This is a genomic window from Flavobacterium rarum (SeqCode) (assembly GCF_965234445.1).
Classification (GTDB): Bacteria; Bacteroidota; Bacteroidia; order Flavobacteriales; family Flavobacteriaceae; genus Flavobacterium; species Flavobacterium rarum.
The window spans coordinates 346,029-459,483 of record NZ_OZ248490.1 but is presented as its reverse complement, the minus strand read 5'-3'; the positions used below and the strand labels follow the sequence as shown (position 1 = coordinate 459,483).

Sequence of the window (113,455 nt, the reverse complement as noted above, 5' to 3'; positions counted from 1 at the left end):
AAAGACTGGAAAAACTATTTTCTCTAACAATGATTGCTTTTGTATGGTGTTATAAAATTGGTGACTATTTGGATGAAAACATCAAAAAAATAAAAATAAAAAAACATGGCAGAAGAGCTGTAAGCGTGTTCAAATATGGATTAGATTACTTGTCGAAATTTCTTTTTACAGGATTTAACTCTTTAGATAACAGTCTTTTTTGCTTTTTGTCATGTACTTAACCATTTCGTAGTGTTGCTAAAAGATGTGGCATTTTGTTTGAATTTAATTTTTTGCTTTTAATAAAAAACTAGATTTTAGTTTTGGCAATTTTTTCATGAATCTGAAGTGTTTCCTGTAATGCAGCACTACCATACCAAATAGTCATTTCGGTTTCGAAAATATTTTCTTTTACTGCGGGATCTGAGTTAACAAGTGTTTTTGCATCTTCGATTGTACTGACATTAAAAATATAAATGCCTCGATAATTTCTTTCATTTTTCATAAACGGTCCTGCCACAACAAGTTTTCCTTCTTGTGCTAGTCGGTTTATATTAGTCATGTGTCCTTTAAATAAGTTGCTTCTTTCTTCGGGTGAGGCGGTTGTGTTACTGCCCGTTTTCAAAATGCAAAATACGTATTGTTTCATTCCGTATTCATCTGCATTTAGGGATTTGGCCAGTTTTTCATCATAAGTTGACTTTATTTCTTGAGAAAAAAGGACATTACAGTTAGTTATGAGCAGAAGGGTAAGAATTGCTTTTTGCATGGCGGTAAGTTTTAGATGCTAAAATTACGAATTCTATTTTACTCTGTATCAATTAACTGCAAATAACGCAATGATTTTGCATCGTTGTCTTCATTTGCATAAGGTATGTAAAGCTTAGCGTTCCTTGCGGTAAATTTCGATGGAAAAGACCTAAATACAATTCATCCCTAATTTTCCGCAATTGAGTCAGAACAATTTCAATTCCTTTTTTTTCTGAATGACATTTGTATCATCAAAACCATTATTATGAAAACCATTATTTTAGCATTCGTTTCTTTTTATAGTTTTACACTTTTTTCGCAAACCACCATTTCTGGTAAAATTGTTAATGAAAAAGGAGTCCCAATCGCAGGTGCCAATGTTTACATAGAAGGTAGCTATGATGGTGCTTCCACCTCAGAAAATGGTGATTTTTCATTTTCGACATCTACTACAGGAAATCAAAATTTAGTTGCAAGTTCATTAATTTATGAAACTTCCAATACAGCGATAGATGTTTCCAATTTTAAAAATCAAACTATCAAACTCAGAGACAATGTCAATTCGCTTGATGCAGTTGTGATTACCGCTGGTTCTTTGGATTCTGGGAGTAAAGCTAGAGTTTCGGTTTTAAAACCATTGGATATTGTAACCACAGCAGGCTCTGCAGGTAATATCGTAGCCGCTTTGCAAACTTTACCAGGAACACAAACAGTAGGAGAGGACGGTCGTTTGTTCGTTCGCGGTGGAGAAGCTAACGAGACACAGACTTTTGTAGATGGTATGCGTGTACCACAGCCCTATGGAGCATCACCTAATAATTTGCCCACTCGCAGTCGGTTTTCTCCTTTTCTTTTCAGTGGGATTTCCTTTTCTACAGGTGGCTATTCTGCCGAATATGGTGAGGCGCTTTCTAGTGTTTTACTCTTGAATACGATAGATGAACCGGATCAAGCGAAAACAGAAATCTCGGTGATGACTGTAGGTGTTGGTGTTGGTAATACCCAAAAATGGAAGAAGAGTTCTTTCAGTATCAATACTTCGTATATCAATTTATCACCTTATCAGGCGCTTATTCCTCAAGACGTGGAGTGGAAAAGTGCTCCGCAAGCTTTGTCTGGAGAAATGGTATGCCGATACAATTTTGAAAGAGGAATTTTTAAGATGTACGCCGCCTTTGATGCTTCAAAGTTTATCATTAAACAAGAAAATATAAATTCGATTGACAAAATTACTGTTGACTCCAAAAATCAAAATTTATACTTTAATTCCTCGTATAGTGGTTATTTTGGAACCAATTGGAATGTTACCGCTGGTTTGAGTTATGGTTACAATCTAGTAGAAACAGCTATTGATTTGGATAATTTAGAAAATACTGAGAATGCCGTGAATATGAAGTTGAAATTGAAAAAAAACATCTCCAATCGTTTTAAAATATCTTTTGGAGCCGATTATTTTATAACTAAATACGATGAAAGTTTTGCTCGTAATGCAGGAAGTACGTTTGATTATGGTTATGATAACACCATTGGGGCTTTATACACAGAAGCGGACATTTTCTTTTCAAAAAAATTGGCAGCCAAAGTTGGAATTCGCGCCTCTACAAATGATTTGACAAATGACAATTTTATTTCTCCCAGAATTTCGTTGGCTTACAAAATGGCAAAATTCAGTCAGTTGTCATTTGCGTATGGCGATTTCTCTCAAACACCAAGCGTAGAATATATAAAGTTTTCAGAAAACAATAAATTTGAGAGCGAAAAAGCTTCCCACTTTATCCTGAATTACCAATACAGCAAAGAAGGACGCACATTGAGAGCTGAAGCTTATTATAAAGACTACAGCAATTTGGTTCGATTTGATAGCCCAACAATTGGGTATAATTCGACATTTACTAGTGATGGAACTGGATATGCCAAAGGGTTGGATTTGTTTTGGAGAGACGGGAAAACCATCAAGAACCTAGAATATTGGGTTTCCTATTCTTATATTGATACGGAACGTTTGTATAAAAATTACCCGACTCAAGTGACACCCAATTTTGTTCCCAATAATAGCTTGTCAATTGTGATCAAATACTGGATTACGAACTGGAAATCTCAAATAGGTTTTACCAATTCGTTCAGTACAGGGAGACCTTATAACAATCCAAACGAAACGCAATTTATGAATGGAAAAACGAAATCATACAACGATTTGAGTTTCAACTGGGCCTATTTATTGACCACTCAAAAGATTTTGTATTTCTCGGTTTCCAATATTTTAGGAGCCAATAATGTATTTGGTTACAATTATGCAATCAAACCCGATGCCAATGGTGAGTTCAGACGGAGTGCCATCAAACCTGCAGCGGATCGTTTCTTTTTTGTAGGTTTCTTTTGGACCATCAGCAAGAACAAAAATGACAATCAGTTGAAGAATTTGTAGAAAAAGAGTTTCTGAGTTGCTAAGATTCTAAGTTACTAAGTGTTTAAAGGTTTAATTGTTTAAAGGTTTAAAAGTTTAAGGGTTGTATATGAGCTTTTTTTATAATTCTTAGAATCTTAGTGACTCAGAAACTCAGAAACTTCAAAAGAAACAATTCATCCATCAAAATCCACAGTTCGGTATCATTATATTTTAAAAGCGTTACAATCCATATAAATTTGTTCAAGAATAAAAGCAATTTCAATATCAATAAAAATAAAAAAAAAGAGTTTCAATCATTAATCAATCACAACTAAAAATCAAAAACCATGTTAAAAATTATCACCGCAATCGCATTTTTTATCTGTAGTCTAATGTCTGCACAAAATGCTAATCTTACTGTTGCTGTTTCGGGTTTAAAAAACAATACAGGAATGGTAAAAGTTGGTTTGTACAATTCAGAAGGAACGTTTTTGAAAACAATTTACAAAAGCATAACTTCTGAAATTAAAAATAACAGTGCTACAGTAACTTTTGTTGGTATATCAAAAGGAGAATATGGAATATCAACTTATCAAGATGAAAATAGCAATGGTATTTTAGATAAAAATATGATAGGAATCCCTTCTGAAGATTTTGCTTGTTCCAACAATGCCAAAGGGTTTATGGGACCTCCTGCCTATGAAGATGCCAAATTCAATATCAACAAAGATTTAAAAATAGATATCAAATTCAATAACTAATCAGTAACCAATTAACATTAATTAAAATGAAAAAAATCATCACCACAATCGCATTATTTGTAGCTGTAATAAGTTCGGCTCAAGGACAATTTGAACTAGGAATGGGAAAAGCTTTCCAATTATGGGGTGAAGGTAAAAACACCGAAGCTTCGGATATGTTTGAGCGTATTGCCACCGCAGAAAAAACCAGTTGGTTGCCTAATTATTATGTTGCATTGGTTAATACAACCGCTTCTTTTGCAATTCAGGATAAAACTCAAGTAAACGCATTGCTTGCCAAAGCCCAGAATGCCTTGGATGTTGAATTGATAAAAGACCAAAGCAACGCTGAGCTGTACATTATGCAAGCCATGATTTACACGGCTTGGGTAGTTGCAGACCCGATGACAAACGGAATGAAATATTCGGCTAAAGTAATGGAAGCTTACGCCAAAGCCAAAGCATTAGAACCAAATAATCCAAGAGCCGTTTTTGGTGAAGCAGATTATCAGTTAGGAGGTGCAAAATGGACGGGAGTTGATACAAAACCGCTTTGCGTACAAGTTGATAAAGCTATCGAACTTTTTGCTACATTTAAACCCCAAACACCTTTCTCTCCAAAATGGGGTTTGGACAGAGCATTGGAAGCTCAGAAAAATTGTAAATAATTAGGTTAAATTTATAAAATGGAAAATCAAAGGATACATACTTTTAAAGAACTGAAACAAAGCTCAATATTGTGCTTTAAAATTGCTTTGATTTTTACTTTGGTTTTTACTTTAATTCAAGGAAGTTTTGATGTTGAAAGCCTAATAAGGACCTTTTTGGTAAGTTCCATATATTCTTTTGGGATTGGTTTTGGTGTAGGTTTTATCAATTCTTTCTTGGACAAAAAATGGGACTGGCTGGAACAAACTAATTTAAGAGTGTATTTTGGGATAATTGCAACAATTTTGTATACCGTTCCTGTAGTTTTAGGAATTGACTACCTCACTTTTGTTATTTTTCAGAAAATGGATTCTTCAGATTTTTTGTCACCAAGGATGTTGTGGATTCATTTGTTTTATATTATTCTTACCTTAGGAGTCTCTGTTTTTATGCACGCTCGAAGTTTTATGATGAATTGGAAACAAGCCTCAAAAACCGAAGTAACACAGCAAAGAATCATCGCAGGAACTGCCAATGCCAAGTTTGAAACCTTAAAAAACCAAATTGATCCTCATTTTCTTTTTAATAGTTTGAATGTGTTGAGTTCGTTAATCGAAGAAAATCCAGAAAATGCACAACGGTTTACCACTTCTTTATCCAAAATATACCGCTATGTATTGGAGCAAAAAGACAAAGAATTGGTTTCGGTTGCCGAAGAGTTGTCTTTTGCCAAAACGTATATGAATTTATTGAAAATGCGTTTTGAGAACAGTTTGTTTTACGAATTACCAGAAACAGTTCTGAATCTAGAAGCCAAAGTAGTGCCGCTGTCATTGCAATTGTTATTAGAAAATACAGTGAAACATAATGTAGTGAGCGAACAAAGGCCATTATACATCAGAATATATATTGAAAGCGATTATTTAGTCATTCAAAATGATTATCAAAAAAAGGAAGTTATTCAAAGTCGTCAAGGAGTGGGGTTGCAAAATATTGTGGATCGCTACAGTATAATTACCAAAAGAAAAGTGCTGATCGAGCAAAACGAAAAGACCTTTACTGTTAAAATACCTATTTTAACCAAGCAAATTAGTGTTATGGAAACAACTTCAAATTACAGTGAAAATAGTGCTTACTATAGGGCAAAAAAAAGAGTAGAAGAACTAAGAGGATTTTACGGAAACCTGATCTCATATTGTTGTGTTATTCCGCTTCTGGTATTTATAAATTTAACTTATTCTCCACAATTTCAATGGTTTTGGTTTTCTGCTGGTGGATGGGGATTTGGAGTGTTAATGCATGCTTTTAAAGTTTTTGGGTATAGTTCTAATTGGGAAGAGCGAAAAATTCAGGAAATATTGAGAAAAGAAAATAGCAAACAGAGTTGGAAATAGTGTTCAGTGATCCGTTTTTTAGTATTCAGAAGAAATCTAAACTTTAAATTCTAAAATTTAAAATTAAATAAGTCATGGAAAATAATTATACAGAAGAAGATCGTTATTATAAAGCTAGAAGGAGAGTTGAGGAAATCAAAGGATTTTATGGAAACTTAACATCATTTGTTGTTGTCAATATTGGTTTGTTTGCATTAAATATGTACACTACACCGAAGCATTTATGGTTTTACTGGCCATTACTTTGGTGGGGAATCGGAGTGGTTTTTCACGGATTAAAAGTTTTTAATTTAATGCCTGTTTTTGGAAAAGATTGGGAACAACAAAAAATAAAAGAATTGATGGATAAGGAAAAGGAATCCAAAGACCATTGGGAATAAATTATGGTTATCTAATACCTAAAAATTTCGAATTATTTTTTAACTAAAACAAAAACTAAAAATGGAAGATAGTTTTTACAGTGAAGAACGCTATTTTAAAGCGAAAAAAAGGTTTGAGAAAATAAAAGCATTTTATGGACATTTGGTTATATATTTTTGTGTAATTCCTGTTGTGATTTTAATTAATTTGAAATATACTCCTGAATTTCAATGGTTTTGGTATTCAGTAATTGGTGGCGGAATTCCTTTGGTGATTCATGCTTTAAAAGTTTTTGTATTTAATGGTAATTGGGAAGAAAAAAAAATACAAGAGATTTTGAAAAAAGAAGAGATTAAGAAAGTTTGCAAGTAGTTTTTTAGTATTTCGTCAAGGAAAGGTTGTAATTTATAATCTAAAACAAAATGGAAAATAATTTTCGAAAAGAGGAACTCTATCTTAAAGCTAGTAAAAGAGTAGAAGAAATCAAAGGATTACATGGTCATTTAGTAGCATTTATAGTGTTTAATGTTGGTTTAGTAGTTTTAAATGCAGTTACTACTCCCAACCAATTGTGGTTTGATTATTGGTTTTATTGGCAATTTTTGATTTGGGGAATCGGATTAGTTTTTCATGGATTGAAAGTTTTTAATGGCATACCTTTTTATGGAAAAAAATGGGAAGAAAAGAAAATAAAAGAATTGATGAATATCGAAATGAAAACCAAAAAAAATGAGAACAATTTAAATTAAAAGTAAAATGGGAAGATATAGCAGAAATAGATTCGAAGAATATCAAGAAGGGAATACGGCAGATGAGCCCTATAATATGGCATACAAAAGAGTCAAAAGAATCAAGGGATTCTATATTCACGCTTTGGTTTATGTCATTGTAAATGCCTTTATTATTATTTCGAGTTTTAATCGAAATTTACTCAACCAAGAAGGTTTTTGGAATTTGGAAACATTCTCTACAGCTTTGTTTTGGGGTGTAGGTTTGGTAGCTCACGGATTATCCGTTTTTGGCAGAAACCTATTTTTTGGTTCAAAATGGGAAGAAAGAAAGATTCAAGAATTTATGGAAAAAGACAAAAGTCAAAAGTGGGAGTGAGGAGTAGTGTTCAGTTATCAGTTTTTTAGTATTCAGTTTTAGATGATTTTCGAATAGCTTTCAAATATTAATGATAACCTCAAATTTTCCTAACCACTATTTTCTAACCTCTAACTTCTAACCTCTAACTTCAAATTTTTCTAATCACTATTTTCTATTTTCTAACTCCTAACCTCTAACTTCTAACCTCAAAAAATGACCACAATAATTATAGAAGACGAAAAACCGGCAGCAAGATTATTGCAACGCAAACTCGAAAAAATAAATATTTCAGTAGGAGTGATGCTTCATTCTGTAGAAGAAGCTTTGGACTGGTTTTCAAAAAATGAGCATCCCGATTTGATCTTTTTGGACATTCAATTATCGGATGGATTATCTTTTGAAATCTTCGAAAAAATTGACATCAAAAGCGCTGTTATTTTTACAACTGCTTACGATGAATATGCGTTAAAAGCATTCAAATTAAACAGCATCGATTACCTATTAAAACCTATTGATGAAGATGATTTGGAGGTAGCCGTTTTGAAATTTAAAGATCGTTTGCCAAAGCAAGAATCGATGCAATTGGATTTTGAACAAATCAGGAAAATGCTTTCGAACCCTTTTGAAAAAACATTCAAAAAAAGATTTACCGTCAAAATAGGGCAGCATCTTAAAGTGATTTCGACCGATGAAATTGAATGTTTTTTTAGTGAAAATAAAGGGACTTATATTCACACTTTTGATAATAGAAATTATTTAATAGATAGTACTTTGGAAGTTTTGGAACAGGAAATTGATACCTCGGCTTTTTATCGAATTAGTAGAAAATTCATAGTCTCACTCAAAGCTATAAAGGAAATCGTAGTATACAGTAACTCTAGATTGAAGATTATTTTGCCTACTTTTAAGGATGATGAGGTAATAGTAAGCAGAGAAAAGGTTTCGGATTTTAAAAATTGGATTGGATAATGTATGGTGAAAATATTATTTAAGTAATTGCATTTAAATGTCTGGTTAATATAGTTTTAATGCAATGCTATAGATTTTTGTTATGATTGTTTTAGGGCTTGATTAAAGCCCTTCGGATACCAATTAAAACTAAAATTAGAGAAGTGTAAATAATGAAGAAAGGCACAATGTATTCAATCCAGTTTAATGGAAGCATAATGGCAATAATCAACAGTTGAAAACCCAATCCGTACACAGAAAGTAATGTCATAAACCAATTTGGAAACGTTGTTACTTTGTAGGCTTCTTTATCAAGGGTGTGAATAATTTTGTCAAAACCACCATAAACAACAGTATAAATTCGGAACAAAATATCGACCCATTTTTGACTTTCTCCGGGTAATGCTCTAGGCGATTTGTTTTCAAAAATTTGACTGGTTCTATCTCCTCCTACTGATTTGTTTCTTAAAATTACATAATAATAATTGTATAAAGTTCCTTGTAATTGTATACCAATAAAAGCCAAAAGAGTAAATCCAAAAGTGGTTTTTGAAACATAACAAATAGTCATAAAAATCAAAAAGTTGAGTATAATATCAAACACACTATCGAGGTATCTTCCGGTGTATGATGGTGTGTTTTTGACGCGTGATAATTCACCATCTGCGGCATCAATTATTGATTTTAAAATGATAAAAAAAGAGGCTAAAAAATAGTGGTTTTGTAAAATACAAAAGATAGCAATCAAACCAGAAATACCAAAAAGTAGCGTTACGTGGATGGGTGTAAAACGAGTATTTTTTAATTGATTGGCAAATATTTTGGCAAACGGTCTACCGTAATCGGATAAATCAAGAAATTGATTTTGAGCAGCAAGTTTAGACATTTTATAGATGAAAGAACAATATGTGACAATATAGTCGGATTGCAAAAGTAAGTCTATTTTAAGTATTTGAAGTCTAAACAGTAGTTAAAAATGGTAAAACGCTTCTACAATCAGATTGACTTACTTGAAGTAACTGTCATAAAAGCGTTTTTTAGATATAAAATAGTCTTATTTGCTCAATCGATGTAACGTGTATGTCATTGCCGTTAATAGAAAGAATGCAACAATTTGATGGGTTAAACCTAACCAAAGCGGTACACTATACAATATTGTCAATACACCCAAAATAAATTGAAGAAAAACGATTATTACCAATGCGTTTAGCCCATTCTTTTGCTGAATGGAAATATTGAATTTTTTGCTTTTGAAGTATAAAAATAAGATCAATCCCACGACAACATAAGCTAAAGTTCGATGAACAAACTGAACGCCACTTTTCCCCTCAGTTAAACGCAATAACCAAGTGTCTTTTTCTAAATAAACACTATCGTGTAGGAACTGTCCATCACTCATCATTGGCCAATGATTGTGAATTAGACCTGCATTTAGTCCTGCAACAAAACCACCATAAATAATTTGCAACAACAAGAAAACTAAAGCAAATCGAGCTATTTTCTGCAAAGGAAAAATTGCTGCCTTCTTTTCAGGATAGATTAAATCCAGTGCAACCCATAGGGTATAGGCAAAAGTTAGAAAAGCAAAAGTGAGGTGCAAAGAAAGACGAAAATGACTCACATCTGGATTGTCAATTAAGCCACTTCGAACCATAAACCATCCAAAAAAACCTTGTAAAGCGCCCATTCCAAGTAGCACAAAGCATTTGTTTAATGTGGCTCTGTCAATTTTCTTTTTGGCCAAGAAGTAAAAGAACGGTATAATAAAAACTAGCCCAATTATTCTTCCAATAAAACGATGAAACCATTCCCAGAAATAGATAAATTTATAATCGGAAAGTGTGAAATCGTTATGAATATTGATTATTTGGTATTCAGGAAACTGTTTGTATTGGTCGAATGCTTCTTGCCATTTGGCATCGGTTAGTGGTGGAAGAGTGTCGGTAATCAGATGCCAATCAGTCATCGATAAACCAGAATTTGTTAATCGAGTGATACCACCCACTAAAACCATTACAAACACTAAAAAGCAACCGGATAGGAGCCAAATAATTACGGATTTGTTGTTTTTCATTATGTTCTAAATCAATTTTTTGTAAATTTATTTTATAAATAATTAGTAGTAGCCGAACAATAGTTAAACTTTCTTTAAACCTAATTTTTCTCCACGCTTTAGTACAAAATCATAAGCAGCTTGATATTCATTCGGAATATCTCCTTCCATTATGGCCTCTTTCACAGCTTCTTTTAGTACTCCAATTTCACGAGAAGGCTTTAAGTTAAATATCTCCATAATCTCTTCTCCAGAAATAGGCGGTTGAAAATTGCGCACGTGATCGCGTTCTTCCACTTCCACAATTTTTTTTCGAACAATTTCAAAATTACTATGGTATTTTTTGAATTTATTCGGGTTTTTGGTGGTGATATCAGCCTCACAAAGGGTCATTAAATTTTCTACATCTTCGCCAGCATCAAAAACCAAACGACGCACTGCCGAGTCAGTTACAAGATCTTGAGCCAAAACAATTGGTCGTGAACTCATAATAACCATTTTTTGAACAAACTTCATTTTGTGGTTCAAGGGCATGTGTAAACGCTCGAATATTTTTTTAGCCATTTTCCCACCAAGAAATTCATGCCCATGAAAGGTCCAGCCTTGTTTTTTGTTGAAGCGTTTGGTTGGCGCTTTCCCAATGTCATGCAACAATGCTGACCAACGCAGCCAAACATCATCTGTATTGGGGCAAATATTATCCACGACTTCTAGAGTATGATAAAAGTTGTTTTTGTGCGTATGACCTTCTATTTCTTCTACTTGATTTAAAGCTGTTAGTTCTGGAAGAATAATGTCTAAAAGACCAGTTTTAAATAATAAAAGAAATCCAACGGAAGGCTTATCGGTAGAAAGAATTTTATTCAGTTCTTCTACAATTCGTTCTCCAGAAATAATTTTAATGCGCTCGGCATTTTTGGTAATAGAATCTAATGAAGTTGCATCAATTTCAAAGCCCAATTGAGTTGCAAAACGAATACCGCGCAGCATGCGCAAAGGGTCATCCGAAAAGGTGATATCTGGATCGAGTGGTGTTTTTATAATTTTGTTCTCCAAGTCAGAAATACCATTGAAAGGATCAGAAAGAGTTCCGAAATTATTTGCGTTTAATGATAAAGCTAATGCATTGATGGTAAAATCCCTGCGATTTTGATCGTCTTCTAGAGTTCCGTTTTCTACAACAGGGTTTCTGCTGTCAAGAGTGTAGGACTCTTTTCGGGCGCCTACAAATTCAATTTCGGTATCTTCAAAACGCAACATAGCCGTTCCATAAGTCTTAAAAACTTGAACCTTTGGTTTTTTTGGTAATAATTCAGATACTTTTAAAGCCAATTCGATACCGCTACCAACGGCAACAACGTCAATGTCTTTTTTGAAATCTCTATTTAAAAGTAAGTCACGTACAAAACCGCCAATCACATAACTTTCGATATTAAGTTCTTTGGATGCTTGCGAAATGACTTCGAATATTTTATTGTTCAAAGCGTTGGTATAGTTGGTTTTTATTATAGCCACAGATTCACTGATTTTTTTAAAAGATTATTTGATAATTCTTTTGTATTCAAGAGATGTCTTATTAAAATTTACTAGAATAGCGAGTCTATGCCCAGAAACGTGCAAGTAGTTTAAACATTGTGAAATATGCTTTTCGTGTAATGACTCAGTTGATTTTATTTCAATTATAATTTTATCTAGTACAACAAAATCTGCATAAAACTTATGATTTAAAATAATATCTTTATAGTGTACCAAATACTCTTTTTCTCTTTCAAAAGAAAAATTGATCCTTTTTAGTTCATATTCAAAAGCATCTTTATAAACAATTTCAGAGAAACCTTTTCCCAGATTTTTATGAACTTCAATTAATGCACCAATAATTTTATAAGTATCATCTTCGTATAAATAGTTTTGCATTTTGTAATTATTTTTTAATCTGTGAATCTGTGGCAATAAAAAGACTATTTTCTAATCACCTTTACTTGTGAATCATTTGTCAATTTAATGATTGTAGAAGGTTTTCCTGAAATTTTATCGCGCTGCAAATTTACAACATAGTCTACGCCTTTTATAATTTCAGGACTAATTTCTTTAAAACTTTTTGGAGTAGGTTGACCGGAGATATTGGCAGATGTAGAAACTAATGGTTTTTTCATTCGCTCCAATAATTTGAAACAAAAAGGTTCTTTTACCACCCGAATGCCCAAGGTATTATCAGGAGCAATTAAGTTTTTGGCAACATTTCGAGGTTTGTCAAGTATTAAAGTCGTTGGGTTTTCGGAAAAATCCATGATTTGCCAAGCCACTTCGGGAATTTCATTAAATACATTGTAGATCATTTTTTCGCCATTCATTAGGCAAATCATGCTTTGTGTTTCGGCACGTTGTTTGAGTTTGTATATTTTGGCAACTGCTTCGGGATTTGTCGCATCACAACCAATTCCCCAAACGGTATCAGTAGGGTAGAGTATGATTCCACCTTCTTTAATCACTTCGTAAGCGTTGAGTATTTCTTGATTGATGTCCATTTATTTTGCTTTTAAAGGTTTATTGGAGGTAGTTCTTTTTTAATGATTGCTGGAATTCCGGCAACCATACAATTATCGGGTATGTCTTTTGTGACAACTGCTCCTGCAGCAACAATTACATTAGAACCAATAGTTATTTTTGGAAGTATTGTAGCATTTGTTCCAATAGTTGTGTAGGAACCAATTTTGCAATTCCCAGAAATACTTACTCCAGGTGAAAGTTCTACAAATTCTCCAATCTCTGAATCATGTCCAATTGTAGTGTTTAAATTTGCAATAACTCCTTTACCTATGATTATGTCATTTGTGATTATAACTCCAGTCATTATATTACAACCTTGTGCTATTTTATTTCCAAAATTTCCTATCTCTGCTTTTGGACTTATTGTAGATTTGAATTCACCTCCAATTTTTGTAAATTTTTCAAATAATTTTTTTCTTAATAAAGGATTTCCAATACCAATTGTAAATTCATTTGAAATCGATTTAAAATACACTTCAACTTCTTGGATTGATTTTAAAACAGGGAATTTACCATAAAGGGGCTCTGTTAATTCTGGATTTACATCATCAAAAAAACATACATTATGAATGTTATTTTGAAATAATACTTCTAATACTTCTTTTGCAAAGCCTTTTGCGCCGATGATTAACATAATGTTTTATTTAAAATTGCAACTATTTTTTGTAATTCAAAATCTGTAAGACCAACATATAATGGGAGGCACAAAACTCTACTTGCTATTGATTCTGCAATTGGCATTTTATTACCTTTATTGTATTCTATTGTATTTAAGGATGGATAAAAATAGCGTCTAGGAAAAATGTCGTTTTCATTAAGCTTTTTTTGAGTTTTTAATAATTGCTCTTCTGTTTGAAAGAGAATCGGGAAATAACTATAATTCCATTCCGTTTTATCTCTTATTTTTATTGTTTGGAGTATTGAAAAATTCAAATTTTCTAAATAAAAATGGACCACTTTTTTTCTTTCAGAAATTATAAATTCCAAATACGGGAAAATTGCCAATCCCATTGCAGATTGTAATTCAGATATTTTAGCATTAATTCCTAAACCATAAAAATCTAATGGACCATTGTGACCAAAATTGTGGCTATAAAATAATTTATGAAATAAATTTTTATCATTACAAAACATTGCTCCGCCTTCTGCAGTATGAAATAATTTGGTAGCATGGAAGCTACAGGTGCTTATATCTCCAAAATCAAAAAGCGATTTTCCATTGTAATTTACTCCAAAAGAATGCGCTGCGTCATAAATTACTTTTAAATTGTATTTTTTTGCAATTTCTTCAATTTCCTCCACATGGCAAGGATTTCCAAATACATGTGTTGCCAAGATTGCTGTTGTTTTTGAAGTTATGGATGCTTCAATTTTTGTTTCGTCTATGGTTAAATATTCAGGATGAATATCTACAAAAACAGGTATGCAGTTTTCCCATACAATAGCAGCTGTTGTTGCTACATAAGAAAAGGGTGTTGTAATGACTTCACCGCCATTTGCTAAAAGTTTTAGAGCAATTTGCAGTGGAATAGTTCCATTATTTGTTAAGATGATATTTTCAATTTCTAAATATTCTTTTAGTTTTTGCTCTAATTCTAGGGTAAGTTCCCCTCTATTGGTCAACCAAATTTTATCCCAAGCCCGTTTAACTATTTTGTTGTATTCTTCTTGAGGTGGAAGGAATGTTTGTGTTACATTTATCATTTGGTATGTTTTATTAAGGCACTATTTTAAGGGGAAAAGAATATTATTTAAAATCATATTCTTTTAAATAATATTCTTTGATATCTGTTCTTAATTTTTCAAAGCTATATTTTTTAGCTAAAATCTCGCTTTGAATACTATGATATATTTCATAATTTTTTTTATTGTCAAAATGATGAATATCATTCGCTATTTTTTCTTTTAATTCATCAAAGGATGAATAAAGAGTAGTTAAGTTTTGAAAATCTTCTGTAAAAAATATGTCATTATAAACAGCAAAAGATACTCCTCCAGAAAAAACAGCTTCGGTAAAATAGCCATCAAGACCTTCACCAAAAGTTAAAGCAAATTTTGATCTAGAAGCATATTCTTTGTAAACATCATATTTCATATTTTTGATCTCGATGAATTTATAATGTTTTAAATTTAATTTCAAATGATTTATTATTTCATTTTTCGTAATTATGCTTCCATTTGGTGTTCTTTGAATTTCATCGGGAGAATATAAAATTAGATTTTCTTTTTCAGAATAACTTCTTTTTTTATACGGAATTGGATTTAGCCATGGAGATAATAAATGAATTGGCATATCATAATATTTTCGGTTTTCAATTGTAGCATATTGTTGATGGGCCATAGTCATTGTGATGCTTGGAGTAATTAATTTAAGTGCCAATACGTTTTCTAAGCTAGGCATTAGTAAATTATTTTGATTTAAAATGTTAATGTGTACATTTTTCATTTGATTCAGCCATTCAAAAAAGGGCTTCATTTTAATGGATTTTTTTTCGAATTCAATAACTAATACATCAGGTATATGTATTTCAAGATAATCTAAATTATTAAATTGATTTTTTATTTCATCAAATCTATATATAGTCATTTCATTTTCGAAGGTTCTATATTTATAATCTGTATCTTTTTCATTTGGCAAAAAACTACTTATAACATTGCATTGATGAATGTTTTTCAATTCTTTTATTACCGAATAAATTGTGCAAATTGAAAGTATGCCTCCACTAATTTTATGTGTGCCACTTGGAGTAAAAAATAGGATTAACCTTTTTGTGTTGGTATAGTTATTTTGAAATTCTTTTATTTTAAAATTTTTATAGCTTTTTTGTAATAGAAAGTGTTCTATATTCCGAAGACTTCGATTAATTTCTTTTTTTATTGACATTTTTTTGTAAAATATTATACATTAGAATTTATTTTTTTTCAATACTATAATAAGTTAAAGCTGCTATATGTTCATTTTTTTAGATAATAAATTGTGAGTTTGTTTTTATGTTTTTATTTGAATTGCCTTTTACCTCTTAATTTGTCTATACCGTTTCTAAGAAAGTATAGAATTGGAAATTTTTGGTTTAAAGAAATATTGAATTTTTTGTAAAATTCTAAATTGGCTTCGGCAATTTCTTTAAAATTGACAGGAAGGTTATCCTTTGTGTTTTCAAATACATTTAAATATTTTAAATAATGTCTATAATATGTTTTTGTTACTTGATTGTAATCTTGGTATGTTTTTGGTATTGAATTTCCCAAAATATAATTGCAAATTCGTAAATGCTTTTTGGCTGTATTTTTATGAAAACTAGTGTTACCTCCAATTTGTTGATTGGAATGGATTCTGTATGAAATTAACTCTTCCGTTATGTAATTTAATTTATTTCTAGAAGCAATAATGATTGCAATCCACTCATCATGATAATATTTTTTGATATTTGGAAAGGGTAAAATTAAATTTTTCACTTCTTTTTTTATGCAAAGAGTTGCACCTGTAACCATATTTCTTTTAGACTTTATGAGACAAAATAAATCTAAAGGTTTCTTTAACTGCTTTTCAATAAAAAAAACAGAGTCCCAAAGTGTAATTGCACCAATTTTTTCGTTTTTTTCATTTATTAAATCAGCATTGGAGAAAATAGCCTCAATAGAAGGGTTTTCTGTAAAATGTTGAATAACTTTTTCTACTTTATTTACTTTCCAAATGTCATCTTGATCACTTAAAAATATATAATCTCCTGAAGAAATTTCAATTGCTTTTTCGAAATTTTTGGTACTACCTATATTAAATTCATTTTGATAAATTTTAATTTTATGTACATTTTCTATTTGAAATTGCATTAAAATTGATAAAGTATTATCATTCGAATTGTCATCACAAATAATTATTTCATCTACTGCAACAGATTGACTCAGAATGCTAGTGATTTGATTTTTAATGTGTTTTTCTCCATTATAGGTGCACATTGCAACAGATATTTTCATAACGAAAAGAGTTGAAATTTCAATTAAAAAAACTTTAAATAAAAGAGTTACAACTTATATTGTAAAGATACTTGAAATTGCATGTTGAATTTGAATTCTTCATATTGATATTGGTAGTTTCTCAATGATGAAAAGTTAAGTTTTGCTTGAATTCCAAAATCACCATATTTTTTATACGCATAAGTATTTAAAGTTAAATCAACCCATTTGTGATTGTAATCTGTATAGGCATCATAATAAAAATCCATATTATGGGCATAACGTTCTAGTTGCACGCCCCATACTTTATCTTTTTCCCATACGCTAAAATCCAAGGTTTGTAAATTGCTTCCAGGTCCTATTCCAGCGCCAAGTACTTGTCCTTTGTTGGTATATCCATGTAAAATGATTCCGTGCATGTACCATGCCCCAGCAGGTCTTACAAGTCGATCTGCACTTTGTTCCATATGCGTACTTTCAAAATTTACTTTTAAGTATTTATTCTTGTCTTTATTAAGTAAAAAAAGTTTGTTGAACCCAAAAAGATAGGCTCTAGAATGTTCAGGCGAATCATACAAGTCCCAAATAGTTGAAGAATGATCGTTCCAACCACTTTCGCCATAAAATTCAAATTTTGATTCTTTCATTACCCATCTAAAAAAAAGTGAAGCTAGTTGATCTCTGTTTTTTGCATCTTCACCACTAGTATTCTTTTTTTGGAAGGGAGCAAATATGGGCATATAGTCTGAAAAACCACTACCCATATCATGGCGATATACTTGAATAGTACGATTTAGCCCTACAAATAATCCAGGTACCCATTTAGGATGATAGTTAATTGAGAGTCCATTGATATACCGCCAATCGTTCGATTTTGGTAGTTCGTAATCAATTCCGTCAATTATAAATTGTGATTTAGGGCTCGTTAAACCAGAACCCTCTAGTTTACCACTTATGATTTGACCTTCAAAGCTTCCAATAAAAGTTTCTATTGGTTGCTTTGTATTCAAAGTAAAATGTAAAAAACCTGGAGCTGTATTGCTCATTATAAGTGAATTTCTATTTCCTGGTCCCCACCACAAGTTTTCGGTAGATAAACCAACAGAAAATTTATTAATAGCAATAGTGATATTGCTTTGTCCCCAAAATAGTTTACTAAAAGATTTGTCTCCATAAGGAGCAGGCAGGTCGGTATAGTTCAAATAAAAAGCATTTACTTGGCGAACTGCACTCGTTTCTGTTAATGGGAATATTTCAAAATCAGGATTTGCAGCAAATACATATTCCGGTTTTAATTGAACACTCAAAATTCCATACTGTGCAAATAATCCTGCTGTTAATTGTGTTTGATACCCCTTGGCAGGTATCATCGATCCATCATTCCATCCATAAGGAGCAAAAGTATTATATTGCTGAGTTAGAGTAATAGGTAATAATTTTGTTACTAATTTATTGGAATGGGTATCATTAATTTGAGTTGAGTCTAATAATTCTAATGCTAATGGACGTAAAGTATAAGAAATGTTAGGGTTTCCGTTTCCTAATAATTGTTCATTTCTACTTCTTTGCTCAGACATATCAATAGATCCTACTGCAATGTTTTGTGCTTTTACTGATAAACCTATAAATAAAGTAATTGCGAATATGAAATGTGTTTTCATGTATTTGTTTTTTCGGGTAAAATACCATTGTAAATTAATCTATATTTTTTTAAAATAAATTTTAAAAACGCAAATATACTTTATTATATGAGGTTTTACTTAAAGAATATTGATATAATTGGAAGTGTTAACTGAAAATTTGATTTGACCATTCTTCTAAAGTGTATTTTTTTAAAAGGTCTTCATCTATTTTTTCATATTCATTATGAAAAAAATCTAAAGGAATATTTGGTTTTTTTTCATCAATAATTAAGATGTTCTTTGGATTGTAAAAATCGTAATTTTTTAAATCCTTGTTTGTAGAAATCAATTTTTTTTCTAATCCAATACTTTCAAACACCCTGAAAGAAAGACCTTTTTGTCCTTTTCTATTAATATCCAGTAGTACTTTTGATTGATTTGTGAAAATTTCAACTTCAGTAAGTGTAAGAGGTTTTGATATAAATTCTAGATTAGAATCACTAATTTTATTTTTTTTATGAAAAACAATAATTTTGTATTTAAAATTTTTCTCTTTTAAATTTTTTGCAATCTTCGATATGATAGGAACTCGATTGTCTTTTGAGCTAATATTAAAAACTTGAAACTCATATAAAGTATTTTCTTTGGTTTTGTTCGTGTAAACCCAATTTGGAATGAATTTGAGATTGTATTTTTCACAATCCTTTTTTTCGAATGAATAGACTTCATCAAAACAATGCAATACTCGTTTTATTTTTGGACATCTAGATGAACTGTCATTAAAAAAGGCAATTGATTTATTTGTGTAATTTTTGAATTCTAATAAGCTTTTTGGGTGGATAAAATCTCCCTTGATTGTCAGTATTATATCTTGTTTCTTTTCAATTTCTTGTAATCTCTTTATTATTTCATTTCCATAATATATTGTTTTTAAATTTTTTTTAATAAAGGTTTTTAAAAAAAAATTGTAGATTTTATAAATGAAACTAGGGTATTTGTATATGAAAGTACTGATGTCAATATGATGTACAGTATGGCCTTTTGTTTTTAAACTATCTTCTAGATATTTATTAAGTCTCCAATTGTCATAGCTGACCAAGGTTATATTCATGATTTAGTTTTTTACAATTAAGAATTTAGATAATTTACTTAATTTTTTTACAATTTGGATAAAATTTTTATTATTGATATTTCAATGAACTTAAGCAGTAATTTTTTATATGCTTGAAAGTTATTGCTTTTTTTACTCTAATGAATCATTCAGTAGACTCAATGCCTAGTTGGGTTTTATTTAAATCAAATATTTGTTTTACCCAATTATCAATATTGTATTTTTCGAAAATTTCTTTTGGTAATTCTTGGTAATTTGTATTAAAAAAGGATTCTGGTATTTCTTTTGTGTCTTCTCTCCAAATAAAGATATTATTTGGATTGTAAAAGTCATAATTTATAATGTCTGTATTTGTTGTTATTAATTTTTTTCTATTTCCCATAGCTTCAAAAACTCTGAAAGTCAATCCTTTCTGTATCTTTTTTTGCACATCTAAAATAACTTTTGAATTTTGAAATAACTTTTCACTTTCTATTATTGAGATTGGTTTATTGAAATAGATAATATCACTATTTTTATTTTGTTTTATGATCTTTTTTTTATTACAATGAATATATATTTTGGTTGATTTTTTTTTGTTTTTTAAATATGTTAATATTTTTAAAACAATTTTTAGTCGTTCGTCATAACTACCAATAAAATAAACATCAGTTGTTGTTTCTGGATGAGTATTAGAAACGTGATAGAAATTGGTCAAGAAATTCAATTTGTAGTTTTCTACATCTTTAGGTTCAAAACTATAGGCTATATCAAAAAGGCCAACCGTTTCTTTGTATCTAGCGATATTGTCAAAACTATCCCAATAATAAACGACCGAATGCTTTGATTTTTTAATGATATATTCTAAATCTTCTTTGATTAACAAATCAGGGCTGACTATAAATAAAAAATCAAAAATCTCATTTTTTGCTATGGAACTAATACGTTCTTTACTAGCTAAAACCTTTTTCAAATTAATTTTAAAAACAGTTTTGTAAATAAAATTTTTAATTTTTTGAAAATTATTTTTGTATTTGTATTTTCTAAAAACGATAGTTTTTACTTCTGCTTTCAAATTGTTTTGAATAGCTTCTTCTATTACCTTATGAAAGCCAAAATAATCAGGACAACAGAATAAAATTTTCATATTTTTACTACTTAATAAGTTGTATTTTTTGTGTTTGTTTTAATGATTTTACCAAAGGAGCTCCATTTATGATTAAAATGAAAAGAGGCCAGTTTTTTACTTTTAAAAGACTGCTAAAAAAATATTTAAGGATAAGAAATAATAAAACTATTTTATGAGCAAAAAAGCCATAATGCTTTTGGATGATATAGAGAAGTGATATTTTTAATTCTTTCTTAATTCCAATTGATTTTTCGGTACTAACTCCATGGAAATGAATGAACTCAGCTTCGGGTATTAAATATGCAAATTTTGAATTCTTGGCTAATCTTAAACACAAGTCGGTTTCTTCGTAGTAGAGAAAAATATTGGTATCAAAACCTCCGACATCATAAAAATCAACCGATTTGACAAACATGAAGCTACCGGGTACAAAATTCACCCTTATAGGAGAAGTATATTTTTTTTTCCGTTTCGGATACTTTTGTGGGTTTATTAATTCCAGAAAACCGCGACCAAAAATTTCTCTAATTGGAGAAGCAAAATGATCTAACGAAACCATGAAATCGCCATTTTCTTTATAGGCTTGCGCACCAGCAATTCCTATTTGAGTATTGTTATCTAAAGTGTTTTTAAGAATAGTTAGACAATCATTTAAAAATAAAGTGTCATTATTTACAAAAGCAAAATATTTGGCATTGGCATATTGAATACCAAACATGTTACCTGCTCCAAATCCAACATTTATATTATTTCTGTGTAGTTCAAGATTTGGATTTTTGAAAGTATCGCAAAAAGTTTTTAGTTTTAAATAATCTTCTTTTTCAGAACAATTATCGGTTATGATAATTTGATAACTAAGTATTTTTGAAGTTTTGTCTATTATAGATTCAATACAGTTTATAGTATGTTTACTAGAATTATAATTGATAAGAATTATTGCTATGTCAAACATGTTATAAATATTGATTAATTCCTTTTTCAATAAAAGTTAATTTTTTTTCGGTAGTCTGTTTTAAAATTTCATCATTTATTTCAAGTTGACTTCTTGATTGCTCTTTATGATAAATATGATATGCAATTCCACAGTTTTTCAATCTTTTTCCTTGTATTCCAATATTATGCATTCGTTGGATCATTTCGGAATCATCTATTCCCCAGCCCACTAGATTTTCATTAAAACCATTTATTTTTATAAAATCAGATTTCCAAAAGGACATATTACATCCTCGAAGTTTTGAAGAACGTTTATCGATGCTTTTTTCAAAACGCATAAAAAATGGAATTCTTATGGTTCTTCCTCTTTTTTTAATTCCTTTGGAAAACATATTAAACTGAGTTATTTTTTTTGAAAATAATTCAGATAGAAATTTTTTTTGAATGTTTACTCTTGATCCAAATAAATAATGTCCTTTTTCTGCAAAAGTTAGGTGGTCTTCTATAAAATGTTCATTCATTATAATATCACCATCAATCTCAACTATATAATCATATTTTGCCCTAGCAATAGCTTTATTCATAATCATAGGCTTTCTGTTTTTGAGATCTTCGTGCCAAACATGAATTAATGGTATTGGGAATGTTTTTTGAAAATGAGCGATTAGCTGTTTTGTGTCTTCAGTTGAACCATCATCTGCAATTAATACTTCTTTTGGTAAAACAGTTTGATTCAGTACACTAAGTAACAATAAATTTAATGCTTCAGGCCAATTATAAGTAGGTGTAATAAGGGAACAATTTGGAAGTATTTTCATAGTTTATAAAAAATAAGGCAAGTTAAGATTATTTTTTATATTTGTAAAAAAAATTCTTCCCTGATAATCTTTTCCAAAAAACAAATTATTTAATTGAAATGAAATACTACCAAAATAAGCCTCAAGGATATTATGATAATGTTCGAAGGGAAATGTTGCATTACCTTCCAGAAAAGGCAAAAAAAATTTTAGAGGTTGGATGTGGTAATGGAGCTTTTGCATTTTTGGTTAAACAAAAAAATGATGCCGAAGTTTGGGGAATAGAATTGATGGAAGAAGAAGCTATAATTGCAAAAACAGTTTTAGATAATGTTTTGATTGGAAGTTGTGAAATATACTTAAATGAACTTCCTGAAAAGTATTTTGATGCAATATATTTTAATGATGTATTAGAGCATTTAGCAGATCCTTATTCGGCATTAGAAATTTTAAAATCTAAATTAGCGCCGAATGGAGTTATTATAAGTTCAATTCCAAACGTACGTTTTTATAGAAGTTTTGCAAAGGTTGTCTTTGCAAAAGACTGGAAATACGAAGAATATGGCATAATGGATAAAACTCATTTAAGATTTTTTACTGGTAAAAGTATAAAACGAATGTATGAAGATTTAGGATATAAAGTCTTAGTTCACGAAGGGTTAAATAAAACTAAATCATTAAAACCTTTTCTTTTTAATGCATTAGTTTTATTTACACAAATGGATATTATAAATCATCAATATGCAACTGTTGCGTGTTTAAAATAATTGAGAATAATGTTAAATGAATTTTATAATAACACTGTTTTTAATAAAGAAGAAGTTCTTTTATTAATACAAAATTTCAAATCTTCCGGAAAACTTTTCGGTGATGGCAAACGAAACATCATTAAATTATTCGAATTAGACGGAATTACCATAAATATAAAATCTTTCAAAATTCCAAATTTGATTAATAAGATTGCTTATAAGTATTTTAGAAAATCTAAAGCTAGGCGTTCTTTTGAGTTTGCTGCACTTTTATTAGAAAAAGGAATAGGGACACCACAGCCAATTGCGTATCTCGAAAATCATAGTTGGATTGGATTAAAAGACAGTTATTATGTAAGCGAGCATCTACAATGCGATTTGACGTATAGAGAACTTGTAGAAATTCCTGATTATCCAGATCATGAAAATATTTTGAGACAATTTACTCGTTTTTCGTATGATTTGCATCAAAAAGGGATTGAGTTTAAAGATCATTCTCCAGGAAATACCTTAATTAAAAAAACTACGGATGGAAAGTACGAATTCTTTTTGGTTGATCTGAATCGAATGAACTTTCATCAAACAATGTCTTTTGATTTACGAATGAAAAACCTTTGCAGATTGACACCTGTCAAAGAAATGATAGCCGTTATGAGCAATGAATATGCCAAAATATCGGGCGAGTCAGAAGCATTAATATTTGAAACACTTTGGAATAAAACTACAGATTTTCAAGAAAAATTTTACAGAAAAAAAAGATTAAAAAAGCGATATATGTTTTGGAAATAAGAAACTAGTTTTGTTTCCATAAACGGTTTAACTCTTTATATCTTACTGAAATGCAAAAGGCATTAAGATAACAAATAATAATGCCTTTTTTTCCATCAAGGATGCCCAAACGAATAATGTAATTGTAAATAAAATTGTAAGCAGGATGAAAGACTTTCAAAAACAAATTCGATTTTTTTTGCTTTGCAAATTTTTCTTGAGCTTTAAATTTTCCGTAAAATATGATTTTTTCTTTGTAATCGTTAAAACTGGCATAGGAATAATGGATTAGTTTGTTTTTTAAATGCCCAATTTCTCCTTCTACTATTAATTTTTCGTGAACCAATCTTTTTTCATCATATTTTGCAAATTTTTTATTGAAAAGCCGAAATATTTTATCGGTTTGATTCCCGCTATATTTTAAAATTTTTTTCTCAAACATGAATACTCTTTCAAAGAAGTAAGCAGAGTATCTTTGGTTATTTTGCAGTGTTTCAATAATTTCTTGTTTTAATTCTGGAGTCAAATACTCATCGGCATCAAGGAATAAAATCCAATCATTATTTGACTGTGAAATAGCAAAATTTCTTTGAGCGGAGAAGTTTTCAAATTTATTTTGTAAAAAAGTTACTTTTGGAAAAGATTTTGCAATATCGGCTGTTTTATCAGTGCTAAACGAATCAACAATTACAATTTCATCAGCAAAATCCAAATCGGATAAAAGAGAATGCAGATGTTCTTCCTCATTTAATGTAATGATCAAAACGGATAGTTTTTCAGTAATGCTATTTGGCATATTTTGTTTTTTGATAGTTTACTGATCTTTGACTTAACCATGTGTGTTCTACTATGGCGTTTGAATAATACAAACATAAATTCTTGAGTATGTATCTATTGGTTTTTAATTTTATATTAGAAAAAAGTAATAAACTCAAAAGGGACAAAATTATTTTTTCAAGTAATGTAAAAAGAATCAAAAATGTATGAGCAGAAATTTTTGACAAATTACTAAAGTTGTTTTTAATATATACGTGTTTAGAAATGATAACTTCTGTTCTACTACTATATTCCGTCTCAAAATTTATTCTTGATGAGCCTCCATGTTCGTGAAAAATAGATGTTTTGTTGGTAACTGCAATTTTACCTTTTTGTTCTTTTACCTTTTTGCAAAGATCAACGTCTTCAAAATACAGCCAATAATCCTCATTCCAGCCACCTACTTTTTCAAACCAATTGCGACTCATGAAAATGAGTGCACCTGTTGTCCAATCTGGATAAAAAAGCTCTTTATTGGCGCTAAAAAAGGAGTCGCGTTTTATCTGAAATACTACTTTAGAAAGATATTTAGTTATTGTAAAAAGTTGCAGAAATGTTGGGAATACTTTTTTTTGATTAAAGAACTTGTTTTTTTTGTTAACCTGTAAACAAGATAAAATTCCTATTTCTGGATTTTTTTTATAGGTATAAAATAAAGTGTTTAGTGCAGTTTCCGAAATAATAGTGTCAGGATTTAAAAACAAAAAATAGTCTCCTTTTGCTTTTTTGGAGCCAATATTACAACCATTAGAATAACCAGAGTTGATGTTGTTTTCTATAAAATTATAATCTTTGAATCGGGTTTTAAAAATGCTAAACTGCTCATCATTCGAGAAATTATCGATTATAATAACTTCAAAAGCTATTTTAGAATCATCTATTAAAAGTAATGATTCTAGACAGTTTTGTAATGGTTTCCAACTTCGGTAATTAACTATTATAATTGAAATGTCCATTAGTAAATAGATGAAGTTTTAAAAATATTTAAAGGTATAAAAGGCTAATACGACAAAAACTAGTTGTTTTTCAGGTTGTTGTTTATGAAAAAATCAATTTTATCTATAAATAATTCAGGAGTGAAATATTCATACATTGTGGTGTGATTTTTTTTAATTTCATCGTGATGGAGATTGTCAAATAACTCAGGTTTGAAATCATTTAAATGCACCGATATGTTATTTAAACCATCTTCAAAAGTCGCCCAAATACTTTTTTCTACAAAAGGAGAGAAAATAGTAAATGCGGGTTTGTTTAATGCTTTTGCCATATTGATTGCCCCTCCATCATTGCCTATTATTGCATCACATTGGTTCATTATTGAAACAAATGATCTTAAATCTGTGCCAAATAAATCAAAATGTATTTTCTCCTTAGTGCTTATTGAGCAAGAATTGTATATAAATTTAGCATCCTCAATTTGACTTTCAAAATAGTTGAAAAGAATGTTTACATCATACTTTGCAATATGTTCAACGACTTGAACCATATATTCAAGCGGATATGTTTTGTTTTTCTCACTCCCCAATAAACTGATCATTACGGTTTTTTTGGTTCTTTTTATTTTGTGTTTTTCAAAAAGTAAAATGGTTTCTTCATTCTCTTTAGGACTTACAAATAATTTTGGATAGGGGTCAATATTTTTTTCGTCTAGTTTTAGTGGTCCCAAAAATAAAAGTCTATTTTCAATGGCAAACCCATATTTTGGCTTATCATTATTTCCATAACGCTTTAAGTTATGTGTGTAGAATAAAGTGGTGTACCATTTGTGATATCCTGCTTTAATAGAAGCGCCAGTAAACATTGTAATAAGATTGGTCTCTAATTTATTATAAACATCAATTACAATATCATATTTTCTAGCTCTAATTTTAAAAATAAATTTAAATAACGAAAAATAATTTTTTCGGACTTTATGGGATAAAGGTATTATAGTATCAATATTTGGATTCCCAATTAATACATCATTACTATTTGTATAGCACATGAAATCAACAGTATAGCTCGGGTATTGTTTTTTTATATTGTTACATATAATTGTACTTGTAAGTACATCACCAACTCTTTTTTGCTGAATAACTAAAATTTTCATATTGAATTCACTTAATTTGAGTGCTAAAATACAAAGTATTTATAGATATTTGCCAGCGCTATTTTACAAAAGGGGATAAAGTAGCCAAAAATAATATATTTTTGCAAAAGCAAATGAAAAATACAATGGCAATAAGTGGTTTAGTTATTACTTTTAATGAAGAGAAAATGATTGGAAAGTGTATTGATGCACTTTTTAAAGTTTGTGACGAAGTAATTATAGTCGATTCGTTCAGTAAAGACAGAACCGTTGAGATAGCCAAAGAGAAAGGTGCAATTGTTGTTAAACAAGCTTTTCTAGGGGATGGTCCTCAGCGTTCTCATGGTTTACCTTTTTGCAAAAATGATTGGATTCTTAATTTAGATGCAGATGAATTTCTAGATGACGATGCTACGGATTATATTTTAAAAGAGAAATACCTCAAAGGTGATTTTGATGCTTTTAGTTTTAGAGTAAAAAATTTTTTAGGTGATAAGTTAATTGATTTTGCAGGTTGGTATCCAGATCATAAAGTTCGTTTTTTTAATAAAAAAACCGCTAATCCATCTGATTCCGTAGTGCATCAAACAATTATAGCTACAAAGGAAAAGCAAGTTGCCGTGCATATATTGCATTACGGATGGGACTCATTAGAACAAATTATTTCCAAAAAGAATCAATATTCTGGTTGGGACGCCCAACAACTTTATGATGATGGTAATAGAATTTGGAGCTACAAGCCTATTTTAAATGGAATCGTTGCTTTTTTGCGTTGTTATTTCTTTAAAAAAGGATTTTTGAATGGGTTAGATGGGTTGACTATTTCTATGATTCAAGGCTTCTTCTCCTATATGAAATATGCCAAATTAATTAAAATCCAAAAGAAAAATAAAATATAATTTTATAATAAAGAACAAAAAAGCCAATTAAGGTAGAATTATTTTTACTTTAATTGGCTTTTTTAATTGTAAACAATACTTATATTTTAATCTATTGTTAAAGCATCATTAGTAACTCGTTCATAATAGGTTTGTATGTATGCTTTTAAAAAGCGAGTCATATTATTTGCTTTTGTTACTTCTGTTTTTAACAAGTTTGTTTTAAGATACACATCCTTTTTCCAATTATATAAGCCAATGGGTTGGTTATTTGCAAAAGCTAAATAATAATCATCTTGTATATAATGGTAAGTGCCCTGAAGATAGTACACCACAAAATTATTTTTGGATTTAAAACTTTTGCCAAAACTTACCATATCTGTTTTTATATTTAAATAGTCCAAAATACTAGGCATAATATCTATTTGTTGAAAATTATTTTCATTAACACCTACAAATTTAGGATCTGATGGGTCAAGAAAAAGAATGGGGATACTAAATTTTCCAATGTTTGTTTTGTCTTTCTTTTTATCTCCTTCGGATGAAGTGTGGTCAGAAGAAATTACAAAAAGCGTATTGTTATACCAACTTTGTTTTTTTGCCGTTTTAAAAAAGTGGCGTAAAGAAAAATCAGTATACCCAATGCATTCTTGTATAATTGTAGTGCCTTTTGGGAATTTCCCTTTATATTTTTCGGGTATTTTATATGGATTATGTGAAGAAATCGTAAAAAGAGAGCTAAAAAAGGGCTGTTTAAAACTACTGAGCTTGTTGCAAAAAAACTGCATAAATTCTTCATCATAAATCCCCCATTTTCCGTCAAAGGCTTCTTTACCCACATATTCATCTTTTCCATAATACTGATCAAATCCAGCTACTTTTGCATATTGATCAAAATTCTGACTTCCATTGAAAGCACCGTGAAAGAAAGAAGTTTTATACCCTTCTTTTTCCAAAATGATTGGAAGCCCGTGTATTTTGTTTAACGCAAAACTGGATGAAATAAAAGAGTTATTCATTAAACTTGGAATACTGGATAGTATGGAAGGAACCGCATCAATTGAAGCTTTCCCATTTGCAAATCCATTTTTGAAATAATAGGACTTTGTAATTAATGAATCTAAAAAAGGAGTGTAACCTCTACCAACATTTTCGTTGCCAAAACTTTCTAAAATGATTACTACTACGTTTTTTTTAGTAATCGCTTTATTTGGATTTAAGTTTATTATTGGATTATATATTGAAATTAATTCTTTTTCATCAAAGTAATGCACTTTTTCAATGTCTTCCTTTTTTGCTAAAGTTTTTATTATACAAAAAGGGGTGTTTAATATTAATGCAGAATTCCCAAGTTCACCATAAACTACTGCATCAACAATTTTAAGTGGTTTTTTACGAAAACCACCGCGTGAAATTAGTAATCCTAATGCTATTGCAAGAATTAGAAAAGCGTATTGCTTTAATAAATCATTTTTCTGAAGTTTTTCAATTGAATTTATCTGCTTAAAATTGGGAAGCAGTTTCCAAAAAAGCACACTAAATATCAAAAATGCAACACCAATGTACCAAAATTGCATTAAAAAAGAGGGGATCAATCCAAAAATTTCATGTTCCATTCCTTTAGCTGTAATCATGCTAAAAGTACTTCGTTTACCTGTAAATCGATAATATATAATGTCAATAAAATTGGTAGCTATGAATAAGAGGTTTAATGCGTAAAAAGAGATTTTCAGTCTTTTTTGATAGGTTAATGTATATTTAAAATTTCCTGGAATCAAATGAGCAACGACAAAGGCCAAATTCAAATAGGCAATTGCCGAAAGGTCAAATAAAACGCCTCCTTTTAAAGTTTTTAAATTAAAATTTTGAAAAGAACCAACGTTCATAAAGTAAAAAAGAACTCTGGAAATCTGATAAATTAAGACTAATAATAGTAATCGTTTGAGTAATATTAAACCGTTTTTTTTGTAATTAATCATTTAAAATAATGTTTTTTTGATCTTTCATAATTTAGAAAAAATCATTTAGGTTTAGAACTTGATGTTCTGTTAACTTTGAAATTGGGCTACTCTTTTTTTTTAGTAAATTTGTTTACTTTGAACTTGTGATAAAATTATCTTACTTTGAAGAAAAGTGATAATTCTAAAAGCTTTTTAATTAGAGGGGGCAAACTTAATTGATTTACTTAATTTTACAAAATAAAAATGCCAAATTACAATAGATAATTCGATTGTAATTTGGCATTTTTATTTTGAAGTTTGGGATTTTTATACCGCTACATCATATTCGCGCAAAGCGTTATTCAATGAAGTTTTCAAATCTGTAGATGGTTTACGGGTTCCAATAATCAAAGCGCAAGGCACTTGAAAATCGCCTGCTGCAAATTTCTTAGTATAACTACCAGGAATCACTACAGAACGAGCAGGAACAAAACCTTTTCTTTCTACTGGCGTATCACCAGTAACATCTATGATTTTTGTTGATGCTGTCAAACAAACGTTTGCACCAAGTACGGCTTCTTTACCTACGTGAACTCCTTCAACAATAATGCAACGTGAACCAATAAATGCACCATCTTCAATGATTACAGGCGCTGCTTGCAATGGCTCTAATACACCGCCAATACCAACACCACCGCTCAAGTGGACATCTTTGCCAATTTGAGCACAACTTCCTACGGTTGCCCATGTATCAACCATTGTTCCTGCATCAACATAAGCACCAATGTTTACGTAACTTGGCATCATGATTACACCGCTCGAAATATAAGCACCATAACGTGCAGAAGCTCCAGGAACTACACGAACTCCTTTTTCTGCATAATCTCTTTTTAACAACATTTTGTCGTTGTATTCAAAAATTCCAGCTTCTAATGTTTCCATTTTTTGAATAGGGAAATACATAACAACTGCTTTTTTAACCCATTCGTTTACTTGCCAACCTTCACCAACTGGTTCTGCAACACGTAATTTCCCTGTGTCTAATAATTCTATAACTTCTCTGATAGCATCAGTTGTAGTTGTTTCTTGTAGCAAAGCACGGTTTTCCCAAGCTTGTTCTATTATTGGTTGTAATGGGTTCATTTTTGATAGATTTTTTGCAAATATACCATTTTTAAACAATAGCAAAAAAGAGAAATTGTATGGAAAATGTTATAGATTTAACTTAATAGTCATTTATTTTGTGAAATTAATTTTAGTTTAAAAGTGGTATATTTGTGTAATAAATAAAATTGCCATGGAAACGTTACAATTAGAATTTCAGCCCAACATAAAAGGAAAACTATTGGAATTATTGAGTTCATTTTCTTCTGAAGAACTTAAGATAGTTCAGGAAGACCCTTTTTTTGATGAAAATGAAAGAAAATTAGACATTGCTTAAGTTAAACTTAAAAGCGGAACTGAAAAATTTTATTCCATTGAAGAAGCTGACGCAATTTTAGACAAAACATTTTCGGAATATGACAGTTAATGTTTCTTCTGAAAAAGTATTTTAATTTTGGTTGTCAGGAACCCACTTTTTCATTTAATCGGAAGAAAAATATTTTTGATGTGGGTTTCAAATGAATTTCTAATATTATTGACAGACCAAGTTCGATATATTTATAAAGATAAACCTCGGGCTGCTTTGAAATTTAGAAAAGACTTAGTCAAAAATATTAAGAAAGATCTAAAAGATCCTTTTCAATTTAAAAAATCATGGTATTTTGAAGATGAAAGGATAAAAGATTATGTTTTTAAGGGTTGTACTTGTGTTTATAAAATTGACACAAATAAAAATATCATAACTGTTGTTGGATTTACCAAATATAAAAATTCATTATAATTTCATTTATTTCTTAAAAATGCCAAGAATTCTCTCCATAGATTACGGTCAAAAACGAACCGGAATAGCCGTTACCGATGAATTACAAATAATAGCATCAGGCTTAACTACGATTCCATCAACCACTGCAATAGCTTTTTTGAAAGATTATTTCTCTAAAGAAAAAGTAGAAGCAGTTCTCATTGGTGAACCCAAGCAAATGAATGGAGAACCTTCGGAAAGTGCTTCTATAATCAAAGGTTTTGTGACTCATTTTACCAATCATTTTCCGGATATGAAGGTGGTTCGGGTAGACGAACGTTTTACTTCCAAAATGGCTTTTCAAACAATGATCGATAGCGGACTCAATAAAAAACAACGTCAAAACAAAGCACTTATAGATGAAATTTCGGCTACAATTATGCTTCAAGATTATCTGAATCGTAAATAAGTTGTTTTTAATGAATTGCTAAATCGTTTTCGTATTTTGTAACTTATTCCCATTAAATTTATTTTTTATTGTGATTTTATGAGTTAATTTTGCAACTTTTTAAAATCTAATAACATGCCAGATTCAACAATTCGTTCAAATACTGATGTCGTACTAATAGGTGCTGGAATAATGAGTGCTACATTAGGATTAATTCTCAAAGAATTACAACCCGATTTAAAAATTGATATTTACGAAAGATTAGATATTGCAGCAGCAGAAAGTTCAGACGCATGGAATAATGCTGGAACTGGTCATTCTGCTTTTTGCGAACTCAATTATACTCCAGAAAGCCCTGATGGAACAATAAATCCAAATAAAGCAATTAGTATTGCTGAGCAATTTGAGGTATCTAAACAGTTTTGGGGGTATTTGGTTCAAGAGGGTAAACTTCCAAATCCAGAAGATTTTATAAAAAGTATTCCTCATATTAGTTTTGTTTGGGGTGATAAAAATGTTGATTTTCTAAAAAACAGATTTGAAGCTTTGCAATCCAATCCTCTTTTTGCTGAAATGATTTTAAGTACTGATTTTGCTGAATTGCAAAAATGGATGCCTTTAGTAATGGAAGGCAGAAATTTGGAAGAAAAAGTAGCTGGAACTTCAATGAAAATTGGTACTGATGTGAATTTTGGAACATTGACCAGAAATATGCTAGCGTATTTGACAAAATTAGATAATGTTACCATACACTTCGGACATGAAGTTAAAAAATTAAAACAGCGAGAAGATAAATCTTGGAGGATTAAAATCACTGATTTGGCTACAAATCAAAGTAAAAAAGTATATACTAAATTTGTTTTTATAGGAGCTGGTGGAGGTTCATTACCATTATTAGAAAAAGCAAATGTACCCGAAGGAAAAGGATATGGAGGTTTCCCAGTTAGTGGGCAATGGTTAAAATGCACAAACCCCGAAGTAATAGCAAAACACCAAGCCAAAGTATATGGAAAAGCGAGTGTAGGTGCGCCACCAATGTCTGTTCCTCATGTGGATTCTAGATTGATTGATGGCGAGAAAGCTTTACTTTTTGGACCATTTGCAGGTTTTTCAACTCGATTTTTAAAAAATGGTTCTTATTCAGATTTGCCATTGTCTATAAAATCAGACAATGTAATTCCGATGATTGTTGCAGGATATAAAAACATTCCGCTTACTAAATATTTAATTGAACAAGTACGACAGTCACCAAAAGACAGAATGAACGCCTTACGTGAATATGTTCCAAATGCCAGAACTAAAGATTGGAAATTGGAAAGAGCTGGACAAAGGGTTCAAGTTATTAAAAAAGACGAAGAGCTCATTGGAAAATTGGAGTTTGGAACCGAAATGATTACTACATCAGATGGTTCATTGGCGGTTTTACTTGGTGCATCTCCCGGAGCTTCAACTGCTGTATCTATAATGGTTGAATTGGTTGCTAAATGTTTTAAGGAACAAAGTCAATCAGTCGAATGGCAAGAAAAGTTTAAAAAAATGATTCCATCTTATGGACAAACCTTAAATGACAAACCGGAGCTTTTAGCAGAAATCAGAAAAAATACAGCAACAGTTTTAAAACTAAACGAGTAGTTTTTTAGCTACAGTATTCAGTCGCAGTTTTATGTTCTATTCAAGAGTAATAACTGCGACTTAAAATTTACTCAAGATTCCATCAGTTTTTCACTGTTTTTTGTAATACTTCCCGATAAATTGGTTAACCAAATTAATTGTTCTATTACCAATTGAGCTTCCTGCATTTTCAAATTAAAAGCTTCTTCATCTATTGGATCTCCTTCTTTTAATTCGTTTTTTCGAATGTTTTTTAATTCAATAAAACGATTGGCTAATTCTTCTTTTGAGATTTTATTGGTGTCCTTAATCGCTTCTTCTTTTAAAAATGAAATTGCATCTTCAAGATTTTTCAGCACCTTTTCTACCACAATTGTAAATGCTTTTGATGATGGTGTTGTAGTATGAGATTGAATATAAGTCCCTAAAGAAGCTACAGAGGAGAGTAAGGAATGATTGAGTTCTGTTAATTTATACAGTAATACAATATTTTTTTGTTTGGATTTTGGTTCTTGAGACATTCTTTGGAAGGACGCCATAAGGTTCCCAATTTCTATAAAAGCATTTTTTCTGGCCAAACGATAAGATGTTGTGACATCTCCTTTTTTGGTATAAAAAATAAAAATTTCATTTAAATAAATTTTATTAGCAGTTATAGATTTTTCAATATAGTCAGGGACTTTGAGATATTCCCAGGAAGGCCATAAAAAATGATTGGCAAAAAAGGCCAAAAGAGCGCCTGTTAATGTATCAATTATTCTAAATTGTATAACATTTACAAAATCAGGAGATAATATTCCATGTAGAAAAACAATATACATGGTTACAAAAATGCCACTAACGGTGTAATTGGTTTGAGTAAACGAGAATCCAAGAAGCATACAGCTTATTGCTAAAAGGCTCAATGTAAAGTGGTTTGGTGCTAAAAACAAAATGCTAAAGGCGATGATGCCACCAATAACAGTTCCAGTTGCTCGTTGTATGGATCGTTGTTTGGTCAATCCATAACCAGGCCTCATAATAATGATGATGGTCATTAATATCCAATATACATTTTGAAAAGGCAGCATTATACCTATGATTCCACCCAAAATAAGTGTTGTGGTCAATCGTAAGGAGTGTCTGAATATAGTAGAGGAAAAACTAATATTCTCAATAAATGTGCTTATTGGATAATATTGGGGCGTTAGGAACTTCTCTAAATCTTTGTCCTTACCATTAAAATCATGAATGTTTGAAACCGATGTAAATGCTCGCTCAATAATTTTAATTTTTTCAATTTGCTTTTCTGCATATTCAAGCATGGTTTTTAACATTAATACTCCTTCTGACGCTTCTCTTTTACCTAATTCATTTTCGTATTCATTTATAGCATTTTCTAATGATACTAATTGTTTGGTTAATGAACTTTTAGGGGTATAATTAGTTCTTTTTTCAATATTTTTAGATATTTGTTTAAGGGTAGAAGCCAAATTATAAGCTAAGTTTTGGTATTTTGTCAAAACCTTAGGATGATCTTTAAATTTCAGATGCAGTTTATCATGATCGAAAGAAGTGGATATTGCTAATTCCATTATTTCTACTAATGAAATAAAAACAATAAGCATTTTTCGATTTTGATTGGAAGATACCGTATTGATGTGTTTGCCAATAAGTACTCTTCGGATATTATGGTGAATAGCATTGAGTTCGACTTGTAAATGCAATTGTTTTTCTATAATCTCTTTTCTATCAGCAATACTATTCCATAAATCACCTCTTAGTCTTAAATATTTGGATGTCAATTTAATACTTTCGGCTACTTGCAATTCCGTATAGCGATTTGGCCTGATATAATAAAAGGTCAATGAAACCAATAAATAAAAAAATCCTCCAGCAAGTAACAAACCCGAATGTTGGAACATTTCTATTCCGGTATGCAGATGAGAAAACGAAAGCGATACTGATAATAATGCCGAAAACGAAGTAAATGTTGCTCTCTGGCCATAAACAGATAGCATGGCTAAAATAAACACCAAAATGGAGAAAAAAGGGTAAAAAATAATAGGAATAGGGAAGGTGAGGTTGATTAATAAATTGACTCCAGCTACCAAAAATGCAGTTACAACAATACCGTTAATTTTATGCTTTAAACTACTTGGAATATCACTTGGATAGGTTAAGAAAGCCCCAAGTGCAATAGCAAAACCTATTTCAAAATGATTAAAATAAGTAAATACCAAAACAGGTATAACTGCCGATATAGTTGCTTTTAATGCGTTTGTAAAATAAGTGCTATCAGTGAATTTTTCAATTTTATCCAGCATTGATTGTAATTTGCTACAAAGATAACATTTGTAGAATGAAAAATAGTTTTAACAGCTATATTTAAGTCATTTTATAAAGGGTGTACGACAAAATGCATTTCTTTAAAAAAAAATTAGGCGCAACTAATTTTAAAAATTGATTTTTTGACTTTGTTTGACACATCTTTCAAAGATTTACACCGATTAATCTGTGCAAATTTGTGTAATCTGTGTCTCATATTTTGAAACAATGCAATTTGTCGTGCACCCGATTATAAAGGATTATACTTTGAATTTATTTTTTATTTTCAACTAATTTTTTGCATATAAAAAAATGCTAACTCGATAATTTGAGATTTTACAATCAAAAAACAAATACTTTTAAAGAAGAGAATAATCATTATCTATTTTTTTACTATTTTTGCCAACCAATTTAATTGGAATTTTTCCTTTATTTACGATAGTTAATACTAAATACAATACGAATGATATTACCAATTATAGGATATGGTGACCCTGTTTTGAGAAAAATAGGTGACGAACTTACTCCTGAATATCCAAATTTAAAAGAGATTATTGCAAACATGTACGATACAATGTACAATGCTTGTGGAGTTGGTCTTGCTGCAGAACAAGTAGGTTTGTCATTGCGATTGTTTGTAATTGATACAACACCTTTCAGTGATGATGAAGAATTAGAAGCAAAGGAGCAAAAACAATTGAATGGGTTCAAAAGAACGTTCATTAATGCAAAAATGATCAAAGAAGAAGGCGAAGAATGGGCTTTTAATGAAGGTTGTTTGAGTATTCCTGATGTGCGTGAAGATGTATATAGAAATCCCACTATTACAATTGAATACTGTGAAGAAGATTTTGTGATGAAAACCGAAGTTTTTGATGGGTTGATTGCCAGAGTAATTCAACACGAATACGATCATATTGAGGGGATTTTGTTTACGGATAAAATTTCTTCTTTAAAAAAGCGTTTGATTCAAAAGAAATTAAAAAATATCATCGAAGGAAAAACATTTCAAGAGTATAGAATGAAGTTTTTTGCCAAAAAAGGAAGATAAATTTAAGTGATCAGTGTTCAGAAATCAGTCCCATAACTAAAGGGAGTGATCAGTTTTTTTTTTAAAATAATAAATAAATATATAATGAATTTAGAGAAAATATTATCAATATCAGGTAAGCCAGGTTTATTTGTATTGAAAGTTCAAACTCGTACTGGTTTTGTTGCTGAGTCATTGTTGGATGGGAAAAAAGTAACCGTTAGTTTAAAAAGTAACGTAAGTTTGTTATCTGAAATTTCAGTTTACACTTATGAAGGTGAAAAACCATTAGCCGAAATAATGCAAAATATCGCTAATAAAGAAAACAAAGGTGCTGCTCTTTCTCATAAAGAAGACAATGCAAAATTGTCCGCTTATTTTAGAGAGGTTTTAGCAGATTATGATGAAGATAGAGTATATCCTTCTGATATCAAGAAAATTTTGAACTGGTACAATATGCTTCAAGAAAGAGGTATGATTGTAGATGACGCTCCTGTAGTTGCAGAAGAAGCAGCACCTGTAGCAGAAGAAGTGGTTGTCGAAGTAGCAAAAGCTCCTGCTAAAAAAGCAAAAGCTAAAAAAGAGTAAACACTATAAATTGTGTATATTTATCCTGCTAAGATTTTTCTTGGCAGGATTTTTTTTTAGAAGAAATCATAAACGGTATAATTTCCAATTTTTAAAACTTTAAAATGAACAAAGACAATCAACTTCAAGCTTTCAAACGATTATTAGATATAATGGACGATTTGCGTGAAAAATGTCCATGGGATAAAAAGCAAACCATGCAAACTTTACGTCATCTTACTATTGAAGAAACGTATGAGTTGGGAGATGCCATATTAGACAATGATTTGAATGAAGTAAAAAAGGAATTGGGCGATTTACTATTGCATATTGTTTTTTATGCCAAAATAGGAAGCGAAACCAACGATTTTGACATGGCCGATGTCTGTAATGATATCTGTGAAAAGCTTATTCACAGACATCCTCATATTTATAGCGATGTTGTAGTTAAAGATGAGGAAGAAGTAAAGCAAAATTGGGAGAAACTAAAGCTAAAAGAAGGTAAGAAATCGGTTCTTGAAGGTGTTCCCAAAAGTTTGCCTGCTCTTGTAAAAGCAAGCCGAATTCAGGATAAAGTAAAAGGTGTCGGGTTTGACTGGGAAGAATCACATCAAGTTTGGGACAAAGTTCAAGAAGAATTACAAGAGTTGCAAGTGGAGATAGAAGCTGGTGATCAAGACAAAATGGAGGCCGAATTTGGAGATGTTTTGTTCTCGATGATTAATTATGCCCGTTTTTTGAATATAAATCCAGAAGATGCCTTAGAACGTACCAATAAAAAATTCATTAAACGTTTTCAATACCTAGAAAGTAAAGCTGGAGAGCTAGGCAAGCCACTTATGGATATGACGCTTGCCGAAATGGATGTTTTCTGGAACGAGGCGAAAAAGCTTTAGTATTCAGAAAACAAAAATAGTGTTTTGTCTTTGTTTCTCTTTTATAGGCTAGAGGGCTAATCTGCTAATTTTTTTATTTTATTAATATCCTTTAAAACAATTTTTTTACCTACCAATTCAATCAATCCCAATTTATTAAAATCGGATAATAATCGGATACAGCTTTCTGTAGCAGTACCAATCATACTGGCCAATTCGTCTCTGGACAATTGAACTTTTAGAGTTCCATCGGTATTCGTGCCAAAATTTACATGTAAGTAAATCAATGTCTCTGCCAATCGTTCTTTAACCGATTTTTGAGCCATAGTAACCATATGTTCATCAGAAATTTTCAGATCACCACAAATCGTTTTCATGACATTCATAGAAAATTGATTGTTTTTGTCAAAAAATCCCATTACTTCATTTTTCGGGATAAAACAAACTTGCATGTCGTCTAATGCAATGGCACTCAAGTTAGCAGGTTCATCACTTATCATAGAACGTTGACCTAATAGTTCCCCTTTGGTGACCAATTTTACAATATGATCCTTTCCGTTTGGACTCAATTTAGTCAATTTGCAAATACCTTCTTTGATGCAAAATATACCGTTTACATTTTCTCCTTCTTCAAAAATATTTTCTCCTTTTTTGATGATTCTAGAGGTTTTACAGTCAGATAATTTTATAAGTTCGTCTTTGTTTAGTGCTTTTAAAGAACTAAATTCTCTAACGATACATTGCTCACATTTGCTCATAATGAAATTGGATTTTCGCATACAAAGTTATACATTTATATGATATTTATCATTGTTTTTAAGTTAATCAATTTGCAAAATTTACACCCGCTTACTAAGGCTTTATTTATGGAAAAAAACAAATGTTTTCATTGTGGTTTAGATATTGAAAAAGAAGAACAGATAACTTTTGATGAAAAAGAATTTTGTTGCAATGGATGTAAAACCGTTTATGAAATTTTCAGTCTAAACGATTTGACTTGTTATTATGATTTCGAAAAATCTCCTGGTGCAACTCCACAAGATATAAATGGTAAATATGATTTTTTAGAAAATGAAAGCATCATTGCAAAATTATTGGAGTTTCAAGAAGATTCCACCGCTATTGTTTCACTTAACATTCCTCACATACATTGTAGCTCGTGTATTTGGATTTTGGAGAATTTACAACGTCTTCAAAAAGGAATAAATACTTCACAAGTCAATTTTCCCGAAAAGAAAGTTAGAATCACTTATAACCCAGAAATTGTATCGCTTCAAAGCATTGTTTATTTACTGAGTTCTATTGGTTACGAACCTTATATTAGTTTAGAAAATTATGAAGCAGGCTCAAACAATGTTGATAGAAGTTTAACATACAAATTGGGAGTAGCTTTCTTTTGTTTTGGAAATATTATGTTATTGTCTTTTCCAGAATATTTTGAAGTGAAAGAGTTTTGGCTTGATAATTACAGACCCTTTTTTAGAGGATTAATTTTTGCATTATCCTTGCCTTCTTTTTTGTATTCGGCTAGCGGTTATTATGTTTCGGCCTATAAAAGTATAAAATCAAAAATGCTAAACATCGACATTCCGATTGCACTTGGAATTGTAGTAATGTTTGTACGCAGTACTTTTGACATTGTTATGGATTATGGTTCTGGTTTCTTTGATAGTTTGACCGGTTTAATTTTCTTTATGTTATTGGGTAAAATGTTTCAAATTAAAACGTATAGTTTTCTGAGTTTCGAAAGAGATTTTAAATCCTATTTCCCCATTGCAATCACCAAGATAAAAAGTGATACTACCGAAGAAAGTGTACCAGTTTATGATATCGAAAAAGGAGATAGATTACTTATTAGAAACCAAGAATTAATACCCGTTGACGGAATTTTAATTTCGGATAAAGCGGATATCGATTATAGTTTTGTAACAGGAGAAGCCATTCCGATTACCAAAAAATCAGGGGATAAAATATTTGCTGGTGGAAAACAAATTGGAAAAGTAATTGAAATGGAAGTATTGCACACCGTATCTCAGAGTTACTTAACGCAATTATGGAGTAATGATGTTTTTCAAAAAAATGTAATACAAAAGCATAAAACGATTACGGATAATATAAGTAGGTATTTCACTCCTATTTTATTATTGATTGCCTTTATTGGATTTGGATATTGGATATTTTTTGATGCCAATACGGCTTTCAATGTTTTTACGGCGGTACTTATCGTTGCTTGTCCATGTGCATTGGCATTGACTGCCCCTTTTACTATGGGGAATATGTTGCGAATTTTTGGGAACAAACATTTTTATTTAAAGAATGCTTTGGTAATTGAACAATTAGCCAAAGTAGACACCATTGTTTTTGATAAAACGGGAACAATTACTACCAATGCCAAATCGAATATTTCGTATCAAGGAGAACCACTTTCTAATACTAATTTGATACTAATAAAAAATGTACTTCGTGCTTCCAATCATCCATTGAGTAGAATGTTGTATGACTTTTTGCCAGAAAGACAAAGATTAAAACTAGATTCATTCGAAGAGATAACTGGAAAAGGAATTTTAGCAGTTGTTGATGGAATTAAGATTCAACTTGGCTCTGCAGATTTTTTAGATAAAAAAGAGGAAGGAAGTATTCAGCAAACTTCGGTTCATATAAAAATTGCTGGGGTGTATTATGGAAAGTATATTTTTAATAATGAATACAGAGAAGGACTTTCAAAATTATTTACGGATTTGTGCAAAACATACCAGATTAAAGTGTTGTCTGGAGACAATGAAGGGGAACGAACTTTATTGGAAAGTCTTTTGCCAAAAGGAACAGAAATGATTTTCAATCAAAAACCAGAACAAAAATTAGAATTTATAAAAACATTGCAAGAACAAGGCAATAATGTAATGATGGTAGGGGATGGACTTAATGATGCAGGAGCTTTGGCTCAAAGCAATGTTGGAATCTCTATATCAGAGAATGTGAATGTATTTTCTCCTGCTTGCGATGCCATTTTGGATGCCAAAGAATTTAAAAAACTTAATTATTTTTTAAAACTGTCCAAGAAATCCATCAAAACTATAAAAATGAGTTTTACATTGTCACTTTTGTATAATGTTGTTGGGTTGTCGTTTGCCATAACTGGGAACCTCTTGCCATTGGTCGCAGCTATTATTATGCCGCTGAGTACCATTACGATAGTAAGTTTTGTAACAATAATGAGTAATTATTATTCTCGAAAAATAAAATAGTTTTTTAGGTATTTGTTGCGATATTTTTCATAATTTTAACATATTAGATAAAATATGATAATTGTCATTTTTTATCAAAAGGGATAAACTTAGTTTTGTTAACTTAAATTTAAGACATGAGTGTAATCTATCTATTAATTTCCATTAGTATTTTCGTCGCAATAGGTTTTTTTGTTGCCTTTATTTTTGCCGTAAAAACGGGTCAATATGATGATGATTATACACCATCTGTCAGAATGCTTTTTGACGATGAATTAATTAAATCTTCCCAAAAGAATTCTGAAGTTTAAAGTTAAATTACTCTTTAATCTTCTATCAAAAATTAAACACCAATTTTAAACAATTTTTTAAACAATTATAAATATGGAAATGCAACAATTTTATTATGACAACAAAATTGTAAAGAAGTTCATTTATGCTACTATACTTTTTGGAGTAGTTGGGATGTTAGTGGGGCTTATTTTGGCCACTATGTTCCTTTTTCCAAACATGACCGATGGTATTTCATGGTTAAGTTTTGGTAGATTAAGACCTTTACATACCAATGCTGTAATTTTTGCCTTTGTAGGAAATGCTATGTTTGCAGGAATTTATTATTCGCTTCAGCGATTATTAAAAGCCAGGATGTATAGTGATTTCTTAAGTAACCTTAATTTTTGGGGTTGGCAGTTAATTATTGTTGCAGCTGCTATTTCACTTCCATTAGGATATACTTCTTCAAAAGAATATGCCGAGTTAGAATGGCCTATTGACATAGCAATTGCCTTAATATGGGTTGCATTTGGTATCAATATGATTGGTACTATGTTGAAAAGAAGGGAACGCCATTTGTATGTTGCCATTTGGTTTTATTTAGCCACATTTATAACGGTTGCCGTATTACATATTTTTAATAGTTTAGAGTTGCCAATTTCTGCAATGAAGAGTTATTCTGTTTATGCTGGAGTTCAGGATGCATTAGTGCAATGGTGGTATGGGCATAATGCAGTTGCCTTTTTCTTGACAACACCTTTTTTAGGTTTAATGTATTATTTTGTTCCTAAAGTAGCCAATCGTCCAGTGTATTCTTATCGATTGTCTATCATTCACTTTTGGTCATTAATATTTTTATATATCTGGGCTGGTCCTCACCATTTGTTGTATTCCGCTTTGCCAACTTGGGCACAAAATTTAGGAGTTGTATTTTCTGTAATGTTGATTGCACCATCTTGGGGAGGTATGATAAACGGACTTTTAACATTAAGAGGTGTTTGGGACAAAGTCCGAGAAGAGCCTGTATTAAAGTTTTTTGTGGTTGCTATGACAGGTTATGGTATGGCTACTTTTGAAGGTCCAATGCTTTCTCTTAAAAATGTAAATGCTATTGCTCATTATACGGATTGGATTATTGCTCACGTTCATGTTGGGGCATTGGCTTGGAATGGTTTTATGGCTTTTGGTATTATTTATTGGTTGATTCCAAGAATGACAAAAAGTACTTTATACTCTACTAAATTGGCCAATTTCCATTTTTGGATTGGAACTTTAGGTATTATACTTTATACTCTGCCAATGTATCTTGCGGGATTCTTGCAAGCCTCTATGTGGAAACAATTTAATCCAGATGGTACTTTAACGTATGGTAACTTTTTGGAAACTGTAACCCAAATCATGCCAATGTATTGGATGAGGGCTATCGGTGGATCTATGTATTTAATTGGTATGTTGGTTTTGGTTTATAATATCATTCAAACAGTAAGAGCGGGTAATGAAATAGAAGATGAATTAGCAGAAGCTCCAGCTCTACAATCTATTACTTCAGGAAGACTAAAAGGAGAAAAATACCATACTTGGTTGGAAAGAAAACCTATTAAAATGGCAATCTTCGCAACAATTGCTATCTTGATTGGAGGGGTTATTCAAATTGTACCAACGATAATGGTTAAATCGAATATACCAACTATTGCTAGTGTTAAACCCTATTCTCCTTTAGAATTAGAAGGACGTGATTTATACATCCGTGAAGGCTGTGTAGGTTGTCACTCTCAATCTGTTCGACCTTTTCGTAGTGAAGTAGAGCGTTATGGTCCACAATCTAAGGCTGGTGAATATGTTTATGATCATCCTTTTCTTTGGGGATCAAAACGTACAGGTCCAGATTTATTAAGAGTTGGAGGGAAATACAATGACAATTGGCATTTTAATCACTTTTGGAGTCCTCAAAGTATTTCTGCGGGTTCTATTATGCCTAGCTACAAATGGTTGTTTGATAATACAGCTATGGATATTTCAATGACCGAAAAGAAAATGAAAGCAATGGTCACTCTCGGAGTTCCTTATACCGATGCTCAAGTGGCTAATGGATTAAAAGATTTAAGAACGCAAGCTATGGCAATAGAAGAAAGTCTTAAAAATGATCCTGATTTTGTAAAAAGTTACGAGGACAGTAAAAAGAAAGCAGCTGCTAAAGGTGAAAAATTTGTTCCGATGAATGAAAGAGAGATTGTAGCAATGATTGCCTACATACAAAGACTAGGGACAGATATTAAAGTTAAAAACTAAATAATTTAATACCGTTATGTTCGAGCAAATAAAACACAATATGGAGACCATTGCAGGTGTTGCAATATATCCAATACTTTCATTATTAATTTTCTTTTTCTTTTTTCTTGGTTTAGGAATTTGGGTGTATTCCTATAAAAAAGAGACAGTTGATGAGATGAGTAAAATTCCATTAGAAGATTAAATTGTATAATTTATAAAATAAATAGAATAATGAAAAAAATAATTCCACCTTATATACGAGTTCTTTTAATATTTTTTTCCGTTTTTGGAGTAATGGAATACTTTATTGATTCAGGGGATCATCCTGCATTTATTAAATATCCAATGGTTATTGTTTTTTTGTTGGTGTTTCTATTTTTATTAATAGCCATAGAAATAACGCTGAAAGCAGTAAATACAATAACATATCAATTGCTGTCAGAAGAAGAAAAACGTAAACAAGAATATGAAAATAGTTTAAGTTTAAAAGATAAAAGTTGGTACAAAGGTTTAATGCAAAGCCTTACTAAAACAGTGCCAATTGAAAACGAGAAGCAATTATTGATGGATCATGATTATGATGGTATCAAAGAGTTGGATAATAATTTACCACCATGGTGGGTATATTTATTCTATGCTTGTATTGTTTTTTCGGCAGTTTATTTAGTTCGTTTTGAAATAATGGGTGCTCCAGATCAAGAAGCTGAATTGAAAAATGAAATGGCTCAAGCCAAAATTGAGGTGGCTGAATATATGAAAACTGCACCCGATTTGATGGATGAGAATACAGTCACTTTATTGAAAGACCCTGCTGATTTGGCCGAAGGAAAAGCTATTTTTGCTACAAATTGTGTGGCTTGCCATAGAGCGGATGCTGGTGGACAAATTGGTCCAAACTTAACGGATGATTATTGGATATTAGGAGGAGGGATAAAAAATGTATTCCATACTTTAGTAAACGGTGGTCGTGATGGTAAAGGAATGATTTCGTGGAAAGGAACTTTGAAACCTAAAGAAATGCAAAAAGTGGCTAGTTATGTTTTGTCTTTAAGAGGAAGTAATCCAAAAGATCCAAAAGCTCCAGATGGTGATGTTTGGGTTGATGATAATGCTTCAAATACAGCTTCGGTAACTGTTCCTGCTACAGATAGTACTCAAGTAAAATAATTTTAACAATATTTAAAAAAGAGCTTTATCAAGATTTTTAACTTTGAGAAAGCTCTTTTTTAGTATTTAAAAAACAAAAAATGTCAAGTAATCTAGACGAATCTTTCAGAGACACAATAGGGACAATTGATAGTGAGGGTCATAGAAAATACATTTACCCCAAAAAGCCGTCGGGTAAATTTTATGATTATAGAAAATGGGTTAGCTATTTCTTATTAATCATTTTAGTTGCCAATCCATTTATAAAAATTAATGGAAACCAATTTATGATGTTCAATGTATTGGAACGTCGTTTTAATATTTTTAGCTTTCCGTTTTGGCCGCAAGATTTTTATCTTTTTGTGCTCTTTATGATTATAGGCGTTGTGTTTGTGATCTTATTTACGGTTATATTTGGACGCATTTTTTGTGGATGGATATGTCCTCAAACGATCTTTCTTGAGATGGTTTTTCGAAGAATCGAATTTTGGATAGAAGGAGATCGTGGTGCACAAATTCGGCTAGATAAACAAGAATGGAATAGTGAGAAAATTAGAAAAAAAACGTTGAAATGGTTGGTGTTTCTTTTAATTTCTTTTCTAATTGCAAATGTGTTTTTAGCTTACTTAATAGGCAGCGACGAGTTATTTAGATTGATAAAAGACGGACCTTTAAGTCATAAGAGTACCTTTATTTCTTTATTAATATTCACCAGTGTTTTTTACTTTGTTTTTGCTTGGTTTAGAGAACAAGTTTGTATTATTGCTTGTCCTTATGGACGATTACAAGGTGTTTTATTGGATAAAAAGTCAATAAATGTAGCTTATGACTTTGTTCGAGGTGAAAAAGAAGCGGGACGAGCAAAATTTAATAAACAAGAAGACAGAGAAGTAACCGGAAAAGGAGACTGTATTGATTGTAAACAATGTGTAAATGTTTGCCCTACAGGTATTGATATTAGAAATGGAGTTCAGTTAGAATGTGTAAATTGTACGGCTTGTATAGATGAATGCGATACCATTATGGAAGGTGTTGGTTTGCCCAAAGGTCTTATTCGATACGCATCTGAAGATGAAATTGAGACCAAAGCCAAATTCAAGTTTACCGCTAGAATGAAAGGTTACACCGCAATATTGGTTATATTGATAGGTGTACTTACAGGCTTATTGTTTTTGAGAACTGAGGTAGAAGCAACTATTTTTCGTTTACCAGGACAATTGTTTCAACACAAAGGAGATAATATTAGTAATGTATATACTTTTAAAATCATCAATAAAACGAATCATGATATAAAAGATATTCATTTTAAATTGGTTGGGATTAAAGGGGATTTAAAGGTTGTTGGTATTCAAGATTTGAAAGTTCCTAAACAAGGTATGTCAAGTGGTACAATGTTTATTGAGATAAATAAATTTCTATTAGAAAGTGATAGAACAAAAATTGTAATTGAAGTCTACGATGGTGATCAAAAAATTGAAACTACCTCAACAAATTTTATAAGCCCAAGGAGTTTTGATTAAAGCACCCTAACCCCCAAAGGGTAACAATAATAGGTGTACAAAAATGGAAATAGAATTTTAATAAAAAAAATGAAAAATAATAATTCAAAAGATCTTAATTCTCCGGTAAAAGGGGAGAGAGGAATTAACTGGGGAACAGCTATAGTTATTGCCTTTGCGATGTTTATTAGCTTTATAATGTATTTTGTTTTAAAAGTTCAAACAGATAGTAAATACGATAATGATTTGGTTGTTGAAGAATATTACAAACACGATATCCATTTTCAAGATGAAATGGCCCGTATTCAAAACGCACAAGATTTAAAAGTAAAGCCTACTATAACAGTAAATACTAGCGGGATTACGGTTGTTTTCCCAAATGATTTTAATATAAAAGCGATAAAAGGAACAGTTGCTTTATATCGTGCATCTAACAAAAAGTTTGATTTTGAAGTGCCTTTATTGTTTACAAACTCTACTTATTTGTTTATTCCTAAAGACAAACTAATTGGAGGGGAATGGAAAATTAATATGGAATGGCAATACAATGGAAAGTCATATTTAACTAAAGAAGAGATTTATGTAAAGTAAAGTTAGAAGTTAAAGGTTAGAAGTCAGTTATAATGGATTTTGTTATCTAAATCTTCCAACTTCCAACTTCTAACCTTTAACTTCCAACCTCTAACCCCTAACCTCTAACTTCTAACCTTTAACTTCCAACTTCCAACCTCTAACTTCTAACTTCAAAATGTTTTATACTGCTTTTTTATTCGGCTTAATCAGTAGTTTTCACTGCATAGGAATGTGTGGTCCTATTGCTATGATGTTGCCAGTAGACAATACTAATCAAGCTAAAAAAGTAACTCAAATTATTACGTATCACTTTGGACGATTATCAGCTTATGGAAGTATTGGTTTACTTTTTGGATTGTTAGGAAGAGGCTTTTTTTTAGCTGGAATTCAACAACAATTATCCATATTTATTGGAATTGCCATGATTTTAGTGATTTTGATTCCTGAGAAAAAAATGGCTAATTACAATTTTTCAAAACCTATTTTTAGAGTAATCTCAAAAATAAAACAAACATTAGGAAGTCATTTTAAAAACAAAAGCTATAAATCCTTATTTATTATTGGATTGCTCAATGGGTTTTTGCCCTGCGGAATGGTTTATGTTGCCTTGTTTGGTGCTATTGCTATGCAAAGCGCTAGTTTGGGTGTTTTGTACATGATAATTTTTGGACTTGGAACTGTACCAATGATGAGTTCTGTGGCTTATATTAATTCCTATTTAACAATTTCATTTCGGAATAAAATACAAAAAATAATCCCTTATGTTGGTGTTGTAATAGGAGTTTTATTTATTCTTAGAGGTTTGGGTCTTGGAATACCATATGTTTCTCCATCCAATATGAACTTATTTGTGCAAGAGAAAGCCAATTGCCATTGATTAGATTGCTAGACTACTTAGATTATTAGACCACTTAGACAGTTAGTAAATTAGACTAGTGAAATCTTCGTGTCTAAAAAGTCTAAAAAGTCTAAAAAGTCTAAAAAGTCTAAAAAGTCTAAAAAGTCTAAAAAGTCTAAAAAGTCTAAAAAGTCTAAATGGTCATTGAAAATAATGCTGTTTCTGGCGCTTTTCTTTTTAGTCTTAAATCGAAAGCCATACAGATATTGCGAACATAAGGTTTTCCTTCTTCTGTAACTTGGATTTTATTTTCATGAATTGTTAATAATCCGTCCTTTTCCATTTCTTTGAGCTGAATCAAAATTTCTGGTATTTCTTCAAAATAATTAACAGAATTTTCCCAACTTGTTTCAAATTGGCACATTAAGTTTAAAATATGTTTACGGATGACTAAATCTTCTTCTGTTAAAAAATGTCCTCTATAAATTGGTAATTTATCCCATTCTAGTATTTGATAGTAATCCTCAAGATTTTTTACATTTTGTGCAAAACTATACCAGCTATCACTTATTGAAGAAACCCCTAGACCAATCATTAATTGTGTTTTCGAAGAGCTATAGCCCATAAAATTTCTATGTAATGATTTATTTTCAAAAGAGTTGTGTAAGCTGTCTGTTTTTAGTGCAAAATGATCCATACCTATTTCATGATAATCATTTTCAAATAACAATTCTTTTCCAACTTCATAGAGTTTTCTTTTTTTGTCATCTTTCGGAATATCATCATCGTTAAAGCCGCGTTGACCATTTCCTTTTATCCAAGGTACATGAGCATAACTGTAGAAAGCCAATCGATCGGGTTGTAATGAGTTGGTTTTTTCTATAGTATCAATTACATCATCAATTTCTTGAAAAGGTAATCCAAAAATAATATCATGTCCTATTGAGGTATACCCAATTTCTTTTGCCCAAAAAGTGACCTTGGCTACATTATGAAAAGGTTGTATTCTATGAATCGCTTTTTGTACTTTCTCAGAGTAATCTTGAACTCCAAAACTTACTCTTCTAAAACCTAAATCGTATAATTTTTTTAAATGTGTATGTGTTGTATTATTAGGATGTCCTTCAAAACTGAATTCATAGCCTGCTGCTTTTTCTGCATGTGTAAAAATTCCGTTGATTAAGTCTTCTAAGTTTTGAGGAGAGAAAAAAGTAGGGGTACCACCTCCTAAATGGATTTCTTTTATTTTTGGTTTTTCGCCTAAAATAGTACAATACAAAGACCATTCTTTTAAAACAGCTAATATATAAGGGTTTTCTAACTGATGATTTTTGGTGATGCGTTTGTTGCATCCACAAAAAGTACATAAACTTTCACAAAATGGCAAATGGATATAAAGACTAATACCTTCTTTAGAATTGCTTTCTATAAAAGATTTTTTAAGAGTCTCTTTCCATTTGTCATCTGTAAATCCTGACTCATCCCAATAAGGTACCGTTGGATAGCTCGTATATCTTGGACCTGGGACATTATATTTTTGAATCAGTGAATTTTTCATAAATTTAATTTTTCTATTAACAAAAGTAGTGTGCCTTTTTAACAATTTAAATGATAATTATCATGTAAGAGAGTACTTAATGATTTAAGTTATACTAAAAGAATCATTTTTTCTGGTTTTATGATAAGCAATCATTGATTAGTTGATTCCACTTTTTTCCTAATTGATGATCTTCATGCAAACAATTAAAGTCTAAAAAATCATTTTCAATGTTATAAATTGGTATTAATTCTTTTTTTAAAGTTTTTTTGTAGACTAGTTCAAATTCTATTTTCAAAATTATATCCGTACTGTTTTCTTTAGTCGGTAATAATCTACAAGAAAGTAACTTATTTATGTCTATAAAATAGACTGTTTCTTCTTTATAGCTATAGTCAATAAATAGAAAACCTTTCTTTTTTATATCTATTGAGATGCTTTTTCTATTCTTAATTTCACTTTGACTAAAATCATAATGATTATTACTGTATTGTTTTTTTATTTCTTTTATTTTGGCATTATTTAAAATATTGGAACGAAAAGTATAAGTTAGTGGAATGCCGATTAAAAGAATTATAAGTAAGCCAATTAGTGTTACGGATGTGTCCATTTTTTTGTTTTTTTGAAATTATACAATGATTTGCATTCTTAAATTCTATAGAATTAAGAATGATTAGAAGTTTTATGACTTCTTTCTTACTGGAATCACAGTATTAAATCACCAAAAATAATGGGAAGGGTATAATAAAATAAAGATTTCATTACTTCTGTTAAAGTCTAAATTTGACACAATAGCTTTACGAACAGTACCTTTAAATTTTGAAAGTTTAATTGATGTAGAAAAAGAATATCCTACAAAATCAAGTGTATTGGTTTTGACTTTTATATCAACAGAATCCTTTAAAAAGCCAGGTTGTATGAATTCTGATGCGCTTAATTTTTCATTCGTAACTAAATTAGACGCATTTTCCTTTTGAAAATTCACAATAGCATTAGTGTTTAGGCTAAATGCAAATGCAAATAACACTATAACACCAACAAATGCTATAAATTTTAATGTGGCTTTCATTTTACAAAATTAAACAATCAATTTTCACAACCATAAATTGCTGTCGTAAATGAAAGTTAATTTTTTTTTAAATTGTTAATTTTATAAAAAATGACTGCCTGTAACTAATACAAATAATGTTATTACTCGAATTAATAAATAGAAAAACTGTAATGAATTTACATGACGTAGATTTAAAAAAATCACACAGATTATTTTATTGAAATTTGAAAAAATATCGAACAATCAAATCAAGTATGGTCTTCTTAAGGTTTAGTCATATTATAAAAAAAAACCTCGAACAAAATTTGCTCGAGGTTATAAATTGTATAAAAATTAATAATTTATTCTGTTTTTAAATTTCTTAATTGCTTTAGTTTTTCTTTCCAAACTTCAAGACTTTCTTTGTGGATAGCTATGTTTTTTCGAACTTCCAATACGATTGAATTTTCTTTTTTAGCATTTTTGGTGTTGGTAAAAAACTGAATATTGTTTTCCAATTGAAAAATTTCATTTTGTACTTCCTCAATTTTTCGCATTAAGAAAATCTTTTCATTGTCAAGTTTTCTAGTGTCATTACTTTCAGATAAATGATCCATTCTATTGGTGAAACGCATCATTTCAGTATCTTTTTTGCTTAAGCTCAATTTTTCAAACAAAGCATCCAGGATTTTATTGAATTTTCCTTCAATATGACGTCTAGGGAAAGGTACTTTGCCTAAATTTTTCCATGTTTCGATATGCAATTTAATGGCATCCAAATCTGTTTTGTGTTCGCCTGTCAATTGAAACTCACGTAAAGTTTCTAAGTACGCTTTCTTTTTATCAAAAGCTTCTATTTCTTCTACGTTCTCTTCGTTTTTTTGCTCTTTTAATTTATCAAAATAATGGTTGCAAGCTTCTCTAAAATCGTTCCAGATTTTATCTGAATATTTTCTAGGAACGTGACCGATTTTTTTCCACTCCTCTTGAATTTGTTTCATTATTGGAGTAGTAGTAGCAAAATCAAGACTTTCTTGCAATTCTTTGGCTTTGTTTACAAGTGCAATTTTTTTGTTTAAATTGTCGTTTTGATCTTTTTTAATGTCTTTGTAAAACGAATTTTTGAAAGTATTAAAATTTCTAACTGCGGTTTTAAACTCCGACCAAGTAGCTTCATTTACATCCGAAGGTACTTTTCCAGCCGAGAAAAATTCTGTTCTTAGAGCCTCAACTTTTTCAATTTGAGCAAGCCATTGTGAATGTGCATTTACTTTCTCGGTAGCTAATACTTCAATTTTGGCAATAATCTCTTTTTTCTTTTCTAAGTTTTCAAGTTCAGTACCTCTTTGATTTTCAAACAAAATTTCACGTTTGTCGTGCATTTTTTTTGTCAGTTCGCTGAATTTGTTCCAGATCTCATCACGGTGTTCTCTTGAAACAGGACCAATATCTTCTTTCCAGATTCTATGTAAATCTTGCAATTCTCTAAATGCTTTGTTGATGTCTGCTTCATTTACCAATTCTTCAACACGTGCAATTATTTTTTGTTTTTGATCCAAGTTGTGTTTAAAATCAATGTCTCTTGCTTCTCTATCCAAGTGCAAATAGTCATAAAAATTTTCTACATGAAAATGAAAATTATTCCAGACATGATTGTATTTGTCTTTTGGAATTGATCCCGCATTTTTCCATCGTTCTCTTAACTCATTAAAGTGTTTTAAGTTGTCTTTAATGTTTGCTTGAGGGTTAATCAACTCTTTTAATTCTTCTACAATAGCCAATCGAACCTCTAAGTTTGATTTTAAATTGGTTTGTAAACTCTTAAAATGTACGTTTTTATTATCTTTATAAATAGTGTAATATTGGTCGAATTTTGTTTTTAAAGGCAAATGGTATTGGAATTCTTCATTAGGATCTTGGTTTTCCTGATTGAATTCTTCTCTTTTTTCTTCTAAAAGATGATTGTATTTGGTTAAAAAAGCTTTTTTAATCTCTTCTACATGCTCCTTTACCGACATCACTTTCTCATTGGTAACCAAATTTTTCAATTCGTCAACAAGCTTTTCCATTGGTAACGCATCATAATCAAGCATCGGAATATCGTGACGCTCTTTAAGCGTTTCGTCTTCGCTTTCTTCTGCATTCGAATCGGCTATAGCGTCAAGAACATTTTGATTCTCGTTGGCTACTACATTGCTTGAAACTACCGTTTCTGCATCAGTGCCAATAACACTTTCTCCTGAAACAGAATTACTTTGTTCGTTTACTTCTTGAGCAGGTACTTCAGAATGAATTGTTTCTTGCAATTCATTGGCTATTTTTCCGTCTGCTTCTTGCAGGTTATCATTCATTTCTTCTAACATTTTATAAATGTATAAGGTTTTTATTTTTTGAATGCGAAAGATACTAAAGGTGTATTGAATATCAAAATAAAACCTTTATTTATAGCTAGTTTATAATGAAAATTCCTGTTTTTGAGAGGGAGTTGAAGTCTTTAATTCTTTTTTTTTGTATTTTAAGGGAATTATTAAAATTTTCAATTTACAATAAAACAAATAATACTAGTTTGGTTTAGAAGTTAAACAACAGATTCGAATAGTTTATTTAATAAAAAATAACCAAACCCAATTCTAGTCCGTTATTGTAGAATTTTTTGTTTCCAAAACCGATGCTAGGATGGATGTAAAACATGGATTCTTTGCTGTATTTTCGTCCAAATTCAAGGTAAGCAGAGTTCTGAAAACCATTAACTGTATTATTATAGCGTACGGCAACATTTCCAGCAATCCAATTTTTTCGAAAACTGTATATTAATGCATTTTCAAAAACTGCAGTGCTTATATCGTTTCTGTTACTAGATCCTGCAAAACTTACTTGGTATTCTGCATCCATCAACCATAGTATCTTACTTGATTTATCCAAATATATTCCATAAAATAGAGTAGGAACAAATACCCATTTTCCAGATCCAAAACTTGGGTTACTAGCAGAATTGGTGATTACTTTGGCTCTGGCACCAATACCCCTTTTGTTGTTTAATGCAATTATGTAGGACGAAGCAAATGCAATATCTCCCAAACCTGTTTTGTCTTTAGAATTTGAATTTGTTGATATTAATGGAATGTCAAGTCTTAGATTCCAAGCTTTGTTTCCTATTGGTTGTAAAATTCTTAAATCGGTAGTATTGAACGATCCAGAATCGGTATTTAAATATTCATTAAATAAGATAACAGTTTTTTTAAAATAATTATACCGTACATCTGCAAAAGGATTTGTTTCTGCAACAGCATCTTCTTGAGCTTGAATTGTATAAATAGAAAAAAGATTCAAAAAAAGTAGGTAGAAAACACTTTTCATAGCCAAACATTTAATTTTAAGCTAATATAATTAAAATATTTGTTCTAAAGCATCAAATTTTAATCAGTTTTAGAATGCAATACTTAAATATTTGTTATAAAAATAAAATTACTTATTCCAAATTTCCCAAGCTTTTTCGGCTTGAAAAATTAGCATGTCCAAACCATTTTTTACCTGTGCCCCTTGTGCTTTTGCTTTGCTTAAAAATTGAGTTTCGGCTGGGTTGTATATTAAGTCGTAGGCAATATGATTCTCGGTAAAGTATTCATAAGGAATAAGCGGAAATAATTCTACATTTGGACTGGTTCCAACGGGTGTGCAATTGATTATGATTTGATAATTATCAAAAGTTGTAACATTAATTAAACTGTAATCAATACAATTTTCTTTGACTTCGCGAGATACAAAAGTATAGGCAATACCCAACTGATCCAATGCAAAAGCAACACCTTTTGAGGCGCCTCCTGTGCCAAGAATTAATGCTTTTTTGTGATGCGGAAGCAACAAAGGCTCTAATGATTTCTTGAAACCATAATAATCGGTGTTGTAGCCTTTGAGTTTGCCTTTTTTGGTAAATTTTATAGTGTTTACAGCGCCAATTTGTTGTGCGTTTTTGGATAATTTGTCCAGAAACGGAATGATAACTTCTTTGTAAGGAATAGTTACATTCAGTCCAAAAAGATCGGTGTTGTTTTTTCTTAATTCGGTGAAATAATTGATTTCGGGGATGTCAAAATTTTCATAACTAAAACCTTCAAAATGTTCGTTACTAAATTTGTCTGTAAAATATCCTTTTGAGAAGGAATAACTGATATTACGGCCTAATAAACCAAAACGTTTTTTCAACATTAAATTTATATTTTTTTCGAATTATGAAATTCGATTTTGTTAGTTAGTAGTTTCTTGTTTTGCATGAGGGATAGAACACTATGCCATTAAGGTTAATGATTTCTCATTACGCTTTTTCAAAATACAACTCTCGCCAAGACGCAAAGGCGCAAAGAAATCGACTCTAAACTTTGCGTCTTTGCGTCTTTGCGAGAAATAACAAAGCTTAACTTAATGTCACGCCCCAATTATTTTTTGTGTTTTTCTACAAAATTCCGTACTACTTTTTTTGACCAAACTACGGGGAATAAATCTTCAATTAGTATATAATTGTCAAATTTTAAACGTAAACCGTTGCTTAAATGAAATTTGGCTTTGGTGGTGTCTTGTAGCATATAATACAAACCAGCCAATCGGTATTCGACTTCGTTTTCTTCTGGAAAATATTCGGATGCTTGTAGTAATGTTTGAATGGCACTCTCGAATTCGCCCAAAAATTGTAGAATATCTACCCAAAACAACCAAGTGTCCAGTTGGTAATCTCCAAATTCTACGGCTTTTCTATATCCAAATTCGGCTTCTTCAAAGAAGTTCATTTGTTTGTTGATAGTAGCAAAACGTTTCCAGTACAATCGATTTTGATTGTCGATTGCTAAAGCTTTGTTGACGAAAAACAATGCTTTTTGGAAATTTTTTTGACGAACATAAAAATCAGTTATCGCAATCCAACCTTTGTCCAAAAGAGGATCTTCGTGAACGGTTTTGTTGAAAAATTTTAATGCTAAAACTTTATTTCCTAATTTTTCATAGCACTTCCCAATGCGCAATAAGGCATACGAAGTGGCGTCGTCTAATTCAATGGTTCTATTGTAGCTTTCTATAGCCAGATCGTATTTTTTGAGACGTTCAAGGGCTTTTGCTTTTTCCATAAACGCACCTAGAAACTCATCGTCAATAAGTGTGGCGTAGTCAAAAGCACGAATGGCATTTTCATATTCTTTTACACCATAATACAAACGTCCAAGCTGATGCCAAGCAATTTCGCTATAGGGGTTTTTGTCAATGTATTTGTTTAAATATAAAATAGCGTCTTGATTTTGATCCAAAAACTCAAAACAGTACACGACATTGTATAAAGCGGATTGGTCTTCAAAATCTTCTTCGAGACATTTGATAAAGCTTTCTTTGGCCAACTCGAGATTGTCCATAAAAAGGTATTCCATTCCAATTAAGTTGTAGACATCTGCATAATCATCGGTGTATTCTAATGCAATTTTAAGCATTTCTACCGCTTTTTCATGTTGATCTCTTTTGGAACAAATATTGGCTTTTTGAATAAAAATCTCTTCGTTTGTAGGCTCAATGGCATAAAGTTCATTGAGTAGTTTTTCGGCTATTTCGAGTTTATCGTCATAGATGAGCATTTCTACTTGAACTAATTTTAAACCTGTAGATTTCGGGTGTTGATCTAGTGCTAGTTTTAGTGCTTTTTTGGCCAATGCTGGCTTGCCCATATCGAGGTAATGAAGAATGATTTCTTCAAATTCTTCGGAATCAAAAAAGAGTACTTTGTTGGTTTTCAACATAGACTCAAATTTGGATAGGGATAAGTTATACTCTTCTTCTTCGTTGCTTAATTGCATACTGTGTGTTTTAAATTATCCTATAATAAAATTAGGTAAACGTATTGTTTTTGTGAGGAAGAATTTTATTTGTTGTGAACAATTTAATTAACAAGTTTTTCAATGCCAATATCAATGCCAATGGCAATTTCAATATCAAATTTACAAAATCATTATTCTAAATTCTTAAATCTAAAATCTGCAATCTAAAATCATTTCATTCATTACCTCAAGAATTATAGCACATCCTTCACGAACTTCTTCTTCAGAAATGGTAAGGGGCGGTGTAATTCTGATGGCGCATCCTTCAAAGAGTAACCAAAATAATATAAGACCTCTGTCTTGACATTTTAGGATTACTTCATTGGTGATGTCCGCACTTGCTGTCATCGCTGCAAGCATTAATCCTTTGCCTCGTATTTCTTGTATCAAAGGGTGTACCAAAAGTGATCTAAAGAGTTTTTCTTTCTCTAAAGCGTCTTGCATTAAGCTGGTTTCAGTTAATTCTTTCAAAGTGGCCAAGCAAGCTGACGCAATGACAGGGTGACCTCCAAAAGTGGTGATGTGTCCTAGTTTTGGATTTTCGGTCAATAAGTCCATCATAGCCGATGAGGCTGTAAAAGCACCAACTGGCATTCCGCCACCCATTCCTTTTCCCATAACGACTATGTCTGGTACAACATCATAGTTTTGAAATCCAAATAGTTTTCCTGTTCTTCCAAATCCAGGTTGAATTTCGTCGAGTATCATTATAGCGCCAACTTGTGTACAACGTGCTCTGACTTTTTTTAGAAAATCATTGTGTGGCTGTATAAAACCGGCTCCGCCTTGTATGGTTTCAAGAATGATTCCAGCCGTTTTGGTTGTTATTTTTTGTAAATCATCTTCGTTGTTAAAAGTAATGAAATCAACATCGGGAAGTAAAGGTCGAAAAGCTTGCTTGCGTTCCTCAAATCCCATGACACTCATGGAGCCCATTGTATTGCCATGATAGGCATTATGGCAAGAAATGAGTTGGCTTCTTCCTGTGGTTCTTCGCGCTAGTTTTAAGGCTCCTTCTATTGCTTCGGTACCAGAATTGACCAAATAGGTTTTGTCCAACGGTGCGGGCAGGAGAGAGGCCATCAATTTGCAATATTCGACAGCGGGACTTTGGGAGTATTCGCCATAAACCATTACATGCGAATACTTGTCCAATTGATCTTTGATAGCATCATTTACTCTTTTGTTTTGGTGTCCTAGGGTACAAGCCGAAACTCCCGCAACAAAGTCTAAATATTTTTTGTTATTCGTGTCATAAATATAAGAACCTATTGCATGCGAAACTTCCATACCTAATGGATAAGGTGAAGTTTGTGCTTGGTATTTGATGAAATCGGTATTCACTTTTTTTAAGGGTTTAAATTGTTTAAAGTTTAAACTGTTTAAAGTTTAAATCGTTTCTCATACGACTGATCACTACAACTGACTACTTAAGACTGACCACTGATTACTTCTTCTTATTTTTCTTATCGTAATTCAAAGTTTCTTTCCGAATTTTCATAGGAGTTTTCTTTTTGGCTTTTTCTTTTAGAGTGGCTTCAATGACTTTGAGTTCTTCAGCATTTTCTTCTTCACTAAAGACCTCGTCTTTGCTTTTTATTCTTTCTTCTCCTCGCCATTTGAGTCCTCGAAGTGTCCTGGCATTTTCTGGCAATTCCGATTCTGGGTAAATATCGCCCTCCACTTGATTGAATCGCGTAATGGTTTCTATTTCATTTTTGTCAAAAAGAATATTGATTTTACTACTCACACTTTTGTCTATTCCAATTAGCTCTTGTGCTTCATTGCGCGAGTAATAAATCACCTCAGTATTTTTTATGATATCGACATCATGGAGTTTACCTTCTTCAAATTTTCCAAATAAGTTTTGTCCCTTGACTTGATTGAACCCCGTTCCAAGAGTGTCCTTTGAGACTAAAAATGTGTTATTGAGTACTTTAAGTGAATCTAGTTTTTGTGTTTTATTGTCTCCAATGAGGTGCATCACATCACCAGTAATTTGGCTTTCACCATTCCACAAGATTGGATTTCCAATTAATTTTGTTAAAGCTGTTTTGGAACGGGAATGAATTGAATCACATTTTCCGCTCATGTCCACTTTAAAAAAACGAACATTATTGAAAGCACGAATGATTCTGTCTCCTTCTTTACCAGTAACCATTAGTTTTTTTCCATGGATATAAACCGAGTCGTTGTCTACAAAATTTACAGCCAAAGCTCTTTTGGTTACAAACATAGAGTCTTTCTTTTTGTACATTTCTGCATAGTGACCTCGAATTACTCCACGATTGACTGAGTCGGTAATCTTTACGTTTCGTGTTGCCGATGCAAATTCTTTATTTCGATCGTAATACAAACTATCTCCTTTTATAATCCGATCGTCATATTTGATGTAAGATTTATCTATAAAATGCGCCAGATTTTTTTTGGTGTCATAAAAACCTTTTTCAGTATAAATATAATTTGTTTTGCTTGTTATAGTTGAAGGTCCAAAAAGGTAAGAATGTCCTGAATTACTGTAATAATCCAAATGATTGGACTTGATTTCGTACGTTTTATTGGTAAGGCTAACTGCGGTAAGGAACTGAAATTTTTTCTGGGCCACATAGTACCTTCCCGATTTGCTTTTCAAAGTGTTTTCTTTGTTTATAATAGTCCCAGGGGTGTTGTAAAAAACTTCTTGTGAATTTCTATCAAAATTAATGGTATCTGTTGCTAATGTAGCATCTGGTGAACTCATAACTGGGTTGCCTGTAGCAAATGCTTTTTTTAATTGACCATTGTATTCTGCATAATTACTGTTCAAGTATAAAGTGTCACCTTGAACCATTTGAACATTTCCAAAAGCTTTTAAATAATTTTCTTTTTGAAAAAAATAGGCTTTATTACAAGTAAGTACTATCCCATCGTGGCTTACACGTACATTTCCTGTAAGCAATAGAGCATCTGGAGCTTTTTGTTGATCCACATCTGCAAAATCAGATTGTTCAATGTGTATTTTTTTAGGAGCTTGTGCCAGAACACAATTTGTGCAAAGGAATACTAAGCAATATGTAAGGAAATGTATAGATTTCTTCAATGGTTTTATTTTTTTGTAAATTTATAAAAAAGGAGGCAAACCCTATCTATATTAGGATTTATTTATAATTGTTTCATGAAGTAAAAAAAATGCTATTTTTATGCTTTCCTAAGTTATAAACAAAGCAAGTGACTATTACGTTATAGTCCTGTTTGTTGTTTTTAATCGAATACAATTGCCCTTCTGTTTTCGATCTTTTTTGAAAATATTCATTAAATTTATGGATTGATAAGGAACCAAGTTAACTATCAAAACAAAAAGCATTTAATTTTGAAAACAGAATACAATGATAAAAAAAAAGACACTAATTGCTGGAGTAAGTGTATTGCTTATGGCGACAGCTTGTAAAACAAAAGATGTAAAAATGAACGCAGAAAAGAAAGAGCTCATTGCAGATAAAAAAGAAGTTGTTTATCAGGTTTTTACGCGATTGTTTGGAAATAAAAACACCACAAATAAACCTTGGGGTACAATAGAAGAAAACGGAGTCGGAAAATTCAGTGATTTTACAGACAAAGCTCTTCATGAAATTAAAGATTTAGGGGTGACTTATGTTTGGTATACTGGCGTGCCACATCATGCAGTGATACGCGATTATACGGCAATAGGAGTTTCAAATGATGATCCTGAAGTTGTAAAAGGTAGGGCAGGTTCTCCATATGCAGTAAAAGATTATTACAATGTAAACCCAGATTTAGCTGTCAATCCTGAAAATCGTTTGGAAGAGTTTGAAGCGCTTATAAATCGAACGCACAAGGCAAATCTTAAAGTAATTATTGATATCGTTCCCAACCATATTGCTCGTAAGTACGAAAGTAAAAGTAATCCAAAGGGAGTAAGGGATTTTGGAGCCGATGATGATGTTACTGTTGAATACAAAAGAGATAATAATTTCTATTACATTCCAAACACTCCCTTTCAAATTCCAGATACTGACAAACCCTTAAATGGAGAAAAGAATCCATTAATAGATGGAAAATTTGACGAAAATCCTGCTAAATGGACCGGAAATGGTTCTCGATTGGCAAAACCAGATAAAAATGACTGGTACGAAACAGTTAAAGTAAATTATGGTATTCGTCCTGATGGTTCCAAAGATTTTCCAGAATTACCAGCTGGTTATGACAAATTATCTCCGAAAGAGCATTTTGCTTTTTGGAAAGACAAAAGCGTACCAAGTTCTTGGATAAAATTTAGAGATATTGCCTTGTATTGGACTGCCAAAGGAGTTGATGGTTTTCGTTATGATATGGCCGAAATGGTTCCTTACGAATTTTGGAGTTACATGAACTCTGCCATAAAAAATGCCAATCCCGATGCTTTCTTGATGGCCGAAGTCTACAATCCAAAGGAATACCGCAATTATATCCATTTGGGTAAAATGGATTATTTGTATGACAAAGTAGAGACTTATGATAAATTGAAGGATATCATTCAAGGGAAAACACCTCCAGATGGGCTTACTTATATTCGACAAGGTATGTCAGATATTGATGTTCACATGCTGAAATTTTTGGACAATCATGACGAACAACGTTTGGCTAGTCCTGAATTTGCTGGTTCGCCAGAAAAAGGAAAACCAATGATGGTCGTTTCTACAATGATAACTTCGGCTCCTGTTATGGTGTATTTTGGTCAGGAAGTAGGGGAGGCAGGTAATGAAAATGGTGGATTTGGAACTCATTCCAGAACATCTATTTTTGATTATGTAGGCGTTCCTAATCACCAAAGATGGATGAACGATGGCGCATTTGATGGTGGAAAATTATCTCAAAACGAAAAAGATTTGCGTGATTTCTATAAACGTTTGCTTAATTTTTCTTTAAAAAGTACCGCTGTGATGGGGCAATTTGAAGATCTTCAAGAAGTAAATCGTCAAGCTGGTCAAGGATATGATCCTAATCATTTGTATTCTTTTGTACGCTGGTCAGATAATCAGAAATTAATTGTAATCACAAATTTTTCTTCTGTTACTTCACATAATTTTGATTTAAAGGTCTCAGCGGATATTATTAGTAAGTGGAACTTAAAAGATGGAAGTTATACCTTGAAAGATCAATTGTATGGCAATTCAATTCAGATGCAAGTTGCAAATGGTGAAGGAAAAGCAACTGTTACGATTAAGCCATTGGAATCTTTTATATTTCAATTATAAAAAAAGTGAAAATGTATTTTCAAAAAAAAAGCTGATATCTTTAAATATCAGCTTTTTTTATTTCTTATTTTTTGAAAGTAGCTTTGTAATTCTCATTCACTTTATTCCAATTGACAATATTAAAAAATGCATCAATATAATTTTTCTTTTTATATTGATAATCTAAGAAATACGCGTGTTCCCAAAGATCCATTCCTAAAATGGGTGTGCCGTGAAAACCTACTACAGGTGCGTAGGTCATTAATGGATTATCTTGGTTTTGTGTAGTTGTTATTTGAAGCGTTCCAGTTTTGTCTACAACCAACCATACCCATCCAGATCCAAATTGTTTAGTAGCAGTATCCTTGAAGGCAGTTTTGAAATTGGAAAATGACCCATAATTTTTAATAATGCTACCCGCGAGTGTGTCTTTAGGTTCTCCTCCAGCTTTTGGTCCGATACTAGTGAAATATAAGGTGTGATTATAGTAGCCTCCTGCACTATTTCGAATAATAGGGTCGTTGAGGTCTATTTTCTTTAAGATTTCTTCAATAGTTAAGTTTTCTATAGGAGTTCCCAGAACTGCTTTGTTTAAACTATTGGTATAATATAAATAATTTTTATAATGTGTCTCTAATGTTAAAGCCGATAAGTCAGGATTTAAAGCATCATATTTAAAGGGTAATTTTTCAAATTGAAAAGACCCTTCGTCTGCTTTTAAATCATCCGGGTTTCCTAAAGTTATTTTTTCTTCAACAGTAGGTAAAGGAACTTCCACAACCTCGGTTAATTTTTTTTCATTACAAGAAATCAATAATGAAATAAAAAGTAAATTAGATAATAGAAAAGTATTTTTTTTCATGAGATTATTGCAATTACTTAAATAGAGAATGTATTAATTCAATATACTGTTTTTTGGCTTCATTTTGTGTAAGATGACTTATTTGAATCCAAGCATTTGTTTTGAATGCGTTTCTTAAATCGGAATTTTCGGAGACATTGAATCTTGTTTTGTCAAAAGTAGCATGCTTGTAATACGCATAAAGTCGCAATTGAACATCTTGAGGCAACGATGCTTGAGTCATAAATGAAGCAATTTCAACAGCTTCTTGAAATTTTATGTCTAAATCTTTTTCAATCATTAAGATTTTATTGCAATTATTGTTTTCCCCCCTATTGCTTTTTGATCAAGAACAACATTTATTGGTGTTCCTAATGGTAAAAAAATATCTACTCTTGAACCAAATTTAATAAAACCAGCATCTGTTCCTTGTACAACTTGCATTCCTTCTTGTGCATAGTTTACAATTCTTCTAGCCAAAGCTCCAGCAATTTGACGATACAAAATAGCACCGAAAGTTTTGTTCTCGATTACAATAGTTGTTCTTTCATTTTCTTCGCTAGCTTTTGGATGCCAAGCAACTAGAAATTTACCTGGATGGTATTTGCTGAACTTAACAATTCCGCTTAATGCATAACGAGTTACATGCACATTGATAGGTGACATAAAAATAGATACTTGAATTCTTTTATCCTTAAAAAATTCACCTTCATACACTTCTTCAATTACAACAACTTTTCCATCAACTGGTGCAATAATATGGTTTTCATTTATTTCAACTGTACGCTTTGGATTTCTAAAAAATTGTAAAATGATAATTAGAAGTAACAATGTTACAATTTCAATTGTCATTTTTATCCATTCCGTATGGATAAAATGATCAGATAATAAAAAAACGACAGCTGTAAAAACAGTGCCTAATAAAATACTTTGGGTTCCTTCTTTATGAAACATAATTTAAAATTTGATAAAATAAAAATATTATTGGTGCTACAAAGATAACACTATCTAGTCGATCTAGGATGCCTCCATGACCAGGCATTATGTTCCCACTATCTTTTATTCCTGCTATTCTTTTGAATTTGGATTCTACTAAGTCACCAATTGTTCCGAAAACCCCAACAATTGAGGCTATTATAAACCAAATGAATATATTTTTTTCAGGAAGCATTAAAAAATATTTTGAAATAAAATAACTAGCAATTACTGCAAAAACTATTCCTCCAATAAAACCCTCGATTGTTTTTTTGGGTGAAATTCTTTCAAATAATTTATGTTTGCCAATCGACTTACCAACTAAATAGGCAAAAGTATCATTGGTCCAAATTAACACAAATATGCTAATTAATATTTTGGGATTATAACCCTTAATTCCAAAAGGTATTTTTGTAATAATAATAAATGGTAGAATAATATAGCCAATTAGGTATGCAAATTTAGAAAACGAATCGATTTTTAGATTTTTATCATCATATAAAAAAACAATACACTTCAAAGTAATAATTAGGGTTAAAAATAAAACGCCTAAATCAAATATGTTGTTATAACGTAAAATATAAAAAAGGCCATCGGTTTTAGTAGCAATAGCTATTTTATAAAAAAATAAATAAAATATATTGGCAATTACAATAGGTGCAATTTTATTTAGATGTAGTAAATTACAAAATTCTATTACTGCAATAAGCAGAAAGATACCAAATAGAATGAAAAAACTTTCTATAGAATATTCGATTGAAGCTATTAGTAATAGTATGTAAATAGCGCCAGATATTGACCTTTTTAGTGTTTCATTCATTTTAAAGATCTTCTAGAAGCAATAAATATAGATTTTTGGCAGAACTACCGTATTGTGTAAAATCTTCCTCTTTCGCTTTTTCGAAATATTTTATTGTAGTTATATTGGTTGGGTATTCTTTTAAGTATTTTTTTCGAATTGAACTTAGACCATCACTTTTTCCTTCAACAATCTGACTAGTTTTTGCTAAAACAATAATATTTGTAGGTAAGTCGTTGGGTTTTTTTTGTTTAATTTGGTTGGATGATAATAAGATAGAACCTTCTTCTGCAACTAAACTTTCGCAACCAGATAATAAAAATTTAGGGTCTTTTGAAAGACCATAAATTATTTTGTTTTCATCTAATAAACTGAAAAGATTTGGTTCATAACACAAAGCTTCACTCTCAAACCAATCATTTTCTTCAAGGATGTTCTCAAACTGATCTTTTACTTCTGTTAAATTTTCACAATATAAAAATTTACCTCCATTTTTCTTGAAATTATAGATAAACTGCTCATCCAGGGGGGAATTTATATCTGGATTAAGTTTGTTACTACTACTTCCTTTATCCTCATCGGAAGAAGGATTACTAGTACCAAATAATTTACTAAAAATACTCATATTTCGTTAATCTACATTTTATGTTAGCTGAAAACGTCCAAAGATAAAAAAATCTTAATTCAAAACAGGATTTTGAATTAAGATTTTTAGAATAAATGATTTGTATAGTTTTTATTAGTAGCTAAGTTGCTAATTTTCTGAGTAACTAAGATTTTATAAAAAAACAAAAAAGATAGGTTATGTTTTTTGTCTTCATTTCAAAAGACAAAAAACGGAGTGTTTGATTTTTTTAAGACACTACTTCTCCAAGGTTTTTGTCAAAGGTTCTTTTTCCAAAAATAGCTTCTAAATCGTCTTTGAAAATAACTTCTTTTTCTATCAAAATAGAAGCAAGCTGATTCAACTTGTCTTTGTTCTCTTCAAGAATAGTGATTGCTCTTTGGTATTGACTTTCGATAAGTGAAGATATTTCTTTGTCGATTACTTTTGCCGTTTCTTCAGAATAGGGTTTTGCAAAGCTATATTCACTTTGACCAGAAGAATCATAATAGGTAACATTTCCAATTTTTTCATTCAAACCATAAACGGTAACCATTGCTCGAGCTTGTTTGGTCACTTTTTCTAAATCACTTAGTGCACCCGTTGATATTCTGTCAAAAGTTACTTTTTCGGCAGCTCTTCCACCCATCGTAGCACACATTTCATCAAGCATTTGATCGGTACGTACAATTAAACGTTCTTCTGGTAAATACCAAGCTGCACCAAGGCTTTGTCCACGAGGTACTATTGTTACTTTGATTAAAGGAGCAGCATGTTCAAGCATCCAACTTACAGTTGCATGTCCAGCTTCGTGTATTGCAATAGCTCTTTTTTCTTCAGGGGTAACAATTTTATTCTTCTTTTCTAATCCACCTACAATTCGATCTACAGCATCCAAGAAATCTTGTTTGTCTACAGCTTCTTTATTGTTTCTTGCGGCTATCAATGCGGCTTCATTACATACATTTGCAATATCAGCTCCTGAAAAACCTGGTGTTTGTTTGGCTAGAAATTCAGTATCCAAGCCTTCGATTTTTTTCAATGGAGCAAGGTGTACTAGAAATATTTCGGCTCTTTCACGAATATCTGGTAAGTCAACAAAAATTTGTCTGTCAAAACGCCCAGCACGCATTAATGCTTTATCTAAAACATCGGCTCTGTTGGTTGCTGCCAAAACAATTACATTCGAATTGGTACCAAAACCATCCATCTCTGTCAGCAATTGGTTAAGAGTGTTTTCTCTTTCGTCATTTCCACCCGACATATTACTTTTTCCTCTGGCTCTACCTACAGCATCGATTTCATCAATAAAAATGATAGCTGGAGATTTTTCTTTGGCTTGTTTAAATAAATCACGTACACGTGATGCACCAACACCTACGAACATTTCTACAAAATCGGAACCCGATAATGAGAAGAATGGTACTTGAGCTTCACCAGCAACAGCTTTTGCTAATAACGTCTTTCCAGTTCCAGGAGGTCCTACAAGTAAGGCACCTTTGGGTATTTTTCCGCCAAGGTTGGTGTATTTTTCAGGATTTTTAAGAAATTCTACTATCTCTTGGATTTCTTCTTTTGCACCTTCTAAACCTGCAACATCTTTAAAAGTGGTTTTGATATCGGTTTTTTCATCAAAAAGTTTTGCTTTTGATTTGCCGATATTAAAAATTTGACCACCGCCTCCACCAGCACCACCAGACATTTTACGCATTATAAAAATCCAAACACCAATGATAATTATAATTGGTAAAAGGCTAACTAAAATATCGGTCCAATTGTTTTTTGGTAAGAAATTGAAATCTTTCAATTTTCCTTCAGTTACTGCTTTTTCTAATTTGGTTTGAAAGATTTGATCATTTCCAATATCAAAAGTATAATGAGGTCCTTTGTTTGGTCTATCTAAAACATCTTTGGCTACTTTTTTATTAGCAGGATCTTTTAAAGCATCGGTATTCAAAAATACTTCAGCTTCTGTTTTATTATATACAATCACTTTGTCAATTTGTCCTTTTTCTAAAATTGAATTAAATTTAGATGAAGTTAATTGAGCAGGTTCTTGAAAACTAGATCCACCTGTAGCAAAACTGATGCCTAAAAAAATTAAAAGAATTGCAGTGTAAATTAACCAAGGACTTACTTTAAATTTATTCGAATTTGGATTTTTATCTTTTGCCATTAGAAGTTTATTTCTTTAGTATTTATTTTCGATTTTTGTAATTTTTGCATCACCCCAAAGGCTTTCGATGTTGTAATATTCTCGAATATGCTTTTGAAATACATGAACTACAATATGAACATAATCCATAAGTACCCATTCTGCTACATCAGAACCTTCTACATGCCAAGGTTTGTCTTTTAAATCCTTTGAAACTGTTTTTTGGATTGAATTTACAATAGCATTTACTTGGGTATTTGAGTTCCCGTTACAAACTACAAAATAGTCACAAACTGCCGTGTCTATTTCTCTTAAATCTAAAATATCGATATCACTTCCTTTTACTTCTTCTATCCCTTTAATGATGTTTGCTAATAATGCATCATTGTTTATAGTCTTTTTCGCCATTTAATTTTTTATATATAAGTTTGTAAAGTTACCATTTTTTGTGATTATTTTTGAACCTTAACATAATATTAAATTATGTTTCACAAAAAAACGTATATGAAGCTAATCAAACTCGATGCCATAGATTCAACAAATGATTTTCTAAAAGGGTTATCTAGCAAACAAGACTTACAAAACTATACTGTTGTGTCCGCTGAAAATCAATTAAAAGGCAAAGGTCAAATGGGTACAAAGTGGGATTCTGAATTAGGTAAAAACCTTATAATGAGTGTTTTGATAAAGGATTTCTTAATGGATAATGAATCATTTTTTAATCTAAATATTGCAGTTTCTCTTGCTGTTATTCGTGTATTAGAAAGTTATACTATTCCTGAATTAAGTATAAAATGGCCTAACGACATTATGTCAGCCAATAAGAAAATTGGTGGCATATTGATAGAAAACAGCTTAAAAGGGGACGGAACAATTACTTCGATTGTTGGTTTAGGTTTAAATGTTAATCAAATTCAATATGATAATTTACCAAAAGCTTCTTCTCTGGCACTAATTTGTAGCTCTTTTTTTGATAAAGAAGAAATACTTTTTAAGATTGTTTCAAGAATGGAAGAAATGATTTCTATTTATAAAGAGAATGAAAGTACTTTATGGGAAGAGTATTCTAATAATTTATTTAAGATTGGAATTCCAACTGCCTTTTCGGATGAAAAAGGCATAAATTTTATGGGAATAATAATGGGAGTTTCCTCAGATGGAAAACTTCAAATTCAATTGGAAGATGATTCAATTTGTGAATACAATTTGAAGGAAGTTCAAATGTTGTATTGAAAAATGTTTAATCGGTTAGTCAATTAAATGACTAACCGATTAAACGATTAAACTATAATTTTGTCATATTGTTTGCCAAAGTTTCGATGAATTTTCCAATTGGTCCTTTTATCATCATGGCCATCATTGCATTGAATTCACCTTCAAAATCAAGTTTTACTGCACTTGAATTATCAGAAATAGTTTCAATGTTTGCTACCAAAGTAAAAGGAAGTTTGTCACTTGCAGCACCCAAAACAATTTTGTTTGGAGCTACTTTTTCTTTCATTTTTAATTTAATTTCTGGCATTCCTTTTAATCCAAAAATAAAGGCGTCTTCACCAATTACTTCAAATTTAGCAATATTATCTGGCATTAATTTTTCGAAATTTTTTACATCACTCAACAAATCAAATAAATTTTGACTTGATTTTTCAACCGTAACTTTTGGACTTTCTAAGTTCATTTTTTTATTTTTTTTTATCTAAAATTATAAATCGTTAATCTAAAATTAGATTCCCCAAGTAGATGGGCTTGTATTCCATTCTCTTAAGGTTTCTTCCTCTTTTTCGGTAATATAGCTTTTGGCAACGGCCAAATTCAATAGATTTTGGTAATTGCTTAAAGTATACAAGTCAATATTTGCCTTTTTGAAATTTTGATCCGCTACATCAAATCCATAAGTAAAAATAGCAGCCATCCCTTTTATGACAGCTCCAGCTTCTCTTAAGCCTTCTACGGCAAGTAGACTACTGTTTCCTGTACTTATTAGGTCTTCTATAATTATTACGCTTTGGCCTTTTTGTAAAAAACCTTCTACTTGGTTTTGACGACCATGTTTTTTGGGTTCTGGGCGAACGTAAACAAAAGGCAATCCCATGCTCTCTGCTACTAGCATTCCAATACCAATTGCACCTGTGGCTACACCGGCAATTACATCTGGTTTTCCAAATTGTTTTTCAATGTTTTTAGAAAATTCATCTCGGACATAATTTCTTATGGCTGGAAATGAGAGAATTAATCGATTATCGCAATATATAGGCGATTTCCATCCGGATGCCCATGTAAAAGGATTTCCTGGATTCAATTTAATTGCATTTATTTGCAAAAGCAATTCGGCTGTTTTTTCGGCAGTATCTTTATTAAAAATCATAATACAAATGTATAAAGTTTTTGTTAACGACAAACCACTTTTTTTGACAAATGAAATCTCTAAGGAGACTGATTTTCAACTTTTTCTGCTTGACAGTATTGATATAGAGCAAGTTATAGTCAAAATGTTTCAAAATAAAATTCAAAAAGCCTATCTGTATCACCCTGATGAAAGTGTGATTATGAAAACTTTGAAGGCAAAAATTCCGGTAAATAAAGCTGGAGGAGGTTTGGTTTATAATAAAAATGGAGAGGTTTTATTTATTTTTAGAAATGGAAAATGGGATTTACCCAAAGGCGGAACCGAAAAAGGGGAACTAATAGAAGATACCGCGATGCGTGAAGTGGAAGAAGAAACTGGCGTAAATGGATTAACTGTTGGGAAAAAACTTCAAAAAACGTATCATGTTTTTAAGCGGAATGGAAAATATAAATTAAAAATAACGCATTGGTTTGAAATGCATTCCACTTTTGAAGGTACTCCAGAGGGACAATTGGAAGAAGGAATTGAGAAAGTGGCTTGGTTCAATCCTGTTCAAATAAAAGAAGCTTTAGAAAATTCTTATGAAAATATAAAGCTTTTATTTGAAACAGAATCTGAAAAAGAATAGATTTAAATAACATAAAAAAAAGCTCATTTCTATCGATTTGAGTTTTTTTTCAGTTCATTTTTCTATATACTGGATATTGTAAATGTGCTTTTTCATAATAAATCGAATGTTTGTAAATCCAATCCAATTGTGCCTCACTGTCTTTTGCAAATTTTTGGTCTTCCACAATTTTTGTATCTAATTCAGATTTTAATTTTGGATTTTCTTTTAAAAGCGATACAGCCAAATCTTCAAAAACATATTCAGAATAGCCTTCTTTTTGCTGTAAAATGGTATCGAAAAAGTTCCAATTAAAAAAGGAATCAATCGCTTCTGGTTCTAAAGTTTCCAATAAATATTTCACTGCTTTTTGTTGTGTTGAATATACATAATCGCCTTTAGCGAAAGCCACATTTTCTTTTTTAGAAGTTATTCGAGTATTTCTATGAGGATAATGCCCTTCGTATGCATTGTTTGATGTTTTGTAATCTGCTATTTTGTAGCTTTCAACTTCAATTATGGTATCGTTTTTTAATTGCGTAAAGCTACAATTGTTACTTTTTAATAACTCAATCACATTCCAATACCCTTTTGGAATAATGTATGCGTTTGGGATTGTCACTTCTTTTACTGACTTGTAATCTTTGATATAAGGAATGTTTTTTTGATACGGTTTGGTACGGTCATAAAACAATCGTTGGCCAGTTGTTGCCTCGCTTTTTTTATAAGAAGCTTCAAATCCTGAAAATAAAAATGTCGTAGCCTTAGAACTGTCAATTTTCCATTCAATTGGATACTGTTTTTTGGGCTGGTATTGTTCTTCGTTTTTTAAACGTAATTCTTTTATTTTTTTATAATTGATATCGATAAAATTAATTGTTGAATTCATGTATTCGTAGGTTGCTTTTACTCGTTCATCATATTTTTTGAGCATGTGAGTTTCGACAACAAATCCAATTGTATTGAAGAGGGAAGTGTAACCTGTTGTGTATCTTGGTGTGTCCGAAAATTGCACGAAACCATTATCGGGTGTTTCTTCAAATGCATTCACATAAGGTGTTGTTGGAATGTTTTTTTGCTCCAAATCGTTTACAATAAAAGGCATCATTTCGGTATTCATATAATCTCCCAAAAGGGTTCCTAATTTATTGTGTTGTGTCATGATATACGTCAACTTGTATTGATAATCTGCACCATTACTGACATGGTTGTCAATAAAAACATCGGGATTTATTTTATGAAAAATAGCAACAAAACTTTTAGTATTTCGGGTGTCTGATTTAATCATATCGCGATTCAAATCATAGTTTCTGGCATTTCCTCTAAAACCATATTCTTCTGGGCCCTCTTGATTGGCTCTGGAAGTGGAATTTCTATTCAAGGCTCCTCCAATATTGTAAACAGGAATCGTAACTATAACTGTATTCTTGGGTGTTTTGATATTGCCTAAAGCTAAATCTCGGAATAATAACATTGTTGCATCTATACCATCGGGTTCTCCAGCATGAATTCCGTTATTGACAAATAATACTGCTTTGTTTTTTTTAATTTCATTGAAATTAAATTTTTTTTCTGGGTTGAATGTGACCATGTACAAGAGTTCTCCGCTGTCTGTTGAGCCCATCTTTTCCATTTTTATAGTTGAAAAATCATGCGCCAAAAGTGTGTAATAAGCTATGGTTTCTTGGTAATTAGCCGATTGATTTCCATTGCCTTTTTCGAAAAAAGTATTGTATTTGTTGGTGTTTTGGGCAAAAATTGTAAGAGTACCAAATAGAAAACATAAGCGAATTAATTTCATAACAATAATTTTATAGAAAGGGTTTCAAATGTAATTAATTTTAAATTTAATTATTTGTACCTATTTAGCATGTTAAAAATCCCATACGAATTCCACGAATTCAATATGGAAATTTAGTCTAATTTCACAAAAAAAAGAACAATTTCGCGATATAATTTGTACAAATTTGTGTAATCTGTGTCTATTTTTTTTAAAATTGTAAATTAATTTAGTGTAGCCTGAATAGTTGCAATTATTTTAAATTTAATTTTTGTGTTTTACTTTTTACTGACCACTAAAAAACTGAATACTGAACACTTTTTTTAAACTACCTTTGCAAAATGAATAAGAAACACCATTCCAATAATATATTGCTGAATTTAGGCATTGAAAGTCTAAACGAAATGCAGGAAGTTGCGCAAGATGCCATTTTAAATGATAATAATGTTTTGTTACTTTCTCCAACAGGTTCGGGGAAAACATTAGCATTTTTGTTGCCTATTTTAGAAATGTTACAACCCGAAATTCTATCAGTTCAATGTTTGATTCTAGTTCCGTCGCGCGAACTGGGATTGCAAATTGAGCAAGTTTGGAAAAAAATGGGCACTGATTATAAGGTAAATGTGTGCTACGGCGGACACTCAATTGATACCGAAATTAAGAATTTAAGCAATGCTCCAGCGGTTTTAATAGGGACTCCTGGAAGAATTGCCGACCATATAGATCGAGGAACTTTTCGATTGGATAAAATTCAAACTTTGATTTTGGATGAATTTGATAAATCTTTGCAATTGGGTTTTCACGAGCAAATGTCTTTTATCATTGGAAAACTGAGTAAACTTAATAAGCGTGTATTAGTTTCGGCTACGTCTGATATCGAAATTCCCAAATATACAAGAGTTGTCAATCCTACTATTTTGGATTTTATACCAACTGAAGAAGACAACGAAAGTAACTTGTCAACCAAAATGGTGATTTCTAAAGAAAAAGACAAATTAGGAAGTTTGTTTAGTTTGATTTGTTCTTTAAAATCTCAATCGGCAATTGTTTTCTGCAATCATCGAGATGCTGCAGAACGAATTAGCGATACTTTGTGCGAGAAAGGGATTTATGCTACTTATTATCATGGTGGTATGGATCAAGAGGAACGCGAACGATCGTTAACTCAATTTCGTAATGGAAGTATGAGCTATTTAATTACAACAGATTTGGCTGCCCGTGGACTGGATATTCCTGAAATGAAGCATGTTATTCATTATCATTTGCCTCTGAAGGAAGATGAATTCACTCATAGAAACGGTCGTACAGCTCGTATGCAAGCCTTTGGAACTGCTTATGTAATTGTTCACGAAAGTGAGAAAAAAATGGATTATTTGGATTATGGAATGGAAGTGTTAGCAGTTGATAAAGCAAATACATTGCCAAAACCACCAGAGTTTCAAACCATTTATATTAGTGGTGGAAAGAAAAATAAATTAAATAAAATTGATATTGTTGGTTTCTTTTCTCAAAAAGGTAATCTGGAGAAAGGCGATTTGGGACTAATTGAAGTGAAAGATTTTATTTCTTTTGCAGCTGTAAAATTCAATAAAGTCAAAGATTTGCTTCATGCTATAAAAGAAGAAAAAATGAAAGGTAAGAAGTTTAAAATTGAAATAGCCAGAAAGGTAATTAAGAAAGAGGAGGAGGAGTAGATCTTGGATTGTGTAATTCTGTATTGAAAATATAAATTTTTAAATATCGTTGGGAGTATATAGTACTTCTAGCGATTTTTTTTATTAAATGATCCTTTATGGATAGTATTATGAGCTGTGGTTTTAATTTACAAACAAAAAAAACAATTTAATGTTGATAAAATGTTTTCATCCATAGAGAGTTGTTTTTATTTATTATTAAGTTTGCTAACAAATACTTACCTATAAAGTATAACATTAAATCCCAAATAAATTATGAAAAAAGTTATTACAATTGCTGTTTTATTCATTAGTTTTATTGGCTTTAGCCAAATTAAAGTTGTTGAAACTGTGCCTGTAGAAAAGTTAGGTCGAATTAATAATGATTTTTACGTTCAAAAAATTGGTGATGAATACACCTTTTTTTTTAAAACCATTACCACAGATGAAGATGAGTCTACTTTGAAAAATTTCACATTTAAAAACGTTGATAATGCCTATCAAAGTCTTTATGGAATTATGACAAACGGATTTACAGCCAATACTTTGAATGATATTAAACTGGAATTGCCTAATAATTTTGTTTGGTTGCACTATATTGTTGCTTCAGATAAAACTACAGTTCAGTTTATGGTTACAAGTAAAGCATCTAATTTGACACATGTTTCGGAGTCATTATCTAGAGAACAAGTTGATAAATTATTTCAAAAAAGTTAGGAATACAGTTTTCAGTGATCCGTTTATTAGTATTCAGTGAAGAAATAATCAGGAATCATTTTTTTAGTTAGCGCTAAAAAAAGTATCCTAAAAAATAAAAATCGTTAACAGCAAATAGAAAGCTGTTAACGATTTTTTGATTTTAAGAGATTATTGATCACTCTTTTTCTGACCAATGACGATTTGATTACTATATTTTCTTAACGTATTGAGTGATAATTACAATTTGTTGTCCATCTACTTTTCCTTCAATATATTCTGCGTTTTCATGATCCAAACGGATGTTACGTACTGAAGTTCCTTGTTTGGCGACCATACTTGATCCTTTTACTTTTAAGTCTTTGATTAATACTACTGAATCACCATGAGTTAAAATCACCCCATTGACATCGCGGTGAATGATTTTGTTTTCGTCATCTTCACCTTCACCAGTGGCTTGAGCCCATGCTAGTGTGTCTTCGTCAAAATACATTTGCTCCAACAATTCTTGAGGCCAACCATTTTTACGCAAACGGCTTAACATTCTCCAAGCTACAACTTGTACAGGAGTGTGTTCGCTCCACATGCTGTCATTCAAGCATCTCCAATGATTTAAATCTTCATGACCTGTATTATCAATTTGGTCGATACAAGTAGCACAAGCAAAAATACTTTCGTCTAAGCCGCCTTTTTTGGTAGGTAATACTTGGTATTCTTTTAAGTTTTCGGTCGCAGTACATAATTCACATTTGGAACCACTACGTTTATTTAATTCTCTTTCGAAGCTCATTACAAAGGGGGTGTTATTTTAGGTTACGAAATTACTTCTAATTAGGAGCTTTCGCAAGTTTATATTTTCACTATAGTTTTTTTGGGTTCTTTTTTTACTGTTTTTTTGTTTTAGAATCTGAAACTATTAATATGATGTAATAATTTAATTCATACTAATCTGAAAAACATTCAATTACTACTTATGCAGTTTAACCCTAACTGCTTCGGGAACTAACAATTCGTATTCACCGTAATTTCGGATAACATCTCGCACGATGCTGGAGCTGATATAAGAAGTTCTTGCAGCCGTTAATAAAAATACGGTTTCTATTTTGGATAATCTTCGATTGGTGTGGGCAATGGCTTTTTCGAATTCGAAATCGGCTGGGTTGCGCAATCCTCTCAGGATAAAGTCGGCTTTGACTTTGTGGCATAAGTCAATTGTTAGACCTTCATAAGTGATTACCGTTACTTTTGGTTCGTTTTTAAACGTTTCTTCTATGAATCTCTTTCTTTCTTCAAGTGAGAACATGCATTTTTTTTCGGCATTGACCCCAATTGCAATTACAATTTCATCAAAAAGCGGAATGCCTCTGTTGATTATGTCTTCGTGACCTAAGGTGATAGGGTCAAACGATCCTGGGAATATGGCTTTTTTCATTTTTTTTAAAGTTTCTGAGTTCCTAAAATGCTAAGTTTCTAAGATTCTGAAATTCTCAGGAACTTAGAAACTTAGAATCTTAGTTACTTAATTAAGCGCTAACTCAATTGCATTTGTAAATAAATCTTCCAATGAAATTCCAGCTGCTTTGGCTTGTTGCGGAATTAAACTTTCGGTGGTAAGACCAGGAATAGTATTCATTTCGAGCATGTGTGGTTCTCCGTCTACAATAATGAATTCGCTTCTTGAGAATCCTTTCATTTTGAGTACTTCGTAGGCGCGTTTGGCAATTTCGGCTACTTTCTGGGTCATTTCATCCGATATTCGTGCAGGTGTAATTTCTTGAGATTTCCCTTGATATTTCGCTTCGTAATCGAAGAAGTCATTTTCTGAAATAATTTCAGTTATTGGTAAAACGGTTATGGTTCCTTTGTAATTGATGACTCCAACAGAAACTTCTGTGCCGTCTAGGAAACTTTCTATGATGATCTCGTTGTCTTCTTTGTAGGCTACTTCAATGGCAATTGGCAGTTCGGCAGCAGTTTTTACTTTTGAAATTCCGAAGCTTGATCCTGCTTTGTTGGGTTTTACAAAACATGGGAGACCTAATTTTTCGACTATTTCAGTTGTATTTATGATGTCGCCTTTGTTTAGGTAGTAAGAAGTGGCAGTTTTTATGCCGTATGGTTTTAATACAGATAATAAGTCGCGTTTGTTGAACGTTAATGCGGCTTGGTAATAATCGCAGGCGGTTTGTGGAATGTTTAATAATTCGAAATAGGCTTGCATCAGTCCATCTTCACCCGGTGTTCCGTGTATGGCATTGAAAACGCAATCGAAATTTATTTTTTTTCCGTCTACTTGTGCCGAAAAATCATTTCTGTCAATTGGGAATTCGGAATCGTTGGCATCTACATAAACCCATTTTTCTTTGAAAATATGAATGCGAAAGGCATTGTATTTGGTTTTGTCTAAGAATTGATAAACTACGTTTCCGCTAATGAGTGAGATCTTGTATTCGCTGGAATAGCCGCCCATGATGATGGCAATGTTTTTCATATTATTTTTTGGTATTTTAATTGGAAAGGTCTCTTTTGAAAACGGATGCCCTAGCCCTGATAGTAGCGGTATCCTTTTCTTTTTTCTTTTAAAAAAGAAAAGATACAAGCGAATAGCAGGAAATAGCTCCTAATTCAAAAAGTCATTTTTTACTTAAACAAAATTATCATTTTTTTTGAAACGAAATAGCTTTATCTTTGCGGGAAATAAAAATATTTATGAGCTTAAAAAAATATCTTACAAGTCGTATCTTTTTTGGGCAAGTGGCCATTTCGCTTGCTATAATTGCTGTTTTGGGTTATTTATTCATGCATTGGTTGACTTTTACAACAGATCACGGGAATGAAATAACGGTTCCTGATTTAAGAAAATTAACTGAGGAGCAAGTAGAAGACAAGTTAGATGATTTGGATTTGGATTATGAGCTTTTGGATAGTGTTGATTTTAGAGGAGACTTTCCAAAATACAGTGTAGTAGAACAGGATCCAATGCCAGGGACTAAGGTTAAGGTTGGGAGAAAAGTATATATAAAGATCAATTCTTCTGGATTTTCGTCTGTGCGAATTCCGGATTTGATTGAAAAAACATATCGTGAAGCAGTACCAACACTTAAGGCTTTAGGTCTTGAAGAAGGTACAATTACATATGTTCCTAACTTAGGTAAAGACATGGTTATGGAAATGCGCTACAAAGGAAGAAATTTGAAAGTAGGAGACAGAGTTTTGAAAGCATCCAAAATTGATTTGGTTTTGGGCGATGGAAAAGAGAGTTATCAAGAAGAAATAGTGGACAGTACGGCTGTTCCAACAACAGAAACACCAACGGATGAACAATAATAGTGAACCAATAGAGGAATTAGACGAAGAATTATTTGAACATTTTAAGTTTGAGGTTCCCAAAGGTCAAGCGATTTTGCGTATCGATAAATACTTGATGGGGCTGATTCAAAATGCGACCCGAAATAAAATTCAGAACGCAGCAACAGAAGGCAATATTTTTGTGAATGATGTGCCTGTAAAGTCCAATTATAAAGTAAAACCTTTTGATGTGGTACAGGTGATGTTGTCTCATCCGCCATTTGAAAATAGGGTGGATCCAGAGGATATTCCGCTAAATGTTGTTTATGAAGATGATACTTTGTTGTTAATCAACAAAGAGCCTGGTATGGTAGTGCATCCAGGTCATGGAAATTACACAGGGACTTTAGTCAATGCGCTTGCATTTCATTTTGAGAATTTACCAATGAATAGTAGTGAGCGTCCAGGGTTGGTTCACAGAATTGACAAAGATACTTCGGGATTGTTGGTTATTGCCAAAACCGAAGCCGCAATGACCCATTTGGCTAAGCAATTTGAAGCCAAAACATCTGAAAGAGAGTATATTGCGCTTGTTTGGGGAAATGTTGCTGCAGAAGAGGGAACCATTGAAGGAAACTTGGCAAGACATTTGAAAGATCGTATGCAAATGGCAGTTTTTGCAGATCCCGAAATTGGGAAACCTGCCATCACTCATTATAAAGTATTGGAACGATTTGGATATGTGACCTTAATTTCATGTAAATTGGAAACGGGTAGAACGCACCAAATACGAGCTCACTTGAAGCACATTGGTCATCCGCTTTTTAATGATGAGCGTTACGGTGGTCATTTGATTTTGAAAGGAACTACGTTTACCAAATACAAGCAATTTATTGAAAACTGCTTCAAGGCTTTGCCCCGTCAGGCTTTGCACGCCAAAACACTTGGTTTTGTCCATCCAACTACTGGAGATATGATGCGTTTTGATACAGAATTGCCTCAGGATTTTCAGGATTGTATTGAAAAATGGAGAGGCTATTCGAAATCGCATTCAAACGACGAAGAATAAAAATAATACATAAAAAAACCTCAAATAATTGAGGTTTTTTTATGCAATAGAGTTTACTATATTTTTATTTTCCTTCTTTGATTAGGAGTGCTTCTTTTTGGAATTTTAGATTTCCGGCATCATCTTTATTGAATTTGAAAACAATATCATTTTCATCAGATTCTCCTTTTATTTTAAAATTGATTGATTTTATAGCCGTTTTAGTTAATCGATCAATATTTTTTATTGGAATTGTAATATTACCTTTAAAAGCACCTTCATTTTCTAATGATGGTCTGGCATTAATTATAGAATAATCTAGAAAAACGATTGTAACATAAATGTCTTTGTTTAAAGAATTTATAATTTTTTCATTTAAATCAAAAATCAGATTGTAACTTATGTTTTTTTTATCGTCCGAAATTTTTACATACTTTTCTAAATAAAACTTTAAAGATCCGTATTTATTGGTGGTTAATGTAGGTAAACCATTTTCATAGTTTATGTAATAACGGGTTAGATTATCATCAACTTTTACTGAAGATAATTTTTTGTTTTGTGAAATGACTGATATTGAATTTATTAAAAAAAGCGAAATTAGGATGTATTTTTTCATACTGATTCTTTTGGGGTTTATTTTAATAAGATAATTACAATATTACGGACAAAATATTTATTTGTTACTTTTAAATGAGTTAAATTATTATCGAATGGAGTTAAATTATTATTAATTTAACATTAAATTAAGGGTTTTGATAATAAATTTTGATTTTTGACGGTTTAAAAAAAAAGAAAACAACCTTATTAACTAATAGGAATACGTAAAAGCATTCTATTGGATAAACAATTAATTTTTAAAATTATTTTCAAAAACCTTAAATCGATTATTCAAATCCTGTGTTAACTGTTTTTTTACTTCAGGATCTTGAATAAAACTATAGTTGATACTGTTGTAAACAAATTGTTTAATATCGGTATAGGAAATAGTTTTGTATCTTTTTGCCAATAATACATATTGTTCGGTCATATTAGTTCGTAAGATTCCGGCGTCATCGGTGCTAATGACAATGGGAACTCCAAATTCTTTGTACAGTAGAATAGGATGACGGTTTTCTTTTACTTTTAATATAAACTCATTACTAGCAAGATTAATTTCAATTGGAATGTTGTTCTTGACCATATAACGCATTAAATCATAGCTTTTTTCTTCATAGGCCATATCCACTCCATGCCCGATTCTATTTGCGCCAGCGGTATAAACGGCAGCGTTGATGTGCCAAGACAATTCTTCTGGGCGTACGAGTCCAAGTGTTAGTTCCCCAGCATGCATAGTATATTTTACTTTCGGGAAACGGCTATGACAATACTTAAACATTAGCATGTGCAATCCGTAATCTTTCATGGATGTTTCGCCATCTTCGGGAGAAACGATATTGACTCCCGCCATTAGCGGGCTACTATCTGCTGAAATAAAAGCAACCACAAGATTCTTGAATAAATCAACGGGTTCCATAAACCGCAATACAAAATTTTGATAGCGCATTGAGAATTGGTTGTCATCTATTTTAAGATCATTGTGCATTTTGGCAACAAAGTTGGTGTTAAAATCGGATGCATATTTTTTGGCTTCTTTTTGGATAAAAATAGTATACAAGGAATCCAAGGATTGCATAACGGCTTTTTCGTTTTTGATAGCCATCATTTTTCTTAAATGAAGATTGTATTTGTTTAAATCATCCGTTTTGATTGCACAGGGTATTGTTGAAAGTTGAGTTTCTATGTAGCTTACATTTTCTTTGATGGCTCTGTTTTTTAGTTCCAATAAACCAGTGCCGAAATTATCTTTTATGGCAGGTTCAAATTTCATAAAGGATTCAAAAAATAATTTATCCGAAGGGTAATCAACATTATTATAATCTTTGACTGACCATTTTTGCATTATTTTTTGTTTGTATATATCCAATTCTCCATTTTTTTGCAATGTCGAAAATAAAATCCAATCACTTCCAGACTGTTTTTCTTGACTTACAGTCATTGTTTGCGTATTGAGATAAAAATCTTCGGCAATGGCATGAGCCAATAAAGGTTCGGCATAAATAGAACCGGAATAGTGGTGGTGTAAATCGCCTCCTTTGGGCATTTGAGAAAAGAAAGCGGTAAGTTCGGCTTCGTTGTTTCTGATTTTTTCAAAATACGTTTCTGCCGTTTGGGCAAATCCTACTTGGAATAGAATTGTAGAAAAAAGGGTGAAAAATATCTTCATAGTATAAATTTCATTCAAATATAATAGAATTTTAAATCAAAAAAAAATTTGAAATTCTAATATTTTTTTAAATAATACCAAAAATCAATAATAAAGCAAAAAGAATTAGCATTACTGCTACGAATATTTGAAGGTTTTTTAATGTAACTTTTTTGAGTAATTTATTCCCAAAAAATGCTCCTGTAAAAGCCGACAAAGTTGCTAAAATCAATAAAGTATAATCGAATTGATGAGCATTGATGATAATTTCTTTGGAATATATTAGCAATCTGGAAATGTCAATTAAGCAAGCAATATAAACACCTGTTGCAATATACGTTTGCGGATTAAGATTGGCACGAATTAAAAAGGCGGCTCTTAAAGCTCCTTGGTTTCCAGAAAGCCCCCCAAAAAAACCACTTAAGACACCTCCGAGAGGCAAATATTTTTGATCAAATTGTAGTTTTGTTAAACTTGGAACGATCTCAAAAAGAGAGAAAAATAATAATACAATACCAATGATTAATTTTATAGGTATAATTTCAAAAAAATGAGTTCCTATTTTATATACAAAAATAGAATTCATATGATTTAAATAGGAAAGTAGGAAAGCACCCAGAAAAGAAAAAAGAATTGCTGGAATACCAAAACGCATAACAATTTTTAGATTGGCATTTTTACCTAACAAAATCAATTTAAAAATATTGTTTAAAAAATGAACAATGGCTGTTAGGATTATTGCGATTTCGATTGGAAAAAACAATCCGAATACAGGAACAAGAAGTGTTCCTAGTCCAAACCCAGAAAACAATGTCAAACCAGAACCAACTAAGGCAACGAGGCAAATAATGAAGTATTCCATCGGATATTAAATAAAAGTTTCAGAACTATTTTCTGTATAATCCAAATCAATATGAAACGTTTCTTTCATTTTCCAAAGTGCTACTAATGAAATAATAGATAAAATTGACCCAACAATCATTCCCGATTTAAGGATGTCACCTTCAAAAATGGAATCCCTAAAATAACTGTATATTAAAATAATTAGCGGAAGCGAACCTCGAACAAAATTGGGAACCGTAGTTGTTACAGTTGCCCGAATGTTGGTTCCGAATTGTTCGGCAGCAATAGTAACAAATAATACCCAATAGCCAACCGAGCATCCCATTGCAAAACAAAGCAAATAAAAAGTTGATGTAGAAATTCCGAAAGCATTTAAGTAAACAAAAACCATACTGAGATTGAGTATCAAAAATAAACCCATTATTTTTTTACGGCTTTTGAACCATTGACTTAAGAGTCCACTAGCAATATCACCAAACACCAAACCAGTATAACAAAATGCTATTGCTTTTCCAGCGGCAATGGTTTCTGCTTGCTGAACTCCGAGAGCTTTGGCGAATTCTGGTGAGAAAGTGATCAAAACGCCTACCAAAAACCAAAGCGGAATTCCAATGAGAATGCATTGTAGGTATTTTGAAAATCGTTTTTTATCAGTAAACAAAGACAAAAAATCGCCTTTTTTCTCCTCACTTTGCTGTACTTGCTTAAACATACCAGACTCAGTAATGCTGATTCGTAAAAACAATAATAAAATTCCCAGAACGCCACCCGCATAATAACACAAACGCCAATCTTTAAAAACTTGATAGACCAAATACGCAGCAACTGCTCCTGAAACTCCTACAGAGGCTACAATCATCGTTCCATAGCCTCGTTTTTCTTTGGGTAAGGATTCGGCAACCAAAGTGATTCCGGCTCCTAATTCGCCTGCTAGACCAATTCCCGCAATCAATCTCCAAAAGGCATATCCATCAACAGTAGTTACCATTCCGTTGGCAATATTGGCCACCGAATAAATTAATATGGAACCGAATAAAACGGAGATTCTTCCTTTTTTGTCACCCAAAACTCCCCATAGAATTCCACCAAAAAGCATTCCAAACATTTGCATACTAATCAGGTATTCTCCTTGATTTCGGATGGCATCGCCTGTAATTCCAAGGTCTTTTAGGCTATCAGTGCGCACAATTCCAAAGAGTAGTAAGTCGTATATATCAACAAAATAACCAAGAGCGGCTACAATTACGGCGGCGTTAAGAATGGATTTTGAGTTTTTGGTTAGTGGGGTAGGAATAGTATTCATTAAGGTTTAGTTCTGAGTGTTGAGTTTCATTATTAAATCGGTTTGTTTATCATCACCTAATACAAATACATGTTTGTCAAAAGTGACAAAACCATTTTTGTTGTAGAAATGGAGGGCTTTGTGGTTTTCTTCCCAAACACCTAGCCAAACATAATCGACCAGATGTTGTTTTGCTATTTCTATAGCTTTGTCTAATAGTAATTGTCCTATTTTTTTTCCATGGAAAGCTTGTAAAACATAGATGCGTTGAATTTCAAGTGTGTTTTTATACATAGATTCTGTTTGAGCTTCGCCTAAATTTACTTTCAAAAAGCCAATAGGTTCGTTCTCCCAAAAGGCTAAATAAAAAAGAGACTCAGGATTATTTATTTCTAAAGTTACTTGAGCTGTATTGAAACTTTCTTGAAGGTATTTCTCGATATTTTCGGGTGTGTTATTCTCCGTAAAAGTTTCAAGAAACGATTGTTTACCTACTATTTGTATTGATGTTAAATCTTCTAAATCGGCTTTTTTTATCTCAAACATTGGACTTGGTTTTATTTCTTTATAAAATCAAAAATACATAAAATAAATTATGACTGTCCACAAAATGTACCTAGTAAAGTTTTTTGCCATAGATTAAAAAGATTCTCACAGATTTTATGCGCTGTTATTAAAGAAATCTATAAGATTTTTTTTTAATCTGTGGCCAATTTTATCGAATTGGGATTAATTATGGAAAGTTATAAAATTAAAGGACTCTTATTTTAAAAAACTATAGTAGCATTATACAATTCAATTCAGAGATTCTATATTCTAGTTTTCAATTTGTACTTTTGAAACTAATAAGAAAATGAATCCGAAAGCCTAGCTATGAAAATTGTTTTATCTCCAGCCAAATCCTTAAATTTCGAAAAAGAATTACCAACAACTCATTATACTGAATCTTCTTTTTTGAAAGAATCCAGACAAGTTCATAAAGTTTTAAAATTGCAATCACCAAAAGAATTATCGGAACTGATGTCGATTTCAGACAAATTGGCCGATTTGAACTGGAAACGCAATCAAGATTGGAAAACGCCTTTTTCGCGAGAGAATGCGAGACCTGCCGTTTATGCTTTTGATGGTGAAGTCTATAACGGGCTCGATGCCTATTCAATTCCGATTGATAAATTAGATTTACTACAAGATCGTTTGAGGATTTTATCAGGTTTGTATGGGTATTTAAAACCATTGGATTTAATGCAACCATATCGACTTGAAATGGGAACCAAATTGCCCATTGGCGAAAGTAAAAACTTATATGAGTTTTGGAAAAAAACGATTACCAATTCATTGAACAAAGAACTCAAAAAGGACGAGTTGTTTATCAATTTGGCCAGCAACGAGTATTTTTCGGCGGTGGATCTCAAAGGGTTGAAAGTTCCAGTTATCACTCCAGAATTTAAGGATTATAAAGATGGAAAACTGAAAATAATTAGTTTTTTTGCTAAGAAGGCTAGGGGTTTGATGGTACGTTATATTATCGATACCAATGCCCAATCGATAGACGATTTAAAAGGTTTCAATTACGAAGACTACCAGTTTGATGCTAACTTGTCTAATGGGAATAATTTGGTTTTTACAAGGTGATAAGTATTAAGATTTTAGTATTAAGTATTAAGATTTTGGTATTTATACCAGTTACAAATATATATTAGTCCAACAAGCTTATCTTTTGCATAAGCTTATACATTAATAAGCGTCAGAAATTCTCGCATATGTTTTAGATTAAAACTCTCGCAAAGACGCAAAGGCGCAAAGTGATTCGTCCGACCTTAGCGCCTTAGCGCCTTTGCGAGAAAAAAGATTAACCCTATTGCCCTTGGGAGAAAAACTTCAAACCAGAAAAGTATTTTGGTTAATTTATATTTGGGTTTGGTATTAGAATTAAGATTTTGTAAAGCTAAAGCCTTATTTTATATAAAAAAAAACTCCGAAAATCACTAAACAATAAGTGAGATTCGGAGTTTTTTAAATTGTCAACTTTTAAGAAATCTAAAATTTAAAATTTAAAATCTAAAATCTAAAATCTAAAATCTTAATGCATTGCATCCGCTGGATTGATTTTGTTTTTTCCTTTTTTTATCAAAAGAATAAATGGAATGCAAACTAGAAAAAGTATTCCTAGATACATAAAAATATCCATAAATGACAATACAGAACTTTGTGTCATTACTTTAAATTCTAATACTTTATAGGCTTTTGCCAAAGCTTCATTGGCGGCATATCCTTTAGACATAAAACCCATTTGCAGTTTTTGTACTGTTTGTTGCACTTCAAATGATGTGCTGTCCAGATGTGAAACCAGATTCACTCGGTGTTCTTGATTGAATCTAGAAATGTAAGTGGTTATGATGGCAATACCAAAAGAACCTCCCAATTGTCTCATCATTCCTGTAAAAGCTGCACCTTCGCCAATGTGTTTTCCTTTTAGAGTAGATAAAGATAAAGTGGTGATTGGAACAAATAATAATCCCAATCCAACACCTCTAAGAATTAATGGCCAAAACATATGTTCTACTCCTGTATCTGGAGTAAGAACGTCTCGCATCATAAAAGTAAATAAGAAAAACACAAAGAATCCTGCAGCAACCATATAGGTTTGCGAAATGCCACGCTGAATCATTTTACCTATAAAAGGCATCATAATTCCTGTAGTGATCGAACTTGGAATCAATAATAAACCAGCATCGGTTGCACTCCATCCCAAAACCGATTGGGTGTAAATCGGGATGATAAAGGTTGAGCCATACAAGCCAAATCCCAAAATGAAACACATGATGGTACCAATTTTTAAATTATTGTCTTTAAAAACTTTTAGATTTACGATAGGATGTTTGTAGGTGAGTTCTCTCCAAATGAATAACAGCAATCCAAATATCGAAACTACACTTAATACAATAATTGTACTATTGTTAAACCAATCATCTTGTTGTCCGTGTTCCAAAACAAATTGAAGAGATCCAATAAAAGAAGCCAAAAAGACAATTCCCCACCAATCTACTTGATTGGCTTTGAGTTTGGCTCCATATTTTGGGCTTTTGACAAATACAATGGTCAACAAAGTGGCAATTATTCCAAGAGGAATATTAATATAAAAAATAAAAGGCCAAGAATAGTGATCAACAATATAGCCACCCAATGGCGGACCCAATGTTGGACCAACAATAACACCCATTCCGTAAATAGCTTGTGCCATTCCTCTTTTGGCAACAGGGTAACTTTCTGTAATTATGGTTTGTGCAGTTACCAATAGCGCCCCTCCACCTAATCCTTGAATGAATCGAAAGGCAACTAGTTCCCATATATTAGTAGCGTTTCCGCAGAGGAAAGAAGCTATGGTAAATATGACAATGGAGGTTGCAAAATAATTACGACGCCCAAATTGTTGTGACAACCAACTCGTCATAGGTATTACAATTACGTTTGCAATAGCATAAGCCGTAATTACCCAAGCCACGTCAGTTAAAGTAGCACCTAGGCTACCTCGCATATTATTTAATGCTACGTTTACAATCGTTGTATCGACAATTTCGAGCATAGCACAAAGCACACAAGTGATTGTAATGATGACCCTTCTATAACCGTATTCTATTAAATCGTCTTCTTCGTTTTGTACCATTTTTTTGATTTATTCGCAATATTCAAAAATAATTAGCTCTTCTATTTTTTAACATATAAGTCATATAAGTTTTTTAAAATTTGTTAAAACAAGTGATAAAAAAAGAGAATATAAGTTAGAGTATACTTTATAAATTAAAATATATTTCCTCGAATGAACTATTGTTTTACTTGATTTTGTTTTCAATAAATTCTTATTTGACTTATATGTTTATTGATTTATTTCAAATGCACATCTACATCTGCATTCATTCCTGGACGAAGTAATTCGATTTTTTTAGGATCATTTGTAGCATTCAAGCTTATCTTTATTGGTAATCGTTGAATCGTTTTTACAAAATTTCCAGTCGCATTATCTGGAGGTAACAATGAAAAACGTGAACCAGTTGCTGGAGAAAAAGAAGTAACAGTTCCTTCAAAATCATAGTCAGGGTAAGCATCTACTTTTACAGTTACTTTTTGACCAATCACCATTTTATTCAATTGTGTTTCTTTAAAATTGGCAACTACCCATGCTTCATTGTTGTTTATAATGTAAAACAACGATTGTCCTTGTTGCACTAATTGCCCAGGCTGTATATCAATTTTTGATACCTGCCCATCTATTGCAGCTGTAATAACAGTGTAGGTTAAGTTCAGTTCGGCTACTTCTAGTAAAGCTTTTGCTTTTTTAATATTAGCTGCAGCTACATCGGTTTGTTTATTAGAAACCCTTGATTTTGCTTCAATAACCGTTTTCTGAAATGCGCTTGCTTTTTGTTGTTGTTGCAAAATACGAACTTGATTTTCTGCTTCTTGTTTGGCTGCCAATGCTTGTTCGTATTGTTGTTTGGTAATCGAATGATTTTTGTATAAATTTTCGTAGCGTACATAATCACTTGTAGCTCTTCCCAATCTTATTTTGGCAGTCTCAATATTTCCTCCTGCCGTTTGAACATTAGCATCAGATACAGCAATGCTAGCAAGTGCGCTTCCAATATCTTCTTTGGCAACATCATATCCACTTTCTGCACCAATATAAGTAGCATTTGCCTCTTCGATTTTTAATTGATAATCTCTTTTTTCAATTGTAAATAAAGTATCTCCTTTTTTCACAAAGTCATTGTCTTTGACATATACTTTGTTAATATATCCAGAAACTCTTGGAATTATTGGATTCATATTTTTCTCTATTTGTGCATCATCTGTTTCTTCGTGTGCTTGAGAATGAAGGTATTTTGAGATTCCGTAAGTTCCTCCTGCAAGGATTAAAACCAATAGTATAATGATGAATTTGGCGTTTGATTTTTTCTTTTCCATGGTATGGGGAGTGATTATATTTTTGTAAGATTGAAAGTTTGAGTTAGTTGACCGGTAGCCGAAAGCAATTCGTAATATTTTTGGATAACATCTACTTTGGCAATGGTTTCATTTATTTTTGAATTAAGTTGTTCTACATCGGCTTCTAATAAATCATTAGTATCCGAAAGCCCATTTTCATATTTATCTTTTACAATTCTATAATTTTCAGTAGCTTGTTCCACGGCTTGGTTGTAAACGATATCTTGTTTTAGTGCCAAATCGTAGTTGGTAATGGCTTGTTGAACCTGAATTCGGATGTCGTCTTTAAGCAACTCTTCGGAGTTTTTTACTTCAAGGGCTTTACTTTCAGCAATTTTTACTTGAGTTCCATTTTTGTAAATACCACTGATATCATACGATAAACCAACTCCAAAATACATTGCATTTTCTAATGTTACAATATTATTTAGATTTAATGCTGCATATCCACCAACCAATGCTATGCTAGGATAATAATCTCCTTTGGCCAAACTTATGTTGTCTTGTGTAGCTTTACTTTGATACTGAACTGCTTCCAGATCTTTACGGTTTTCAAAAGCAGGCTGCTCATTTGTAGGGATATTATTCATTTGAAAATGAGTCAAATCATTTTCTTGAATATCAATTTTAGTATTTGTTGGTAACTTTAATAAAGTTATCAAATAATAGTTTACAATAGTAGCATTATTGATAGCTTGGTCTAATGATAATTGAACTTTTGAAACTTGTAATTGTGATTTCAATAAATCATTTCGAGGAATTATTCCATTTTTTTCTAAGGCTGTAAAATCAAGTACGCGTTGTTGTGCAGTTTTCAAATTTTCTTTTAATAACTCAACCGTTCTTTTAGATTTGTATAAATTAGAGTAATAACTAATAACTCTCATTGCTACAACCTCTTTGGTTTGTGAGGCCATTGCATTTTCTGCTTGATACAAATTATCTTGTAATTTGATGCCATTTTGAATTTTCATTCCGGCATAAAGAGGTAATTTTAGTGTTGCTTGTCCGACCAACAATTGATCAGGAACAGGAAGTGCTTTTGCACCTGCATTAAATTGTAAATCGACCGAAGCTTCAGTCAATCGTAAATATTCTCCAGATAATTTTAGATCAGGATATTGATTGTTTTTAATTGATTGTAATTCTTGTTTTTTGGTTTCCACTTTGGTGTTGGCCAATGATACTTCATTACTTTTTGTCCAAGCCAAATTTATAGCCTCTTCCAGCTTTAAATTAGTTTTTTCTTGGGCATTGATGGACGAAATCCCAACTAGGAATCCTCCAAATAGCATTAAATAACTAACTTTCATATGTCAAAAGGGCTTTAATGGTTTGCTGAATGTGCATTGTTAGAGTTGTTTTTATATAGGTATTGTATTCTTCTTCGGAATTGAGTTGTAATAGATTTTCGTAAAAAGGTCTATTCAAATGAAAATGGAAATAGGTTCCAAGAATTGTTGGAGTGAGTAGCGGAACGATAATATCTTTTCTAAAAAAGCCTTTTTCCTGACCATCCTGAATAATTGCTTCAAGTGCTTTTAGATTTCCTTTCTTTATTTCGGTAAAAGCTTCTAAATTTGTTTCTCTTTTTTGAGAAGAAAATTCAAAGTGAACAATTTTGTAAATGCATCGATTGCCGTTTATTCTGTGGATATAAAGGGCAATTAATTTGTTTATTTTTTCAAGAGGACTTAAATCTTCTAGAATTAAAATGTCCAGTTGTAATTTAATATCTGTTGCACGATAGACAATTAATGATTCCAACAATTGTTCTTTGGATCCAAAATAATAGGATATCATGGCGATATTTATTTTGGCTTCTTTGGCAATGTCTCTTATCGAAGTACCGTCAAATCCTTTCTCTGCAAATAGCGTTTCGGCCACTTGAAGAATTTGTATTTGTTTGTCGTTAAAGTCCGTTTTCAATGTAACATTTTTAATTCGGAGCGAAATTAAACAACTGTTTAAATTAAACGATTGTTTAATATATTTTTAACTTTTCTTTAACGATTGGGAATAAGGATTATTTTAATTAATAAGAAATAGTATGTAGTTTTTTTTGAGAATAGCTTAATTTGTCATTATGTTGAAGAATGGACTAAATTTGCATGTTTTATTTTTCACACAGTTTTAGCATATTATATATAAAAAAAAGACGGAATTATACAATATGAATCAAGCCTACAGCTTTAAGAAAGTTCTGAAGGAACGGTCTGTTTTGTAGCAACAAATTTCAATCCGTTGATATTTAAGTCAAACCCAAACTAAAGTTCCGTAGGATCGATTCATACAAAAGTGAGCCTCATTTTCGCTATTTATCGAATGAATTTTTTCAAACAAGCGCTTGCTTCAATATTTTGATATTGACCATAATTAGGAATGATTTCATAACCCGATTTGTGATACAAAGCAATGGCTTGAGGATTGTTTGTACCCGTTTCTAGAACACAACATTTGTAATTGAGCTCGATTGCCCAGATTTCTAACTCTTTGAGAATTATACTAGCAATACCTTTTCCTCGAAAATTGGGATGCACAAACATTCTTTTTATCTCAACTGTATTCGAATCATATTCTTTGAAGGCACCACAACCAATGGCAATATTGTCTTGATAACAAACAACAACATGATTGATTGTGTCTAATTTGTTGTATTGTGCATAAAAATCGTGATCTTGACCATCTTTTATTTTCAAATCTACATCGAGCAAAACGACTAGATTTTGAAAATTGGTATTTTCGGAAGTAGTTCGTCTAATGCTTGTCATACCGTATTACTTAAAAGTTATCTATCGAATTGCTTTTACAAATTCTTCAATTTTACCAGTTCCATTCTCCGTTAAATACGTGATAAAAGCACTTCCAATAATGGCTCCTTTAGCAAACCGAGTCGCTTGATTGAAGGTTTCGGCATTATTAATTCCAAATCCAATCACTTGTGGGTTTCTTAGATTCATATCGGAAATGCGTTTGAAATAGGCTTCTTGGTTGCTTCCAAAACCAGCGCTTGAACCCGTTACACTGGCAGAGCTGACCATATAAATAAATCCATCCGAAACACTGTCTATAAAACGAATGCGTTCGTCCGAAGTTTGTGGCGTGATTAAAAAAATGTTTTTTAAGCCGTATTTCTCGAAAGTATCTTTGTATTCTTCGGCATACACATCAACTGGTAAATCTGGAATAATAAGTCCATCTATTCCAATTTCGGAACAACTTTTACAGAATTGCTCTACTCCATATTGTAACATTGGATTAAAATACCCCATAATCACCAAAGGAATAGATACGCTTTGGCGAATGTCCTTCAGTTGGTCAAACAAAATTTGTGTGGTCATTCCGTTATGCAAAGCCTGTGTTGAGCTGGCTTGAATGGTTGGTCCATCTGCCAAAGGGTCGCTAAACGGCAATCCAATTTCGATCATATCAATACCATTTTTTTCTAAGTCCTGAATGATTTGTACGGTGTCATTCAAATTAGGATATCCAGCTGAAAAGTAGATGGAAAGTATTTTTTTGTCTTCTTGTAATTTTTGATTTATTCTGTTCATTTTATATTTTTAAAATATTCTCAATTCTTTTATTAATTAAATTGCAGCGCTATAAGCCCAAGCTTTTTGGTTGGATTGCAACTGTACTTCAACCCGTTTGTAATGCTTTCCTTCATATAGGTCTGCTTGGTGTAGTTCATTTAACGAAACTTCATATACAATGCCACTAATAGTGTCTTCGGCCTTGTTGGTTTCCATTATAATAGGATAATGAACAATGCCAAATTCTTCTTCGATTTGAATTTCATTTAATTCATATCCAATTAATGTTTCAGGTGTCCCTTTAAGTAAACGTCCAAACAAATCTTCTTGGACATCTTCATGTTGTAAGCTACCGTAAGCGAATAATTTTTGCATAGATTTTATTTTTTGGAAATGTTAATGGTATTTAAATTTTAATTATTGATTGCGTTTGCGTTAGGGATAGAAGCGACATCTCCCGATTTAGAAAAACAAGGCTTTTTTGCCGTAGTTTTTGTTAATCGGGAATATAGCGGATAGCCCGACCGCTTTTTCTGCGGGAACGCCCAACTACAATTTAAAAATGATCAATATTAGCATTCAAATCTTTGTCTTCTCTTCTCGAAAAATTTAGCACTACAATATAGCCTTTTTTGAATTTCATTTCGTCTAGAACGGCAAAGGCACAGGTATTTTCGAGTGTTTTTCAATATTAACAATATATAATAATATCCAAATTGGACATTGAGTGCTCTTTTATTTATTCATGGATTTTTCTATTTCTTTGATAAGTTGGTTTGCTTCGGGTATTGAATTTTTTTCATAAACCCTTATGTTATTTTTACCAATCATGATGAGAAAAAATATCGTCTTCTTGAATTTTGCATCTGAATATAATTTTTCATCGGACTTGTCTGCATTTTCTATCATTTTATCGAAACACTTGAACAAAAAATCATTGTATACCTTGTCAACTTCATTAATTGCAGGCACTATCACTTGATAATAATTTAAAATTTTCTGTTTTAGTTTTTCATCCTCTATGTAGCCAATTTTGCCACTAGACTTAAAACCTTCAAAATTTCCAATAATATTTTTAGGGCCTTGTGAATGAACCGGGAAATTAAATTTATTATTTTTTGATTTAGAAATACTATCAATTTGGAAAGCAGTTAGGTCTAAAAGTTTTTGGTAGCCCGTGTTTGATTTTTCATATTCTTTCTTTTCAATTTCAATATTTTCTATGTCCTCTTTTAAATCATTTTTTAAATTGCTGAGAAAAACGTTTACTTCTTCTTGTTGATGCCTGTGCTCGCTCCAACTATGAAGCCAAATAGAAAGTGAAATCGCAAATACAATGATGAAAACTTCAATGATTATTTCTTTTGTTTTTTCTCCAAAAGAGTGCTTTGGATTTTTTGATTTTTTGTAAGCCTGTTTGGTATGTTTTATAATCTCTTCTTGCATAATTTTTTAAGTTTTTTTTTCTTGTTAAATAGTGTTTATAGCCCGATAACCTTAAGAAGATTCAGTGTTCAGTTATAATTTAAAATAATCGATATAATTGTCTAAATCTTTGTCGCCACGACCGGAAAGGCTGATTACAACAATGTCAGTAGGTTTGAATTCTTTTTGTTTAAATATAGCAAATGCATGTGCACTTTCAATCGCAGGAATAATACCTTCTAGTTGTGTAAGCTCCAAACCGGCATGCATAGCATCGTCATCGGTTACGGAGTAGAATTCTCCGCGTCCTGATTGCGCCAAATGTGCGTGCATAGGACCAACGCCAGGATAATCAAGACCTGCAGAAATCGAATACGGTTCTGTAATTTGACCATCGGGAGTTTGCATCAACAGGGTTTTGCAACCATGAATAACGCCCACTTTACCTAGTTTGCTGGTGGCTGCACTATGACCGCTATTGACGCCTTTTCCAGCAGCTTCAACTGCTACAATACCCACTTCAGGCTCGTGTAAAAAGTGGTAAAAAGTCCCTGCAGCATTGCTACCACCGCCAATACAAGCGACTACATAATCTGGGTTTTCGCGACCTTCTTTTTCTTTAAGCTGCCATTTGATTTCTTCGGAAATGATGCTTTGAAAACGAGTTACCATATCTGGATAAGGATGAGGTCCAATGGCCGATCCGATGATATAATGGGTGTCGACAGGATTGTTAATCCAATCGCGAATGGCTTCGTTGGTGGCGTCTTTTAGTGTTCTTGAACCCGAAAGCGCTGGACGAACTTCGGCACCTAGCATTTTCATGCGGGCAACGTTTGGCGCTTGACGTGCAATGTCGATTTCACCCATGTAAACAATGCATTGCATACCCATTAAGGCACAAACAGTTGCTGTTGCAACTCCATGTTGTCCTGCACCTGTTTCGGCTATGATGCGTTTTTTGCCCAATCGTTTGGCAACTAATATTTGCCCAATGGTATTGTTAACTTTATGAGCTCCTGTATGATTTAAATCTTCTCTTTTGAGATAAATTTTGGCATTGTACTTTTCTGATAGTCTTTTAGCAAAATACAAAGGACTTGGACGACCAACGTAATCTTTGAGTAGTTGGTCAAACTCTGCTTTGAATTCGGGTTCAGCAGTGATTTCTAAATATTTCTGACGTAGTTCTTCTACATTTGGATATAACATTTCTGGAATGTAGGCTCCTCCAAATTCTCCGTAATAGCCTTTTTCGTTGACGTTGTATGACATTTTTATTTTTTTTATTTGTTTCCGTAGAGAAATTGCAGTGCAACGTCTCTACATAATTGTATGTTTTTTAATCCTGGTTCAATTTCAAATCTACTGTTTATATCTATAGCATAAATCGGTAAATTGGTTTTCGATATTTCATATATGGAATCCATTTCCTCGATTCCGATTCCACCACTCAGAAAGAACGGTTTTTTAGAAGGGTAATTTTCTAATATTCGCCAATCGAATGTCGTGCCGTTTCCACCAGGTAATTTTCCTTTGGTATCAAAAAGGAAATAGTCACAAACAGCTTCGAATGGTTTTAAAATGCTAAAATCAAAATGCTCATCTGCCGAAAATACTTTGATGATTTCGATGGAAGTATCAAATTTAGCTTTTATTTCCGAACAAAAATCAACCGATTCCTGACCGTGTAATTGAATGGCTTGTAAATTGTATTTTGCTATTTTTTCTTCAATTACTTCAATATTCTCATTAACAAAAACCCCTACTTTTTTTATTGATTTTGGCAAGTCTGGCATATCACCGTCAAAATAGCGAGCCGATTTTTCCCAGAATATAAATCCCATATAATCGGGTAGGATCGAACCTACTTCGAGTATGTTGTCAGGGTATTTCATGCCGCAAATTTTGAGTTTCATTTGTTTTACCGCTAAGACGCTAAGGCGCCATAAGTTAATATTTGTTTTTTATTTACAATTTGCTAATAAATTCCGTTGCTGCTTTTCCTGCATTGTCGGTTTTCATAAAGTTTTCTCCAATCAAGAATCCTTTGTAACCGTATGGCTTTAATTCATTTATCGATTCGACTGATGAAATCCCGCTTTCGGAAACTTTTACAAAATCATTCGGAATTTTTGAGGCTAATTCTTTGCTGAAATCCAAACTTACTTCGAAAGTTTTTAAGTTTCTATTATTGACACCAATCATATCCAAAGTTGGCATAATCGATTTTTCTAATTCTTCTAAATTATGAACTTCCAATAATACTTCCAATCCTAAACCTTTGGCAAATTCGGATAATGATTTGATTTCGTCTCTAGTCAAAACGGCTGCAATCAGTAAAATCAAATCGGCTCCGTGTGCTTTGGCTTCTAAGATTTGGTATTCGTCTACAATAAATTCTTTTCGTAACAGTGGTATATTTACTGAAGCTCTTGCCAAAAGCAAATCGTCTAGAGAACCTCCAAAATATTTTCCATCTGTCAAGACTGAAATCCCGCAAGCACCGGCACTTTCGTATCCTTTGACAACTTCTTCCACGGTGAAACTATAATTAATTTCAGCTTTTGAAGGAGAACGGCGTTTGTGCTCTGCAATGATTCCAGAGTTACTGTCTTTTAAGTTTTGACTTAAAGAAATTGTTTTTTTACCAAAGAAAATCGAACTTTCCAATTGTGAAACTGGAATGATGGATTTTTTGAGAATAACTTCTCTTTTTTTGTCAACTATGATTTTATCTAATATGTTCATTTTTTTTAAGATTCTAAAGTTCAAATTTTATGAGTTTGTAGCTAGTTCCCCCATCTGGGTGTTATGGGGCTTTACTTAGTTCTTGTACTTTTTTCAAAGCTAGAAAACCTTTTCCGGATACTATACTTTCTTTCGCTATTTGAAATCCTTCTAGAGTAGAGCATTTTGTTACAGTAGCAATCGCTATTCCTGCATTGGCACAGACTACATTATTTTGGGCTTCATTTCCTTTTCCGGATATAATATTCATAAACATTTCTGCCGATTCTTCGATGGTTTTTCCGCCTTCGATTTCGTTTTGTTCTAAAAGCCGAACTCCAAAATCAGTAGGATTTAATACCCCTTCTTTTGTACTGGTTATCATTTTTGTTGGACCAGTCAAAGAAACTTCATCATAACCATCCAAGGAATGTAAAATGGTGAAATTGACAGAAGTGTTTTGGTACAAATAACTATACATTCTAGCCAATTCGAGATTGAAAACACCTACCAATTGGTTTTGTGGGAACGATGGATTTACCATTGGTCCCAACATATTGAAAAAGGTTTTAACACCCAATTCTTTTCGAATAGGGCCTACGTTTTTCATTGCAGGGTGAAACAAAGGTGCGTGTAAAATAGCAATCCCAGCTTTGTCGATACATTTTTCAAGAAAATCATTGTCGTTACTGAATTTTACTCCCAATTTTTCCATCACATTACTCGAACCCGAAATGGAAGAAACACCGTAATTACCGTGTTTGGCTACTTTTATTCCTGCTCCTGCTGCCACAAAAGAAGCTAAAGTAGAAATATTGAAAGTGTCTTTTCCGTCACCTCCTGTACCACACAAATCGATAGTGTTGTAAGCTGATAAATCTACACGAATGCACAATTCTAAAAGTGCTTCTCTAAAACCTGCCAACTCTTCGATACTAATGCTTCGCATCATATATACGGTCAAAAATGCTGAAATCTGACTTGGATTGTAACTCCCGCTCGAGATATTAACCAGTACGTTTTTGGCTTCCTCTTTCGTGAGAATTTCGTGATTGATTAGTCTGTTTAATATATTTTTCATTTTTATGTAAGATACTAAGTTTCTAAGTGACTATACCGATAGCAATCGGGACTGAGTTTTTTATTTTTTCTAACTTCTAATTTCTAATCTCTGTTTTCTTTTTAGGCATATATTTCTTCTAACTTCTAATCTCTGTTTTCTTCTTTGACATGTATTTTAAATAATCAACAATTTCCTGTGATTGTTGTTTGGTAATTCCTAATGTTGGCATTTTTACTTTGTTTCTAAAGGAAACTGGATTGACAATGTAATCGACCAATTCTTTTTCTATCCAATATTCTGTAACGCTTTTTGGATAATTTAATTCAGGTCCCATTTCGCCTCCAATGCCATTTATTGCATGACAGGTGATGCATTGTTTTTGAAATAATACGAAACCTTTTGTTGCTTTTTCATCTCCTATTGGTGTTAAGGCTTCATTCTTGTTTTTTGATTCCAGATGAATTTTTACCAAATTGTAAGGCCATTTATACTTAGAATCTTTTGCTGTAACATTCGTATAAACCAAATAAAATGGGTCGGCATTCATCTCGTTTCTATTCTTGATAATCTTTTCCCAATTGGAACCTTTTGGAGCATCAATATCTTTAAAAGCCAAAAAAGGTTTTGCATTTAAGAATAATTCAAGTGACATTTCGGGCTTATAACCATCAATACATTCAAAAACAATTAAGGTATTTTTTATATCAACTTTTGATAAATCAATTTCAGTTTTTAAAAGAACTAATGCGTTTACAACATTATATTTCTTTGTTTTGAGATAAACAGGGTCATTTATAATTGTAACAACAGTATCTTTTCCTAATTTGTTTTTTGCCTTTATAGCCAATAAATCCAAAACAATTTCGGGTTGGGCACTAACTATTGGTTCTGTTTTTTGCTCTTTCTGCTTGTTGCAAGAAAGGAAGCAAAAAATAAAAAGGCAAAATAGGATATGAATTTTGGTTGTTTTCATTTTTCATTACAATGTTTATGCGTTGCAGTAGAGACGTTGCATTGCAACGTCTCTACGATTTCACCCAATTTTCCAAAATCTTTTTACCGTTTGGTGTTAATACACTTTCCGGATGAAATTGAACGCCTCTTACATCATAAGTTCTATGACGCAAAGACATTACTTGGCCATTTTCGTCAAAAGAAGTAGCTTCCAAGACATCTGGTAAATCGGTGTCAACTACCCAAGAATGGTAACGGCCAACTTCGAATTCGTTGCCTAATCCTTCAAATAAAAGTTCATCATTAACTGATGTTTTAACCATTGAAGAAACTCCGTGATACACTTTGTCTAAATTAGATAATGTTCCCCCAAAAACTTCTCCAATGGCTTGTTGTCCTAGACACACACCAAAAATACTTTTGGTTGGTGCGTATTTTTGGATAACGGCTTTCAATAATCCAGCTTCGTCAGGAATTCCAGGACCAGGAGAAAGTAGAATTTTATCAAAAATTGCTATTTCATCAATATCAAATTCATCGTTTCTGTAAACGGTAACTTCACAATCTAAATCTTCTAGATAATGCACTAAATTATAAGTGAAACTATCGTAATTGTCTATGACTAGTATTTTTTTCATTTTGCTTAATTTTTTTGTTTAAAATTTAAAGTTTCAGGTTTAAGACTGAACACTAAAAACTGAACAACGGTTACTTTTTTTAAATCGTTTCTGCCAAATCCAATGCTTTATTCAATGCCAGTAACTTATTGTAAACCTCTTGCATTTCGCTTTCTTCGTCTGAACTTGCCACAATTCCGGCACCGGCCTGTGAATGCAATTGGTGGTTTTTACTAAGGAAAGTTCGAATCATAATCGCGTGATTAAAGTTACCTTCAAAATCCATAAAACCAATGGCTCCTCCATAAAAATTACGGTTTGTTTTTTCGTAATCTTCGATCAATTGCATCGCTCTGTGTTTGGGTGCTCCACTCAACGTTCCTGCGGGGAAGGTATCAGCTACGACTTGCATAGTTGTGGCTTTTTCGTGTAAATGCCCAGTTACTTTGGAGACTAAATGGATTACGTGGGAGAAAAACTGCACTTCTCTATATTTTTCTACATTCACATTATGTCCGTGTCGGCTTAAATCATTTCGAGCCAAATCAACCAACATCACATGTTCGCTATTTTCTTTTTTGTCTTCGGATAAATTTTTGGCCAAAACGGCATCTTTCTCGTCATCACCAGTTCTTTTGAAAGTTCCAGCAATAGGGTGAATTTCGGCTTTACGGTTTTTGACAATAATTTGTGCTTCGGGTGATGAGCCAAATATTTTGAAATCACCATAATCAAAAAAGAATAGGTAAGGGGATGGATTGATGCTTCTTAAAGCTCTATACACATTGAATTCATCACCTTTGAACCCTTGTGTAAATCTTCTGGATAAAACCAGTTGAAACACATCTCCACGGAAACAATGCTTTTTGGCCAAAGCCACATTTTGTTTGAATTCTTGGTCGGTTAGATTCGAAAAACCTTCGCCTTCTTTGGAGAACTTATAGGATGCAATGTTTCTAGATTGTAGCAGTTGTTCAATTTCAGATATATTATTTTTTCGATCTAGGCTGTGACAGAAAATATACGCTTCGTTTTTGAAATGGTTGATGGCAATGATGTTTTGATACACTGCATAATACACATCGGGAATCGAATTGCTATTTTCTTTTTTTGCGATGGATACTTTTTCAAAATAACGTACAGCATCATAAGAAATGTATCCAAATAAACCATTATTGATGAATTTAAAATCGGTTTTATCAGACTTAAATTGTCCTGAAAAATCTTGAATGATTTCTGGAATATTGGTGTTTGCGTCAATATTAATAGTTTCAGAAGTTCCATCAGGGTATTTTTTGAAAATGGTTTCGTTTTCTATTTTTATGGAAGCAATTGGATTGCAACAGATATAGGAAAAGCTGTTGTCGTTTCCGTGATAATCGCTACTTTCTAATAACAAGCTGTTTGGGAATTTATCTCTAATTTTAAAATAAACACTAACAGGAGTAATAGTATCGGCTAGGATTTGTTTGTAGTTGGTTTGTAGTTTATACGTTTTCATGCCTTATGTTGCTTTTGATACAATGATTCTTTTTGTTGTTTTCTGCTTCTTTTTAAAATAAAAAAAAGGCTTGTCGTGATGACAAGCCTTTTATATTTATAGTTCAAATAATACTATAGGAGCTTAGTTCACGACGACTGACGTAAATTGTTCCACCACCAAGTATTGTTTGTAATTGTTTTCATGTTCTATTTTCTTGTTTACAAATATATAAATGATATTTGGTTTGACAAAAACATTAAATCAAAAAAAAAGATTATTTTCTTTTATTTTTGTTAAAAATACTAATTTAATAAATCAGTACTATATTTAAATCGAAATCATCATAAATGGTTTTGTCTCCTAAATCATCAAAATAACTTCCAGAACCAAACTTTATATCATATTTTGTTCTGTTGACTTTTAATGCAGCAGTTGCTTTATTTCCGCCAACAACCAAATCAAATTGAATAGAATTGGTAATTCCTTTGATTGTTAAATCGGCATTGATGAGGTAAGTATTGTTTCCTTTGTTGGCGATACTTTTGAATACTAAAGTTGAAGTGGAGAAATTATCAACACCAAAAAAATCTTCGGATTTCAAATGGCCTTCTAATTTTTGCTTGGAACTTCCAGTTTGATCGGTATTGGATAATGACTTCATATCTACAATGAAGTTTCCACCTGCAACTTTTTTGTCTTTGAATATAAGATTACCCTCTTTGAAGTTAATTGTTCCCTCGTGTTGACCAGTTATCTTTTTTCCTTCCCAATTAATGATGCTTTTGACGACATCAATTTTACGGGTTTGTGCAATTCCTTTTTGAAATGAAAAAAGAATTAAAAGTGATGCACAAATTAATTTTAGCCTCTTCATATTTCTTTAAATTAAGTTAATAAAACAGTGAGTAAAAAAATCGCTTCCGTTTTTTATAAATTGAATCAAAAAATGGAACACTCTAAATATTGAAATGTAGTTGTAAATAAGTATATAAAGTTACTTTAAAAATCTGAATTTCAATTCGTTTCTGTTTAATATTTAAAGATGGTGTTTTAAATAAAAACGAAGCCTGATAAAAATATCAGGCTTACTGCTTTACAATTGTATGGAAGTAACTATTTTGAACTGGCTAAAAAAGTTATTTTTTTGGTTCTAAAATCTGGGAATTCTTTTATGTCGGATTGCATAAATAATTCAGCATTATTAAATTTTGTAAATTCTAATGAAAATGTATCACTGTTATACCAGTTTAACAACTCTGGATTAACAGTAGCATTTTCGCTTTGAACCACTCCATTACATCGGTTGATTTGTATGTTCTGAATGTTTATTTTGGCAAGATTTGTTGCAACTGCTCCTATTTTGTTTTCGAGTAATACACATGTGCTGAATCCATCAATAACACTGTTGTTGATATTAAAATAGCTTTTTTCTTTGACATAAATCGCTTCTCTAACCAAACCTTGATTGTTGTCTTCCGTATTTACAAGAGTCATGTTGTTGGCTGTAATTTTGGTGAGTTTTTTGTTAATATCGGTAGATTCAATTTTGTCATAAGAGTCAATTTCAAAACATCTAGAACCAGATCTATCCGAAGAATAAGGGTTACGAATAGCGATACTATTGGATATTATACATTGTGCACCTTGGGTAAAATCATAGTCATCATCTGTTGCTCTAAAAGAAATTAAGTTATTGAAATTGACTTCGCCTCCATAACATTCGAATGAATCATCATTTGAAAAACTAATTTGTATAAAATCAAGTTTTGTGCCTTTTCCAACCCCAGCCAATGATAGACCATTTAATTCTTTTAAGGCATTTATTTTATGGCCTGAATATTCAATTCGTACATATTTTAGTATTCCAGAATTGCTGTTAGAATCTTCTCCACCGTAATAACTTAATGTTGAATCTAGGTTGAAATCCAAATATCCTGTTCCTCCAATTTTATTTGTAGGTGCATCTCCAAGGATGATAATTCCACCCCAATCACCAGGTCTTCTTACGGATATGTTGTTGTTTGAAGTAAAAACAATTGGATCATTTGCAGTTCCTTCTGCTATGATTTTAGCTCCTTTAGTTATAACTAGAGTTCCACAAGATTCTTTATCTCCTCTAATTACAGTTCCAGGTTCAATAGTCAAAACAGCTTTATTTGTTACATAAACTGTTCCGATTAATCGATATGTTATTCCTTTGGTAAGTTTTGTGTTGATTTCAATGTTGCCTGTTAAAATTTGGTTGGCAGTATTGTAATTTGTGGTCGAAGGTGTAAAATTGGTCCAATTGGAAAGCCAGTTATTTTCTCCAATAATTCCTTTTATTTGTTGTGCATTTATAGTTGTAAATGTAATAAGAAAGATACTTGCAACTAATATTAATTTTTTCATAACAATACAGATTGTAGGTTTAAAGTTGAACTCTTATGGGGTTAATTGTTTTATTCAAATTTACAACTAGTATGTTTTAAGAGTATTTTTTTAATATTATGTGATTGTCACGTTTAAGTTAAGTCATAGTACCATTGTTTTTGGTGTTTTTTTGAAGTGAAATCATTTTGAAGGTTTTCTTTTAATAACAATACTTTTTAAATATCATTACTACAGTGTTTTAAGGGCTAAATAAAGAAACCCCTTCAATTTTTGAAAGGGTTTGTATAGAAATGAGAGGGTGAATTAAAATTTCAGTTTCACTGTTAATTCAAAATCATCATAAATTACTTTGTTTCCTAATCCATCAAAAAAGCTACCCGATTTGTATTTGATATCATATTTTGTTCTGTCCACTTTCAATGTAGCAGTAGCTGTATTCCCTTTTACAAGTATATCAAAAGTTATAGGATTTGTTTTTCCTTTTATTGTTAAATCGGCTGTTACATTATATAGGTCATTTCCTTTTGTAGCAATAGTTTTAAAAACCAAAGTTGACGTTGGATGTTTTTCTGTCCCAAAGAAATCGTCTGCTTTTAAATGTCCTTCTAGATCCTCTTTTCCATCACCTGCTTTTAAATCGGTTACCGTTATCGAAGGCATGTCAACTGTGAAAGTTCCAGCAGTAAGTTTTTGACCATCAAAAACTAAAGTAGCTTCTTTAATATTTATTGTCCCCGAATGTTGTCCTGTTACTTTTTTTCCAACCCAATTAATACTGCTTTTGGAAGCATCTACTTTTTTGGTTTGAGCTGTTGCTAATGTTGATAGTGCGATTACTAGTAAAAAGGCAATTGATTTTAATTTTTTCATTTGTGATTTTGAGTTAATAGTTATTTAGTTACTAAGCTACTAAGTGTCTAGGAATCTAAGTTTATTTGCTTTTAAAGAAAATAAACGATTGCTTAAATCTTAGTTACTTAGTGTCTTAGAGACTTAGAAGCTTAGAATTGTTATAATATTATAAATAAATCTTCGTTTGATTTTCTGACTTTTTTGTAAAATTGAGAAGCATCTTCTGCATGACGGTAACCAACAGTTGCCATCAAAGTAGCATTAAGATTGAGACTATATAATCCTAATATTTCATTTACTTGATTGGGATCAAAACCTTCCATTGGAGTAATGTCAATTTTAAGTTCGGCAGCTGCATTTAGTAAATTACCCAAAGCCAAGTATGTTTGTTTGGCTGTCCATATATTTTTGGCCTCGGCAGACAATTTTGCAATGGTAGATTTCATGAAATTTCCATAACCTGCAAGTGTTTCCATTGGAGTGTTTCTTGTTTCGCTGGTTAATTTCAACAAATCATCTACAGATGCTGCTCCAAGATTAGTTTCATTGGCAAAAACAAATAAATGTGAAGCATCTACTATTTGAGATTGTCCCCAAGCTGCGGGTTGTAATCGGGATCTAAGTTCTGGATTTTCTACAATGACAACTTTATAAGGTTGTAATCCGTACGAAGAAGAACTTAAACGAATGGCTTCTTTTAAGATATTTAAATCATCGGGTGAAATTTTTTTTGAGGCATCAAATTTCTTTGTAGCGTATCTCCAATTTTGATTGTTTAAAAAATTGCTCATAATAGGATTAGTTTATTTTGTTCTGTATTTTTCTAATAAAGTATTCAGTTGTATTAATTCTTCAGTACTTAAATTTTTGGAAAAAAATTCTTCATGAAGTTTGACCTTTGGATCTAATTCAGATAGTAAATCCAATCCTTTTTGAGTAATCAAAACTTCAATTTTCCTTCGATTGTCAGTACAAACATTACGTGTGACTAAATCTTTTAATAATAATTTGTCTACTAGTCTGGTTGTGTTGCTTGTTTTTGCAATCATGCGTTCCTGAATAACACACATGTTGGCAGGTTGTCCTTTTTGTCCTCTTAATATCCGTAAAACATTATATTGCTCTCCTGAAATGTCATAAGGCTTAACGATTTCATTAAAGCTATCCGAAATAACGTTTTGTGTGTACATGATATTCAAAACTACCCTTGTTGCTTTATTATATTCAACCGTACTTTTTAACTCCTCTTCAATTTTCATATTTGTAGGTGTTTTATTTGTTGGTACAAATTTAGGTTTAATATTATTTAGTCAGTTTATAGATTTGCTTTTTTGTTGATTTAAATTCGTGAATTAATTTTATATAACAAAAAAAACCAACAATTTCTTGTTGGTTTTCCGTTCTTAGTGGTATTTGTAATTAAAATTTCAAAGTCACTTTTAATTCGAATTCGTCATAAATAGCTTTGTCTCCAATGCTTTCGAAAAATGATTTTGAATTGTATTTGATGTCGTATTTAGTACGATCTACATTGAAAGTTGTTGTAGCAGTACCTTCGCTTACAGTGATATCAAAAGTTACTGGTTTAGTTATTCCTTTTATAGTTAAATCAGCAGTTACTGTGTAAACATTAGCAGCTTTTGTTGCAATTTTTTTGAAAACTAAAGTTGAAGTTGGAAATTTATCAGTTCCAAAGAAATCGTCTGCTTTCAAGTGACCGTTTAATTTACCTTGGTATTCTCCAGTCAAATCGGTTGCTGTTAAAGAAGTCATATCAACCGTGAAAGTACCTCCAGTTAATGCTTTTTTCTTGAAAACCAAAGCACCGCTTTTGATGGCTACAGTTCCAGAATGTTCACCTGTTACTTTTTTTCCAACCCAGTTGATGGTGCTTTTAGAAACATCTACTTTTTTGGTTTGTGCATTTACTGCTAATGTAGACAATGCTACTACGAATGCAAGGGCAATTGATTTTAAATTTTTCATGTTTGTAAAATGTTTAATTGATTTTAGTTTGAATTAGTAATTATTATTTTGTGATGTAATTATTTAGCTGTTAAGCTACTAAGTGTCTAAGCTACTAAGTTTTTTTTAAAATTATGACCTTTTTCGAAATTCTTATTATATTAATTTTTGAAATAAATGGGCGTCTATTTAAATCTTAGTGATTTAGTGTCTTACAGACTTAGAATCTTAAAATTATTATAAAGTGATAAATAAGTCTTCTTGTGATTTTCTAACTTTTTTGTAATGTTGCGTTGCGTCTTCTTCATGACGGTAACCTACAGTTGCAATAAGTGAAGCATTAAGGTTTTGTTTGTCTAATCCTAATATACTGTTTACTTGTTCAGGCACAAAACCTTCCATTGGCGTAACATCAATTTTAAGTTCGGCTGCAGCGTTTAATAAATTTCCTAAAGCTAAATAGGTTTGTTTTGATGTCCAAACATTTTTTACAGCTGGGTCTAAAGTTGAAATTTTTGATTTCATAAAATCACCATAACCTGCCAAAGCTTCAAGAGGAGTTTCTCTAATAACACTCATTGTATTCAAAAGAGTATTGATCGTATCATCACCAACATTGGTATCATTGGCAAAAATGATCAAGTGAGAAGCGTCAACAATTTGTGATTGTCCCCAAGCAGCAGGTTGTATTTGCGCTCTTAGTTCTGGATTTTCAACAATTATTACTTTGTACGGTTGCAATCCATAAGAAGAAGAACTCATACGGATCGCTTCTTTAAGTGTATTTAAGTCTTCTGCTGAAACTTTTTTTGTGGCATCAAATTTCTTTGTTGCATATCTCCAATTTTGATTTTCTAAAAAATTGCTCATAATTATTGTTGTTTATTTAGTTCTGTATTTTTCTAGTAAAGTATTAAGTTGTTCTAATTCTTCGTTATTTAAATTTTTAGCAAAAAAATCTTCGTGCTCTTTTACTTTTGGATCCAATTCGATTAATAAATCAAGTCCTTTTTGTGTAATTAAAACTTCGATTTTTCTTCTATTATCGGGACAAACATTTCGGGTAACATACTCTTTTAGTAAAAGCTTGTCGACTAATCGTGTTGTATTACTTGTTTTGGCCAACATTCGTTCTTGTATGACACACATATTGGCTGGATGTCCTTTCTGTCCTCTTAATATCCTTAAAACATTATATTGTTCTCCTGAAATGTCATATACTTTTACAATTTCATTAAAACTATCCGTAATTACATTTTGAGTGTACATTACATTTAAAACAACTCTTGTTGATTTGTTGTAGTCAACTGTACTTTTTAACTCCTCTTCAATCTTCATATTCGTACTTGTCTTATTTGTTGATACAAATGTAGTGTGTTTTATATTTGTACATACAAATGTCAAAGTTAATTTTATGTTAAATCAAATAAAATACTTCTATTTAAATTGATAATCAGATAGTTATATCTATAATGATGAAAAATGTGATCCGTAAAAAATTATTACAGAGTTAAAAAAAACGGGTTTGCAACAAAAAATAGAGAATTATTCGAATCAAGGGTTCAAATGTTCCGATAGACATTAAATATTGGTAGAAAAATAATTTCATCTGATTTATGTCTCGTAAGGACTAAAAAATCTTTAATTATATCTAATTATGTAAAAATGTAAAGTCTCTAAGGAAAATAGAGAGCATTACAAATTTAATTAACTACCCTATTTAGTGCCAAACAATTCAAAAAAATAGATTTTTAACTCTTAACCCACGTTGATTACAAATTTCAAGGTTTTTATTCGTTTTCTATTTTGAACAATAATTGTTTTATTTGATGTTTTGTAATCAAAAGCTTAAAAAAAATAGTTGGTTGAAGTTTTTTTTTATTAAATAGTTGTCTTTTTTATACTTTTAGTGAAAGAAATTTTTTTTTATAAAAGACAATGTTATATTTATAAACTTTTAAGCCCCTAATTGCTGATTTATTTAATATTTAAGAATGGAAATAATAAAAAAGAATTTTACTTATGAAGAATTACTCCACAAAACTAAGGAGCAAGAGTTATTAATTCAAGAATTAAGTGGAGAAAAAAATTCTATAACCAATTTTGAATATTTTGTAAATGATTCTCCAGATTTAATATGTATTGCAGATTCTAATGCTTATTTTAAAGTAGTAAATGATGCATTTGTAAATGTTTTAGGTTATTCGAGAAAAGAATTATTATCCAGACCATTTGTAGAGTTTATACACTCAGATGATTTAGGAAAAACTTTTTCTGAGGTTAAATTATTGACAAAAAACAATCCGACAGTTGATTTTGAAAATCGATATATAAAGAAAAATGGAGATTTAGTTTTTTTGGAATGGCGAGCTAATTTAAATACTTCAAATAATTTAATTTACGCTATTGCTAGAGATATTACTGAGTTTAGAAAGACTCAAGAAAGATTAATCTCTAGTGAAAAATCATTAAATGAGGCTCAAAAAATAGCAAAAATTGGAAGTTGGGATTTTAATTTGGTTACTCAAGAGCTCCATTGGTCTAATGAATTGTATAAAATTTTTGAAATCGAAAAAAAAGCCTATGATCCAAATCTATATGGTAAATATTTATCTCGTTTTTCGGAAAAAGATATTGAAATATTAAACAATAACATTTACAATACCGTAACAAACAAGGTTCCTTATGAAATGGAGCATCGAATTGTTTTGGATGATAATAAAATAAAATGGGTATTTTGTACTGGTATTCCTATTTTGGATAAACAAGATAATGTCATTGCATTAAAGGGGGTAGTTCAAAATATTACTCAAAAGAAATTAATCGATGACACCATAAAGGCCAAAGACAAAGCTGAAGCTGCCAATATGGCAAAATCAGATTTTTTATCCAATATGAGTCACGAAATAAGAACACCACTTAATGGAATTGTTGGTTTTACCGATTTATTGTTAAAAACTAAAGTCGATAATGATCAATTGCAATACCTAAAGACTGTAAATGAATCGGCAAATACTTTGATGGATATTATCAATAATATTTTAGATTTTTCTAAAATTGAGGCTGGTAAATTGGAATTAAATTATGAAGAAATTGATATAATAGAGTTGTCTAATCAAATTGTAAACTTGTTTAAATACGAAGCCAATCATAAAAAAATTGATTTAATACTTCATATTGACAAAAATGTGCCTCAATTTATTGTAGGGGATTCATTTCGTTTGAAGCAAATATTAGCAAATCTATTGAGCAATGCTATGAAATTTACATCTTCGGGATACATAAAGCTACATGTGACGCAAGACGAAGAGTATGATTCTTTGTCGAAAATTAAATTTTCTGTAATAGACACAGGAATTGGAATTAAAATTCAGAACCAAAACAAGATTTTTCAGTCTTTTGTTCAGGCAGATAATACTACTACAAGACGATATGGTGGAACCGGTTTGGGATTGGCCATTTCTAACCAACTTTTGGCATTGAAAAAAAGTGAGCTTAAATTAATCAGTTCTTTTGGTGTAGGTAGTGAGTTCTTTTTTGCAATTCTTTTTGAAAAAACAAATAAAAAACAGGATTGGAAACCCGACGAAAATTATAGTATAATGGAAAATCAAACACAATCTTTCAATGCTCTTGATGATTTTAAAATATTGATAGCTGAAGACAATAAAATAAATATGTTGTTGGCTAAAACTCTAATTAAAAAAATATTAGGGAATTGTACTATTTTGGAGGTGACGAATGGTTTTGACGCCGTTTTAAAGGTGCAAGAAGAAAAACCAGATTTAGTTTTAATGGATATTCAAATGCCAATTCAAAACGGTTACGATGCAACTACTGAAATTAGAAAGTTAGAAAACTTCAAGCATTTACCAATTATTGCATTAACAGCTGGAGTTTTAAATGGAGAAAAAGAGAAATGTTTTGAATTTGGAATGTCCGATTATGTTACAAAACCAATAGTTTTATCTGAGTTAGAAAAAGCATTACACAAATGGTTAAAAAAGTGATTTAATACCTTATATCCAAGCAATACTAAACAGTTTTGATAATTGATCTCTTTCTATAAATTAATAGGAAGAGATTTTTTTTGTATCTATTATAATAAAGACTACGTCTAATATAATCGTACTTAGTGTGTTATCTTAAATAAATTTCATATCTTTAGTTTTGATATTTTTTAATTTGGTTTTGTCAGTCAATTCAACATTAGTTTGTGTTTGTGAAATCAGTTTGAGTACAAATCACAGAAAGGAATGAAGAATGGTGATTACTCTCGGATAGCTCTATCGGGATACGATAAAAAAACAAATATTATCTTCATATGAAAAAAACTATACCATCGGTTGAAGAATTATTGCAAATTGTTAAAAAACAAAACAAAAATATTACTTTGCTTCAAAAGAAAGTAGAGTCCAATTCTATTTATGATTTTTTCACTAAAGAAACTTCAGACTTTATTTGTGTCACTGATTTAAATAACTTTTTGAAAGAATTTAATCAATCCTTTTTTAACAAATTAGGGTATTCCAAAAGAGAACTTTTGCTTCATAGTTATATTAAGTATGTTCATCCTGATGATGTTGTAAAAACCAGAGAAGTTTTGCACTCACTCATGAAAGGTAAATCTTCCGTGAGTTTTGAAAACAGAGTCCTCTCCAAAAATGGAAATTGTATTTATATTCATTGGACTTCCATTTTTAATCCAGAGAAAAATCTTGTGTATTCAATTGGCAAAGATATTAGTGAAATTAAAATCATTCAGGAAAAATTAATTGCCAGTGAAAATTTACTAAATGATGCTCAAAAAATTGCTAAAATTGGTAGTTGGGAATTTAATTTAATTAAAAATCAATTAATTTGGACTAGAGAGTTATATCAAATTTTTGAAATACCTGAAACACCTTCCGAAAATTTGTATGAACAGTATTTGGAACATTTTACTAAGGAAGATCGTGAAATGCTCAATACTTTAATTACAGAATCAATACGCACCAAGCAACCTTATGAAATAACACATAAGGTATTGTTAGGTAATAATCGATTCAAATGGGTATACGGCACTGGAATTCCAATTCTGAGTGATAATGGAGAAATTATAGCTTTTAGAGGAATTGCTCAAGATGTTACCGAAAAAAAACGAATTGAAAATGAAATTTTAATCAAAGAAAAAGAAGTAGCAGCGATTAAAGAAAAAGAAAGGGAACAAGAAAGTAATGCCAAATTTAGAAATTATGTCGAAAATGCACCAGATGGAGTAATTGTAGTAAATAAAGAAGGGCTTTTTCTGGAAATTAATCCTGCAGTGAGTAAAATAACAGGTTATTCAAAAAATAAGTTATTAAATAGTTCTCTTAAAGAATTAACACCTCCAAACGAATATAAAAATATTGAATATATATTTGAAACCCTTTTTTTTAAAAGTATTTCAAACGATATAGTGTCATTTATTCATAAAAATAATTCAATTCGTTTATGGTCTATTGATGCAGTGAAACTTTCAGAAAAACAGAATTTACTATTTGTAAAAGATGTTACAGAACGAATACAAACAATAGAAGCACTAAAAGTAAAAGAAGAACGATTTCGTGTATTGGTAGAAAATGCGCCAGAAGCACTTGTTGTAATCGATATGCAATTGCAAAAATTCATAAGTGTAAGTCAAAGTGCCCTTGTATTGTTCAAAATGTGCGAGCAAGATTTGTTAAATGTTGGTCCAGTTAATATAAGTCCAAAATACCAACCCAATGGACAATTGTCTTCAGTGATGGCCGATGAGTTGTTTGCAGAGGCTTTAATAGGTGGCAAACCTTCTTTTGAGTGGACCCATATTGATAGTGAAGGGAATTCTATTTTTTGTGATGTTAGACTAGTACGTTTGCCTGCCGAAAACAAAGAGCTTATAAGAGCGAGTATCATTGATATATCCGAAAGAAAAAATGCAGAAAAAAAACTTAAAGAAAGTGAGCTTTTTCTGAAAGAAACACAAATGATAGCTGAGCTAGGTACCTATAGTATCAATATGTATTCGGGAGATTGGACACGAACAGATTTATTAAACAATATTTTTGGAATAGACGCAAATTATCATTTAAATGGAGAAAGTTGGTTGGCTCTAGTTCATCCAGCGTGGCGCGAGAATCTTGCTACTTATTTAAGTGAAAATGTATTAACCAATAAAGAACAATTTAATAAAGAATATAAAATTTATAGAGTTAATGACAATGAAGAACGTTGGGTGCATGGTATTGGAACTTTGAAATGGGATCAAGACAATCAGCCTCTGGAAATTATTGGAACTATTCGTGATATCACAGAACGTAAACTCATGGAATTGGAGTTGATTCGGTCCAAAGAAAAAGCAGAGGAAAACGAAAAAGAATTGTATTTGAAATATATTGAATACGAGGAAATTAATGAGCAATTAAAACAATCCAACAAAGAACTTGTAAAAGCCAAAATTCAAGCAGAAGAAGCTAATAAAGCCAAATCTGAATTCTTGTCGAATATGAGCCACGAGATACGTACACCTTTGAATGGAATTGTTGGTTTTACCGATTTGTTAATGAAAACAAATCTCGAAAAAAATCAATTGGAGTATATGTCAACCGTTAATGTTTCTGCCAATTCATTGATGGAAATTATTAATGATATACTTGATTTTTCTAAAATTGAATCTGGAAAATTAGAATTATTCAAAGAAGACATCGATCTCTTTCGGTTGTTGAATCAAGTTATTGAATTGTTCAAACATCAAGCGAATTTAAAAAATATTGATTTAGCTCTTACAATAGAAGAAAATGTTCCTCAATATATTCATGCAGATCCGATTCGTTTAAAACAAATATTGGTAAACTTAATTAGTAATGCCTTGAAATTCACATCTTTTGGGCATATTCGATTGGATGTGGAACAAGTTAAATTGACTAAAAAAAATAATTCAACCATTAAATTTTCTATTAAAGATACTGGAATTGGTATCAAACAATTTAATCAAAAGAAAATTTTTGATTCATTTGTTCAGGAAGATAATGCCACTTCCCGAAAATTTGGCGGTACGGGTTTAGGTTTGGCAATTTCAAATTTGTTGTTAGGGTTAATGGAAAGTCACTTGCAATTAACGAGTAAATATGGTGATGGAAGCGATTTTTTCTTTCATATTAAATTTAAAAAAGCCAAAACTAAAATAGATGTTTTTGACGAATTATCAAGTCCTCGAAAAATACAAATAATAAGCAATCCAAAAAATTTGGATGCACTTCGTATTTTAATTGTTGAGGATAATAAAATAAATATGTTTTTGGCCAAGACCTTAGTAAAAAGAATTGTGCCAAATGCTATTATTTTGGAAGCAGGCGATGGTCAAGAAGGATTAGATCAATTTGAAATAAATAATCCCGATTTGATTTTTATGGATATTCAAATGCCTATAAAAAACGGATATGAAGCTACTATTGAAATTAGAAATTTTAATTTTGGAAAAAACATACCTATTATAGCTCTAACTGCAGGAATTATGGTTGGTGAAAAGGATAAGTGTATAGAATGTGGAATGAATGATTATGTTTCAAAGCCTATCGTAGAATCTGATTTAGAAGAAATATTAAAAAAATGGTTGCCTAAATAGTTTTGTTGTTCTTACTTTTTTGGGTAAAGCAAAATATAAAAAAAGGGGAAACTATTATAGATAAAAACATCCAAAATATTTTAGATATAGGAGTTTAATTTTAGAATAATTGACATTTTACCTTTTTAAATGATGTGTTTTTAAGTATTTTATACGAAAAAAAGTCAAAATTTGAATTTATAGAAAAGATAAACAAAATTTTAGTTGTACTTTTAATAATTATTTCGGAGCAATTTTATGAATTATTTTAGATAAAATTAAGAAATGTTTATTGTTGATTGTGAGAGAAACATTTAGAATTTTATTTCGCTTTTAATGAGTAAAAAAGTGCAATTACATTTTTTATGTAATGCCTAAAAGAGGTTTTTATAATTATAACACTATAATGAAAGTAAGTAAAGGGGATCAAGTTTTAAAGGAAGATAAAAAGGATTCAATTCAAATTGAAAAGAAAAGTTTGAAGGTAGTTGATAATAATGATTTTCCTATTGTAGGTATTGGAGCTTCTGCAGGTGGTCTTGAAGCATTTGAGCTTTTTTTGAAAAATATGCCCAATGATAGTGGTATGGCGTTTGTGATTATTCAACATCTTGATCCCAATTATCAAGGAATATTACCAGAATTATTGCAACGTAGCACTACAATGAAAGTGATGCAAGCCAGTGACCAGCTCAGAGTAAAAGCCAATCAAGTATATGTAATTCCTCCCAATAAAAGTTTATCTATATTAAATGGAAAGCTGCATTTGTTTGATCCTTTGGAACCCCGAGGATTGAGATTGCCGATTGATATTTTCTTTCGTTCATTGGCTCTTGATAAATTGGGTAAAAGTGTTGGTATCATTCTATCTGGAATGGGATCAGATGGGAGTCTAGGATTGAAAGCCATTAAG

The 113,455-nt window shown here is 31.5% G+C and carries 110 protein-coding genes and 1 pseudogene (1 of these 111 running past the window's edge); 39 read left to right on the top strand and 72 right to left on the bottom strand.

The window, feature by feature from the left end; genetic code table 11:
- A pseudogene (locus AC8GF4_RS10220) lies at window positions 1-221 on the top strand (IS4 family transposase); the annotation flags it as partial.
- 68 nt (window positions 222-289) lie between these two features.
- Here the strand turns inward: AC8GF4_RS10220 and AC8GF4_RS10215 are convergent.
- A complete protein-coding gene (locus AC8GF4_RS10215; RefSeq protein WP_506594411.1) occupies window positions 290-748 on the bottom strand; it encodes a YciI family protein in 459 nt (152 codons plus the stop codon).
- Between the two features lie 246 nt (window positions 749-994).
- Here AC8GF4_RS10215 and AC8GF4_RS10210 point away from each other — a divergent pair, with 246 nt between their 5' ends.
- The 9 genes from AC8GF4_RS10210 to AC8GF4_RS10170 all read left to right on the top strand — a co-directional run bounded on the left by AC8GF4_RS10210 (window position 995) and on the right by AC8GF4_RS10170 (window position 8,315).
- Window positions 995-3,154, top strand: coding sequence for a TonB-dependent receptor (locus AC8GF4_RS10210; protein WP_506594410.1), 2,160 nt, complete (start codon window positions 995-997; stop codon window positions 3,152-3,154).
- Between the two features lie 308 nt (window positions 3,155-3,462).
- A complete protein-coding gene (locus AC8GF4_RS10205; protein ID WP_506594408.1) occupies window positions 3,463-3,876 on the top strand; it encodes a DUF2141 domain-containing protein in 414 nt (137 codons plus the stop codon).
- Window positions 3,877-3,902: 26 nt separating this feature from the next.
- The gene (locus tag AC8GF4_RS10200) at window positions 3,903-4,523 is read left to right on the top strand and encodes a hypothetical protein (RefSeq protein ID WP_506594407.1); all 621 of its coding nucleotides are present in this window, start codon (window positions 3,903-3,905) and stop codon (window positions 4,521-4,523) included.
- A gap of 18 nt (window positions 4,524-4,541) precedes the next feature.
- Window positions 4,542-5,897, top strand: coding sequence for a histidine kinase (locus AC8GF4_RS10195; RefSeq protein ID WP_506594406.1), 1,356 nt, complete (start codon window positions 4,542-4,544; stop codon window positions 5,895-5,897).
- Window positions 5,898-5,971: 74 nt separating this feature from the next.
- Window positions 5,972-6,277 carry a 2TM domain-containing protein gene (locus tag AC8GF4_RS10190; protein WP_506594404.1) on the top strand — a complete coding sequence of 102 codons (306 nt, stop codon included), beginning with the start codon at window positions 5,972-5,974 and terminating at the stop codon, window positions 6,275-6,277.
- A 61-nt stretch (window positions 6,278-6,338) separates the two neighbouring features.
- A complete protein-coding gene (locus tag AC8GF4_RS10185; protein WP_506594403.1) occupies window positions 6,339-6,629 on the top strand; it encodes a 2TM domain-containing protein in 291 nt (96 codons plus the stop codon).
- Window positions 6,630-6,679: 50 nt separating this feature from the next.
- Window positions 6,680-7,006, top strand: a complete 327-nt coding sequence (locus AC8GF4_RS10180; protein WP_506594401.1) for a 2TM domain-containing protein — start codon at window positions 6,680-6,682, stop codon at window positions 7,004-7,006.
- Window positions 7,007-7,013: 7 nt separating this feature from the next.
- A complete protein-coding gene (locus tag AC8GF4_RS10175; RefSeq protein WP_506594399.1) occupies window positions 7,014-7,364 on the top strand; it encodes a 2TM domain-containing protein in 351 nt (116 codons plus the stop codon).
- A 195-nt stretch (window positions 7,365-7,559) separates the two neighbouring features.
- A complete protein-coding gene (locus AC8GF4_RS10170) occupies window positions 7,560-8,315 on the top strand; it encodes a LytR/AlgR family response regulator transcription factor (RefSeq protein WP_506594398.1) in 756 nt (251 codons plus the stop codon).
- Between the two features lie 91 nt (window positions 8,316-8,406).
- On the opposite strand, the gene AC8GF4_RS10165 is transcribed toward AC8GF4_RS10170, so the two are convergent.
- The 14 genes from AC8GF4_RS10165 to AC8GF4_RS10100 form a co-directional block, all read right to left on the bottom strand.
- Complete coding sequence (locus AC8GF4_RS10165; RefSeq protein WP_506594397.1) at window positions 8,407-9,180, bottom strand: CDP-alcohol phosphatidyltransferase family protein; 774 nt, start codon at window positions 9,178-9,180, stop codon at window positions 8,407-8,409.
- A gap of 168 nt (window positions 9,181-9,348) precedes the next feature.
- Window positions 9,349-10,371: a COX15/CtaA family protein gene (locus tag AC8GF4_RS10160; RefSeq protein WP_506594419.1), complete on the bottom strand. Its 1,023-nt coding sequence runs from the start codon at window positions 10,369-10,371 to the stop codon at window positions 9,349-9,351.
- A gap of 60 nt (window positions 10,372-10,431) precedes the next feature.
- Window positions 10,432-11,856, bottom strand: coding sequence for a CCA tRNA nucleotidyltransferase (locus tag AC8GF4_RS10155; protein ID WP_506594418.1), 1,425 nt, complete (start codon window positions 11,854-11,856; stop codon window positions 10,432-10,434).
- A gap of 30 nt (window positions 11,857-11,886) precedes the next feature.
- Window positions 11,887-12,261: a GxxExxY protein gene (locus tag AC8GF4_RS10150; RefSeq protein ID WP_506594396.1), complete on the bottom strand. Its 375-nt coding sequence runs from the start codon at window positions 12,259-12,261 to the stop codon at window positions 11,887-11,889.
- A 44-nt stretch (window positions 12,262-12,305) separates the two neighbouring features.
- Window positions 12,306-12,872 (bottom strand): L-threonylcarbamoyladenylate synthase, encoded by a 567-nt coding sequence (locus tag AC8GF4_RS10145; RefSeq protein WP_506594394.1) that lies wholly within the window; start codon window positions 12,870-12,872, stop codon window positions 12,306-12,308.
- Window positions 12,873-12,883: 11 nt separating this feature from the next.
- Window positions 12,884-13,528, bottom strand: coding sequence for an acetyltransferase (locus AC8GF4_RS10140; RefSeq protein WP_506594392.1), 645 nt, complete (start codon window positions 13,526-13,528; stop codon window positions 12,884-12,886).
- Window positions 13,522-14,598, bottom strand: a complete 1,077-nt coding sequence (locus tag AC8GF4_RS10135; RefSeq protein WP_506594390.1) for a DegT/DnrJ/EryC1/StrS family aminotransferase — start codon at window positions 14,596-14,598, stop codon at window positions 13,522-13,524. The genes AC8GF4_RS10140 and AC8GF4_RS10135 overlap by 7 nt, the downstream gene beginning before the upstream one ends.
- Window positions 14,599-14,641: 43 nt before the next feature.
- Window positions 14,642-15,778, bottom strand: a complete 1,137-nt coding sequence (locus AC8GF4_RS10130) for a hypothetical protein (protein ID WP_506594388.1) — start codon at window positions 15,776-15,778, stop codon at window positions 14,642-14,644.
- Between the two features lie 113 nt (window positions 15,779-15,891).
- Window positions 15,892-16,869 (bottom strand): glycosyltransferase family 2 protein, encoded by a 978-nt coding sequence (locus AC8GF4_RS10125; protein ID WP_506594386.1) that lies wholly within the window; start codon window positions 16,867-16,869, stop codon window positions 15,892-15,894.
- 47 nt (window positions 16,870-16,916) lie between these two features.
- Window positions 16,917-18,509, bottom strand: a complete 1,593-nt coding sequence (locus tag AC8GF4_RS10120; protein ID WP_506594384.1) for a capsule assembly Wzi family protein — start codon at window positions 18,507-18,509, stop codon at window positions 16,917-16,919.
- 127 nt (window positions 18,510-18,636) lie between these two features.
- On the bottom strand, window positions 18,637-19,581 hold the full coding sequence (locus AC8GF4_RS10115) for a WaaS/CpsH family glycosyltransferase (protein WP_506594383.1): 945 nt from the start codon (window positions 19,579-19,581) through the stop codon (window positions 18,637-18,639).
- A gap of 145 nt (window positions 19,582-19,726) precedes the next feature.
- Window positions 19,727-20,707 (bottom strand): WaaS/CpsH family glycosyltransferase, encoded by a 981-nt coding sequence (locus tag AC8GF4_RS10110; protein WP_506594382.1) that lies wholly within the window; start codon window positions 20,705-20,707, stop codon window positions 19,727-19,729.
- A gap of 7 nt (window positions 20,708-20,714) precedes the next feature.
- Window positions 20,715-21,641, bottom strand: coding sequence for a glycosyltransferase family 2 protein (locus AC8GF4_RS10105; RefSeq protein WP_506594381.1), 927 nt, complete (start codon window positions 21,639-21,641; stop codon window positions 20,715-20,717).
- 1 nt (window position 21,642) lies between these two features.
- Window positions 21,643-22,440: a glycosyltransferase family 2 protein gene (locus tag AC8GF4_RS10100; RefSeq protein ID WP_506594380.1), complete on the bottom strand. Its 798-nt coding sequence runs from the start codon at window positions 22,438-22,440 to the stop codon at window positions 21,643-21,645.
- Window positions 22,441-22,538: 98 nt separating this feature from the next.
- Between AC8GF4_RS10100 and AC8GF4_RS10095 the strand changes: the two genes are divergently transcribed.
- On the top strand, window positions 22,539-23,186 hold the full coding sequence (locus AC8GF4_RS10095) for a class I SAM-dependent methyltransferase (protein WP_506594379.1): 648 nt from the start codon (window positions 22,539-22,541) through the stop codon (window positions 23,184-23,186).
- Between the two features lie 9 nt (window positions 23,187-23,195).
- Window positions 23,196-23,957 (top strand): lipopolysaccharide kinase InaA family protein, encoded by a 762-nt coding sequence (locus AC8GF4_RS10090; protein WP_506594377.1) that lies wholly within the window; start codon window positions 23,196-23,198, stop codon window positions 23,955-23,957.
- A gap of 4 nt (window positions 23,958-23,961) precedes the next feature.
- On the opposite strand, the gene AC8GF4_RS10085 is transcribed toward AC8GF4_RS10090, so the two are convergent.
- The 3 genes from AC8GF4_RS10085 to AC8GF4_RS10075 are packed head-to-tail and all read right to left on the bottom strand — an operon-like array spanning window position 23,962 to window position 26,841.
- Entirely contained in the window at window positions 23,962-24,732 is a 771-nt protein-coding gene (locus tag AC8GF4_RS10085) for a glycosyltransferase family 2 protein (RefSeq protein WP_506594376.1), read from the bottom strand.
- On the bottom strand, window positions 24,722-25,708 hold the full coding sequence (locus AC8GF4_RS10080) for a glycosyltransferase family 2 protein (RefSeq protein ID WP_506594375.1): 987 nt from the start codon (window positions 25,706-25,708) through the stop codon (window positions 24,722-24,724). The genes AC8GF4_RS10085 and AC8GF4_RS10080 overlap by 11 nt, the downstream gene beginning before the upstream one ends.
- Before the next feature lie 59 nt (window positions 25,709-25,767).
- Window positions 25,768-26,841 carry a glycosyltransferase family 9 protein gene (locus AC8GF4_RS10075; protein WP_506594373.1) on the bottom strand — a complete coding sequence of 358 codons (1,074 nt, stop codon included), beginning with the start codon at window positions 26,839-26,841 and terminating at the stop codon, window positions 25,768-25,770.
- A gap of 125 nt (window positions 26,842-26,966) precedes the next feature.
- Here AC8GF4_RS10075 and AC8GF4_RS10070 point away from each other — a divergent pair, with 125 nt between their 5' ends.
- Window positions 26,967-27,719, top strand: coding sequence for a glycosyltransferase family 2 protein (locus AC8GF4_RS10070; RefSeq protein ID WP_506594416.1), 753 nt, complete (start codon window positions 26,967-26,969; stop codon window positions 27,717-27,719).
- A gap of 86 nt (window positions 27,720-27,805) precedes the next feature.
- Here the strand turns inward: AC8GF4_RS10070 and AC8GF4_RS10065 are convergent, their stop codons facing one another.
- Together AC8GF4_RS10065 and AC8GF4_RS10060 are read right to left on the bottom strand one after the other, a co-directional pair.
- The gene (locus tag AC8GF4_RS10065; RefSeq protein WP_506594372.1) at window positions 27,806-29,677 is read right to left on the bottom strand and encodes an LTA synthase family protein; all 1,872 of its coding nucleotides are present in this window, start codon (window positions 29,675-29,677) and stop codon (window positions 27,806-27,808) included.
- Window positions 29,678-29,965: 288 nt separating this feature from the next.
- Entirely contained in the window at window positions 29,966-30,781 is an 816-nt protein-coding gene (locus AC8GF4_RS10060) for a 2,3,4,5-tetrahydropyridine-2,6-dicarboxylate N-succinyltransferase (protein WP_506594371.1), read from the bottom strand.
- A gap of 154 nt (window positions 30,782-30,935) precedes the next feature.
- Here AC8GF4_RS10060 and AC8GF4_RS10055 point away from each other — a divergent pair, with 154 nt between their 5' ends.
- The 4 genes from AC8GF4_RS10055 to AC8GF4_RS10040 all read left to right on the top strand — a co-directional run bounded on the left by AC8GF4_RS10055 (window position 30,936) and on the right by AC8GF4_RS10040 (window position 33,564).
- On the top strand, window positions 30,936-31,079 hold the full coding sequence (locus tag AC8GF4_RS10055) for a hypothetical protein (protein ID WP_506594369.1): 144 nt from the start codon (window positions 30,936-30,938) through the stop codon (window positions 31,077-31,079).
- Window positions 31,080-31,247: 168 nt separating this feature from the next.
- Complete coding sequence (locus AC8GF4_RS10050; RefSeq protein ID WP_506594368.1) at window positions 31,248-31,523, top strand: type II toxin-antitoxin system RelE/ParE family toxin; 276 nt, start codon at window positions 31,248-31,250, stop codon at window positions 31,521-31,523.
- 19 nt (window positions 31,524-31,542) lie between these two features.
- The gene (ruvX, locus tag AC8GF4_RS10045; RefSeq protein WP_506594366.1) at window positions 31,543-31,953 is read left to right on the top strand and encodes a Holliday junction resolvase RuvX; all 411 of its coding nucleotides are present in this window, start codon (window positions 31,543-31,545) and stop codon (window positions 31,951-31,953) included.
- A 114-nt stretch (window positions 31,954-32,067) separates the two neighbouring features.
- Entirely contained in the window at window positions 32,068-33,564 is a 1,497-nt protein-coding gene (locus AC8GF4_RS10040; RefSeq protein WP_506594365.1) for a malate:quinone oxidoreductase, read from the top strand.
- A 71-nt stretch (window positions 33,565-33,635) separates the two neighbouring features.
- On the opposite strand, the gene AC8GF4_RS10035 is transcribed toward AC8GF4_RS10040, so the two are convergent.
- Window positions 33,636-35,849: an FUSC family protein gene (locus tag AC8GF4_RS10035; RefSeq protein WP_506594364.1), complete on the bottom strand. Its 2,214-nt coding sequence runs from the start codon at window positions 35,847-35,849 to the stop codon at window positions 33,636-33,638.
- Window positions 35,850-36,313: 464 nt separating this feature from the next.
- On the opposite strand from AC8GF4_RS10035, the gene def reads away from it, so the two are divergent.
- The 3 genes from def to mazG all read left to right on the top strand — a co-directional run bounded on the left by def (window position 36,314) and on the right by mazG (window position 38,343).
- Window positions 36,314-36,901 carry a peptide deformylase gene (gene def / locus AC8GF4_RS10030; RefSeq protein ID WP_506594362.1) on the top strand — a complete coding sequence of 196 codons (588 nt, stop codon included), beginning with the start codon at window positions 36,314-36,316 and terminating at the stop codon, window positions 36,899-36,901.
- A gap of 84 nt (window positions 36,902-36,985) precedes the next feature.
- Complete coding sequence (locus tag AC8GF4_RS10025) at window positions 36,986-37,468, top strand: DUF5606 family protein (RefSeq protein WP_506594360.1); 483 nt, start codon at window positions 36,986-36,988, stop codon at window positions 37,466-37,468.
- 104 nt (window positions 37,469-37,572) lie between these two features.
- The gene (mazG, locus tag AC8GF4_RS10020) at window positions 37,573-38,343 is read left to right on the top strand and encodes a nucleoside triphosphate pyrophosphohydrolase (protein WP_506594358.1); all 771 of its coding nucleotides are present in this window, start codon (window positions 37,573-37,575) and stop codon (window positions 38,341-38,343) included.
- Between the two features lie 56 nt (window positions 38,344-38,399).
- Here the strand turns inward: mazG and AC8GF4_RS10015 are convergent, their stop codons facing one another.
- Window positions 38,400-39,080, bottom strand: a complete 681-nt coding sequence (locus tag AC8GF4_RS10015; RefSeq protein ID WP_506594415.1) for a Crp/Fnr family transcriptional regulator — start codon at window positions 39,078-39,080, stop codon at window positions 38,400-38,402.
- A gap of 108 nt (window positions 39,081-39,188) precedes the next feature.
- On the opposite strand from AC8GF4_RS10015, the gene AC8GF4_RS10010 reads away from it, so the two are divergent.
- From AC8GF4_RS10010 to AC8GF4_RS09975, 8 genes are all read left to right on the top strand, one after another.
- Complete coding sequence (locus AC8GF4_RS10010; RefSeq protein WP_506594356.1) at window positions 39,189-41,567, top strand: heavy metal translocating P-type ATPase; 2,379 nt, start codon at window positions 39,189-39,191, stop codon at window positions 41,565-41,567.
- A gap of 116 nt (window positions 41,568-41,683) precedes the next feature.
- A complete protein-coding gene (gene ccoS, locus AC8GF4_RS10005) occupies window positions 41,684-41,857 on the top strand; it encodes a cbb3-type cytochrome oxidase assembly protein CcoS (RefSeq protein WP_506594354.1) in 174 nt (57 codons plus the stop codon).
- A 73-nt stretch (window positions 41,858-41,930) separates the two neighbouring features.
- Window positions 41,931-44,108, top strand: coding sequence for a cytochrome-c oxidase, cbb3-type subunit I (gene ccoN / locus AC8GF4_RS10000; RefSeq protein WP_506594352.1), 2,178 nt, complete (start codon window positions 41,931-41,933; stop codon window positions 44,106-44,108).
- Between the two features lie 16 nt (window positions 44,109-44,124).
- A complete protein-coding gene (locus AC8GF4_RS09995) occupies window positions 44,125-44,292 on the top strand; it encodes a CcoQ/FixQ family Cbb3-type cytochrome c oxidase assembly chaperone (protein ID WP_506594350.1) in 168 nt (55 codons plus the stop codon).
- A 29-nt stretch (window positions 44,293-44,321) separates the two neighbouring features.
- Complete coding sequence (locus tag AC8GF4_RS09990; RefSeq protein ID WP_506594348.1) at window positions 44,322-45,257, top strand: cbb3-type cytochrome c oxidase N-terminal domain-containing protein; 936 nt, start codon at window positions 44,322-44,324, stop codon at window positions 45,255-45,257.
- 80 nt (window positions 45,258-45,337) lie between these two features.
- The gene (gene ccoG / locus AC8GF4_RS09985) at window positions 45,338-46,756 is read left to right on the top strand and encodes a cytochrome c oxidase accessory protein CcoG (protein ID WP_506594346.1); all 1,419 of its coding nucleotides are present in this window, start codon (window positions 45,338-45,340) and stop codon (window positions 46,754-46,756) included.
- A gap of 69 nt (window positions 46,757-46,825) precedes the next feature.
- The gene (locus tag AC8GF4_RS09980) at window positions 46,826-47,326 is read left to right on the top strand and encodes a FixH family protein (RefSeq protein WP_506594344.1); all 501 of its coding nucleotides are present in this window, start codon (window positions 46,826-46,828) and stop codon (window positions 47,324-47,326) included.
- Between the two features lie 157 nt (window positions 47,327-47,483).
- A complete protein-coding gene (locus AC8GF4_RS09975) occupies window positions 47,484-48,185 on the top strand; it encodes a sulfite exporter TauE/SafE family protein (protein WP_506594343.1) in 702 nt (233 codons plus the stop codon).
- A 154-nt stretch (window positions 48,186-48,339) separates the two neighbouring features.
- On the opposite strand, the gene hemN is transcribed toward AC8GF4_RS09975, so the two are convergent.
- The 9 genes from hemN to AC8GF4_RS09930 form a co-directional block, all read right to left on the bottom strand.
- Window positions 48,340-49,704 carry an oxygen-independent coproporphyrinogen III oxidase gene (gene hemN / locus AC8GF4_RS09970; RefSeq protein WP_506594342.1) on the bottom strand — a complete coding sequence of 455 codons (1,365 nt, stop codon included), beginning with the start codon at window positions 49,702-49,704 and terminating at the stop codon, window positions 48,340-48,342.
- 118 nt (window positions 49,705-49,822) lie between these two features.
- On the bottom strand, window positions 49,823-50,293 hold the full coding sequence (locus tag AC8GF4_RS09965) for a hypothetical protein (RefSeq protein ID WP_506594341.1): 471 nt from the start codon (window positions 50,291-50,293) through the stop codon (window positions 49,823-49,825).
- Window positions 50,294-50,401: 108 nt separating this feature from the next.
- Complete coding sequence (locus AC8GF4_RS09960; protein ID WP_506594340.1) at window positions 50,402-50,752, bottom strand: hypothetical protein; 351 nt, start codon at window positions 50,750-50,752, stop codon at window positions 50,402-50,404.
- A 323-nt stretch (window positions 50,753-51,075) separates the two neighbouring features.
- Entirely contained in the window at window positions 51,076-53,076 is a 2,001-nt protein-coding gene (locus AC8GF4_RS09955; RefSeq protein WP_506594339.1) for a DUF349 domain-containing protein, read from the bottom strand.
- A gap of 241 nt (window positions 53,077-53,317) precedes the next feature.
- The gene (locus tag AC8GF4_RS09950; RefSeq protein ID WP_506594337.1) at window positions 53,318-54,070 is read right to left on the bottom strand and encodes a lipid A phosphoethanolamine transferase; all 753 of its coding nucleotides are present in this window, start codon (window positions 54,068-54,070) and stop codon (window positions 53,318-53,320) included.
- A gap of 108 nt (window positions 54,071-54,178) precedes the next feature.
- Window positions 54,179-54,919, bottom strand: a complete 741-nt coding sequence (locus tag AC8GF4_RS09945; RefSeq protein WP_506594336.1) for a shikimate dehydrogenase family protein — start codon at window positions 54,917-54,919, stop codon at window positions 54,179-54,181.
- A gap of 227 nt (window positions 54,920-55,146) precedes the next feature.
- A complete protein-coding gene (locus tag AC8GF4_RS09940; protein WP_506594334.1) occupies window positions 55,147-56,541 on the bottom strand; it encodes a tetratricopeptide repeat protein in 1,395 nt (464 codons plus the stop codon).
- Window positions 56,542-56,712: 171 nt separating this feature from the next.
- Window positions 56,713-57,906: an aspartate aminotransferase family protein gene (locus AC8GF4_RS09935; protein ID WP_506594333.1), complete on the bottom strand. Its 1,194-nt coding sequence runs from the start codon at window positions 57,904-57,906 to the stop codon at window positions 56,713-56,715.
- Window positions 57,907-58,009: 103 nt separating this feature from the next.
- Entirely contained in the window at window positions 58,010-59,641 is a 1,632-nt protein-coding gene (locus AC8GF4_RS09930; protein ID WP_506594331.1) for an OstA-like protein, read from the bottom strand.
- A 286-nt stretch (window positions 59,642-59,927) separates the two neighbouring features.
- Between AC8GF4_RS09930 and AC8GF4_RS09925 the strand changes: the two genes are divergently transcribed.
- A complete protein-coding gene (locus AC8GF4_RS09925) occupies window positions 59,928-61,796 on the top strand; it encodes an alpha-amylase family glycosyl hydrolase (protein ID WP_506594329.1) in 1,869 nt (622 codons plus the stop codon).
- Window positions 61,797-61,860: 64 nt separating this feature from the next.
- Here AC8GF4_RS09925 and AC8GF4_RS09920 read toward each other — a convergent pair whose 3' ends face one another.
- From AC8GF4_RS09920 to rsfS, 7 genes are all read right to left on the bottom strand, one after another.
- Complete coding sequence (locus AC8GF4_RS09920; RefSeq protein WP_506594327.1) at window positions 61,861-62,637, bottom strand: superoxide dismutase; 777 nt, start codon at window positions 62,635-62,637, stop codon at window positions 61,861-61,863.
- A gap of 13 nt (window positions 62,638-62,650) precedes the next feature.
- Window positions 62,651-62,917 carry an acyl-CoA-binding protein gene (locus AC8GF4_RS09915; protein WP_506594326.1) on the bottom strand — a complete coding sequence of 89 codons (267 nt, stop codon included), beginning with the start codon at window positions 62,915-62,917 and terminating at the stop codon, window positions 62,651-62,653.
- Entirely contained in the window at window positions 62,917-63,570 is a 654-nt protein-coding gene (locus tag AC8GF4_RS09910) for a phosphatidylserine decarboxylase family protein (RefSeq protein ID WP_506594325.1), read from the bottom strand. Before AC8GF4_RS09910 ends, AC8GF4_RS09915 begins: the two co-directional genes overlap by 1 nt.
- Window positions 63,560-64,411: a phosphatidate cytidylyltransferase gene (locus AC8GF4_RS09905; RefSeq protein WP_506594324.1), complete on the bottom strand. Its 852-nt coding sequence runs from the start codon at window positions 64,409-64,411 to the stop codon at window positions 63,560-63,562. Before AC8GF4_RS09905 ends, AC8GF4_RS09910 begins: the two co-directional genes overlap by 11 nt.
- Before the next feature lies 1 nt (window position 64,412).
- Complete coding sequence (locus tag AC8GF4_RS09900; protein WP_506594322.1) at window positions 64,413-65,015, bottom strand: LUD domain-containing protein; 603 nt, start codon at window positions 65,013-65,015, stop codon at window positions 64,413-64,415.
- A 229-nt stretch (window positions 65,016-65,244) separates the two neighbouring features.
- Complete coding sequence (gene ftsH / locus AC8GF4_RS09895) at window positions 65,245-67,170, bottom strand: ATP-dependent zinc metalloprotease FtsH (protein ID WP_506594320.1); 1,926 nt, start codon at window positions 67,168-67,170, stop codon at window positions 65,245-65,247.
- A 15-nt stretch (window positions 67,171-67,185) separates the two neighbouring features.
- Window positions 67,186-67,557: a ribosome silencing factor gene (gene rsfS, locus AC8GF4_RS09890; protein ID WP_506594318.1), complete on the bottom strand. Its 372-nt coding sequence runs from the start codon at window positions 67,555-67,557 to the stop codon at window positions 67,186-67,188.
- 96 nt (window positions 67,558-67,653) lie between these two features.
- Between rsfS and AC8GF4_RS09885 the strand changes: the two genes are divergently transcribed.
- Window positions 67,654-68,382, top strand: a complete 729-nt coding sequence (locus AC8GF4_RS09885) for a biotin--[acetyl-CoA-carboxylase] ligase (protein ID WP_506594317.1) — start codon at window positions 67,654-67,656, stop codon at window positions 68,380-68,382.
- 52 nt (window positions 68,383-68,434) lie between these two features.
- Here the strand turns inward: AC8GF4_RS09885 and AC8GF4_RS09880 are convergent, their stop codons facing one another.
- Together AC8GF4_RS09880 and pyrE are read right to left on the bottom strand one after the other, a co-directional pair.
- Window positions 68,435-68,827 (bottom strand): SRPBCC family protein, encoded by a 393-nt coding sequence (locus AC8GF4_RS09880; RefSeq protein ID WP_506594316.1) that lies wholly within the window; start codon window positions 68,825-68,827, stop codon window positions 68,435-68,437.
- Window positions 68,828-68,872: 45 nt separating this feature from the next.
- Window positions 68,873-69,514, bottom strand: a complete 642-nt coding sequence (pyrE, locus tag AC8GF4_RS09875) for an orotate phosphoribosyltransferase (RefSeq protein ID WP_506594315.1) — start codon at window positions 69,512-69,514, stop codon at window positions 68,873-68,875.
- A 7-nt stretch (window positions 69,515-69,521) separates the two neighbouring features.
- Between pyrE and AC8GF4_RS09870 the strand changes: the two genes are divergently transcribed.
- On the top strand, window positions 69,522-70,124 hold the full coding sequence (locus tag AC8GF4_RS09870) for an NUDIX hydrolase (RefSeq protein ID WP_506594314.1): 603 nt from the start codon (window positions 69,522-69,524) through the stop codon (window positions 70,122-70,124).
- A 49-nt stretch (window positions 70,125-70,173) separates the two neighbouring features.
- Here the strand turns inward: AC8GF4_RS09870 and AC8GF4_RS09865 are convergent, their stop codons facing one another.
- Window positions 70,174-71,904, bottom strand: coding sequence for a M14 family metallopeptidase (locus tag AC8GF4_RS09865; RefSeq protein WP_506594313.1), 1,731 nt, complete (start codon window positions 71,902-71,904; stop codon window positions 70,174-70,176).
- Between the two features lie 320 nt (window positions 71,905-72,224).
- Here AC8GF4_RS09865 and AC8GF4_RS09860 point away from each other — a divergent pair, with 320 nt between their 5' ends.
- A complete protein-coding gene (locus tag AC8GF4_RS09860) occupies window positions 72,225-73,577 on the top strand; it encodes a DEAD/DEAH box helicase (protein ID WP_506594311.1) in 1,353 nt (450 codons plus the stop codon).
- A gap of 255 nt (window positions 73,578-73,832) precedes the next feature.
- On the top strand, window positions 73,833-74,273 hold the full coding sequence (locus AC8GF4_RS09855) for a hypothetical protein (protein WP_506594309.1): 441 nt from the start codon (window positions 73,833-73,835) through the stop codon (window positions 74,271-74,273).
- A 190-nt stretch (window positions 74,274-74,463) separates the two neighbouring features.
- Here AC8GF4_RS09855 and AC8GF4_RS09850 read toward each other — a convergent pair whose 3' ends face one another.
- The 3 genes from AC8GF4_RS09850 to AC8GF4_RS09840 all read right to left on the bottom strand — a co-directional run bounded on the left by AC8GF4_RS09850 (window position 74,464) and on the right by AC8GF4_RS09840 (window position 76,743).
- Window positions 74,464-75,042: a PhnA domain-containing protein gene (locus tag AC8GF4_RS09850; RefSeq protein WP_506594308.1), complete on the bottom strand. Its 579-nt coding sequence runs from the start codon at window positions 75,040-75,042 to the stop codon at window positions 74,464-74,466.
- A 177-nt stretch (window positions 75,043-75,219) separates the two neighbouring features.
- Window positions 75,220-75,684 (bottom strand): pantetheine-phosphate adenylyltransferase, encoded by a 465-nt coding sequence (coaD, locus tag AC8GF4_RS09845; RefSeq protein ID WP_506594307.1) that lies wholly within the window; start codon window positions 75,682-75,684, stop codon window positions 75,220-75,222.
- Between the two features lie 87 nt (window positions 75,685-75,771).
- Entirely contained in the window at window positions 75,772-76,743 is a 972-nt protein-coding gene (locus tag AC8GF4_RS09840; RefSeq protein ID WP_506594306.1) for a D-alanine--D-alanine ligase, read from the bottom strand.
- A gap of 218 nt (window positions 76,744-76,961) precedes the next feature.
- On the opposite strand from AC8GF4_RS09840, the gene AC8GF4_RS09835 reads away from it, so the two are divergent.
- Both AC8GF4_RS09835 and AC8GF4_RS09830 read left to right on the top strand, forming a co-directional pair.
- Window positions 76,962-77,579 (top strand): PASTA domain-containing protein, encoded by a 618-nt coding sequence (locus AC8GF4_RS09835; protein WP_506594305.1) that lies wholly within the window; start codon window positions 76,962-76,964, stop codon window positions 77,577-77,579.
- On the top strand, window positions 77,569-78,609 hold the full coding sequence (locus AC8GF4_RS09830; protein WP_506594304.1) for an RluA family pseudouridine synthase: 1,041 nt from the start codon (window positions 77,569-77,571) through the stop codon (window positions 78,607-78,609). The genes AC8GF4_RS09835 and AC8GF4_RS09830 overlap by 11 nt, the downstream gene beginning before the upstream one ends.
- A gap of 64 nt (window positions 78,610-78,673) precedes the next feature.
- Here AC8GF4_RS09830 and AC8GF4_RS09825 read toward each other — a convergent pair whose 3' ends face one another.
- The 5 genes from AC8GF4_RS09825 to AC8GF4_RS09805 form a co-directional block, all read right to left on the bottom strand.
- Window positions 78,674-79,204: a hypothetical protein gene (locus tag AC8GF4_RS09825; protein ID WP_506594302.1), complete on the bottom strand. Its 531-nt coding sequence runs from the start codon at window positions 79,202-79,204 to the stop codon at window positions 78,674-78,676.
- A 231-nt stretch (window positions 79,205-79,435) separates the two neighbouring features.
- Window positions 79,436-80,851: an amidohydrolase family protein gene (locus AC8GF4_RS09820; protein WP_506594301.1), complete on the bottom strand. Its 1,416-nt coding sequence runs from the start codon at window positions 80,849-80,851 to the stop codon at window positions 79,436-79,438.
- 67 nt (window positions 80,852-80,918) lie between these two features.
- Window positions 80,919-81,692, bottom strand: a complete 774-nt coding sequence (locus AC8GF4_RS09815) for a TSUP family transporter (protein WP_506594300.1) — start codon at window positions 81,690-81,692, stop codon at window positions 80,919-80,921.
- A gap of 6 nt (window positions 81,693-81,698) precedes the next feature.
- Window positions 81,699-82,976, bottom strand: a complete 1,278-nt coding sequence (locus AC8GF4_RS09810) for an MFS transporter (RefSeq protein WP_506594299.1) — start codon at window positions 82,974-82,976, stop codon at window positions 81,699-81,701.
- 6 nt (window positions 82,977-82,982) lie between these two features.
- On the bottom strand, window positions 82,983-83,501 hold the full coding sequence (locus AC8GF4_RS09805; RefSeq protein ID WP_506594297.1) for a GNAT family N-acetyltransferase: 519 nt from the start codon (window positions 83,499-83,501) through the stop codon (window positions 82,983-82,985).
- A 327-nt stretch (window positions 83,502-83,828) separates the two neighbouring features.
- Here AC8GF4_RS09805 and yaaA point away from each other — a divergent pair, with 327 nt between their 5' ends.
- Window positions 83,829-84,587, top strand: coding sequence for a peroxide stress protein YaaA (gene yaaA / locus AC8GF4_RS09800; protein WP_506594296.1), 759 nt, complete (start codon window positions 83,829-83,831; stop codon window positions 84,585-84,587).
- Between the two features lie 448 nt (window positions 84,588-85,035).
- On the opposite strand, the gene AC8GF4_RS09795 is transcribed toward yaaA, so the two are convergent.
- From AC8GF4_RS09795 to AC8GF4_RS09685, 23 genes are all read right to left on the bottom strand, one after another.
- Window positions 85,036-86,619: a DHA2 family efflux MFS transporter permease subunit gene (locus tag AC8GF4_RS09795; RefSeq protein WP_506594294.1), complete on the bottom strand. Its 1,584-nt coding sequence runs from the start codon at window positions 86,617-86,619 to the stop codon at window positions 85,036-85,038.
- A 218-nt stretch (window positions 86,620-86,837) separates the two neighbouring features.
- Window positions 86,838-87,917: an HlyD family secretion protein gene (locus tag AC8GF4_RS09790; protein ID WP_506594293.1), complete on the bottom strand. Its 1,080-nt coding sequence runs from the start codon at window positions 87,915-87,917 to the stop codon at window positions 86,838-86,840.
- 14 nt (window positions 87,918-87,931) lie between these two features.
- Window positions 87,932-89,251, bottom strand: coding sequence for a TolC family protein (locus AC8GF4_RS09785; RefSeq protein ID WP_506594292.1), 1,320 nt, complete (start codon window positions 89,249-89,251; stop codon window positions 87,932-87,934).
- On the bottom strand, window positions 89,241-89,867 hold the full coding sequence (locus AC8GF4_RS09780; protein ID WP_506594290.1) for a TetR/AcrR family transcriptional regulator: 627 nt from the start codon (window positions 89,865-89,867) through the stop codon (window positions 89,241-89,243). The genes AC8GF4_RS09785 and AC8GF4_RS09780 overlap by 11 nt, the downstream gene beginning before the upstream one ends.
- Window positions 89,868-90,256: 389 nt before the next feature.
- On the bottom strand, window positions 90,257-90,709 hold the full coding sequence (locus tag AC8GF4_RS09775) for a GNAT family N-acetyltransferase (RefSeq protein WP_506594289.1): 453 nt from the start codon (window positions 90,707-90,709) through the stop codon (window positions 90,257-90,259).
- A 21-nt stretch (window positions 90,710-90,730) separates the two neighbouring features.
- A complete protein-coding gene (gene trpA, locus AC8GF4_RS09770) occupies window positions 90,731-91,492 on the bottom strand; it encodes a tryptophan synthase subunit alpha (protein ID WP_506594288.1) in 762 nt (253 codons plus the stop codon).
- A 36-nt stretch (window positions 91,493-91,528) separates the two neighbouring features.
- A complete protein-coding gene (locus AC8GF4_RS09765; RefSeq protein WP_506594287.1) occupies window positions 91,529-91,849 on the bottom strand; it encodes a gamma-glutamylcyclotransferase family protein in 321 nt (106 codons plus the stop codon).
- 360 nt (window positions 91,850-92,209) lie between these two features.
- Window positions 92,210-92,920, bottom strand: coding sequence for a DUF6090 family protein (locus AC8GF4_RS09760; protein WP_506594286.1), 711 nt, complete (start codon window positions 92,918-92,920; stop codon window positions 92,210-92,212).
- Window positions 92,921-92,992: 72 nt separating this feature from the next.
- On the bottom strand, window positions 92,993-94,174 hold the full coding sequence (gene trpB, locus AC8GF4_RS09755) for a tryptophan synthase subunit beta (RefSeq protein WP_506594285.1): 1,182 nt from the start codon (window positions 94,172-94,174) through the stop codon (window positions 92,993-92,995).
- 11 nt (window positions 94,175-94,185) lie between these two features.
- The gene (locus AC8GF4_RS09750) at window positions 94,186-94,818 is read right to left on the bottom strand and encodes a phosphoribosylanthranilate isomerase (RefSeq protein ID WP_506594284.1); all 633 of its coding nucleotides are present in this window, start codon (window positions 94,816-94,818) and stop codon (window positions 94,186-94,188) included.
- Window positions 94,819-94,870: 52 nt separating this feature from the next.
- Window positions 94,871-95,650, bottom strand: coding sequence for an indole-3-glycerol phosphate synthase TrpC (gene trpC, locus AC8GF4_RS09745; protein WP_506594283.1), 780 nt, complete (start codon window positions 95,648-95,650; stop codon window positions 94,871-94,873).
- A 61-nt stretch (window positions 95,651-95,711) separates the two neighbouring features.
- Window positions 95,712-96,710 carry an anthranilate phosphoribosyltransferase gene (gene trpD, locus AC8GF4_RS09740; protein ID WP_506594281.1) on the bottom strand — a complete coding sequence of 333 codons (999 nt, stop codon included), beginning with the start codon at window positions 96,708-96,710 and terminating at the stop codon, window positions 95,712-95,714.
- A gap of 118 nt (window positions 96,711-96,828) precedes the next feature.
- Window positions 96,829-97,665: a c-type cytochrome gene (locus AC8GF4_RS09735; RefSeq protein WP_506594280.1), complete on the bottom strand. Its 837-nt coding sequence runs from the start codon at window positions 97,663-97,665 to the stop codon at window positions 96,829-96,831.
- A 52-nt stretch (window positions 97,666-97,717) separates the two neighbouring features.
- A complete protein-coding gene (locus tag AC8GF4_RS09730) occupies window positions 97,718-98,284 on the bottom strand; it encodes an anthranilate synthase component II (RefSeq protein WP_506594279.1) in 567 nt (188 codons plus the stop codon).
- Window positions 98,285-98,363: 79 nt separating this feature from the next.
- Window positions 98,364-99,764: an anthranilate synthase component I family protein gene (locus AC8GF4_RS09725; protein ID WP_506594278.1), complete on the bottom strand. Its 1,401-nt coding sequence runs from the start codon at window positions 99,762-99,764 to the stop codon at window positions 98,364-98,366.
- 289 nt (window positions 99,765-100,053) lie between these two features.
- Window positions 100,054-100,620, bottom strand: coding sequence for a YceI family protein (locus AC8GF4_RS09720; protein WP_506594277.1), 567 nt, complete (start codon window positions 100,618-100,620; stop codon window positions 100,054-100,056).
- A gap of 239 nt (window positions 100,621-100,859) precedes the next feature.
- A complete protein-coding gene (locus tag AC8GF4_RS09715) occupies window positions 100,860-102,137 on the bottom strand; it encodes a beta-helix domain-containing protein (protein WP_506594276.1) in 1,278 nt (425 codons plus the stop codon).
- A 285-nt stretch (window positions 102,138-102,422) separates the two neighbouring features.
- A complete protein-coding gene (locus tag AC8GF4_RS09710) occupies window positions 102,423-102,989 on the bottom strand; it encodes a YceI family protein (protein WP_506594274.1) in 567 nt (188 codons plus the stop codon).
- 140 nt (window positions 102,990-103,129) lie between these two features.
- Window positions 103,130-103,762 (bottom strand): NAD(P)H-dependent oxidoreductase, encoded by a 633-nt coding sequence (locus AC8GF4_RS09705; RefSeq protein WP_506594272.1) that lies wholly within the window; start codon window positions 103,760-103,762, stop codon window positions 103,130-103,132.
- 12 nt (window positions 103,763-103,774) lie between these two features.
- The gene (locus tag AC8GF4_RS09700) at window positions 103,775-104,230 is read right to left on the bottom strand and encodes a MarR family winged helix-turn-helix transcriptional regulator (RefSeq protein WP_506594271.1); all 456 of its coding nucleotides are present in this window, start codon (window positions 104,228-104,230) and stop codon (window positions 103,775-103,777) included.
- A gap of 160 nt (window positions 104,231-104,390) precedes the next feature.
- Window positions 104,391-104,957, bottom strand: coding sequence for a YceI family protein (locus tag AC8GF4_RS09695; RefSeq protein WP_506594270.1), 567 nt, complete (start codon window positions 104,955-104,957; stop codon window positions 104,391-104,393).
- 216 nt (window positions 104,958-105,173) lie between these two features.
- Window positions 105,174-105,806: an NAD(P)H-dependent oxidoreductase gene (locus AC8GF4_RS09690; RefSeq protein WP_506594268.1), complete on the bottom strand. Its 633-nt coding sequence runs from the start codon at window positions 105,804-105,806 to the stop codon at window positions 105,174-105,176.
- Window positions 105,807-105,818: 12 nt separating this feature from the next.
- Window positions 105,819-106,274: a MarR family winged helix-turn-helix transcriptional regulator gene (locus AC8GF4_RS09685; RefSeq protein ID WP_506594267.1), complete on the bottom strand. Its 456-nt coding sequence runs from the start codon at window positions 106,272-106,274 to the stop codon at window positions 105,819-105,821.
- Between the two features lie 656 nt (window positions 106,275-106,930).
- On the opposite strand from AC8GF4_RS09685, the gene AC8GF4_RS09680 reads away from it, so the two are divergent.
- The 3 genes from AC8GF4_RS09680 to AC8GF4_RS09670 form a co-directional block, all read left to right on the top strand.
- Window positions 106,931-108,946 carry a response regulator gene (locus AC8GF4_RS09680; RefSeq protein ID WP_506594266.1) on the top strand — a complete coding sequence of 672 codons (2,016 nt, stop codon included), beginning with the start codon at window positions 106,931-106,933 and terminating at the stop codon, window positions 108,944-108,946.
- Window positions 108,947-109,260: 314 nt separating this feature from the next.
- Entirely contained in the window at window positions 109,261-112,563 is a 3,303-nt protein-coding gene (locus AC8GF4_RS09675; RefSeq protein ID WP_506594265.1) for a PAS domain-containing hybrid sensor histidine kinase/response regulator, read from the top strand.
- Window positions 112,564-112,948: 385 nt separating this feature from the next.
- A protein-coding gene (locus tag AC8GF4_RS09670) for a chemotaxis protein CheB (RefSeq protein WP_506594263.1) crosses the window boundary here: on the top strand, window positions 112,949-113,455 show its 5' portion. 885 nt of this gene lie beyond the right edge of the window; only the first 507 of its 1,392 coding nucleotides appear in the window; it begins with the start codon at window positions 112,949-112,951; its stop codon lies beyond the right edge, outside the window.

Coding starts and splice junctions, on each gene's coding strand:
- AC8GF4_RS10215 (WP_506594411.1), bottom strand. CDS start 748: ATGCAAAAAGCAATTCTTACCCTTCTGCTCATAACTAACTGTAATGTC.
- AC8GF4_RS10210 (WP_506594410.1), top strand. CDS start 995: ATGAAAACCATTATTTTAGCATTCGTTTCTTTTTATAGTTTTACACTT.
- AC8GF4_RS10205 (WP_506594408.1), top strand. CDS start 3,463: ATGTTAAAAATTATCACCGCAATCGCATTTTTTATCTGTAGTCTAATG.
- AC8GF4_RS10200 (WP_506594407.1), top strand. CDS start 3,903: ATGAAAAAAATCATCACCACAATCGCATTATTTGTAGCTGTAATAAGT.
- AC8GF4_RS10195 (WP_506594406.1), top strand. CDS start 4,542: ATGGAAAATCAAAGGATACATACTTTTAAAGAACTGAAACAAAGCTCA.
- AC8GF4_RS10190 (WP_506594404.1), top strand. CDS start 5,972: ATGGAAAATAATTATACAGAAGAAGATCGTTATTATAAAGCTAGAAGG.
- AC8GF4_RS10185 (WP_506594403.1), top strand. CDS start 6,339: ATGGAAGATAGTTTTTACAGTGAAGAACGCTATTTTAAAGCGAAAAAA.
- AC8GF4_RS10180 (WP_506594401.1), top strand. CDS start 6,680: ATGGAAAATAATTTTCGAAAAGAGGAACTCTATCTTAAAGCTAGTAAA.
- AC8GF4_RS10175 (WP_506594399.1), top strand. CDS start 7,014: ATGGGAAGATATAGCAGAAATAGATTCGAAGAATATCAAGAAGGGAAT.
- AC8GF4_RS10170 (WP_506594398.1), top strand. CDS start 7,560: ATGACCACAATAATTATAGAAGACGAAAAACCGGCAGCAAGATTATTG.
- AC8GF4_RS10165 (WP_506594397.1), bottom strand. CDS start 9,180: ATGTCTAAACTTGCTGCTCAAAATCAATTTCTTGATTTATCCGATTAC.
- AC8GF4_RS10150 (WP_506594396.1), bottom strand. CDS start 12,261: ATGCAAAACTATTTATACGAAGATGATACTTATAAAATTATTGGTGCA.
- AC8GF4_RS10145 (WP_506594394.1), bottom strand. CDS start 12,872: ATGGACATCAATCAAGAAATACTCAACGCTTACGAAGTGATTAAAGAA.
- AC8GF4_RS10140 (WP_506594392.1), bottom strand. CDS start 13,528: ATGTTAATCATCGGCGCAAAAGGCTTTGCAAAAGAAGTATTAGAAGTA.
- AC8GF4_RS10135 (WP_506594390.1), bottom strand. CDS start 14,598: ATGATAAATGTAACACAAACATTCCTTCCACCTCAAGAAGAATACAAC.
- AC8GF4_RS10130 (WP_506594388.1), bottom strand. CDS start 15,778: ATGTCAATAAAAAAAGAAATTAATCGAAGTCTTCGGAATATAGAACAC.
- AC8GF4_RS10125 (WP_506594386.1), bottom strand. CDS start 16,869: ATGAAAATATCTGTTGCAATGTGCACCTATAATGGAGAAAAACACATT.
- AC8GF4_RS10120 (WP_506594384.1), bottom strand. CDS start 18,509: ATGAAAACACATTTCATATTCGCAATTACTTTATTTATAGGTTTATCA.
- AC8GF4_RS10115 (WP_506594383.1), bottom strand. CDS start 19,581: ATGAATATAACCTTGGTCAGCTATGACAATTGGAGACTTAATAAATAT.
- AC8GF4_RS10110 (WP_506594382.1), bottom strand. CDS start 20,707: ATGAAAATTTTATTCTGTTGTCCTGATTATTTTGGCTTTCATAAGGTA.
- AC8GF4_RS10105 (WP_506594381.1), bottom strand. CDS start 21,641: ATGTTTGACATAGCAATAATTCTTATCAATTATAATTCTAGTAAACAT.
- AC8GF4_RS10100 (WP_506594380.1), bottom strand. CDS start 22,440: ATGAAAATACTTCCAAATTGTTCCCTTATTACACCTACTTATAATTGG.
- AC8GF4_RS10095 (WP_506594379.1), top strand. CDS start 22,539: ATGAAATACTACCAAAATAAGCCTCAAGGATATTATGATAATGTTCGA.
- AC8GF4_RS10090 (WP_506594377.1), top strand. CDS start 23,196: ATGTTAAATGAATTTTATAATAACACTGTTTTTAATAAAGAAGAAGTT.
- AC8GF4_RS10085 (WP_506594376.1), bottom strand. CDS start 24,732: ATGCCAAATAGCATTACTGAAAAACTATCCGTTTTGATCATTACATTA.
- AC8GF4_RS10080 (WP_506594375.1), bottom strand. CDS start 25,708: ATGGACATTTCAATTATAATAGTTAATTACCGAAGTTGGAAACCATTA.
- AC8GF4_RS10075 (WP_506594373.1), bottom strand. CDS start 26,841: ATGAAAATTTTAGTTATTCAGCAAAAAAGAGTTGGTGATGTACTTACA.
- AC8GF4_RS10070 (WP_506594416.1), top strand. CDS start 26,967: ATGGCAATAAGTGGTTTAGTTATTACTTTTAATGAAGAGAAAATGATT.
- AC8GF4_RS10065 (WP_506594372.1), bottom strand. CDS start 29,677: ATGATTAATTACAAAAAAAACGGTTTAATATTACTCAAACGATTACTA.
- AC8GF4_RS10060 (WP_506594371.1), bottom strand. CDS start 30,781: ATGAACCCATTACAACCAATAATAGAACAAGCTTGGGAAAACCGTGCT.
- AC8GF4_RS10055 (WP_506594369.1), top strand. CDS start 30,936: ATGGAAACGTTACAATTAGAATTTCAGCCCAACATAAAAGGAAAACTA.
- AC8GF4_RS10050 (WP_506594368.1), top strand. CDS start 31,248: ATGTGGGTTTCAAATGAATTTCTAATATTATTGACAGACCAAGTTCGA.
- ruvX (WP_506594366.1), top strand. CDS start 31,543: ATGCCAAGAATTCTCTCCATAGATTACGGTCAAAAACGAACCGGAATA.
- AC8GF4_RS10040 (WP_506594365.1), top strand. CDS start 32,068: ATGCCAGATTCAACAATTCGTTCAAATACTGATGTCGTACTAATAGGT.
- AC8GF4_RS10035 (WP_506594364.1), bottom strand. CDS start 35,849: ATGCTGGATAAAATTGAAAAATTCACTGATAGCACTTATTTTACAAAC.
- def (WP_506594362.1), top strand. CDS start 36,314: ATGATATTACCAATTATAGGATATGGTGACCCTGTTTTGAGAAAAATA.
- AC8GF4_RS10025 (WP_506594360.1), top strand. CDS start 36,986: ATGAATTTAGAGAAAATATTATCAATATCAGGTAAGCCAGGTTTATTT.
- mazG (WP_506594358.1), top strand. CDS start 37,573: ATGAACAAAGACAATCAACTTCAAGCTTTCAAACGATTATTAGATATA.
- AC8GF4_RS10015 (WP_506594415.1), bottom strand. CDS start 39,080: ATGAGCAAATGTGAGCAATGTATCGTTAGAGAATTTAGTTCTTTAAAA.
- AC8GF4_RS10010 (WP_506594356.1), top strand. CDS start 39,189: ATGGAAAAAAACAAATGTTTTCATTGTGGTTTAGATATTGAAAAAGAA.
- ccoS (WP_506594354.1), top strand. CDS start 41,684: ATGAGTGTAATCTATCTATTAATTTCCATTAGTATTTTCGTCGCAATA.
- ccoN (WP_506594352.1), top strand. CDS start 41,931: ATGGAAATGCAACAATTTTATTATGACAACAAAATTGTAAAGAAGTTC.
- AC8GF4_RS09995 (WP_506594350.1), top strand. CDS start 44,125: ATGTTCGAGCAAATAAAACACAATATGGAGACCATTGCAGGTGTTGCA.
- AC8GF4_RS09990 (WP_506594348.1), top strand. CDS start 44,322: ATGAAAAAAATAATTCCACCTTATATACGAGTTCTTTTAATATTTTTT.
- ccoG (WP_506594346.1), top strand. CDS start 45,338: ATGTCAAGTAATCTAGACGAATCTTTCAGAGACACAATAGGGACAATT.
- AC8GF4_RS09980 (WP_506594344.1), top strand. CDS start 46,826: ATGAAAAATAATAATTCAAAAGATCTTAATTCTCCGGTAAAAGGGGAG.
- AC8GF4_RS09975 (WP_506594343.1), top strand. CDS start 47,484: ATGTTTTATACTGCTTTTTTATTCGGCTTAATCAGTAGTTTTCACTGC.
- hemN (WP_506594342.1), bottom strand. CDS start 49,704: ATGAAAAATTCACTGATTCAAAAATATAATGTCCCAGGTCCAAGATAT.
- AC8GF4_RS09965 (WP_506594341.1), bottom strand. CDS start 50,293: ATGGACACATCCGTAACACTAATTGGCTTACTTATAATTCTTTTAATC.
- AC8GF4_RS09960 (WP_506594340.1), bottom strand. CDS start 50,752: ATGAAAGCCACATTAAAATTTATAGCATTTGTTGGTGTTATAGTGTTA.
- AC8GF4_RS09955 (WP_506594339.1), bottom strand. CDS start 53,076: ATGTTAGAAGAAATGAATGATAACCTGCAAGAAGCAGACGGAAAAATA.
- AC8GF4_RS09950 (WP_506594337.1), bottom strand. CDS start 54,070: ATGAAAAGTGTTTTCTACCTACTTTTTTTGAATCTTTTTTCTATTTAT.
- AC8GF4_RS09945 (WP_506594336.1), bottom strand. CDS start 54,919: ATGTTGAAAAAACGTTTTGGTTTATTAGGCCGTAATATCAGTTATTCC.
- AC8GF4_RS09940 (WP_506594334.1), bottom strand. CDS start 56,541: ATGCAATTAAGCAACGAAGAAGAAGAGTATAACTTATCCCTATCCAAA.
- AC8GF4_RS09925 (WP_506594329.1), top strand. CDS start 59,928: ATGATAAAAAAAAAGACACTAATTGCTGGAGTAAGTGTATTGCTTATG.
- AC8GF4_RS09920 (WP_506594327.1), bottom strand. CDS start 62,637: ATGAAAAAAAATACTTTTCTATTATCTAATTTACTTTTTATTTCATTA.
- AC8GF4_RS09915 (WP_506594326.1), bottom strand. CDS start 62,917: ATGATTGAAAAAGATTTAGACATAAAATTTCAAGAAGCTGTTGAAATT.
- AC8GF4_RS09910 (WP_506594325.1), bottom strand. CDS start 63,570: ATGTTTCATAAAGAAGGAACCCAAAGTATTTTATTAGGCACTGTTTTT.
- AC8GF4_RS09905 (WP_506594324.1), bottom strand. CDS start 64,411: ATGAATGAAACACTAAAAAGGTCAATATCTGGCGCTATTTACATACTA.
- AC8GF4_RS09900 (WP_506594322.1), bottom strand. CDS start 65,015: ATGAGTATTTTTAGTAAATTATTTGGTACTAGTAATCCTTCTTCCGAT.
- ftsH (WP_506594320.1), bottom strand. CDS start 67,170: ATGGCAAAAGATAAAAATCCAAATTCGAATAAATTTAAAGTAAGTCCT.
- rsfS (WP_506594318.1), bottom strand. CDS start 67,557: ATGGCGAAAAAGACTATAAACAATGATGCATTATTAGCAAACATCATT.
- AC8GF4_RS09885 (WP_506594317.1), top strand. CDS start 67,654: ATGAAGCTAATCAAACTCGATGCCATAGATTCAACAAATGATTTTCTA.
- AC8GF4_RS09880 (WP_506594316.1), bottom strand. CDS start 68,827: ATGAACTTAGAAAGTCCAAAAGTTACGGTTGAAAAATCAAGTCAAAAT.
- pyrE (WP_506594315.1), bottom strand. CDS start 69,514: ATGATTTTTAATAAAGATACTGCCGAAAAAACAGCCGAATTGCTTTTG.
- AC8GF4_RS09870 (WP_506594314.1), top strand. CDS start 69,522: ATGTATAAAGTTTTTGTTAACGACAAACCACTTTTTTTGACAAATGAA.
- AC8GF4_RS09865 (WP_506594313.1), bottom strand. CDS start 71,904: ATGAAATTAATTCGCTTATGTTTTCTATTTGGTACTCTTACAATTTTT.
- AC8GF4_RS09860 (WP_506594311.1), top strand. CDS start 72,225: ATGAATAAGAAACACCATTCCAATAATATATTGCTGAATTTAGGCATT.
- AC8GF4_RS09855 (WP_506594309.1), top strand. CDS start 73,833: ATGAAAAAAGTTATTACAATTGCTGTTTTATTCATTAGTTTTATTGGC.
- AC8GF4_RS09850 (WP_506594308.1), bottom strand. CDS start 75,042: ATGAGCTTCGAAAGAGAATTAAATAAACGTAGTGGTTCCAAATGTGAA.
- coaD (WP_506594307.1), bottom strand. CDS start 75,684: ATGAAAAAAGCCATATTCCCAGGATCGTTTGACCCTATCACCTTAGGT.
- AC8GF4_RS09840 (WP_506594306.1), bottom strand. CDS start 76,743: ATGAAAAACATTGCCATCATCATGGGCGGCTATTCCAGCGAATACAAG.
- AC8GF4_RS09835 (WP_506594305.1), top strand. CDS start 76,962: ATGAGCTTAAAAAAATATCTTACAAGTCGTATCTTTTTTGGGCAAGTG.
- AC8GF4_RS09830 (WP_506594304.1), top strand. CDS start 77,569: ATGAACAATAATAGTGAACCAATAGAGGAATTAGACGAAGAATTATTT.
- AC8GF4_RS09825 (WP_506594302.1), bottom strand. CDS start 79,204: ATGAAAAAATACATCCTAATTTCGCTTTTTTTAATAAATTCAATATCA.
- AC8GF4_RS09820 (WP_506594301.1), bottom strand. CDS start 80,851: ATGAAGATATTTTTCACCCTTTTTTCTACAATTCTATTCCAAGTAGGA.
- AC8GF4_RS09815 (WP_506594300.1), bottom strand. CDS start 81,692: ATGGAATACTTCATTATTTGCCTCGTTGCCTTAGTTGGTTCTGGTTTG.
- AC8GF4_RS09810 (WP_506594299.1), bottom strand. CDS start 82,976: ATGAATACTATTCCTACCCCACTAACCAAAAACTCAAAATCCATTCTT.
- AC8GF4_RS09805 (WP_506594297.1), bottom strand. CDS start 83,501: ATGTTTGAGATAAAAAAAGCCGATTTAGAAGATTTAACATCAATACAA.
- yaaA (WP_506594296.1), top strand. CDS start 83,829: ATGAAAATTGTTTTATCTCCAGCCAAATCCTTAAATTTCGAAAAAGAA.
- AC8GF4_RS09795 (WP_506594294.1), bottom strand. CDS start 86,619: ATGGTACAAAACGAAGAAGACGATTTAATAGAATACGGTTATAGAAGG.
- AC8GF4_RS09790 (WP_506594293.1), bottom strand. CDS start 87,917: ATGGAAAAGAAAAAATCAAACGCCAAATTCATCATTATACTATTGGTT.
- AC8GF4_RS09785 (WP_506594292.1), bottom strand. CDS start 89,251: ATGAAAGTTAGTTATTTAATGCTATTTGGAGGATTCCTAGTTGGGATT.
- AC8GF4_RS09775 (WP_506594289.1), bottom strand. CDS start 90,709: ATGACAAGCATTAGACGAACTACTTCCGAAAATACCAATTTTCAAAAT.
- trpA (WP_506594288.1), bottom strand. CDS start 91,492: ATGAACAGAATAAATCAAAAATTACAAGAAGACAAAAAAATACTTTCC.
- AC8GF4_RS09765 (WP_506594287.1), bottom strand. CDS start 91,849: ATGCAAAAATTATTCGCTTACGGTAGCTTACAACATGAAGATGTCCAA.
- AC8GF4_RS09760 (WP_506594286.1), bottom strand. CDS start 92,920: ATGCAAGAAGAGATTATAAAACATACCAAACAGGCTTACAAAAAATCA.
- trpB (WP_506594285.1), bottom strand. CDS start 94,174: ATGTCATACAACGTCAACGAAAAAGGCTATTACGGAGAATTTGGAGGA.
- AC8GF4_RS09750 (WP_506594284.1), bottom strand. CDS start 94,818: ATGAAACTCAAAATTTGCGGCATGAAATACCCTGACAACATACTCGAA.
- trpC (WP_506594283.1), bottom strand. CDS start 95,650: ATGAACATATTAGATAAAATCATAGTTGACAAAAAAAGAGAAGTTATT.
- trpD (WP_506594281.1), bottom strand. CDS start 96,710: ATGAAAAATATATTAAACAGACTAATCAATCACGAAATTCTCACGAAA.
- AC8GF4_RS09735 (WP_506594280.1), bottom strand. CDS start 97,665: ATGAAAACAACCAAAATTCATATCCTATTTTGCCTTTTTATTTTTTGC.
- AC8GF4_RS09730 (WP_506594279.1), bottom strand. CDS start 98,284: ATGAAAAAAATACTAGTCATAGACAATTACGATAGTTTCACTTATAAT.
- AC8GF4_RS09725 (WP_506594278.1), bottom strand. CDS start 99,764: ATGAAAACGTATAAACTACAAACCAACTACAAACAAATCCTAGCCGAT.
- AC8GF4_RS09720 (WP_506594277.1), bottom strand. CDS start 100,620: ATGAAGAGGCTAAAATTAATTTGTGCATCACTTTTAATTCTTTTTTCA.
- AC8GF4_RS09715 (WP_506594276.1), bottom strand. CDS start 102,137: ATGAAAAAATTAATATTAGTTGCAAGTATCTTTCTTATTACATTTACA.
- AC8GF4_RS09710 (WP_506594274.1), bottom strand. CDS start 102,989: ATGAAAAAATTAAAATCAATTGCCTTTTTACTAGTAATCGCACTATCA.
- AC8GF4_RS09705 (WP_506594272.1), bottom strand. CDS start 103,762: ATGAGCAATTTTTTAAACAATCAAAATTGGAGATACGCTACAAAGAAA.
- AC8GF4_RS09700 (WP_506594271.1), bottom strand. CDS start 104,230: ATGAAAATTGAAGAGGAGTTAAAAAGTACGGTTGAATATAATAAAGCA.
- AC8GF4_RS09695 (WP_506594270.1), bottom strand. CDS start 104,957: ATGAAAAATTTAAAATCAATTGCCCTTGCATTCGTAGTAGCATTGTCT.
- AC8GF4_RS09690 (WP_506594268.1), bottom strand. CDS start 105,806: ATGAGCAATTTTTTAGAAAATCAAAATTGGAGATATGCAACAAAGAAA.
- AC8GF4_RS09685 (WP_506594267.1), bottom strand. CDS start 106,274: ATGAAGATTGAAGAGGAGTTAAAAAGTACAGTTGACTACAACAAATCA.
- AC8GF4_RS09680 (WP_506594266.1), top strand. CDS start 106,931: ATGGAAATAATAAAAAAGAATTTTACTTATGAAGAATTACTCCACAAA.
- AC8GF4_RS09675 (WP_506594265.1), top strand. CDS start 109,261: ATGAAAAAAACTATACCATCGGTTGAAGAATTATTGCAAATTGTTAAA.